Source organism: Bradyrhizobium sp. BR 10289 (assembly GCF_019455385.1).
Lineage (GTDB): Bacteria > Pseudomonadota > Alphaproteobacteria > Rhizobiales > Xanthobacteraceae > Bradyrhizobium.
Window position 1 is genome coordinate 1 of sequence record NZ_JACOFR010000009.1, and the last position, 114616, is coordinate 114616.

Genomic DNA, 114616 nt, shown 5'->3' on the forward strand with positions numbered 1-114616 from the left:
GCCGACGCTGCCGCGTCCACCGCAACCCAGCCCGCGATACGTGACGACGCGCGATCGCCCCTCAAGATCGAGCCGGGATGGGCGAGATATACGACAAATCCGAATTTCGGTAAAGCGGAATATTTTTAAGCGAGGCGATTGACCCAGCGGTCGCGTGTTTTGCCCGACGGGCAGCGCAGGATCTTGTAGTCCGGATGACACCACCGGGCGACACTCCGCCCCGGACCCGGTGACAGGCTCCACGTAATCCGGGAATCTCGACACAAGCGATAGCAGCCCCGGATTACGCTTGCGCTCCATCCGGGCTACGGGACCTCCCTCTGCTCCTTGTATGCATTATCCCAGTTGCCATCGCCCGGCACTTCGCTTTACATGCCGACAACCCGCCCTCGGGCCACGGCCGGGGCGCACAAAAACACATGACATTCCAGGGGACGAAACATGGCGCGTAACATATTGATTCTCGGGGCCTCCTACGGCTCGCTGCTGGGCACGAAGCTGCTGATGGCCGGCCACAATGTGACCCTGGTCTGCCGCGCCAAGACCGCAGAGCTGATCAACCGCGACGGTACCGAGGTCCGCATCAAATTGCGCGACGAAGCGGTGCACCGGGCGATCTTCTCGCGCGACCTGCCCGGCAAGCTGGATGCCGTGACACCGCAGAATGTCGACGTCTCCCGCTACGACCTGGTCGGCCTCGCGATGCAGGAGCCGCAATACACCAACCACACCGTGCGCATGCTCATGGTCAAGATCGCGGCGGCGAAGCTGCCGTGCCTGTCGATCATGAACATGCCGCCGCTGCCTTATCTGAAGCGGATTCCGGCGCTCGCCGACATGGACCTCGAGGAGGCCTATACCAACGCGCAGGTCTGGGAGCGCTTCGAGCCGGGCCTCGTGACATTGTGCTCGCCCGATCCGCAGGCGTTCCGTCCGCCGGAAGAGGCTGCCAACGTGCTGCATGTCGGCCTGCCCACCAACTTCAAAGCTTCTGCGTTCGCCGACGACAAGCACAACAAGGTGCTGCGCGAGCTGGAGGCCGACATCGACGCGGTGACACTCGACGGCAAGGACGTGCCGGTGAAGCTGAAAGTGTTCGATTCGCTGTTCGTGCCGCTGGCGAAATGGTCGATGCTGCTCACCGGCAATTACCGCTGCATCACCCCGCACGAGCCGCAATCGATCCGCGATGCCGTGCATGGCGACCTCGCGCGCTCGCAAACGATCTACGACCACGTCGACGCCATCGCCCGCAAGCTCGGCGCCGATCCGGAAGACCAGGTGCCGTTCGCCAAATATGCCAAGGCCGCCGAAAGCCTGCTCAAACCGTCATCGGCCGCACGCGCAGTGGCAGCCGGCGCGCCCTTCATCGAGCGCGTCGACCTGCTGGTGAAGCTGATCTCGCATCAGCTCGGCGTGCCCAATCCCGAGATCGACCGCACTGTGGAGACCGTGGACCTGAAGCTCAACGAGAGGATCGTGCAGGGCGGCTCGGGCGCGCAATAGCGGGCCGTTCATGCATCAATGAGAGTGTCCGCCTGCGTCGGAAGCGCCCGAATGGTCGCTGCCGCCGTGATCGGTGCTGCCGCCATCGCCGCCTGATCCGGACTCGGCAGCAAAGAAGCCCCAACGCGCGGCGTCTACGACCATCGATGTGTAGAGCGCTCTCGCCGCGCCGTATTCCGGATCGGAGGGGGCGAGTTCGTCGAGCTTCGCTCTCATCTCGGCGATGTCTCTCAACCGCGCCTGCCGGTTGAAGAGCCAGTAGATGCCCAGGCCGAGCGTCACCAAGGCCACGATGCCGAACACCGTGATCGTGATCATGGCGGGGGTAGCGAGCATGCTCATCACGATCGCAGCCTCCTGGCTCCTGCCAGCCGGAAAGACGACTGACGACTACCGCATCCCCGTAAAGATATCGACAATCTTTGGGTGAAACTCCGACTGAGGTGCCGCAGCTCTCCTCATAAGCAGTTCCTACTTTGGTGCGCGGGCGACGCACCACGCTGGTTCCATCATCACCGCGCAATCACGCAAACGTGTCGCCTCCCCGCACACCTGCGCAGGCGCAGTGCATCTCGTCACTGCGTCGCGGACAGCGGGCTCCTCATCATTTTCCGGGCCGTGCCGCGTTGAAAACGAGCTTGTTTGACCGTGAAACCGGCGGTGCTAGCAAGTTCCCCACTGCCGGCGCCAGACGAGGCGCACGATCGCGGGCGGTCCGCATTTTTTGCAACCGCCGCATGCGCGCATGTCGGGCTCGGATCGTTGTCCGGCAAACGGGATGAAGATAGCTGTTGGGCTCAGCTATCACGCAGAGCCTGTGTCCCTCAGGGAACGGACGCAAACAACAAGAACAACAAATGGATGAGGCGACACTGAGCGTCGTCCGCGCGGTCGAGGCCGGCGCGACGACGATGAAGGGCGTGATCGACGCCACCGGACTGTCCCGTCTCAAGATCGAACGCGCGTTGAGCGCGCTGGAAAAGCAGAAGCTGCTGGTCCGCGACGGCGGGGGCTTTCGTCCAACCGGCCCGCCGAAGGCTGTGCCACTGACCCGGCAATGCGGGTCGTGCAACGCCTGTTGCGACGTTCTGGAGGTGGCCGCGGTGGACAAGCCGGTGAACCAGCTCTGCAGGCATTGGCAGACGGGCACCGGATGCACCATCTACGACCGCCGCCCCCAGATGTGCCGCGCCTTCGTCTGCGCCTGGCTGCAAGGCCATCTCGACGACGACTGGTTCCCGGCGAAATCGGGTATCATCGTTCATTTCAGCCGGGACGCGGTCAACGTCACCGTCGACGATCATTGCCCCGATCGCTGGCGCGAGGAGCCGTATTTCGGCAAGCTTGTCGAATGGTCGCTGAACGGGATCAGGCGGATCGGAAACCGAGGCTACGCGACCCTCGTGGTCTCGGGCGCCGACCGGTTCATGCTGCTCGGACGCACGGTCGTTCCCGATCCGACGCCGTTCGGCACGGCGTTCCTGCCGCTGACGGCCGATACGTTCCGGTTCTGGCGGGCGAGGTCGGCCGAGCATTTGCAGCGGCTCCACGAGCGCATCACCGAGATCGAGCGCATCAGCCGGGAATTCGGCTCTTGCGTCATCCCCGAGAACGAGGACGACGATCCGCATTCCCCCTATCGGCCCGCACTCTTACGGTTGTCCGGTCACCCCTGAACTCTGCCGTGGGCAACGCGGCACGATTCGCGCTGGAACGCTCGACGTGACCCGGCGGGATTGGTAAGCCGCTGTCCGCGAATGACGGGGACTCTGAGTCGGGCATGACGGTTGCGATCGAGATGGGGCAGACCACGGCCGGCGCCGTGGCCGCCATGGACCTCGAGGAACTGCTGGCGACCCGTCTCCTGGTGCAGGGCAATTCGGGCTCCGGCAAGTCGCATCTGCTCAGGCGGCTCTTGGAGCAGAGCGCGCCCTGGGTACAGCAGGCCATCATCGACCCCGAAGGCGATTTCGTCACGCTGGCCGAGCGCTTCGGCCATCTCGTGATCGAGGCCGAGGATCATACCGAGCGCGGCCTGCAGGTCGCCGGCGAGCGCGCGCGGCTGCATCGCGTCTCCACCGTGCTCAATCTCGAAGGGCTGGACGCCGAGAACCAGATGCGCCGCGCGGCAGCGTTCCTCGGCGGGATGTTCGACGTCGACCGCGACCATTGGTATCCGATGCTGGTGGTCGTCGACGAGGCGCAGCTGTTCGCGCCGGCGGTGGCCGGCGAAGTCTCGGACGAAGCGCGAAAGCTGTCGCTCGGCGCCATGACCAATCTGATGTGCCGCGGCCGCAAGCGTGGGCTCGCCGGCATCATCGCGACGCAGCGCCTCGCCAAGCTCGCCAAGAACGTCGCGGCCGAGGCCTCCAACTTTCTGATGGGCCGCACCTTTCTCGACATCGACATGGCGCGCGCCGCCGATCTGCTCGGCATGGAACGGCGGCAGGCGGAAGCGTTTCGCGATCTCGAGCGCGGCCAGTTCATGGCGCTCGGACCTGCGCTGTCGCGCCGGCCGCTGCGCCTCAACATCGGGCCGACCGATACCAGCCCACGCAATTCGACGCCGCGGCTGATGCCGCTGCCGGAAGCAACCACGGAAGACATGCGCGCGGTGATCCTGGCCGCGCCGCCCCCCGATGCCAGCCGGCCGCAGCGCCGGCCCGCACCTGATCTGCTCGAGCAGTTGCGCGCAGCGAAGGCCGCGGCGCCGGAGATCCGGCCCGAGGTGGTCGAGGAGCCCGTGAGTGCCGAGGAGCTCGCGGAGCGGCGCGAGCGGGTCGACCGCACGCTGCGCGCCGTGCTGGCCGCGCCCGATGCCGGCTTTCGCGCGATCGGCGTGCTCTATCAGGAATTCGTGGTCCGCTGCCGGATCGAGGGGCTAGGGGCTTCCGTGCCTGACCTCACCGAATTCCGCCGCATGCTGACCCATGCGCGCGCGGGGCTCGGCGCTGACATCGCCGAGGACGATGCCTGGCAGGAGGTGACGCTGCGCGCCTCGATCCTGCCCGACGACATGCAGGGCGTGTTCATAATGATCGCGCGCGCGGCCAAGGAAGGCTGGCCCTGTCCCGGCGATGCCGCGATCGCCCGCGCCTATGGCTCGCATTCCCTGCGCCGGGCGCAACGCCTGCTCGGCTATATGGAAGAGCAGGGCCTGATCGTGGTCCAGTTCGACGGCGGCGGACGCAGGTTCGTCACGCTGGTGGAATTGGCCTGGGCGACGGCACCGGGCGATCCCAATGGCGACGACCAGCCGGCCGAGCAGGTCGCGAGCGCGGCCTCGGCTTGATCACGCCGCCTCGGTCGCATCAGCGGATACGAGCGCGTCCGGCGCGGCGAACATGCGGCGATAGAGCAGGACCGAGACGAGCCAGGCGATCGCGAACAGCGCGATCACCGCGAAGCCGACATTGGCCAGCGACTCGTTGAGACCGTCGACCAACGTCCACACACCGCCGGTGAGGCCGAGACGATCGGCGATCAGGCCAAGCGCCTCGATGCCGCCGATGAACAGCGCGACCGCGACGGAGGCGCCGGTGATGGTGAGGTTGTACCAGAGCTTGCGCATGGGATCGACGAAGGCCCAGCGATAGGCGCTGACCATCAGCGCGGAATCGGCCGTGTCGACCAGTGCCATGCCCGCGGCGAACAGGGCGGGAAACACCATGACATCGGCGAGCGATGCCCCGCGCGCGGCTTCGCCGGCGGAAATGCTGAGCAGGCCGATCTCGGTCGCGGTGTCGAAGCCGAGGCCGAACAGGAATCCGAGCGGATACATGTGCACGGGCTTGGTCACGAGGCGAAACATCGGGCCAAGCAGCCGCGCGAGAAAACCGCGATGGGCGAGCAGCGCGTCGAGGCCTTCGGCGTCGTGAACGCCGTGCTCGCGCGCCAGGCGAAACGTCCGCCACAGGCCGGCGAAGATGGCGAGGTTGATGGCCGCGATCACCAGCAGGAACAGCGCCGATACCGACGAGCCGATGAAGCCGCCGATCTCCCGCAGCAGGCCGTCCCCGCCAAGGCCGACCGCGCCGAGCGCAAGCAGCATGGTCGCGACCACGACGATGGTGGAATGGCCGAGCGCGAAATACAGGCCGACGCTGCGCGGCGCACCGCCCGCCTGCATCAGCTTGCGCACGACGTTGTCGATCGCGGCGATGTGGTCGGCATCGACGGCATGACGAAGGCCGAACACCCAGGCCAGCAGCGCGGTCGCCATGACCGTCGGACGGTCGCCGAACGCCGCAAAGGCCCAGGCCCATGCGGCGATGTTGGCGGCGATGAGCCCGCCGAACAGCAGCACAGTGGCGGGCTCGGCCGCCCGTAAGGACCATCTCGTCACGAACATCATTCCGTCCGCTGTGCGCCCCATCGCGGCAGCGGTATGATATTTTCATAAAGTGGTCATACTGACCAGCCCCGGTCATCGTCCGACGAGCGCGTATGCGAATTTGCCGGAGGTCCTACGCCGCCTCGGAGCCGCCGAGATAGGCATCGCGCACGCGAGGATCGTCCTTCAGCTGGCGCGCCGGGCCGGACAGCACAATCTTGCCGGTCTGGAGCACATAGGCCTCGTGCGCGATCTCGAGTGCGAGGCTGGCGTTCTGCTCGACCATGAAGACGGAGACGCCTTCCTGGTTGATGGTGCGGATCAATTCCAGCACGCGGTCGACATAGAGCGGCGACAGGCCCATGGTCGGCTCGTCCATCACGATCAGGCGCGGCCGGCTCATCAGCGCCCGCGCCATCGCCACCATCTGCTGCTCGCCGCCGGACAAGGAGCCGGCGCGCTGCGACAGCCGCTGGCCGAGTTTTGGGAACAAGGTGAGCATCTTGTCGAGATCCTGCGCCACGGCGTCGCGGTCGTCGCGCACGAAGGCGCCCATCAGGATGTTTTCGCGGACGCTCATGTCGGCGAACAGCCGCCGTGCCTCCGGCACCGAGGCGATGCCGCGGCGAACGATCTGCGGCGTGGTGAGGCCGATCAGCGAAGCACCGTCGAAGGTCACCTCGCCCGAGCGCGGTTTGACCAGGCCCAGGATGATCTTCATCGTCGTCGACTTGCCGCTGGCATTGCCGCCGAGCAGGCAGACGATATGGCCGCGGCCGACTTTGATCGAGAGGTCGAAATGTACCTGGGCCTGGCCGTAGAAGGTGTTGACGTTCGACAGCGAGAGAAGAGCGTCTGATGTCGTCATGCCGCGCTCTCCTGCTCCGCCGTGCCTGATAGACCGTGGCCGAGATAGGCCTCGATCACCTTGGGATCCGTACGGACCTGCTCGCCCGGCCCTTCCGCGATCTTCTTGCCCTCGTCCATGACGATGACGCGGTCGGACAGGCGCATCACCATCTCCAGCTTGTGCTCGATCAAGAGGATGGTCAGCCCTTCCGCCTTCAGTTCGGCGACGAGGGCCTGCATCTCGGCGGTCTCGGTGGGGTTCATGCCGGCGGTCGGTTCGTCGAGCAGCAGGAGGCGCGGCTTCAGCGCGAGCGCGCGGGCGATCTCGACGCGGCGGCGGTTGGCGTAGGAGAGACTATAGGCGGGCTGGTCGATCCGCGGCAGCAGCCGCTCGCCGAAGCGGGCGAGAACGGCTTTGACCTCCTCGCGCAGCCGCTCCTCTTCCGCTTTCACACTCGAGGGGCGCAGCAGCGCCAGGCCGAGCTCCAGCAACGGACCGATCACCGGCACGGCCGGCTTCACGGCACGCAGCCGCGTATGTGCGCCGATCAGGACGTTGTCCATCACGCTGAGATTGCCGAAGACGCGGCCGAGCTGGAAGGTGCGCGCGATGCCTTCAGCAGCGAGCCGCTCCGGTGACAGGCCGGTGATGTCCTGGCCCTCGAAGCTGACATTTCCGGCGTCGGGACGATCGAGGCCGGTCACGAGGTTGAACAGCGTGGTCTTGCCGGCACCGTTCGGGCCGATGATGCTGATCAGCTCGCCCTTGGCGAGATCGAGATCGATGGCATCGACCGCCGTGAGGCCGCCGAAGCGGCGCGTCAATCCGCGCAGGGACAGCATGCCAGACTGCTCTGCCATCAGATTGTCCCCAACAGGCCCTGCGGCCTGAATCGCACCAGCAGCAGCAGCACGATGCCGTAGATCAGGATGCGATACTCCGCCGCGATCCGGAACACCTCCGGCAGCCCGACCAGCGCGACCGCCCCCAGGATCGCGCCGACCACATTGCCGAGGCCGCCGAGGATCACGACGGTCAGTGCAAGGATGGATTGCTGCGTATTGAAGGTCTCGTGGTTGATGTAGGAATAAAGATGCGCGGCGATGCCGCCGCTGACGCCGGCGGCGAAGCCGCCGAAGATGAAGGCAAGCGATTTGTAACGGTTGAGGCTGAGGCCATAGGCGCGTGCGGCGATGTCGTCGTCGCGGATGGCGCGGAAGCTGCGGCCGAGATGCGAAGAGAGCAACCGGCCCTGGAGCAGCGCCAACACCACCATCACGGCGAAGCTGAACCAGTAGATCGCGGTCGGGCTGATCAAATCGTAACCGAACAGCGACAGCGGCGGGATGCCGGAAATACCAATCGGGCCGCGCGTGACGCTCTCCCAGTTCAGGATCACCAGCGACACGATCTCGCCGATGGCGAGCGTCGCGATCGAGACATAATGGCCACGCAGACGGAACGACGGCGAGATCAGCAGCGTGCCGAGCGCGGCGCTCATCAGGCCGCCGGCGATGATGGCGAGGCCGACGGGCACGTTGAGGGTCAGCGACAGCAGCGCGGAAGTATAGGCGCCGATCGCGAGCAGCGCGGCGTGGCCGAGCGAGACCTGCCCCATCGTGCCCGCCACCAGTGTCAGGCTGAGCGCGAGCATGCCGAGCAGCCAGGCGTTGATCAGGGTCTGGAGCACGTAGAAGGACACGGGGAAGAATGGCAGGACTGCGAAGCTCGCGGCCGCCAGCAACAGCGCCCAGCGCGGGATGCGCACGGGGCGGCTCGGCGCAATGAAAGTGCCGGTGAGCGGTTCGGGCGGCGCCTGTCGCGCGCTGGCGAACAGGCCGTTCGGGCGCAGCACGAGCACGACGACCAGCAGCAGGAAGGCGAACAAATTGCGATAGCTGGTACCGAACACGGCAACGCCGTAGCTCTCGACGAGGCCCAGCAAGAGGCTACCAATCACCGCGCCGGGCACGTTGCCGGCTCCACCCACGACCTCGGCAACGACGCCCTTGAGGGTCGCCTGCAGGCTCATCGCGGTGTCGATCTGGTTATAGTACATGCCGACCAGCATGCCGGAGACGCCGCCGAGCGCGGCGGCAATGCCGAACACGGCCTGATTGACCCGGTTGACGTCGACGCCCATCTGCATCGCGGCGTCGCGGTCCTGCGAGGCGGCGCGCACGGCCCAGCCGAGCTTGCTGTAACGCAGGAACACGAACAGCAGCAGCGCGCTGGTGAGGCCGACGCCGGCGATCAGCAGATCGAGCGGGCCGATGGTGCCGCCGCCGACCTGGAAGCGGACGTCCGGCAGCTGGCTCGGCAGCGCGCGCGGGTTGGGCGAGAAGGTCAGCATGACGAGCTGATCGAGCACGAAGCTGATGCCGATGGTCGCAAGCAGCGGCGCGATCCGCACCGAGTTCTGCAGCGGCCGCAGGCCGAACCGCTCGATGATCAGGCCGACGATCGCAGCGGCCGCGGCGACCACGATGATGGTGAGCGGCAGCGGCGTATGCAGCTGCACCACGGCGACCCAGCCGATATAGGCGCCGACCAGATAGATCGAGCCCTGTGCGAAGTTGATCAGCCGGCTGACGCCGAAGATCAGCGCGAGCCCGACCGCAACGAGGGCGTAGACATTGCCGACGATCAGTCCGTTGATCGTGTAGTCGAGCCAGGAAGACACGCAGCGTTCCTACTGAAGAGAGAAAGGCTGGAGCCTCCGCTCCAGCCGAGAGATCAGGTCGGCTTGCCGTCCCACAGCGCGAACTGGCCCTTGCGCACGACCAGCTCGGCGTTCATGGCGCCCTTGACGCGGCGGGTCGCGACGTCGAACGTCGCGGTGCCGAAGATCACGCTCGGGACGTCCTTGACCTTGGCGAAGGCGTCACGGATCGCCTTGCGATCGGTGCCGCCGATCTTCACCACGGCGGCCGCCATGTTCATGGCGTCGTAGGCGTAGGCGTTGAAGGCGTCGGGCTCTTGCCCGTTGTACTTCTTCTTGAAGCCGGCGATGAACTTCTGCACCTCGGGCCGCGGATCTTCCGGGAAGTAGCGCGTGCCGACATGAACGTCCTCGACCGCCTCGCCGCCGAGCTCCAGAAATTTTGGCGAGTAGACCGAGCTGGCGGCGCAGATCACCTGCTTGAGCCCGACCTGGCGGGCTTGCCGTGCGATCAGCGCGCCGTCGGAATAATAGGAGATCAGGATCAGGCCGTCAGGATTGGCGTCGCGGACGCGCACCAGGGTGGAACGGAAATCGCGCTCTTCGGCGATATAGCCTTCGGTGACCGCGATCTCGGCGCCGTATTCCTTGGCGGCGTTGACGAAATAATCGCGGCTGGTGCGGCCCCAATCGGTGTTGAGGTGCAGCACCGCGAGCTTCTTCAGGCCGAGGCGCTTGACGGCATAGGACGCCAGCAACGGCTGCTCGTCGGCCTGACTGACCGAGGTGCTCCACATGAAGTCGCCGCCCTTGGTGAAATCAGGATGCGAATTGGTGAAGCCGAACTGCACGAGGCCGGCGCGCTGATAGATCGGCGATGCCGCCATTGAAGCGGGGCTGGAGAAGTCGCCGAGCTCCAGCACGATGGCCGGATTGGAGACGAACTTCTGGGCGATCGCGACAGACTGCCGCGGGTCGCTCTGGCTGTCCTCGAATTGATAGGCGAGCTTGCGGCCGTTGATGCCGCCGGCAGCGTGGATCTCGTCAAGTGCGAGGTCAAAGCCCTGCTTCCATTGCGTGCCATATTGCGCGTTCGGTCCCGTGAGGGGGCCGCTGACGCCGAGCAGGATCGGCTCGGCATCCGCGAAGGCAGCGCGCGAGAAGGCTGCGCCAGCCATCATGGCGGCAAGCGAGCCCTTGACCAGGGTACGGCGATCGATGTTGCTCATGAAAGGCTCCATCCACTCAGGTGTTGAAACAAGGCAGCAAATCTTGTGCCGGTGAGACTGTCTATTTCGAGGGCTCGCCGAGCGACAGCATCAGCCGGTTCGCCCAGTTGAAGAACGAGGCGCCGTTGATGACATCGACGATCTCGGCATCGTCGAGACCGGCGCTGCGCAGCTCCTTGATGTTCTCGGGGCCGAACGCGATCGGCGTCGCGGCCAGCGCGACGGACGCCTTGACCACGGCATTCCAGCGCTCGCCGAGATCGGCCTTAATGCCCTCGTCGAGCAGCTTCTGCACGTCCTCGCGGCGCTTGGAATAGGTGCTGGCAAAGCGCGCGTGCACGGAGGCGCAATAGATGCAGCCATTGTAGCGCGAGGTCGCGGCCGCAGCTAACTCGCGCTCGGCGCGCGGCAGGCCGTCGGCTGTGTTGTAGAAGATATCCTTGTCGGTCTTGGTGCGGGCTTCCAGCACCTCGGGGTCGCGCACGAGGAGACGGAAATATTCCGACTTGGCGCGGGCGCGGTCGACGAGGCCGGCGAAATGCCGCTCGGTCAGCTCGGCCTCGGGCAGCGGCTCGATCCAGGAGACCCAGCCGAGCTCGTCCTGGGTGAAGACGACGGGGGAATTGACGGCGGCGCTCATGATTGCAGCCTCCTGTTAGCCGTTCACGGCTGCGAGCGTGCGCAGGCCCGTGACGACGCGGACCTGGAACGCCAGGAACGCGACGAGCTGTGAGAACGTGACGATGCCGGTGTTGGACCAGCCGGCGGCAAGCAGCGCCTTCATGTCGGTGGACGATGCGTCGCGCGGGCGAAACACCAGCAAATGCGCATGCTCGAGCGCCGCGACGAGGCGAGTGCCGAGAGCGGACTTGCTCGCCGCACCGACGCGGTAAATCAGACCAGCCGTATTCTCGACGGACAGCGGACCGGCGGGATAAGAGCCATACGGCCCGGTTGTCCTGCCGCGCGCGATCTCGGCGTCGATCGCGTCCAGCAGGGCCGCGCCGCCCGCGCTCGCGGCGAGCTTGTCGCGGTAGAAGGTGGCAACGGGGGACTCGCCATGAAGCCCGGTCACGAAGGCCGCCACTGCCGCGCGCTCGAGCAGCGAGACATCGCTCGCGTCGATCGGCTCGAACAGCGCGAGATAGCTCTTCTGCGCGTTCTCGCGCGCCTGCAGGCGCCTGGCGCGGATGGCGTCCAGCGCCGATCCCGGCGCGATCCCGGCGAGCGTGTCGATGATGTCAGTCGTACTCATCCTTCAGCCTCGTACAATTCCCTAAAGCCTAGCCCGCCAGCGCCACGTCGGCCTTCGCGGTCCGGGTCCAGCCCAGCGCTGGGGCGACCTTCTCCGCGACCAGCTCGATCGAGCGCAGCACGTAAGGATGCGGCGCATCGACCGAATGGACCTGGAAGACCAAGTCAGTCACCCGCTCCAGCGTCGCATCCGTGCGGAGCGAGGCGATGACCTCGTCAGCGCCGCCGACATGGGTGTCTAACGCCTTGATCATCTCCTCCAGCGTCTCGCCCGGAGGCAGGTGACCGCCCTTCATGAATTGCGGCAATGCGCGGCGCAAGCCGATGTCCGCAAGGCGCATCGCCTCGCGATGATCGTCGGCGACGAAGACGCTGCGCGAGGCCATGATGCGCGGCTCGGTGCCCGGCGGCAACGCCGCGAGATAGGCATCGATGATCGGGTTCTGGATCTCGGCGAGTGTCGCCTTCGGCGCATCCTTGGCGCGCGGCTGGGTGCGCGAGAGCAGGAGGCCATCGCCCGCCTTGCCGGCGCGGGCGCCGCCCGCGACCGAGAACGTCGCCTGCCAGATGCGCTTGTCCAGTTGCGGACGCTGCGGATAGAGCGTGTCGCCGCCGTCGAGCGGCTTGCCGGTCAGCGCCTTGCGCACGACGTCCAGATTACGCGCAAAGATCTCGTTGCGCTGGGTGCCGTCCAGGCCGAAGGCGGCAAAGGCCGACGGATTGCCGCCGGTGCCGACGCCGAGCTCGAAGCGGCCGCCACAGAGCAGATCAAGGACAGCTGCGTCCTCGGCGACCCGCACCGCGCTCTCCAGCGGCAGGGTGACGATGCCGGTGCCAAGGCGGATCCGCGAGGTCTGGGCTGCGACATAGCCGAGGAACGTGAAGGGCGACGGCAGGCCGCCTTCCCGCTCGTGGAAATGATGCTGCGCGATCCACGCGGAATCGAGCCCGGCCTTCTCGGCGCGCACGATCTGCTCGGCCGCGAAGCGGTAGCGGTCCGCCGGCGGCGCCTCGTCGAGCAGCCGCGTGAAGAAGCCCAGGCGTTTCAGGTTTGCAAAGCGTTTCATACGATCCCTGTCGGGCGAGAATGGCCACGGAACCGATGATGTCGGCTGCCGTGGCCCGACACAAGCGGGCAATGCGCAAGGCTCATACGCAAGGCTGCCCGCCGGATCATCCCTCCCGCGCTGGACTCTGGCTGGGCAGAGTGCCTACCAGCTCGGCAGCACCGCGCCCTTGAACTTGGTCAGGACGAATTCCTTCACCTCAGGCGTGTGATAGCTGTCGACCAACACCTTGACCCAGGGCTTGTCCTTGTCGGCGGTCCGCACCGCGATCAAATTGACATAGGGACCCTTCGGGTCCTCGCGCAGGATCGGATCCTTGACCGGATCGAGGCCCGCCTGGGTTGCATAGTTGGTGTTGATCGCCGCTGCGTCGACGTCGTCGAGCGCCCGGGGCGCCTGCGCCGCATCGACCTCGATGAACTTCAGCTTCTTCGGATTCTCGGTGATGTCGAGCACCGTGGGCTTGAAGCCGGTGCCGTCCTTCAGCTTGATCACGCCCTTGTCGCGGAGCAGCAGCAGCACGCGGCCGCCATTGGTCGGATCGTTCGGGATCGAGACCTTGCCGCCCTCGGGAATGTCGGCGAACGCCTTGTGCTTCTTCGAATAGACGCCGATCGGGAAGTTCACGGTCAGAGCGACGGGCTCGATCTTGTAGCCGCGGTCGGCCTTCTGGTTGTCGAGATAGGGCTGGTTCTGGAACGAATTGGCCTGGATCTCGCCGGCATCGAGCGCGGCGTTCGGCACGACGTAGTCGGAGAATTCGATCAGCTGGATGTCGAGGCCCTGCTTGGCCGCGATCGGCTTCACCGCCTCGAGAATCTGCGCATGCGGACCCGGCGTCACGCCGATCTTGATGGTCTCGGCAGAGCTTGCAGCCGACCAGGCGGCGAGCAGGGTCGCGAGGATCAGGGGAAGGCGAAACGACATCTTGGTCTCCATGGGCCGGCGGCAATGATTGGAACCGTATTCGCTTCTCCGCCTGATGAAATCAATGAAATGAAAATCCATAATGGCCGCGCGGGGCGGGCGACCTTTCTCCATTTGGCGCGGAAGAGGAAATGAACTCTTGGCGAGGGGGCACATCGCGCAAGCGTGACGCGCATCACGGCAAGGCGACGCGCGAGAAGAGAAATTGGCTGCAGCACAGCCAAGGAGAGTTGCCATGACCGCCCTCGCCGCGCCAAAGCTCACGATCCGGAACCGGCTCGAATGCTTCACCCTCTATGCCCTGTTCCAGGGCGTGCCGCTTTATTCCATCGTCGTGCTGATGATGAAGCTGATCGCCACCTCGGAAATCGTCGGCGAACGCTACGGCGCCAGCATCTTCATCGTGCTGGCGGCAACCTTCCATGGCCTCGCGATGATTTGCCTTGCGCCGAAATTCCCGCGCTTCTTCCGGCACAATCACACGCCTGTGTTCGACGACGCTACGCTGTCCTTCTCCGAAAAGATCACACGCTGGCTGGCCGAACCGAAGACCGCCGTGGAGCTGCTGACCAATGTGATGCTGATGTCGGTGCTGGCAATCGGCGTCACCAGCATCAGATGATTAGGCGGTCCGCCAGGTCGACGGTGACAGCATGATGAGGACGCAGATCGCGGCATAGGCGGCGAGCGATACTGTGACCATGGTGGCGACCCCTGCCATGCCCGCGCCAAAGCTTGCCACCGCGATCCAGCCGCCGCCGGCCGCGATCAGGATGCGTGCGACGGAAGACAAGAGCGGGCCCATGGCGCGGCCGGTGCCCTGGGCGGCGAAGGATGTGACAAAACCAAAGCCGAGCGCGGCATAGGCCGGCGCAACGATGCGCAGGTAAGTCATGCCCTCGCTCACCACTTCAGTGTCATGGCTGAACAGGTTGAGCCAGGCCGTCGGAAAGATCGCGACCAAGAGCCCGATCGTTCCGGTCATGATCATGCCGGCGATGCCGCTGGTCCATCCGATCTTCCGCGCCCGCGCCGTCTGCCCGGCACCCATGTTGACGCCGACCATGGTCAGCGTCGCCGTGCTGATGCCGAACAGGAGCGGAATCATGATGTAGTCGAGCCGCGAGGCAATGCCGTAGCCGGCGAGCGCGGAGGTGCCGAACAACCCGACCGCGCCGGTGACGAGGATGACGGTGAGATTCGTGATCACCGCGTTGAGCGCGGTGGGAATGCCGACCTTCAGCATGTCGCCGAAGATCTTCGCGCGCAAGGGCACCAGATGCAGCCGCAGGCCGGTCGCGCCCGTTGCCATGTAACGCAGCAGGAACAGCATCGCCGCGCCGTAATAGAGACCGAAGGCAACGCCCGCGCCGCCGATGCCGAGCCGCGGGATCGGCCCGAACCCGAAAATCAGGGCCGGCGAGACCGGGATGGTCACGATGGCGCCAATCAGCGTCACCAGCGCGGGCACCTTGACATTGCCGGAGCCACGCAGCGCCGCGGCCTGGAGATTGACGATCCACACTGGAATGGCGCCGGCGAACAAATAGTTCGAATAGGTGATCGCGGCCGCGAGCGCGCCGTCGGTGCCGCCGAGGGCGCGATAGAGGTGCGGGCCGCCGAAAGTGACGCCCAGCGTGAACGCGCCGCCGGCAATGATCGCCAGCACCACGGCATGAAGCAGCGCCGCCTCGGCGTCATCGCGGCGGCCGGCTCCGACCGCGCGCGCCACGGACGAAGCGACACCGGAGCCGAAGCCGCCATTCGACATCATCGTCATCAGCATGAAGATCGGGAACACCAGAGCGGCGCCCGCCAGCGCATCGGTGCCGAGGAAGCCGACGTAATAGGCCTCGGCGATATTGACCGCGGTTTGCGCCACCAGGACCGTGACCGTCGGCGCGGCGAGGCGGAGCAAGGTGGGCAGGATCGGCGCCATCAGCAGCGCGGTCCGCCTCTGCTCGGCCGCATTCGGAGCGGCCGGAGTAGCCGGGCGAAGCGGCGCAGGACGGTGATCAATTGGCGTGGCGGACAGAGCCGGCGCGGCGGCATCCTCGACTGACATGGGTTCGGCCCTCCGGTTCCCTGAAGGCACGGCCCGGTGACCGCCCCTTTGCATTATGGCCATAATGTATTATTATGATCATAATGCAATAGACCTGGCCTCACGATTTTGTGGCCGGGGCATGCCGAGATCGCAGGAGGTGGGATTGGCACGTTACGACAAGGGACACCGGGACGCGACGCGGCGGCACATTCTCGACGTCGCCTCGGCGCAATTCCGCGAGAGCGGCATCGCCGCGGTCGGCCTCGCCGGCATCATGACGGAGGCGGGCCTCACCAACGGCGCCTTCTACACGCATTTCGAATCCAAGGAGGATCTGGTGCGCGCGGTGCTGCTGGATGCGCTGGAGCGGCGCGAGCAGCGGCACAAGGACAATCTCGAAAACGGCGTCGCGCTCGAAACAGCGATCCGCGACTATCTCTCGCCGCGCCACCGCGACCACGCCGGGAGCGGTTGCCCGACTGCGGCGCTGGTCTCCGAGATTGCGCGGCATCCGAAGGCGACGCGCGAAGCCTTCACCGGAAAGATGTCGGACATCCTCGCGTTGATGGCGGCGCAGCTTCCCGACGGTTCGGCTGCGGAGCGGCGGCGGCGCGCGATGTCGGCCTATGCGACCATGGTCGGCGCGCTGCAATTGTCGCGCGCGGTGAGCGACAGGAAATTGTCGGAAGAGATCCTGGAGAACGCGATCGAGGCAGCGCTCGCGCTTGCGAACGGGCGTTGATGCATTCGAGATCGACCGTCGCGCGGGACATCTTGCGGCCGCCCAAGTGTGGCCATTTCCAGGCCGCTGCAATGAATCTCTGGCCGGAGCAACACTACGAAACTTGAAGCGTATGCGGCGGCCGGGTTAGCGTTGCTTGCGGCCTTACAACTTCCCCAAGTTCGTTGAGCTCGCACTGGATCGCCGCCTGAATGTCTCAGGCGGCGATCCAGCACTGCCGCTACTAGAGCGAAATGAGTAAAGCTCTATCTGCGTTCGGGGTCACCTCTCCCCGAGGGGGAGAGGTCGGATTGCGCAGCAATCCGGGTGAGGGGCAGCGGCGTTCGGTGAGACTGTAACCCCTCACCCGGATCGCATCTTCGATGCGATCCGACCTCTCCCTACGGGAGAGGTGATCTGAGCTCTCGGTTCGCACCGATTCAAACAAAGCTGCCTCTAGATGATCTCGTTTTGCCGAAGTGCTGCGATTGCGGCCGCGTCATAGCCGAGTTCCGCGAGGACGCGATCGGTATGCTCACCGAGCGTCGGCGGACGGCTGGCAATTTCACCCGGCGTTTCCGACAGCCGCACTGCGGCGCGCGCAACCGGCGCCTGCTTCGGCAGGCCGGGATAGTCGACGTTCTGCAAGAAACCAGCGGCCTGGATGTGAGGATGATCGAGCGCCTGTTGCGGGCTCAGCACCGGCCCGGTCGGAATCATTGCCTGGCCCAGCGTGTCTACCGCTTCCTGGGTGGTGCGCTCGGCGCACCAGCGCGCCATCCGCTCGCTGATGACGCGGCCGTTGTTCCCGCGGCTGATGTCGTCGGCAAAGCGTGGATCGTTTAGCCACTGATCCTCCTCGCCCATCAGCCTCGCCCAGCGCTTGAACAGCGGATGCCCCGTGACCTGGCACAGCACCCAGCCGTCCTTGGTGCGGTAGATGTCGGCGGGCGCCGCGGTCTGGCCAAGATTTCCGGTCGGAACGCGATTGACGTTGATGACGGCCTGCTCGATCAGCGTGGCATTGGTGAAGGACAGTGCTGTTGCCAGCAACGCGCCCTCGACGATCTGCCCGCGGCCCGATTTCGCACGTTCCATCAGCGCGGCGAGGGTGCCGAACGCGCAGTGCAGCGCGGTTCCGAAATCGACCCAGTTCACCGCGGCCCGGTAGGGCGGATCGCCGGCGCCGGTCATGTACACCGAGCCCGACATGACCTGGCCGACGCCGTCGAAACCGACGCGGTCGGACCAGGGGCCCGGCCCGCCGAAAGCAGTGGCCGTCGTCAGGATGATGTCGGGCTTGATCGCCCTCAATGAGTCGTAATCGAGCTTCATCGCGCGCAGGGTCTGCGGCGGCAGATTGGCGACGACCACGTCCGCGGTCGCGATCAGACGCCGCATCACCTCCTGCCCTTCCACCTTCATCGGATCGAGCGTGATGCACTTCTTGTTGCGGTTGACCTGGAGGAACAGCGCGCCTTCACCGCCCTCCCCGACCGGCGCCACGAAGCGGTCCTCGCTGCCATCGCGCTTTTCCACGCGGATGACCTCGGCGCCGAATTCGGCCAGCAGGGTCGCGCAATAGGGACCTGCGATATAGCGCCCGAAATCGAGGACGCGCACGCCTTCGAGAACTCCCCCCATCGACCCCTTCCTTGTTCTTGTGTTCCTGCCAGATTACAGCGACCGGCTGCCACGGCAAGCCGGCAACCGCACCGTGCGCCTCCTCGGATGCGATCAACCGGCAGTTTCGAGCGGCGGAATTTCTGCTCTAGTATGGCCTGTCCGTCCTCCAGCGAGAAGCGCACAGCCATGCCGCAACAATTCGATCGATCCGCAGAAGATCTCGGCAACGCCATCCATTTCGAGCACGTCAACATCCAGGTCCCGGATCAGCGCCTGGCGACACTGTTCTACGTCACTGGACTGGGGCTCACCCGCGATCCCTATCTGATGGTGTCCGATACCAACATGTGGATCAACGTCGGCAGCAGCCAGTTTCATCTGCCGAGCGGCAGGCCGCAGGTGCTGCGCGGCCATACCGGCCTCGTCATCGCGGGACGCGAGGCCCTGCTGGCGCGGCTCGCGTCGGTCGCCAGCAAGCTCGAGGGCACGGCCTTCGCCTTCACCGAGCACAACGATCACGTCGAGGCCGTCTGTCCGTGGGGCAACCGCATGCGCATCCATGAGCCGGACGCTGCGCGATTCGGACGCGTCACGCTCGGCATTCCCTATGTCGAGTTCGACGTGCCGATGGGAACGGCGCGGGCAATTGCCGCCTTCTACCCTGACATCATGGGCATGCCTGCGACCGTCCGGAACGGCGACGGCACGATTGCAGCCGTGAGCACGGGCCGCGACCAGCATTTGCTGTTTCGCGAGACCGACCGGCCGCAGCGCGACTATGACGGCCACCATGTGCAGATGTACATCACGGACTTCTCGGGACCCTACCGCAAGCTGCTCGCGCGCAAGCTGATCTCGCGCGAGGACAACCAGTATCAATATAGGTTCTGCGACATCGTCGATCTCGACAGCGGCCGGGCGCTGTTCACGGTCGAGCACGAGGTGCGCAGCGCGACGCACCCGATGTTCATGCGGCCGATGGTCAACCGCAACCCTGTCGTCACCAATCGCAATTACGCGTTCGGCCACGACCAGACCTCATGGGCGATGGGGCCTGATCTCTACGACGGCTAGCGGCAGCACGGCCTCTGCCGCGCGACCTTCGCGCCAGCGAATCGGCACCACAAAAGAAAAGCCCCGGCGGTTTCCCGCCGGGGCCAAAGTCAGATCGTCAGACCGATCTTACCAGTTGCGCTGAGCGCGGAGGAGCAGGGAGAGAGTGTCCTGATCCTTCAGCTCGTAAACCGCGGTCGGCTTGGCGGTGATGACGTTCGGGGAGGCGGCAACCGTACCCGAGTACTTCTGGTCGAGATGGGTCCAGGAGAGGTCGGCCGAGAACGTCAGGTTCTTGACCGGGGTCCAGCGGGTGATGATACCCAGCTGGCCGATCGCGAAGTCCGGGTTACAGCCGGTGACACCAGCCAGGCTGCCGAACACGCCAGCAGCACCGCCGGCGCCGCAGAGGGTGGTCTTGGCCAGCGTACCGAACTGAGCCTGAGCGTAGGCGCCGTAGAGCGCGGTGTTCCAGAAGGCATCCCAGTTGTGGGTGTAAGCGCCGCGGAAGCCCCAGGTCTTGACGGTTTCCTGCGAGCTGCCGGTCACGAACACCGTGTCAGGAGCGTTGGCGAAGCCGACGCTGCCGTAAGCGCCAGCAAGACCGGAGCTGCCGTACAGCGCGTAGCTGCTGCCCGACAGGTTCTGGAAGTTGTAGCGGGTCGCACCATCGGTGTAGACGCCCTGGATGTTGATCACGTCACCCGCGCCGGTCGGGATGTTCTTGATCGAGAGAGCCAGCTGAACCGCCCAGCCCCACTTGTCGTCGGGGTGGCCGGTGACTTCGGATGCGCCGTAGTAGCCGACATGGTTGTCATGCGCGGCAACCGACGCCTGGAAGAGGCCCCAAGCCTGGTCGACGCGGACCTGAGCAACGAGGTTCGGCGAACGCGAACCGCCGATGGCGTTGGTGCCGTACGAACCACCGAGGATGCCAGCCGTGGTCGCGCCGGTCATGTTGAGGTTGCCAGCCTGGTAGTACTGGGTGGCATCTTCAGCCGAGAAGGCCGCCGTGATGCCCTGACCGAAGTCGGCCGTGTACGTGAACTGGGTGACGCCGGTAACGGTGCCGCTGCCGCCGACCAGGTTGTCGACGTTGTTGCCGGGATAGTTGGTCCAGGGCGCGTCGAACTGCGACACGGCCTTACCCATGGTGAAGCCGGCGAACTGGATGAAGGCGTAGTACACGCCGAGGCCACCACCCGAGGTGTTGCCGTCGGTGCTGTTCACCGCGCCGGAGCCGTTCGAACCGACGAGGCCGGTGCCCGCAGCGTTGAGACCGAGCGTACCGCTGTACTGGGTGGCACCCGTGCCCGAACCGGTCGGGGTATAGTTGCCGGTCGTCCAGGTGAAGACGGCATCGAAATAGGTGCGGACCACGCCGTACTCGGTCGCGGTGCGGGTGTCGATGTTCAGGTCTTCACGAGCACGGAAGGTGTAGTAGTTCGCCAGGCGGTTGCGAGCACCGGCAGTGCCGCTCTGGTTCGGATTGTAGTCCGAATTGGTGTTGAGGTTCGCGTCGGCGCGCAGATAGCCACCCAGCTTGATGCAGGTGTCGGTGCCCGGGATGTAGTAGAAGCCGGCGCCGTACAGCGAGCAGATCTTGACGTATTCAACGGCCTTGGCCTTGACGGGCAGGTCGGCGGCGAACGCGCTGGAGGCGGCCATCAGGCCGGCAGCGGTGCCGAGAAGAAGCGTCTTCGTAAACTTCATTAGTAAACCTCCAGGTCGGTTCAGGGGGCCCGGCTCCTCGACGGAGGCCGCTCTACCCTCTCAATTTTCCGTTCAATTCAGATCCGCACTGAGGGTCCGGACTGAAACGACAGCGAGGTGCCCCCCCTCCGTCGTGGAGTCACGTATAGTTTATAAAAACAACTGCCTCAATTTATTGATTGGCTGAATCGCAAGTTCGGGAGGCGATGTTGCCGCAGAGCAACAGGAAGCGACCGCGACGCCGGTAAAATCCCGGAATGCAAAAGAAAAAGCCCTCAGGGGGCATCCCGAGGGCTTTCTTGGAGGTCTCACATCGCTGTCCATCGACAAGGTCAAGAGCAGCAGAATTGAGTGCTAGGAGACGTAATTTAATTAATTGAGTTTTGCAAGCACTTATTCGCCAGACGGTTTCCACCTTTCGGTGTCTAACACTATCGTTGATGCGCGATGTTAAAGACGCCCCCCCAATATCCGATTAAAAGACAAAGATAAGACAGGGGGGCAGCCACATGATCGAGAAAAAACTCGACAGGGCGATTACGGACTTCATCTGGAATGTCGTCGAGATTCACTCTCAGCTGGAGGATATCCATACCAGTTGGGCCGGACTGCTGGGCATTACCGAGCCGCAATGGCTGATCCTGATGGCCATCACCGAACTGGACGGAGGCCACGGCGTCGCCGGCATCGACATCGCAAACAAGCTGCGCGTCCACCCGGCCTTCGTCACCAACCAGACCAAGACCCTGGAAAAGAGCGGATTGCTGTCGCGGCGCCCCGGCGCGGATGACGCGCGCTTCGTCCTGATGTCGCTCACGGACAAGGCGACGGCGGAGATCGAAAAGCTCTCCAAGCGAAAGCTCGCCCTGAACTCGACGATGTTCAACGATCTCGACGAGAAGACCCTGACCGAGCTCAACGCCACGCTGGCAACGATCGCCAAGAACGCCCGACTGGCGGCACGATTGCTGGCCATCGACGTCTCGTAGCCGGGCGCGAACGCTTCGGGTTAGAGATAGGCGAGAGGACCGAGCTGGCGGGCAGGCCCGAACTTATCGTCGAACCAATCGAAGACGAAGTCGTCCACGGCCACGAAATTTTCGACCTCGCCCAGAGGGCTGCGGATCGCGTTCGGAACGACCACCGAGCAATGCGCCCCGGACTGCTGATAGGCGGCTTGCAGCTCGAGCGCGTCCTCTTCCCGCACCATCGAGCGACGCCCGACCGCAACGAGAATCGGACAGGGCACGTGGCGCGCCGTCGGCAGCGACCGCGTCGGGCCACCATCGCCGACCTCATGCCAGACACCGGTGATCCAGCGAACCGACGCGCGAAGCCGGTGCGAGGCCCAAAAACCGCCGTCACACACCGCAGCGGCGATCCTGCGATCCGAACAGGCGAGGCGCGAGGCGTGGCTGGCGCCCGCTCCTTCGCCATAAACACCGATCCGCTTCGAATCGACGTCCGCACGACCGGTGAGATAATCGAGCCAGCAACCGAGCGCATATTCCGGCCGGGACGAGCGAGCCACGGATGCATTGCTGCCGTCGACGATCAGGAGCGACACTCTTCGGCCGGGCAAGGCCGGAAGCAGCCGCGCCAACATCGCACTCAGATCGGTTTCCTCGTCGGCAACGCAGATGACCGCGGGTGCGGCAGCACCATCGCAAGCCGCCGAGACAAAGATGCCTTCGAGCGTGCCGTAGTCAAGGTCGTCGATTTCCACGCGCTCGATCCGCTTGGCCGCGCGGTCTTCGAGCTTGCCGAGGCTGAGGCCGATCTTGTCAGCGAGAACAATGCCGGCCGCCTCTTCGGAGGAGGACAGACTTCTTGCAACTTCGAGTGCCGTCATCGCGCACAAATAGGATTCGCCGGCAAACCGAGACGGACCTTCTTCACCGACGGATTCGGCGAGCAGGAGGTAGTCGTCGCCTATTCTCGCCCAATCCGAAACCCATCGCCGCCTCTGCGCCTCGCGCGCGAGCTCGGCAACCGGCAGTCTTTCGAAAAATGCGGAAGCTCGTTCGCGAAGATGTGCCAGGCTGCCGGAAGCGCCTTCACAGAAACTGTGGGGCGGATGATCGCCGTCCATCTCTCGTCTCCCAAGCGGCGCTTCAGCGGCTACTCGGGCTCGCCAGATTCGCGTCGTCGACAGGTGTAGTCTCGCACTGCAATATCACCAGAGCAATTCGGATGCCACGTCCCATCGGCTGACGCAGAGCGCGCATGCATTAGCGCGCAGTGCTACAAACATGACGCGGCGCAATGCCGGGTCGTTCGTTTTGCTCGCCCTCTGGCAATCTTTCTGCCGCGTTGAGCGAAAAAACAGAAGGATGTTGCGTGAGACGGCGTAATTACATCTTCACACATCGCACCTCCGCATCGCCGCGCGCTTCCCGCTGCGGTCTGGCGTATCACGACACCGAGCGCATCAAGGCGAAATCGGTTGATTCATGAGCACGCTGCCCAAAGAACAAGCCAGTGCAAAGTCCGCAGATTCCAGGCGCAAATCCGCAGCGCTCCGAGACCGTATTTCCCACGGACAACCCCTGCGTTCAGCCGTAGCCAGCTCGCGCAAAACGATGCGTTCGCAGAGTCACCTGATCGCGTCCATTGCGAAGCGCATTCAGTCGCACACAGGCCTCGTCGCGACGCTCCTCGACGCACCTGACGAGGTCGCGGACGAAGCATTGATCGCTCCACGGCGCATGCGTGGCGGCGGTCGGCAGATCGACGACGGAGGCGACGAGGTCCGCGATTGCAGTGCGTTGATCGAGCGATCGGCGGCACGGGGCCCCGGCCCTCACACGGATCCGCACATTTCGCCGCAGGACATTTCGAGGATGTCGGCATTGCTGCCTCGCCCGCGATGAAACATGATGAGCTGCCGATGACGACTTGCCTTCGAGGTGGATCCGATGAACGAAAACGAAATCCGTCAGCGCATCGCGGACGTGAAGCAAGGCACGCTGTCGCGGCGCTCGTTCATCCAGGCCATGGCTGCGGTGGGGATCACGGCGCCGATCGCAAGCCAGATCCTGAGCTGGAATGACGTGGCGATGGCGGATGCCACGCTTCCCTACAAGCCGACCAAGGCCGGCGGTGGCGGCCCGCTGAAGATCCTGATCTGGCAGGCCCCAACCCTGCTCAATCCGCATTTCGCGCTCGGCACCAAGGACCAGGTCGCCTCGCGCATCTTCTTCGAGCCGCTCGCCGGCTGGGACAAGGAAGGCAATCTCATCCCCTGCCTTGCCGCCGAGGTCCCGACCAAGGCGAATGGCGGCCTCTCGGCCGACGGGACGACCGTGACCTGGAAGCTGAAGCAGGGCGTGAAGTGGCACGACGGCAAGCCCTTCACCGCCGACGACGTCGTGTTCACCTGGCAATATGCCGCGGATCTCGCGACCGCCGCCTATACCACCGGATCGTACAAGGACATCACCGTCGAGAAGATCGACGACCACACCGTCAAGGTGATCTTCAAGGCGCCGACGCCGTTCTGGGCCGATCCCTTCGTCGGCTCGGTCGGCCAGATCCTGCCGAAGCATCATTTCGGCGACTATGCCGGCGCAAAGTCGCGCGACGCACCGGGCAATCTGAAGCCGGTCGGCACCGGCCCGTACAAATTCGTCGAGTTCAAGCCGGGCGACCTGCTCACGGCCGAACGCAATCCCGACTACCACGTCAAGAACCAGCCCTATTTCGACACGCTCGAGCTCAAGGGCGGCGGCGACGCCGTCTCCGCGGCGCGCGCGGTGCTGCAGACCGGCGAATACGACTATGCCTGGAATCTGCTGGTGGAGGACGAGATCCTCAAGCGCATGGAGGCCGTCGGAAAAGGCAGGGTGGAATTCACGCTCTCCGGCGGCGTCGAGTTCATCATTCTCAACACCACCGATCCCTGGACCGAGGTCGACGGCGAGCGCTCCAGCACCAAGACCAAGCACCCGACATTGTCGGATCCCGCGGTTCGAAAGGCCTTCAACCTGCTGGTCGATCGCGAGGCGATCCAGAAGTTCATCTACGGCCGCGCCGCCGTCGCGACAGCGAGCTTCGTCAACCAGCCCAGCCAGTTCAAGTCGGGCAAGCTGAAATACGAGTTCGACGTGGAGAAGGCGAACAAGATCCTGGAGGAGGCCGGCTGGAAGAAGGGCGCGGACGGCATTCGCGCCAAGGACGGCAAGCAGCTCAAATACGTCTTCCAGACCTCGATCAACGCGCCGCGCCAGAAAACGCAGGCCATCATCAAGCAGGCCTGTCAGAAAGCCGGCATCGACATCGAGCTCAAATCGGTCACCGCATCGGTGTTCTTCTCGTCCGATGTCGGCAACCCCGACACCTATTCGAAGTTCTATTGCGACATGGAGATGTACAACACGACGCAGCCGCAACCCGATCCGGAGCGGTTCCTGAACCAGTGCGTCTCCTGGGAGATCTCGACCAAGGACAACAAATGGCTCGGCCGCAACGTCTCGCGCTGGTCCGACCCTGAAGCCGACAAGGCCTACAAGGCCGCGCAGAAAGAGCTCGATCCGGTCAAGCGCGCCGCGCTTCTGATCAAGGTCAACGAGATCTTCTGCGAGGCCAACGTGCTGATACCGCTGCTCTCGCGCAACATCGTCGGCGGCTCCGTCAACAATCTGATGGCGGACATCTCGGGGTGGGACGTCACGACCTGGAATCTCGGAAGCTGGTACCGGAGCTGACAGCTCACCGCGCAGCCCACGCCACGACGCTCCGGCAGAAGTTGAAGGCGAAGCGTCCATAGAGAAAGCTGCTGCCCGGCTCCAGCGAAGCCAGGCGATAGGAGCTGCCGAGCGCGCGGACGAGATCGATCGCCTCCATGAGCTCATGATGCGTCAGCATCAAATGAAGGCTCGCGAGCGGCAGCAGCAGGGCTTGAATGCCGAGATTGCTCATGACGACCTCGCTGCTGCGCGCGGCAGCGGCATGCATTGCGCGAGATAGGCGCTCCGCCATTGATAAGGCGTATCGCCGACGAAACGCTTGAACACCGTGGTGAAATGCGCCTGGGTCTGAAAGCCGACGGTGAGCGCGATGTCGACGAGCGTGCTGTCGGCCTGCTTGAGCAGCTCCTGGGCGCGCTCGATGCGACGCCGCAGCAGATATTCGTGCGGCCGAACGCCGGTGGCTGCGCGGAATTGCGCGGCGAAATGCATCCTGCTGAGGCCAGCGACCGCGGCCAGCTCCTGAAGCGTGATCTTGCCCGTCAGGTTCTTGTCGACATATTGCACGACGCGCTTCAGGCGCCAGCTCTGCAGCGACCGCACGGGGCGGCCGGATTCCTCCGTGCGAGCGCCATCGGCCGGACCGAGATCGGCCTGTGCGTCGCAGGCCTGCCGGCTGAACGTCCGGGTGAGGATCGCCAGCCGGAGCGCATCGGCCATGATCGCGGAATGCGCATCATGCGCGGCTTCGGTGGCCGCGAGCGCATCCGACAGGCGCCGCATTACCGGGTCGGTGGATTCTCCTGCACGCCCGTTGCCCGCAGGCGGTTCCGCCAGGAGCTTTGCGGAGAGCTTGAAGCGGGGCCCGGAGACCGCAGATCGCGCGACATCGGCCGCTTGCGTCTCGACCGCCAGCGCCACGTCCAGATGGACAAGAGACAGCATCGCACCGTCTTCGCCGGACCGGTCGGGGCGTTTCGGCAAGCCGACCGGATCGCGATTGATGGCAGAGATATCGATCGCGCGAACGTCATGATTCCGAACCATCTGTGAACGTGACATCTGTAGCGACATCGTCGAACCTCCTTGTCCATGTCGATCCGGCGTCGCCTGACTGGCTTGTCCGGATGTCGTGGGAGAGTAGTTCGGCGGGACGCGCGATCCATTCTACGCGCGGGTGCAACGCTAAGTTCTCGGGTTGACCGCGTCATACCTAGGTATGATCACGACCCGGGCGCTACCCGCCGCTGCGCCTTACCGGAGGCGCGGAGTCGGACCGGGCCCGCAGCGTGGGGAGCCTGCGGTAAGTTGACGCGCTTCGCGCGCTGAACCGCGCAAGCCGGCCGGTTTTTCCGGCCGATGCGGCCTGCCCGCGAGCCCGCCGAATTGCGTCGCGCGCAGGTCTTCCACGAGAGCACGAAAAATCACGCCGCGGGATGTTGTGAACGCGATCAAATCGCGTCATCAACGCTGCCGATATGAGACCAACAACGGCCAGCGACGATGACTGCTCATGATCGAGCCACCGGTTCATCCATGAGCCGCGCCGGCTTGCGGTTCTGCTCGGCCGTGCTCGCGGTCGCGGTTTTCCTGGTCGACGTGCTGACGCCGCTCGAAGGCGCCGTCGCGGTGCTCTATGTCGTCGCCATCCTGCTCGCGGCGAAGACCAACCGACGCGACGACACCATCATGGCCGCGGTTGGCTGCGTTGTCCTGACCATATCGGCCTATCTGCTGTCGCACGGTCTGGAGACGCTCGCCTCGCCAGCCCTTCGCGCGCTGGTGAGCCTTGCGGCGATCGGAATCACGACGCTGCTGGCCCTGCAGAATCACGCAGCTACCAGGCGGCTGGCCGCGCAGGCGCGCCTGCTCAACCTCTCGCATGACATGATCTTCGTCCGGGATCGCGGCGACGTGATCACGTTCTGGAACACGACCGCGGAGCAGGTCTATGGCTGGTCGGCCGACGATGCGCTCGGGAAGCTCGCCGACGAGCTGCTGCAGACCCGCTATCCCGACCGGCGCGAAATCATCGAAGCGGATTTGCTTGCAACCGGCCGGTGGGAAGGCCGCGTGCAGCAGCGGACGAAGGAGGGCGCAGAGCTCACCGTCGATGCGAGATGGGCCTTGCAGCACGACCGTGCCGGCAAGCCCGTCGGTGTCCTCGAGACGCACACCGACGTCACCGACCGCGTCGCCGCGCACAACGCGCTGGTGCAGAGCGAGCAGCGGTACCGCCGGATGTTCGACGCAAGCCGGATCGGCGTGGTCGAAGAGGACTGGAGCGATCTACGCGCCGCGCTCAAGTCGCTGGACAGTGCAGGCGCAGGCCTGCGCGACCATCTGGCGCAACATCCCGACTTCGTCCGGCAGGCCCGCCGGCTCGCCAGAATCACCGACGTCAATCCGGCCCTGCAGAAGATGGCGGGGGCCGGCGATGCCTCTTCCTTCATCGCGAATGTAGACCGGCTTCTCGGCACGGACGACCGCAGCTTTCTCGGCGCCTTGATCGCTTTCGCGGAAGGCGAGCCGTTCTACGAAGGCGAGACCGAGCTCATCAGGCCCGACGGACGCAGGGTTCCCGTGCTGTTCACGATCACCTTTCCGTCCGGCCCCGACGGCGACCGCAACGTGCTCGCCTTCGTCGTCGACATCACCGAACGCAAGCAGGCGGAGGATGCGTTGCTCGCGGCGCAGGCGGAGCTCGCCCATGCCGCGCGCCTTTCGACCCTCGGCGAGCTCAGCGCCTCCATCGCTCACGAGGTCAATCAACCGCTGGCGGCGATCGTCACCAGCGGCGAGGCCGGCTTGCGCTGGCTGCGGCGCGACGTGCCGGATCTGAAGGAGGTTGCGGCCACGATCGGTCACGTCGTCGCTCAAGGCCGCCGGGCCAGCGAGATCGTCACCCGCATCCGCGCCTTCCTGAAGAAGGCCCCGGCTCAGCGCGACCTGCTCGAGATCGGCGAGATCGTCGAGGAAGCCTCGCTCCTCGTTGCGCGCGAGCTCGCCAATGACGAGGTCGTCCTCACCGTCGAGACCGAGCCGGGCCTGCGTCCGATCCGCGGCGACCGGATCGAGCTTCAGCAGGTCCTGGTCAATCTCCTGATCAATGCCGGCCAGGCCATGTCCGGCCAGTCCGGATCCCGCACCATCGCGCTGCGCGCCGGCGCCGTCGACGGTGAAACCCTCGCCATCACGGTTCAGGACAGCGGGCCGGGCATCCGGCCCGACGACCTGCCGCGCCTGTTCGATCCGTTCTTCACGACCAAGCAAGGCGGCATGGGCATGGGACTTGCGATCTGCCGGACGACGGTGGAAGCTCACGGCGGCCAGTTGGCGATCGAGAGCACGCCCGGTGCGGGAGCGACATTCCGCCTGACACTGCCTTACAGCCAAGAACACCCCGGACCATGACACGACCAGATCAAGCGAAACCGCCGGCCCCATCCGTCAACTCGGTCGTCATCATCGTTGACGACGACGCCGGAATCCGCGCCTCGCTCGACAGCCTGTTCCGGTCCGTCGGGCTCGAGACGCGCCTGTTCGCATCACCCGCCGAGCTGCTCGGCGGCACGCTGCCCGACGGCCCCGGCTGCATCGTGCTGGACGTCCGCCTTCCCGGCGTGAGCGGGCTCGATTTGCAGGGCCAGCTGGTCCGGCAGGGCATTAGCCATCCGATCATCTTCATGACCGGCCATGGCGACATTCCCATGTCGGTACGGGCCATGAAGGCCGGGGCGGTCGATTTCCTCGCCAAGCCGTTTCGCGACCAGGACATGCTCGACGCCGTGACGGCGGCACTCGAGCGCGATGCGCAGCACCGTGCCGAAGCCGCGGCCAAGGACGATATCCGCGCCCAGTACGAGACCCTGACGGCGCGCGAGCGCGAGGTGATGGGCCATGTCACCGCCGGCCTGATGAACAAGCAGGTCGCGGCCCTGATCGGCCTCAGCGAGATCACGGTCAAGATCCACCGCGGGAACGTCATGCGGAAGATGGGTGTTCGGTCACTGGCCGACCTCGTCCGCAAGGCCGAGGCGCTCGGGGTCTCCCAGACCCGAAGGATTACGGACCAAACCTGAGTATAATTTCGGCGGGACTGCCCGGGGTGCATAAGGCGCCATCGGCCGTGCAAAGGGAGATGTTCTCCTTGCGGAACACCGCGGCCAGGATGTGTGCCCCATGGCCAAGACCCCGGTGATTGCGATCGTGGACGACGACGAAGGCGTTCGCGCGTCGCTCACGAGCCTCGTGCGGTCGGTCGGCTATGAGGCCCGGGCCTACGAATCCGGCGAGGCGTTCCTGCGGCATGCGGGCGGAGACGATCCCGCCTGCATGATCGCCGACATCCAGATGCCGGTCATCGCCGGCGATGAGCTGCAGGCCCGGCTGATTGCCGCCGGCCGCCACTTCCCGATCATCTTCATGACGGCGTTTCCGAGCGAAATCGTGCGCAAGCGCGTGATGGCCGCGGGCGCGCATTGCTATCTCGGCAAACCCTCCAGCGGCGACGAGATCATCCGCTGCCTCGAAGAGGCGCTGGCGGGCCACTCGCAGTAGCCTGCAAAGTGGACGTGCATTCCAGCGAGCGGGTTGGCGGATCGGACATATCGGCAGGCCGGCAGCCCCGATATTCGACGCCGATTTCGCGACCTCGGCAGGGCCACAAGTTCTGCCGGAAAACTGTCGAGACCCAGCTCAGGTGCTGTTGCCACCCCCGGCGGGTAACCGGCGGATCCGCCTGCTGGTCGGCGAGGCCCGTCGCTATCTCGATCGTCTCGATCCGGGCGCATCCGGAAGCTCGCACCCGAGCAAGCTACATTCGCGGTGCCGCGCGGATGGAGCAGATCAAGGCGGCCAACGCCGCGTGCTGCCACCGATTCCTCGTGAATCATGCGAAATGAGAAACACCCGGGATTCGTGAAATACTTCCGTGACGGGAATGGCGATGCTGTGCGTGTTAGGTGACTGAGCCCCCAAGGACCCCTCTCAAGTCACCGCTCGAGCCTCCTTCCTCCCTGGGCCAACGAGCATTTTCGGGGCCGTCCTCCCCCAAGGACGGCCCCCTTTTTTGACAGCATCGCTTGTTCGGGACCGGTCGGCTCCAGTCGGGTCGGGCCAGCGGGAGGACAGATGCTCCCACTGGCCCTCCTCCTGCCGGCCGTGCGCTAGACCGGCAAAAGCCTCGTCAGCGCGTGACCGGTTGCTGAATGCTGCGCGCGGCGCGCGCGATGACCGCCGCGACTTCCTTCGGATGCGACTCGTAGACGGAGTGGCTGGCGCCCGGGATCACCGTGGTCTGGCTCTTGGCGCGCTCGTAGTACCAGCGCTCGAGATCCGGATTGATGATCTGGTCGCCACCCGCGACGATGCCCCAGCTCGGCTTGGTCTTCCACGCCGCCGCCGTCAGCGGCGTGCTGAACACCTGGGTTGCGGCCGGAACCTGGGAGCGCGCGACGAACTCGGCGCGCTCACGCGGCAGATCGGGCGCGAACAGTTTTGGGAATTGCACGGGATCGAGATAGGTGAACTTGTCCGGCGTCACCTTGATGACGCCTTCGGTCTTGCCGAGCACGCTCGGCGTCTTCTTGCCCAGCGCGGATTCGTCCTCGCCGACATCGGGCGCATGCGCGGCGACGTAGACGAGACCGGCAACGTTCGGGTGCACGCCGGCCTCGGTGATGATCGAGCCGCCGTAGCTGTGACCGACGAGAAGCGTCGGACCGTCCTGGAGATCGAGAATGCGCTTCGCCGCAGTGACATCGTCGGCGAACGAGGTCTCGGGCTCTTGCACCATGGTCACGCGAAAACCTTCCTTGGTCAGAATGTCGTAAACCGGCTTCCAGCCTGATGCATCGACCCAGGCGCCGTGCACCAGGACGATGTTTTTCAGCGGCTCTGCGCGTGCGGGCGCAGCGGTCGCGAACAGGGAGAGAGCGGCGGCGAAGGCGAGGCCAGCGTTGAGGTGTTTCATGTCGGGATCACTCCGGGTTGGAATGACGCGACACTAGGTCCAGCGCCTGCCATGCGTATTTCCGCAAACAACTATCCTTGCAACTTCGCACGCCCGGCACACGCGACCGACGACAGTCGCCACTCGCGCATCATTGGAACGCGGCCCAGAGGGAGATGCATTCCAAGCCGAGGTCGCAGATCGTGCAACTCAAATTCGTGACAGAGTTCTCTCGCGCGCGTGAACGGCCGACGTTCTTACGCGAAAGACGCTTCATGCGCGCTCTGTCATTCACGACAACGTTCCTCACCTCATTCGAAATCCAAGCATAGGATCGAACAATGACATCCATCGCGAAGTGCCAGGTCGCCCTTCTCGTCCTGCTGTCCGCAGCGGTGCCCGCGCATGCCGGGACCTGCACGGATGAGATCGCGCAAACCCAGACCCAGCTCGATCTCGCCATCGAGAAGGATGCTGACTCGCACGGCTGGAAGCCGGAAAGCCTCAGCGCGTTGCGCAGCCATCAACCGACGCCGCGCTCGCTTGCGGAAGCGGAAGGCGACAACGGGATCGATTTTACCCATGCACTCGACTCCCTCGATCGCGCGCGCAGCGACGATCGCGCCGGCGACATCGCCGCATGCAACAGGGAGATTTCACACGCGCGGGCTGTCCTGAAATAGCGCCAGCCGCGTCGGGGCCGAGGGCGAGGCGTCAACGCCGTCGTGCGACCGGAGAGCAGGACGTGCGTTCTGGAAATACCGCTCCGGCCGCAACTTTCTAAGGTCGATGCCATCAGCCGGAGGGTTCCTCATGCAGAAGCGAAATTCGCCAATCGCTGCGATGCTCGTGACCAGCACGCTCTGGCTGGTTTCCACTGCGACCATCGCGCAAACGACAATGCCGGGAATGCAGCCTCCCGCCGGCATGCTTGCGACATCGCCGCTCAACCCGCAATCGACGCGACCCGTGGGCATTCCGCTGGGATCGACCGAGATCACAACGCCCGGCATCTCGCCGATCAATCCCGCACCGAGCGCGATGGGCTGCGCAGCATCGGCCAACGCCGCATCGACCGGCGCGTTGTTCGACGGCGGCGGGCTGTCCGGCACTTCGTCGAGCAACTGCGCAGGCACCACGGAAGCCGCTTCATCCCTGCCCCCGGCATCGACGGTCGGACGCGTCGGGATTCCGCTGGGCTCAACCGAAATCGGCGGCGCCGGACTGAGCCCAATCGTGCCGGTGCCCGGCCCCACGTCCACGGTCGGCACGCTTCCGATCGGCGGCTCCGGCAATCCCTGAGACCAGGAAGGATCATCGCCGTGAAACGAAATCTCACCATAGCGCTGCTTGCTCTCGCCGCGATCGCGGCCGGCGCAGGCCTCTGGTTGTTCGGCGCCGACCGGAAGCCAGCAGTGGCAGCCGCCCCCGTTCCCGCCGCCATACCGGTGGTCGCTGCCACCGTCACGGGGAAGGACGTTCCGATCTATCTGCGCGGCATCGGCACGGTAATCGCCTACAACACCGACGTCGTGCGCAGCCAGATCCAGGGACAGATCGTCAAGATCGCGTTCACCGAAGGACAGACCGTCAAGGCCGGCGATCTGCTCGCGCAGATCGACCCGCGTCCCTACGAGGCGCAGATCGAACAGCTGACGGCCAATCGCGACAGGGACCAGGCCCAGCTCACCAATGCCGAGGCCAATCTCTCCCGCTACAACCAGCTCGGCGACAAGGGCTATGCGACGCCGCAACTGATCGAGACGCAGACGGCGCAGGTGGCGCAGCTCAAGGCGGCCGTGAAGGCAGACCAGGCGCAGATCGACGAGGCCAACGTCCAGCTCAGCTACACCAGGCTGACGTCGGCCATTCCCGGCATCACCGGCGTCCGCCAGATCGACGTCGGCAATGTGATTCACCCGACCGATCCCAATGGCCTCGTCGTCGTGACCCAGATCGAGCCGATCTCGCTGCTGTTCACCCTGCCGCAGACGGACCTGCCGGTGATCCAGGAGCACGCTGCAAAGGGCGAGCTGAAGGTCATCGCCTACAGCCAGGACAACAAGATGAAGCTCGACGAAGGCAAGCTGCTGCTGGTCAACAACGAGATTGCAGGGACAACCGGGACCGTCCAGCTCAAAGCGGTGTTCCCGAACCATGAGCACCGGCTGTGGCCGGGCCAGTTGGTGAACGCACGCCTGCTGCTCGAGGTGCAGAAGGACGCACTCACTGTCGCAGGTTCCGCCGTGCAGCAAGGGCCGAACGGCAGCTATGTCTATGTCGTCGCCAAGGACCAGACGGTCGCTTCGCGGCCCGTCCACGTCGTGCAGATCAGCGACGGCCAGGCGCTGATCGACAAGGGGCTGACAGCGGGCGACGTCGTCGTGGTGGACGGCCAGTACCGGCTCACGGACGGCAGCCGCGTGAACCAACTTCACGGCAAAGCCGCACGCGAGGCCGACCTGCAAAGCGCCGTGCAGGATGCGATCCCATGAATCTTTCCGCGCCCTTCATCCTGCGCCCGATCGCAACCGCCCTGCTGATGGCGGGCCTGCTGCTGTGCGGCCTCGCAGCCTATCCCTTGCTGCCCGTGGGCGCACTGCCGAACGTCAACTACCCGACCATCCAGATCTCGGCGCAACTGCCGGGCGCTGATCCCGGCACGATCGCCTCCTCACTCGCCACGCCGCTGGAGCAGCAGCTCAGCCAGATCCCCGGCGTCACCCAGCTCACCTCATCGAGTGCGCTCGGCGTCGCCCAGCTCACGGTGCAATTCGAACTGTCGCGCACGGTGGACAGCGCAGCGGTGGACGTGCTGGCGGCGATCAATGCCGCGAGCCCGTTCCTGCCGCCGAACATCCCCTACCCGCCGACGATCAGGAAGGTGAATCCGGCGGAGACGCCGATCATGCTGATCGCGCTGACCTCGGACTCCCTGCCGCTGACCACGGTGGATGCCTATGCGGAAAACATCCTGCTGCCGAAGATCTCGCAGGTGCCGGGCGTCGGCCTCGTCGGCATCGGCGGCCAGCAGAAGCCCGCGATCCGCGTGCGCGTCAATCCGCAGGCGCTTGCCGCCCGCGGCATCGGCCTCGAAGACGTCCGCAACGTGATCGCCGGTGCCAATGTCGACCTGCCCAAGGGCACACTCAACAGCCCCCGCGTCACCTATACGCTGAACACCAACGACCAGCTGCTCAAGCCCGCCGCCTATGAGGACCTCATCATCGCCTATCGCAACGGCTCGCCGGTGCGGATCCGCGACGTCGGCACGGCGATCGAGGGGCCCGAGAACGATCTCCTGGCCGGCTGGTACGGCAAGGAGCCGGCCATCATTCTGGCGGTGCAGCGCGTTCCCGGCGCCAACGTGATCGAGACCGTCGACCGCATCAAGAAGCTGCTGCCGCAATTGCAGGCCTCCGTTCCGCCGGCGATCAAGGTCTCGATCGCCGCGGACCGCACTGCCACCATCCGTGCCGCGGTCTCCGACGTCCAGTTCACGCTGATGCTCACGGTCGCATTGGTGGTGATGGTGATCTTCCTGTTCCTGCGGAATTTCTGGGCCACGATCATTCCGGCGATCACCGTGCCGCTGTCGCTGGTCGGCACTTTCGCGATCCTCTACGTGCTCGGCTACAGCCTCGACAACCTTTCGCTGATGGCGCTGTCGATTGCGGTCGGTTTCGTGGTCGACGATGCCGTCGTCGTCATCGAGAACATCGTGCGCCATCTCGAGCAGGGCATGACGCCGATGGAGGCCGCCCTCAAAGGCTCCGCCGAAATCGGCTTCACCATCGTCTCCATTACTTTGTCGCTGATCGCGGTGTTCATCCCGCTGTTCCTGATGGGCGGCTACGTCGGCAAGCTGTTCCAGGAGTTCGCCATCACGATCACCGCCTCGCTGCTGCTGTCGCTGATCATCTCGCTGACGTTGACGCCGATGATGTGCGCGCGGCTGCTGAAGGACGATTCGCACAGGAAGCACGGCAAGCTCTACCTCGCCTTCGAACGCGGCTTCGACGCCCTGCTGTCGGTCTATGCCAAGGGCCTGCGGATCGTGCTGCGCCACCGCTTCATGACGCTGGTGGTGATGTTCTCGACTATCGTGCTGACCGGCTATCTCTACGTGATCATCCCCAAAGGTTTCTTTCCGCAGCAGGACACCGGGCAGATCGTCGGCATCACCGAGGCCGCGCAGGACATCTCCTTCCCGGCCATGTCCGAACGCCAACAGGCGATCGTCGATGTCCTCTCGAAGGACCCGGCGGTGCAATCGGTGGCGAGCTATATCGGGCCGGGCGGCCCGACCGCGACGCTCAACCAGGGACGCATCTTCATCGTCCTGAAGCCGAAGCCGGAGCGCAAGGCCAGCGCTGATCAGATCATCGAGCGGCTCGGCCCCAGGCTCGCCCATATCCAGGGCATCAGGCTCTACATGCAGGCCGCGCAGGACATCACCATCGGCGCGCGGCTGTCGAAGACGCAATATCAGTACACGCTGACGGACGCCGATTCCAACGAGCTGACCAACTGGTCGGCGATCTTCCTGGAAAAGCTCCGCGCGCTCGACCTGATCACCGACGTCGCCAGCGACCAGGCCAATGCCGGCCCGCGGCTGGAGGTCACGGTCGATCGCGAGGTCGCCTCGAGCTTCGGCATCCTGCCGACGACGATCGACAATGCCCTCGACGACGCCTTCGGCCAGCGCATCGTCTCGACGATGTTCACCTCGCTGAACCAGTACCATGTCGTGATGGAAGTCGATCCGCGCTTCCAGTACGGCCCCGACGCGCTCAAGGACATCTACCTGAACTCGTCCACCGGACAGCAGGTCCCGCTGAGCACGCTGGTTCACGCCGTGATCAAGCCCGCGCCGATCCTGATCAACCACCAGAGCCTGTTTCCCTCGGTGACGATCTCGTTCAACCTGAAGCCCGGCGTCGCGCTGGGCGACGCGGTGGCGGCGATCCAGAAGATCGAGCGCGACACCGGCAAGCCCGCCTCGCTGACGGCTTCGTTCCAGGGCAATGCGCAGGCGTTCCAGTCGTCCCTGTCGGGCACGCCGCTCCTGATCGGCGCGGCCCTGATCGTGATCTACATCATCCTCGGCGTGCTCTATGAGAGCCTGATCCACCCCATCACGATCCTGTCGACTCTGCCGTCGGCCGGCATCGGTGCGCTGCTGCTGCTGCTGGCGGTGCACGTGGATCTCAGCGTGATCGCTATCATCGGCATCATCCTGTTGATCGGCATCGTCAAGAAGAACGGCATCATGCTGGTCGACTTCGCGCTCGAGGTGGAGCGAACGCAGGGCCTCAGCCCGGAGGAAGCGATCTACCAGGCCTGCACGCTGCGCTTCCGCCCGATCCTGATGACGACGATGGCGGCCCTGCTCGGCGGCGTGCCGCTGATGATCGGCTCCGGCACCGGCGCGGAACTGCGTCAGCCGCTCGGCTATACGATTGTCGGCGGCCTGATGCTGTCGCAGGTGCTGACGCTCTACACCACGCCCGTCGTCTATCTCTATCTCGACCGGCTCGGCAATTGGCTCAGCGGGCGCAAGCCACACGCGGCCGCAACACCCACACCATCCCCGACCGGGGCAGAAACGGAACTGCGCCATGAATCCGCGTGAAAATCAGCTTGAGATGGTGGCCGTCGGCATGACGGCGGAGAAGCAGGTCACCGTCACGCCGGAGATGACGGTCGGCCATGTGGTGCCGGGCATGCCTGAGGTCTACGGCACGCCGGTGATGATCCTGCACATGGAGATGTCCGCGGGGTCGGCGGTTCAGCCGTTCCTGCCCGCGGGCCATGTCAGCGTCGGGATGATGGTCAATGTCCGCCATCTGGCGGCGACCCCGGTCGGCCGCACGGTGCGCGCGATCGCGCGGGTCGTCGCGATCGAGGGCAAGAGCATCCTGTTCGAGGTCGAGGCCTGGGATGGCGGCCGCAAGATCGGCGACGGCACCCACCGGCGCGGCGTCGTCGATGTCGCCGAGTTCGAGCGGCGCTTCGGCGTGACGCAAGTCACGGCCGAGATGGCCTAGGGCGCCGGACGCAAGGCCGGTCGCGGCTTTGTGGGTTTTGGCAAAGCGGCTGCGAGAATGCAAAGATTGCCCTCGGCGCGATAGACGTTCCGCATGATGCGCGAATGCCTGGAGTGCGCGCATGGCGGCGCGCGCTTCTGGTTCACGCTGCCACTATTCTGCGGCAACGGCGGAACGGACCAGGCGGATCGGGACGCCCTTGTATGACGGCGTGAAGCTGAGGGGATCGCGGGCATAGAGCGGCACCAGCGGATTGGTCTCCGGATAGTACGCCGCACAGCACCCGGTCGGGAAGGAGTAGGCCACCACGCGAAAATTGCGCACGATCCGCTCGGCACCGTCGGTCGAGGCGGTGATCAGGTCAACGCGATCGCCGTCGGCAAGTCCGCGCCTCTTCAACTCGTATTCGTTGAGGAAGACCACATCGCGCTGGCCGAACACGCCACGATAGCGATCCGACATCGAATAGAGCGTGGTGTTGTACTGGTCGTGGCTGCGGATGGTGGTGAGCCAGAGGGTATCGGAATCGCTCTCCGGCGGATCCTCGCCGCAGCCGGGAAAGACCAGGAAGTTGGCCTTGCCCGACGGCGTTGCCCAGATACGTTCGCGCGCGGTCGAGGTGAGATGGAATCCGCCGGGGACGCGAATGCGGGCGTTGTAGCCCTGAAAGATGGGAAACACCGCTTCGATCGCATCTCGGATACGGTCGTAATCAGCAACGAAGCCGTCCCAGTCCACCACCGTGCGGTCGCCCAGCGTCGCCTTGGCGACGCCGGCGATGATCGCGACCTCGCTGCGCAGATGCTCCGACGCCGGCTTGTTGCGGCCGGCGGATGCATGCACCATCGACATCGAATCCTCCACCGTGACCGACTGCGGTCCCGTTTCCTGCACGTCGATCTCCGTGCGCCCGAGGCACGGCAGGATCAGGGCGGCACGGCCGTGGATCAAATGACTGCGGTTGAGCTTGGTCGAGACGTGGACAGTCAGATCGAGCTTGCCGAGTGCGCCTTGCGTCGCCTGCCAGTCCGGAATGGCCGCGGCGAAATTGCCGCCCATCGCGAAGAACGCCTTCACCTCGCCGCGGATCATCGCCTCCAGCGCGGTCACCACATTATGTCCGGGCGCGGCCGGCGGCTTGAAGCCGAAGCGCTGCTCCAGGCGCTCGAGGAAGTCCGCCTTGGGGACTTCGGTGATCCCGACTGTCCGATCGCCCTGCACGTTGGAATGACCGCGCACCGGACAGACGCCGGCGCCTTCGCGCCCGACATTGCCGCGAAGCAGCGCCAGGTTCGCGATCTGCTGGACGTTGTTAGCACCGCGCCAGTGCTGGGTGATGCCCATGCCGTAGACGAGGATAGCGCGCTCGGCCTTCATATAGGCGCCGGCCGCATATTCCATGTCCTCGCGCGTCAGGCCGGACTGGCGCTCGATATCGGGCCATTGCGTGCGCTTGAGATCGTCGATCAGCGCTTCGATGCCCGCGGTGTGGCCGCGAATGAAGTCCCAGTCCAGAATCTCAGGCTGCTCGGCCGCGCGAGCGGCTTCGTCGGCCTCCACCAGGATCTTCATGATGCCCTTGAGGACGGCGACGTCGCCGCCGACCTGCACCTGGAACAGCTTCGAGCTGATCGTCGTCGAGCCCAGCGTGATCATCTCGACCGGGCTCTGCGGCGCCTGGAAGCGCTCCAGCGCGCGTTCGCGGAACGGATTGAACGAGATGATGGAGGCGCCGCGGCGGGCCGCATTGCGCAGGCTGGTCATCATCCGGGGGCTATTGGTGCCGGGATTCTGGCCGAAGATGAAGATGCAATCGGCCTTGTCGAAATCCTCCAGCAGCACGGTGCCCTTGCCGACGCCGAGCGAATACGGCAGGCCGACGCTGGTCGCCTCATGGCACATGTTGGAGCAGTCGGGGAAATTGTTGGTGCCGTATTCGCGCACGAACAGCTGGTAGAGGAAGGCCGCTTCGTTCGAGGTCCGCCCGGACGTGTAGAACTCGGCCATGTTGGGATCCGGCAGCGCCTTGAGCTCGCGGCCGATCATGTCGAACGCGTCGCTCCACTCGACCGGGAGATAACGGTCGGATGCGGCATCGTAAGCGAGCGGATGGGTGAGCCGCCCGACCATTTCGAGATCGTAGTCGCTCCAGCTCGCAAGCTCGGTGACCGTGTGCTCGGCGAAAAATTCGGGCGTGCAGCGCTTCGACGTCGTCTCCCAGGCAATCGCCTTGCCGCCGTTCTCGCAGAACTCGAAGGAGGAGGTGTGCTTCGGATCGGGCCAGGCGCAGCCGGGACAATCAAAACCCTCCGGCTGGTTCATCCGGCGGAGTGTAGCCGCGCCCTTCAGCGGCGCGCGCTGCACCAGCAGCGCTTCGCTGAGCGCCTTGAGCGCACCCCAGCCCCCGGCGGGTTCACGGTAGGGGCGAACCGATTTCGTGGTCATCTCGATCTCTCTTGGTATGGTAGTTCTCCGAGCCAGTTAAGGATCGCGCGGGCAGAGCCGTCTTTTCAAAACGAAACCGACTTTCGCAATCGCACATGTGCGGTCCGGGTCGGCTGGCCGCAGCAGACATGCATTCCGGCAAAAAGAACGCCGTTCGCGGAAGCTGAAATGGCAACCGGGAATTAGGTTTCGCGGTTGGAGCCCGTCGCTACGGAGGGCTTTCGACAATTTTCAGGAGTGACCCGAGATGTTTTCACGACGTGATTTGCTGGCCATGTCCGCGGCAGGCGCTGCAATGGTCGGCTCCAGCGCGCACGCCGCAACCTTCGGCAATCCGGACGAGCCGCCGCAAGGCGCCATCAACGCCAAGAGTCCGGGAAGCCTGACCGATCCCGGTCCGCAGAATCCCGAGCTGGCGAGGCAATTCCCCTCCGCCCAAACGCCGCCCGCGACCGACGTCGGCGGCCTGCCGATGGATTGGGCCTCATTCAACAACGCGCCGCGGCGTATCCAGAACGGCGGCTGGGCACGCCAGGTCACCGTCGAGGATTTTGCCATCTCCAAGGAGATCTCCGGCGTCAACATGCGCCTGTCCGCCGGCGGCATCCGCGAGCTGCATTGGCATCAGGCCGCCGAATGGGCGATCATGACCTACGGCTCCTGCCGCATCACCGTGCTCGACACGCAGGGGCGTCCTTACGTGGGCGATCTCAAGGCCGGCGACCTCTGGTATTTCCCGCCGGGCGCGCCGCATTCGTTGCAGGGCCTCGGCCCCGACGGCTGCGAGTTCGTGATCTGCTTCGACGATGGGCACGCCAATGAGTTCAACACGCTGCTGGTGACGGACTGGCTCGCGCATACGCCGCCCGAGGTGCTGGCGAAGAACTTCGGCGTCCCGGCCGACACCTTCGCGAAGATTCCATTGCACAATCTCTGGATCTTCCAGGGCACGCTGCCCGGAGATCTCGCGGCCGATCGCGCGGCAGTGGCCAAGCACGCGGAGGCGCCGCCCTATCCGTTCATCTACCCGCTTGGCAGCTCGGCCCCGATCAAGGAGAGCGCCGCCGGCAGCATCCGCGTCGCAGACAGTACCAACTTCAAGGTCGCCACCACCGTGGCGTCGGCGCTGGTGACGATGCCGCCGGGCGCGGTCCGCGAGATGCACTGGCATCCGAACGCCGACGAGTGGCAGTATTACATCAAGGGCAAGGCGCGGATGACGGTGTTCGACACCGGCCCCAATGCGCTGACCACCGATTTTTCCGCCGGCGACATCGGCTATGTCCGGCGCAATCTCGGTCATTATGTCGAGAATATCGGCGACACCGAATTGCAGTTCGTCGGCGTGTTCCGCGCGCCGCGCTATGAGGAGGTGTCGCTCTCGAACTGGCTGACGCACACGCCGCCAAAACTGGTTGCCCAGCATTTCAACGTCGACGAGAAGCTGATCGCACAATGGCCGGACAACGGCCCGGGTGTGATGCCAAAATCCTGACGGACCCCGAAACGAGAAAGGCGCCGAAACCGGCGCCTTTCTTTTTGTCCCTGGCTTGAGCTAAGCGTGTCGCCGTCAGTAGTGATCCGCGGTCGCAGCCGTCTTGCCGCGGAAGACGCGATAGCCGACCGCGACATAGAGCAGCATCAGCGGGAACACAAACAGGCCCTCGCCCCAGAACATGAAGGCGAGGCTGGCGTGAGGTGCCGCGGCCTCGTCGATCGTGACCACAAACGGAATCATGTAGGGCCAGAATGACAGAGCGAGCGTGCCGAAGGCTGCCGCAAAGATCAGCGAGACCATGTGGAACGGCCAATAGTCGTTATGGCGCAGGATGCTGGTGGCGAGCACGGCGGCCGCCCCGGCACCGATCAGCGGAAACACGAACAGATAAGGCCGCTCGACCCATCGGCGCAGGATCGGCAGATGCTCGGCCAGCGCATGCGTGAAGACGATGACGAGGAAGACCAACACGGCGACCGCGAGCAACGGGATCTGACGGCGCGTGGCGTCGCGGGTCGGGCCCTCGCACTTCCGCACCAGCCAGCAAGCCCCGAGCAGCGCATAGCCGAAGCACAGCCCGATCCCGCACAGGACCGAAAAGCCGCTCTGCCAGCCGAAGGTGCCTCCGGCGTATTCGCCATTCGCGAATTGCAGTCCCTTGACGAGCGCGCCGACCATCGCGCCCTGCATGAAGCTCGCGGCAAACGACCCCGCACTGAAGCTGATGTCCCAGATCCGGCGCGAGCGCGAGGCCTTGCCGCGAAATTCGAATGCGACGCCGCGCAGGATCAGCCCCAGCAGCATGACGACGACCGGGATATAGAAGGCCGACATCAGCATGGCATAGACCAGGGGAAACGCCCCCCACATGATCACGCCGGTGACGACCAGCCAGGTCTCGTTGCCGTCCCAGACGGGAGCGATGGTGCGCAGCATCTCGTCACGCCGCGCCTCGCCGTCGGCGAGGCCGAACAGCATGCCGACGCCGAGATCGAAGCCGTCGAGCAGGAGATAGATCAGGATGCTGATGGCCAGCAGCGCGACCCAGAACGTCACCATATCTATTCTCCCGCTTCGAGATGGAGCTGCGGGGCCGGCACCGGATCGGCGAGCGACATCGGCCGATTGGGCACGGGACCATGGAGCGGCTTGCCGCCAAGTCCCGCAGGGCCGGCGCGCAGCAGCCGGTAGATGTAATAGGTCCCGAACGAGAAGATGAAAGCATAGACCGCGACGAACAGGATCAGCGAAGCGGTCGCTGCGGCGGCGGTCAGGGACGGTGTCACCGCATCGGCGGTCCTGAGCACGCCGTAGATCGTCCATGGCTGGCGCCCCACTTCCGCGGTGTACCAGCCGGTGAGGATCGCGATCCACGGCAGGGGGAAGCTGAGAAAGATGCCCCACAGCAACAGCCGACTGCGATCAAGCCGATGCTTGAAGCTGAGCCAGGTTCCGAACCAGGCCAGCCCCAGCATCACGAAGCCGCAGCCGACCATGATGCGGAAGGCAAAGAATGGGATCGCCACCGCCGGCCGGTCCTGCGGCGCGAAACTGGTGAGGCCGACCTCCTTCGAGGTCAGGCTCATGCTGCCGATGATGCTGCCGAGCACCGGGATCGAGATCGCGTATTTATTGGACTCGGTGCTCGAATCCGGGATCGCGATCAGCACCTCCGCGGCCGGCTGCTCGTCGTGCCAGCGCGCCTCGATCGCGGCGAACTTCGCCGGCTGATAGTCGTGAACGTAGTCGCCGACGAGATGCCCGATGAAGAGCTGGACCGGCAGCAGCACGGCCGCAAGCGCAAGGCCCATCCTCAGCATGACGTATGCCTCCATGCGATAGGTGCGCCGCAGCAGATACCAAGCGCCGGTCGCGGCCACGCAGAATGCGCCGGTGAGGTAGGACGCGAGCAGCATGTGTGGAAACCGCACCCAGACCACGCGATTGAAGATGATCTGCGCCCAATCGTTCGGGACGAACTGACCGTTCTCGAGGACGTAGCCGGTCGGCACCTGCATCCAGCTGTTATTGACCATGATCCAGAACGCCGACAGCGTGGTTCCGAGTGCGACCATCGCCGTCGAGAACAGATAGAACCACGGCGGCACCCGCGGCCGGCCGAAGATGAGGATGCCGAAGAAGCCGGCCTCCAGCATGAAGGCCGTGAAGGTCTCATAGGACAGCAGCGGCCCCTGGATCGGGCCCGACATTTTCGACAGCACGCTCCAGTTCGTGCCGAACTGAAACGCCATCACCACGCCCGACACCACGCCCATGCCGAAGGCCACGCCGAAGATTTTCAGCCAGAACGCGAACAGGGTCCGGTAGACGGGCTTGCCGGTGTACTGATGCATCGCTTCGAGCACGGTGAGCCAGGCGGCAAGCCCGATCGTGAACGCCGGAAAGATGATGTGGAATGAGATGGTGAAGGCAAATTGCAGCCGCGATAGAAGGAGTGCCGTCGGATCCATAGGACGTCCCCTTCTCAGGCTCGCTTCTCGGCCTGCGCAGCGTGCCCGGCCATCTTCTTTGGGATCGCGCAGGCCTGGATCATCTCGTGCGGCATAAATTCGCGGCCGATGTCACCCATACTGTCGATTTCTCTGCGGAACTCGCTCATCCCTCGCCTCTCGGCAGCCGATGTCGAAAGCATCTTGTTGAAAGTGTACGGAGGGACCGAGGTGCGCGCTTCCGGGAACGAACGTCCTTTTGCCGAATGGCATGACCGGCGCCTCGGCCCGCTGTGTTGCTTCAGTGCGATCGCCCGGATTGCGGCATAGCCAGAGAACGCACACCGACGAAGCGATCGGCAGCCCAAGACTCCACGCTCCCAGCCATCTCGTCACGCAACCGCCGAGAGCGGCCCCGAGCAGGAACATCAGGCAGAGCGTGAGCATGATTCGGATACCACGCGCTGCCTCGGGATCCGATGTCGCGAAGAGCTGATCGATGGCGCGGAGCATGTTTCCGGTGACCGTGACAGAGAGATATTTCCAGCGCTCGACCTGCCTCAAGCTCGCCGACTGCAACGCGACGCCGAAGGAGATGACCGGAATCGTGATCTGATCGGGAACGCGATGGAGCATAAACATCGCCGCGGCGAGGCAGACGATCTCCCCGGCGAGGCAGCGCGGGGGAGCCCGGGTGCGGATCGCCACCAGCGCGCCAAGGATGAAGGCCGCGAGCGGAAGGAGATGGTGAAGCGCGCGCTGCCATTGTCCGGACAGGGCATAAACCCCGATGAAGACGACATTGCCGGTCTGCGAGCTCGCGAAGACGCCGAGCGACATCCATGTCAAGGCGTCGAGGAAGCCGCCGGACATGCTGAGCAGACAGGCCACCAGCAGCGATCGCTCCGGTGCGCCGACCACGACGCGAGCCTTGGCCAACGGCTTCGGAGCTGCGGCTTGCATCGTCATGGTCGCAAGCCCGCGAGGTTAGCAGACGGCGCGCTGCACGGCCTCGTCCGGCAGCAGAACACGGCGCGGATGCGTGAAGACACCGTATCCGTCATGGCGCGCGACGGCGAGCAGCGTGATTCCCGACTCGTTCGCGGTCTGGATCGCAAGCGCGGTCGGCGCGGAGACGGCGACGATGACGGGCGCGCCGATCATGGCGGCCTTCTGCACCATCTCCACCGACACGCGGCTCGTCAGCAGCACGGCGCCGTCGCGGGCCGAATTGCCGTTGCAGGCCATCGCACCGGCGAGCTTGTCGAGCGCGTTGTGCCGGCCGACATCTTCCCTGACGAGGGCTATGCCGGTGCGGGGATGCCAGAACGCCGCCGCATGGACGGACCGTGTCTGTTGATTCAATGTTTGCAGGGGAGACAGCGCCTGCATGGCGCCGAGCAGATCCCGTGCGTGAAAGCCAATGCCGGCACTGTCGACCCGCGACGGCGTGCGGCGCGCCTGCTCGAGGCTTTCGATGCCGCATAATCCGCAACCGACCGGGCCGCTGATGGCACGGCGGCGCGCCGCGAGGGTCGCCGCGCGGTCGCCGTCGAGCCACATTCGCACTTCGATGCCGAGCTCGTTCGAGATCAGCTCGATGCTGCTGACCTCGCTGGCGCGGTCGATGATGGCCTCGGTGAGGCTGAAGCCGACGCCGAAATCCTCGAGATCAGCCGGTGTTCCCATCATCACGGCATGGGTCGATCCGTTATAGGTGAGCGCGATGGCGCTCTCCTCGGCGATCAATCGCGACGTCGAGTGGGTGCGGCCGCCGCGCCAGGCGATCTCCCGGTGCCGCGTGAATGTCGAACCCGTCATCATGATCTACACCGTTGCTGGCTGCGCCGAAGACCGGGAGGCTCGCTCCCGGCCGCATCGCGCATCTTGTGCTTACGAATTCGGACCGCCCCGGCCGGTCTCGTAGAGGAACCAGATCCGCCGTTCCGTCTCGTCGATCCAGTTTTCCAGGAGGCTTGCGGTTGCGACATCGCCGTATTCGTCGCAGAGTTCGTGGACCCGGCGCATCTCCCGCGTGAGCTGCTGGTTGTCGCTGCGCAATTCGGCCAGCATGTCCTTCGGATCGACATAATCAGCATCGTTGTCGAGAATGCGCTGCTCGCGCGCAATCTGACCGATCGAGCGCAGCGTCGTTCCGCCGATCTTGCGGGCGCGCTCGGCGATGTCGTCGGTCATGGCGAAGATCTGCTCGCCCTGCTCGTCGAGCAGGAGATGATAATCGCGAAAGTGCGGGCCCGACACGTGCCAGTGAAAATTCTTGGTCTTCAGGTACAGCGCGAAGACGTCGGCCAGCAGCGCCCTCAGGGCAGCCGGAATGTCCCGGTTCGCATTGGCCCCGAGATCCGTCGGGGTCTGGATATCTGCTTTGGTCATTGTCGTCATTCCTTGTTGGAGGTTGGAAAACTTTGGTCCCGCGAAGCACTCATTCCGCCGGCGTGGTCTTGTCGTGCAGCGGAAACAGCGCGATAGATCTGAAGACGCCGTCGCGGCGGATCAAGGCGTGGAACAGCGCTGCGGCCAGGTGCAGCAGCACCAGGGCGAAGAACGCAAGGCCCAGATAGACGTGAGCATTCCACAGCAGCGTGTGCCCGCGGTCGCTCTGCGGCAGGAACGCCGGAATATGGATCCCGCCATACAGGACGACAGGATAGGCTGCGGCCCAGAGCATGCCGAGCCCCAGCAGCGGCATGACGACCATGAAGCCGTAGAGGGCCAGATGCGACAATCGCGCGCCCAGCTTGATCCCAGGCGGAAGGTCCGCCGGCAACGGCGGTGCGCCGTAATGAAGCCGCAGCGCCAGCCTGATCACGACGAGGACCAGAAGAGCAACGCCAAGGGTCTCGTGGATCCGGATCAGCGGCAGATAATCAGGCATCACCGTCGACACCATGCCCACGCCGATGAACAGCATCGCGATGATGCAGGCGGCCATTAGCCAGTGCAGCAGCCGCTGGATCGCGGCGAAACGATGCGGCGCGTCCCTCATGGCTTGGCCATCCCGGTTCGAGGATAATCGCGGGCTTCGGCCGCCCGCAGATCGTAGGACTTGCGATAGACCGACGAGCGCGCCGCCGGGAAAGGATCATCCGAGACCCGGATTCCCTTCGGCAGCACGGTCGGATCGAAATTGATGTCGCGGCAAGGCCCATCCTGCTCCGGCTCGATCCGCTGCACGACAAGCGTTCCAACCTCTACCTTCCGGCGGCTTTCGGGCCACGCCTTGCTCGGGTCCGCGGTGGGATCGCCGGGATCGGCGACGGTCGTGACCATGATCCATCGCTGCGGCCCGGCAATACGGATCCGCTCGGCGATCTCCTGCTCGAGGAAATCCGGACCGCGCTCTTCCAGCTCGGCCTCTGAAATCGGGGTGACCTGCGCCATCGGCAGCAGCGACCATCGCACCGCGTGCTCGCCGCCCTTCGCATCCGTGAAGATGAAGCTGTCGAGGCCGTGGTAAGGCTCCTCCGCATAGCTGGCGGTCCAGGGCGCCGTCTTGGCCCAGGTCGCAAACGCGGTGAATTCAGGATTGGCCTGGATGAAGATCTTCATTGCCTCCGGATCCTTCTTGCCGGACGCAATCAGCAGGTCGTGAAACGCCTGCGGCGTCGACACGGCGAAGACCGGCGGATTGATCAGCGCCATCCGCCACTCCTCGCCGTCCGCCGCCGCGATCTGCAGTCCCAGACCGCGCACGCGCACGGTCGCATCCACCGCGTTGGGATCGGCCGTGCCGAGGTTGAAGCGGCCGAGCGCCGGATAAGTGCCTCGCTCGAACACCTTGGCGCTGGAGAGCTCCACGCCGTTTCCGTTCGCCTCGAACACGCCGGTGAAGCAGATTCCCTTGGCATGATTTCGCCGGTGCCCGAGCGAGGGGCCGGCCGGAGGCGCCAGCGCCGCGATCATCCGTTCCGGCGTCAGACGCCCGGGCGAGAGCCATCCTGCGGTATAGGCGAACGCGGTAGCGCCGCCGCCGAGGACGGCGGCAATCAATACGAGCGAGCCAACTCGCGAACGCGGCAAATTACCTGACTGAGTCATCGCCTTTCCTTAGCAACGCGCAAGCTGCGCCACGGACCTCACGTCGCGCAGCTGCGGTTCCTTGTAGCCGCCGGCTGTGGCCGCGATCTTCTGAAACCCAACGTCATTTTCGCGAAGGCACGGCCGGCCGTGGTGCGGCCCGTAACGTTCATCCGATCCGGATTCGGGCTTTCTCGAAACATTTCGTGCGTTTTGAGAATCGTACGCCAGGCTCGAACGACCCATTTTGTGCCCGGCCCTCTTCGAGAGGCTTTCGCGCCTGCCATTAGCATCCCGGCGGCAGGATCGGCGACACGCCCGGCGTTGGCGCCGCGCCTGTGGCGTTGGCCGGCAACACCGTTGCGGGCGATGCGAGATTCATCGAGACGCCCTCCATGCAAGCCGAGCTGTTCGGGCTCGGCACGATTGCGGCGTTCGGATCGATGCCCGTGCCGCCGGCACCGCCGGCGTCCGCCTGGATCGCGCCAGGTGTAGGGCTTGCGGCCACTTGCGGGATCGACAACGGCAGAGACGACGCGGTCGTAAGCTGCCCTCCCGGCGTCGAACTGCATGCGACCGGCGCAGCGGTTCCTGCAGGTGCCGCCGCGGAAACCGTCCCGGTCGAGCTGCTGTTCTGTCCCATGACCGGCAGCAGTGGGGCCGCGATGCCTGGCGGCGAAAGACCCGTGGGCGACACGGTCGGAGTCGCCGGCACCGGCGTTGGCGATGACGACGGCGGTGCGCAAACGACCATCGTCCCCGGGATGGTCGGATCCGACGCGAGCGGAACGGGCGCCAGCGTCGTGTCCGGCGCGCCCGGCACCGTCGTTGCGGAGAATGGCCCGGGGCTGTTGAGCGGCGAGATCACGATCGCGCCCGGCACGGTCGGCAGATTCATCGCCGTGCTGCCGGTCGTCGCGACCTGCGCTTCGCCCGGAGAGCTACCGAGCAACAGAGCCAACATCGTCGCGAGTGCGATGCGCATCATCTTTCGTGTCCCTAGCTCGTCTCGGTCTTGCGCACGGTGACCTTGCTGCCCTCCGCCAGATTCACCGGCGGATTGAGCACGACCTGGTCGCCCGCCTGCACGCCGTCGCGCACCTCCACACTGGTGCCGAAATCACGGGATATCGAGACCTGCTGAAAATGAACCGTGCCGCTCCGCACGACCGCGACATGGAGGCCGTTCTGGTCGAACACGAGCGCATCGGACGGAATCGTCACCGACGGCGTCCTGCGCGGGATCGATAATTCCACCGTGCAATAGATGCCCGGACTGAGCAGGCGTTCCGGATTAGGGACGTCGATCTCGGTCAGCAGTGTCCGGCTTCCCGGTTGGAGCGCGGTCGCGATCCGCGTGACCTTGCCGGCAAACGTCCGCCCCGGAATCTCGGGGACGCGAATGTCCGCATCGACGCCCGGGCCGACGCCGAACGCCTCGTCCTGCGGCACGAACACCTGGGTTCGGATCACGTCGGAATGCATGATGGTGAACATGAAGGTCGAGCCGGCCGACACCAGGCTGCCATTGTCGACGTTGCGCTGCGTGACCACGCCGTCGAACGGCGCCACCACGCGCTGATAGGACTTCTCCTGCTGGAGAACGCGGATCTGCGCTTCCTGCGCCGTGATGTTCGACTGGGCGACGCCCACCGCACCCTGCTGCGCGCGCAGGGTGAGGCGATCATTGTCGCCCTGCTGCGCCGTCAGCCAGCCTTGCTTGACGAGGTTGCTGTCGCGCGAATTGGTGACGTCGGCTAGCTCCCGGCTCGCCTGCGCCTGCTGGAGCGCGGCCTGGTCCTGCGCTAGCGTCGCCTGCGCCTGCGCGATCTGCTGGTCCAGCTCGGGCGCGGTGATCTCCACGAGCAGATCGCCTTTCTTGACGCGATCACCGATATCGACGTAACGCTTCTCGATATAGCCGCTGGTCCGCGCAAAAATGTTGGCCGCCTCGAACGCGGTCGTCGTTGCCGGCAAGCTCACCTTGATGATGTCGCCACCGGGCCTGACTGTTGCCACCCGAACTTCGGGAATGTTGGTCCGAGCCTGCTTGGCGATGATCGACACGTCGCGCGCAGCCTCGTAGTGGCGCCAGCCGCCGATGCCGAGAGCGCCGACGAGCAGCACGAGCACGCCGCCGCCGAATAGCGCGCCACCGTAACGGCGTCCGGATCGTGCGCTCTTGCCCGGCAGCTCGACGACCCGGAGGCTCTCCGACCCAGGGCGATCTCTCGCATCATCATCGGCCCTTGCGCGAACGTCACTCATTCCGGTTGCTCCTCGAATACGCCGTGGCGGGGCTTGCCGTCATTACCCTTGCGCAGCATCGCGAACAGATAAGGCACGATCAGCAGGGTGGTCGGGGTCGCGAACAGCAGGCCGCCGATGACCGCCCGCGCGAGCGCCGCATTCTGCTCCTCGCCCGGGCCGCCGACGGCCATCGGGATCATGCCGACGATCATCGCCGCAGCGGTCATCAGCACGGGCCGGATCCTCGTCCGGCCCGCGCTCAGCGCCGCCTGGAAGGCGGAATGTCCCTTCAACTGCTCGTCACGCGCGAAGGTCACGAGCAGGATGGAATTTGCCGAGGCAACGCCGACCGCCATGATCGCCCCCATCAGCGAGGGCACGTTCAGCGTCGTCCCCGTGATGAACAGCATCGTCACGATGCCGCAGAACGTCGCCGGCAGCGCCAGGATGACGACGAAGGGATCGCCAAAATTCTGGTAGTTCACGACCATCAGCAGGTAGACCAGGATGGCCGCGAACAGCAGCCCGAGGCCGAGATCGCGGAACGACTGATGCATGCTCTCGATCTGACCGAGCACCTGGATGGAATTGCCCGGCTGCAGCTGCTTTTGCAGGGTTGACGTCACCTTCGCGATGTCGGCCGCGACGCTGCCGAGATCGCGGCCCTGCACGCTCGCATAGATATCGTATACGGGCTGCACATTGGCCTGGTTCGAGTTGGTCGGAACGGTGCCACGCTTGAAGGTCGCGACATTGCTGAGCAGGCCCGGCACCGTCTGCCCGCTTGCGGCCAGCGAGGCCGACACCGGCGTGTTGCCGAGGGCGTTCAGCGAATTGGCCCTGTATTCGGGTGTCTGCACGGCCAGGTAATAGGGAATGCCCGACCTCGGATCGGTCCAAAAGTTGGGCGAGACCTGCGCGGACGACGAGAGGCTGACATTGATGTTGGTGGCCACCGTGCTGGCATTGAGGCCGAGCTGCGCGGCGCGGGTGCGGTCGATGTCGGCGTAGAACGCGGGCGCATCGACCTCCTGCTGGAGATGCGCATCGACCACACCGGGGATTGCCGCAAGACTCTTCTGCAACTCCTTGGCGACCGCCAGATTGTTGGTGCCGTAACCGACAGTGCGGACATCGATCTGCGCCGGGAGCCCGAAGTTCAGGATCTGGGTGACGATGTCGGCGGCCTGGAAGTAGAAAGTGTCCTCGGGGAAGGCCGACGGCAGCACCTGCCGCAGCGTCCTAATGTAGTCCGCGGTCGGCCTGTGCCCGTCCTTCAGCGACACGAGAATCGTGCCGTCGTTGACGCCGATCGTCGAGCCGTCGGTGAAGGCGAGATTGTAGGCCCGCGCCGGCAGGCCGATATTGTCGACGATCAACGCCCGGTCACGCTCCGGAATGATTTCGCGAATCTTGTCCTCGACCGCCTGGAAGATCGCCTCCGTTCGCTCGATCCGCGCGCCCGCGGGCGCGCGGACGTGGAGCTGGATCTGGCCGCCGTCGATCAGGGGATAGAAGTCTCTCCCGACATAGACGAACATGGTTGCACCAAGCGCCAGCACCAGCACGGCGACGAGGGGTATGATGACACGGTGCCGCAGCAATCTCAGCAGGAGATCGGAATAGCCCTCGCGCAGGCGTTCAAAGCCGTGCTCGAACGCGGCGGAGATGCGCGCGAAAATGTTCGACGGACGCTCGCCCTCGCCATGCCGCCGCTCGTTCTTCAGCAGCAGGCCGATGGTGATCGGCGTCAGCGTCCGCGACAGACCGTAGGATGCGAGCATTGCGAACACAACGGCGAGGCCGAGCGGCGTGAACAGATACTTGGCCGGGCCCTCCAGGAAGACGACCGAAGTAAACACGCAACTGATCGCGAGCGTCGAGACCAGCGTCGGAATGGCGATCTCGGCGGCGCCGTGCAGGGTCGCATCGGGCAACGGCATGCCTTCCTCGGTCCAGAGCCGGTGCGTGTTCTCGATCGTCACCGTGGAATCGTCGACAAGGATGCCGACCGCGAGAGCGAGGCCGCCGAGCGTCATGGTGTTGAGGGTTTCGCCGAGGAAGTACAGGACGATCAGCGAGGACAGCATCGCCAGCGGAATCGAGATCAGGACAACCAGCGTCGATCGCCACGATCCCAGGAACACCAGGATCATCAGCGCCGTCAGGCCGGCCGCGATCGCCCCTCGCGCAGCACCCCGTCGACCGAATGGCTGACGAAGATCGACTGGTCGAACAGCTCGTTGATCTTGAGACCCGCCGGCGCCGACGCGCGGATCGACGACAGCGCGGCCTTCACCCCGTTGACGACGGCGAGCGTGGAGGCATTGCCGTTCTTGATGACGCTGAGCAGGACGGCGCGGTGGCCATCCTCGCGCACGATGTTCTGCTGAACCTGGGCGCCGTCGCGGACCTGGGCGACGTCCTTCAGGAAGATCGTGGCGCCGTTCGCGAACTTGACCGGGATCATGTTGAGATCCTGGATCGTCGCCGGCGTCGCATTGGTGCGAACGGTATACTGGGTGTCGCCGATCTTGGTGGTGCCGGTCGGCAAGGTCAGGTTCTGGGTGTTGACCGCGTTGACGATGTCGAGCGGCGTCAATCCGCGCGACAACAGCTTGTTCGGATCGATGTCGACCATGATCTGGCGGTATTTGCCGCCGGCAGGCGTCGGCAGTGTCACGCCCGGCACGGGCGCCAGCTGCTGGCGGACACGGTAGATGCCGAAATCGTAGAGCTGCTGCTCGTTCAGGCTGTTCGACTCGAGGCTGAGCTGCAGCACCGGCACGCTCGAGGCGTTGAACTGCACGATGATCGGGGGCTGGATGCCCGGCGGCATCAAGGCACGGATGGCGTTGGTGGCCGAAACGATCTGCGAGATCGCAAGGTCGAGATTGACGTCCGGCTGGAAGTAGATCTTCTGGATCGACAGCCCGTTGAGGGTCTGCGCCTCGATGTTCTTGATGCCGCTGACATTGGCGCTGATGGAATATTGGCTATAGGTGCTGACGCGCTGTTCCATCTCCGGCGTCGACAGGCCGGTGTAGCTCCAGATCACCGTGACGACGGGGATCCGGATCTCTGGAAAGATGTCGGTTGGCATCGCGCGGATCGCGATGCCGCCGAGGAACAGGATCAGCGCGGCCAGCACGTAGAATGTGTGTGGAAGCCGTAGCGCGAAGCGGACAATTCCCATGGAGTCTACCTGGAGCAAGAGGCGTAGGATCGTCGAACAGGTGAGGACGGCCGGACCTCCCTTCAACTGAAATCGAGTTCATACAAGGCACGCAGTGCCGCCCGAGGCATCCTGCGCAGCCGACATCACGGCCCGCTTGACCTTGGCGAAGGCGCGGATCTCAATCTGCCGGACGCGTTCGCTCGAGATCGACAATTCGCGGGCCAGCTGATCGAGCGTCACGGGGCATTCCGCCAGCCGCCGGGCCTCGAAGATACGACGCTCCCGCGCCGCAAGGCCGTTCAGCGCGACGCGCAAGGCCTTTGCGCGCCGCTCCGCCTGATCGTGATCGGCGAGCATCGTCTCCGCATCGGTCGCGCCGTCGACCAGCAAGGCTTCCAGCTCGGTTCCGCCATCCTCGTTTCCGACGCGGGCGTTCAGCGACATGTCGCCGTTGAGCCGCGCGTCCATCTCGATCACCTCGCGCGCGGTCACCTCGAGCTTGCCGGCGATCGCTTCGGCGACGTCGGGCGTCAGTCCGGTCATCACGCTCCCAGTGGCCTTCCTGATCTCGCTGCGGAGCTTGAAAAACAGCTTCTTCTGCGCGGCCGTGGTCCCGATCTTGACCAGGGACCATGAGCGCAGGATGTATTCGTTGATGGACGCCTTGATCCACCAGATCGCGTAGGAGGAAAAGCGCGCGCCACGGCCGGGCTCGAAGCGCGATGCTGCGATGACGAGACCGAGATTGGCTTCCGCGATCAGATCGGCCATCGGCAGGCCGTAGCCCTTGTAGCCGCGCGCGAGCTTGGCGGCGAGGCGGAGATGGCTGGTGACGAGCGCATCGGCCGCGCTGCGGTCCCTCGTCTGCTGCCAGCGACGCGCGAGCTGCTGCTCCTGATCCGGCTCGAGCAGGTCGAAGCGACGGATGTTCGCGGAATAGGCGCTGAGGAACGGCGCCGACACCGATGCGGCCGGCACGGCAACAGGCTCGCGCTTCACGACTTCATGGCTGGTCAGCATGTCTCACTCCTGCATTCCACGACCGGCTGATCGAGCATCCGGTTCATGATCTTCGGCCCGTGATCTTCGGTCTATGCCCCGCCCGGCGCCGTGCTGTGCGATGGGAATGCACGGGCTCGGCATCGCGCGGCGTCATGCTCAATGCTCGCGCGCGTCGAACAGGCGGCGCTGATGCCGCCTGATGGAGACCGCCCGCTGCGCGACGGGATAGCGCTGCGGCATGAGAGGCGCCATCAAAGTGCGGTTCATGATCTCGGCCGCGCGCCGCGCCAATGTTGCAAATGTAACGGAAATGCGTTCTGCCCATGCCGTGATCATCTTCTCTCGCTCCGCTTCGAACTGCGATGGATCGAACATAGGCTCTCAACGCACGCGTTGTAGTTTCTCAGGACACGGATGTTATGCATTCGCACGATCGTGGTCGCGACGCCGACCGGACTCACGTGCGGTTGAAATGCGGTGAGCAATTCGTGCGTTTGAATCCCGTCCAGTCGTTCACACATCCGATGACGAGCCGGTCGTCCGGCCTGGTGTCATCAATGGAGAGAGCGAATGACCACGTCCAAACTGTTGTCGATGGGATTGATCGCAGCCGCCATGCTGGGCGGCCCCGTCATGGCGCGCGAGCATCATCGCGTCGTGCAGCAGCCCGCGGTGGAAGCCAATACGGTGGCGACGACCACGCCGTTCTATTATCCGGGCGAGCGCGCCTGCATTCCGGCGCCGCGCGTCGGTGCCTTCGCCACCGCGCCGTGGACCGGCAACAACGTGCCGTGCGAGCCGGGCACCGGCAGCTACTGATCGCGTCAACGCGGCCGGCCGCGTCACCCCGCCGGCCGCTACCCATGGCATAGCAGGGGCGGGCTCTTTCATTGAGCCCGCTGCCTCGTGCGCTTCGCGCCATGCGCGGCGAGATCATCTTCGCGCGCGGCGCGCATTTCGTCGGCACCCATCATTCTCTTGCTCCAACGCATGATGGGTTTCGCAAGTGCCCTACCCATCCTACGGTGACCCCCGCGTTGCAGACACGCTGTCGCGTCCACGCGGCGCGTGTCGTCCGAGCGTTGCTTCGTCACTTCACCCTCTGATCCAAGAGGGTGGGGTGTACGCGAAGTCCGAGTTCGTGCCCGTGGAGGAGCCCTCCACGGCATCAGGAGCGGACTGTCGTATCTGATATGAATTCCGGGCGATGGCGTAACGCCTCAGCTTCGAATACTTTTGGTTGCGCCGATCCCAAAATCAGGAATGACCGTCGTGCGCACGCTGTCCCCCTCAACCATCCATCCCCCTTTGGCGCGCTATAGCCACGGGTATTCCGTGCCAGCGGGCTACCGGCTGACCATCACAGCGGGCCAGCTCGGCATCGGCCTCGATGGCAAGATTCCCGCGGATAGCGAGGGGCAGGCTGAGATCTGCTTCAAAAACATCGAGGCCATCTTGGCGGAAGACGGAATGACAATGGCCAACGTGATCCGCCTGAGCGTGTACGTTACGGCACGCGAGCATATGGATGGCTACCGACGGGCGCGCGACCGGCGATTTCCGGGTGCGCCGCCAACGACCACGCTGATCATGGTGGCCGGATTGGTCCGGCCGGAATTCGTAATCGAGATTGAGGCGATTGCAGCAGCCGCTCCCTAGCGGAGCAACCCACCATACGGAGTGGGAGTTGGCTGCCTCAGTATTTCAGGCCAGTATCGCACAGCACGGTGGCAACCGTCGCATCCACCTTCAAGCGACCAGATCCAAGCAGCTTCGCTGCTGCGCAGACATTGGCGGCAGCAGAGTAGCCGACGTAAAGTCCCTCCATGACCGCAAGCTGACGGTGCCAATATTCGACCTCGGCGTCCGTGACCGTCAGGCTCAGGTCCATGAGTCCGGCGTCCCAATGCCGTGGAACCAGGCCGTAGCCGATGCCCTGCACGATATGTCGCGCTTTTTCGACCTTCTTCCCCGCTAAGGGTTCGCTCCCTTCCGGTTCGACCGCCGCACACAAGGTTGCGGGATTGGCAGCCTTCAGCGCCCGAGCAACGCCGATGAAGGTGCAGCCAGTGCCAACGGCCGCGACCCAGCCATCCACGGGTCCGCCGAACTGTTCCAGGATCTCGGGACCCGTGGTGGTCTCGTGCGCGCCGATTGCTTCAGATGCGTTGAATTGGTCGACATAATATCCTCCGTCATCACGAGCGATTTGTGCGGCCACCTCGGCGGCGGCGGCGACATCGGCTCCCGTCACCTGTCCCGGCGTCCCATCGACCTGCGGCACGAGCACAACCTTTGCCCCCAACCCCTCCATCATCCGCGCGCGTGCGGCGCTATTCCCGGCTGACATGGTCGCAATGAAAGGATGCCCGAGCGCGGCGCACACCACGGCGAGTCCCGCCCCCATGTTGCCGCTGGTCATCTCGACGACGGGCATGCCGGGCTTGAGTCTTCCATCCTCCCGTGCGGCCAGCACGATTGCCTTGGCGGCGCGGTCCTTTACGCTTCCACCAGGTTGCAGGAACTCCGCCTTGGCAACGATCCGACCTGGTCCGGAATGCACCCGATCCAGCGCGACCAATGGCGTACGCCCGATCAGATCGAGGGCCGAAGCGAGCATTGTGGTATCTCCCGATTATGCTGCGGATATCATTCCCGGCGCATTCTCTCAATGCCGCACAAGCGCTCCATGAAGCGGAGCCTGACGTTCCTTGGCGTTCAAGAGATAGCGGCAGGGCTGGTGGTGCCGGTTCGAGCGGCTGTTCGTCACCTCATGCGTCACAATCAGATGATGCTCGGTGTCCACGGCGATCTCCACGTTATAGCCGACGACGCCGGAGCCCGGCCGCTCGTCGCTATCGGGTGGCTGGCCGCCGGACGGTATTGCAGGGGCCACCCTGCTCCGCTCGCTACGGATATCTCCTTAGGTGATGCCCCCAAATTTCGACCGCAGAGTTTATGGCTTAGAAACGATTCACCAGCACGCACCGGGAAGGGGCCTGCAATGAATCACTCGATTTACAGCGTGGACAAGCCAACGCACCTGAAGATCGTCATCGCCGGACTGCTTGCCGGAATCGCGATCGTCACGACTGCCGTCACCGTCCACCTGACCCATCCCGACATCAATGTGCAGCAAACAAAGAGGCTGGCTGTTTACCACCCCCACCCGATCCAAGGTCAGATCAAGCTGGCGCAACGTTAGTCGAGCCCGGATGCTGGAGGATACCTAGATGACCAACGAAGCAATCAAGGCGTTGATGCTTCTCGCGATGTATGGCGTCCTCGAGCTCGCGCTTTATCTCTCGTCGACCCGCATGCCTGCCAAACAGCCGGCCCGTTCGACACCCGTTCGCGCCTCCAATTCCGATCTCACCAGCCGTTGGCCGGAAGACTAGCCTTGTCTGCCGGCGGGCCTCGCCGCAAGCAGGTGCGACGGCAGCCCAGCACGGCACGACCTTGATGGCATTGGGCAATTGCAGCGCCAGGGCGAATACCTCAGCACAGTCTTGATCGAGATCAATCCCCGGCCGGGATCGGGTGCCATGCTGGGATCGGATCCGGGATATTCGGCATGCGCTTGCTGATGGTGTTCATCGCCGCGATTTTTGTGACAGCGGCATCGAGCGCGGGAGCGCCGGCCGAAACGGGGCATGTCGGCGCCTCCAGCGCACTCCCCGATCTTATGACCCGGCTCCAACTCCAGCACGCCAAGCTGTGGTTTGCCGGCAAGCTCAGCAATTGGAGCCTGGCGAGCTACGAACTCCAGCAGATCGACAGAAATCTCGAGGCGGCGGGCGCGCTCCTATCCGATCCATCACGGATTGCACCTGCAAACGATCGACTGCAAGCCGTGAAGAAGGCGATACAGCAGAAGGACGTGCCTGCGTTCACCAAAGCCTATTCGGCTCTGACGAACGAATGCAACGGCTGCCATCGGGCCGGTGGTTTCGCCTCGATCGCAATCCAGGTCCCGGTCCGCCCGCCTGTCTCCAACCAATTGTTCGTCGATCAGCTCGCCGAAGGCCGGGCGCTGGCCCATGCGTCCTGCGGAGCGTGCCATGTCGTCGAGGGCGGCGCCAAGGACGCGCCGGCGTCCCGTCCGTCGGCGCCGAGCTTCCTGGAGATCACCAATCGCCCCTCGTTCTCCGCCGATGACATCAGGCAATTCCTGGCATCAAGCCATCGCAGGCTCGGACCCGGCCAAGCCATGCCGAACCCACGACTTGCGGACTACCAAATCGAAGCGGTCGTGGCGTACCTTGAAACGTTGAAAGCCGGAGCGACGCCTTAGGACGCCGGCGGCGGGCTGCGGTTTAGGGGCGCTTGCCGCGGCGATGCAGCTTCAACGCCTCACGCACCTCGTCGTCTTCAAGGGCGTCCTTTATCGCATGGTCGGCCCACCCGGTCTCGGGGGCCCCCTCGACGCGATCACCTGTGGGCATGTCCGCCTTGCGCTCTGTAGCGCTCTCCCGCGGCAGCCGACGATCCTTGTCCATCGCACATCCTCCTGTCGCGTTCACCTCAGTGTGACATCAGCAGGCAGACTGGAGCCTGTTCGAGCAACGTTTGCGTCATGCCGCCGAAAATCCACTCTCCCAACCGGCTATGTCCATAGCCGCCAGTCACGATGAGATCGGCACCAACCTCCGCGGCCAGCCGGACGAGATAACCCCCGTCCGGCTCCGCCGTATGGACACGTATCTCGTGCTGGCACTGCACCCCATGCCGCTGGAGGTAGCCAGCCACGTCGCGAACGTGCTTGTGAGCGACATCCTGTTCGCTCGGCGCGCAGACCTCCGCAATGGTAACCTGCGAGGCCCTGGTCAGAAACGGCATCGCGTCGCGAACGGCAAGGCGTGCCTCCCTTGTGTCCTTCCAACCGACCACAATGCGGTCGCCGGACAGCTCCGTCACGCGCTCGGGCACCGATAGCGTCGGGCGTCCCATCCGGAGCATCGCCCCGGCCGGATCGAAGAAGTGGGAGTGGCTGGAGGTGAGCGGCCGCCGCTTGACGATCACAAGATCGGCCGCTCGAGCCTGCTCGACCAGAAAGTCGGTCGGATAATCGAGCGCCCAGCGCCATTCGACCGTCTCGCCCGGCAGGCCGACCACCTTCCTGAACCAACTCTCTTTGGCCGAAAGCGTCGCCTTTATGCGCTTGAGGTCCTCTTCGGTGGTCTGCTCGATGATGACGCCTTCGGCCACGAAGGGAGGCTCCACGGCCACCGCGGAGACACCCAGGATGGCCGCTCCGAAATTCTTTGCGATACCTCCCGCAACGGCAACTTGTCCTGCCTCCTGCTGCTCGGAATCGACGTAGACCATGACGCTTGCGACAGACATGACGATGCTCCGGCAAAGTGTGCGATAGCCCTTTATCGAGCTTTACGTCAGCGAGACGCTTGACCGAAATCAAGCGGCCGGCCTCGCCTTGCTTGATCCCGATCAAATCGGCCAACTGCCGATCGGGCAGGATTGCGTTCAATCGAGAAGCGATATGGAGGCTGCGATGCAGGCGCGCGACGTGATGGTATCGCCGGTCGTTACAGTTGGACCGAACGCAACCGTTCGCGAGGTGGCTCGGACCATGCTGGAACGACGCATAAGTGCCGTTCCGGTCGTCGATACCGAGAACAAGGTGCTCGGAATCGTCAGCGAAGGGGATTTGCTGCACAGGGCGGAGGCCGGGACCGAACGCTCCCCATCCTGGTGGCTGCGCCTGGTGACCGGTGATGCCCAGCTCGCGGCCGACTACGTCAAGTCGCATTCCATCAAAGTGCAGGACGTCATGACACGGGACGTCACCACCGCCGCGCCGGAGACGCCGTTGCACGAGATTGCGGCGCTTCTCGAAGAGCGCCAAATCAAACGCGTTCCTATCATCAGCAAGGACGGCCAGTTGGTCGGGATCGTCAGTCGGGCCAACCTGCTTCAGGGGATTGCGAGTGCGAAACCGCAGCTTGAACTTTCGATGCCGGACTCCGCCATCAGGACGAGGTTCTTCGAAGAGCTGAGGAAGCAGCCTTGGGCTCACAGGTTCAACGTGAACGCGACCGTGCAGAATGGCGTCATCGATATCTGGGGTTTCGCGCCGTCGTTCGCTGAACGCACGGCCATTCGCGTTGCCGCCGAAGCGATACCCGGCGTGGTGACCGTAAATGATCACCTGCTGGAAACTCCGGTCTTCGTCTACTGATCTAAATGCAAGTGCTGCATGACCAATTATATCAGACCGTTCCTCGACATCGGATTGGCTGACGTCAACCTGGTCGGCGGCAAAACCGCTTCGCTTGGCGAACTGTATTCTGCTCTCGCCTCGCAAGGAATCGCCGTCCCGAACGGTTTCGCGATTACGGCGAACGCCTATCGCGAAGCGTTGTCGCGAGACGACGTCGCGGACGAGTTGCACCAGCTCCTCGACGGGATCGACAAAGGCAACATCAGGCAGCTCGCCAGCAAGGCGGCCAAGGCACGCGCGGTCATATACAGCGCGGTGGACACGCTCCTCCTCCGCAATCAGGTCGAAGAAGCCTATCGACAACTCGAACGCGAGGCGGGGACCGGAGTTGCGGTGGCCGTCCGCAGTTCTGCAACGGCCGAGGACCTGCCAACAGCGAGCTTTGCCGGCCAGCACGAAAGCTTTCTCAACGTGCGCGGGCCGAAGGATTTGTTCGAGGCGTGCCGGCGCTGCTTTGCGTCGATTTTCACAGACCGCGCGATCTCCTACCGCATCGACAACGGCTTCGATCACTTCAAGGTCGCGCTTTCTGTCGCCGTAATGAAAATGGTTCGGTCCGATCTGGCGGCCAGCGGCGTCGTCTTCACCCTCGATACCGAATCCGGCTTTCGTGATGTCGTCTTCGTCACCGGCTGCTACGGTCTCGGCGAAACCATCGTGCAAGGCCAGGTCGATCCGGACGAGTTCTACGTCCACAAGCCGACGCTGCGCCAGGGATATCGCCGCGTGCTGCGGCGCCGGCTCGGCGCCAAGCAGATACGCATGATCTACGGCCAACGGGGTGGCGATCATGCAACGCTCACCCGCAAGGTCCCGGAAGCCGAACGCCGGAAGTACTGCATCTCGGACCCCGAAGTGCTGAGCCTTGCCGAGATGGCAGTCCGGATCGAAGCTCACTATTCGAAACGCGCCGGCGTCCCGACGCCGATGGATATCGAATGGGCCAAAGACGGCGCGGACGGACAGCTCTATATCATCCAGGCCCGACCCGAGACGGTCGCGTCGCGGCGTTCTGCGGACGTCTATGAGACGTACAATCTGAAGGAACGCGGATCCGTCATCGTCCAAGGTCGAGCAGTGGGAGAGAAGATCGCTTCAGGACGCGCGCGCCGCGTCGTATCCGGGCGCGATCTTTCGGCTTTCAAGCCGGGCGAGATCCTGGTGGCACCCGCCACAAGTCCCGATTGGGAGCCGGTCATGAAGATCGCCGCCGGCATCATCACCGATAAGGGCGGTCGCACCTGCCATGCGGCCATCGTGGCGCGCGAGCTGGGCATTCCCGCCGTGGTGGGGGCCACGCTCGCAACGGAAAGGATCGAGACCGGGACTGAAGTCACGATTTGCTGCGCCGAGGGCGACGTCGGAAGCGTCTATCAGGGACAGGTCGCGTTTGAGGTGACCAGGACACCCGTGACGCAGCTTCGGCAGCCGCGGACGGCCATCATGGTGAATGTCGGAACGCCGGAGATGGCGTTTCGCACGGCGATGCAGCCACAAGCCGGAGTCGGTCTCGCCCGGATGGAATTCATCATCAGCGAACATATCCGCGTTCACCCGATGGCATTGCTGCAGCAGGACAAGGTCAAGTCAGCCAAGGCGCGGACCGAGATCGCCCGCCTGGTCCGGAACTTCAAGAGTCCGGCCGACTTCTTTGTTCAACGTTTGGCGGAAGGCGTCGGCACCATCGCGGCGGCTTTCTATCCGAAGCCGGTGATCGTACGGCTTTCCGATTTCAAGAGTAACGAATATGCCAGACTGATCGGCGGTGACGGCTTCGAGCCCAGAGAGGAGAATCCGATGCTGGGATTTCGGGGCGCGTCTCGCTACAGCCATCCCGCCTACGCCGAAGGGTTTGCTCTGGAATGCGCGGCCCTCCGCCTGGTGAGGAAAGAGATGGGACTCTCCAATCTCCGCGTCATGGTCCCATTCTGCCGAACGGTCGCGGAAGGCCGGCGCGTGATCGCGACGATGGCAGCCAATGGACTGAAGCGCGGCGAAGACGATCTCGAGATCTACGTCATGTGCGAGATCCCGAACAATGTCATCCAGATCGATGCCTTTGCGGAACTGTTCGACGGCTTTTCGATCGGCTCCAACGATCTCACCCAGCTCACGCTGGGAGTCGATCGCGATTCCGATATCGTGGCCTTCGACTTCGACGAACGTGACCCGGGAATGCTGGAGATGTTCCGGCTGGCGATCACCGGCGCCAAGCGCAACGGTCGCCATATCGGCATCTGCGGCGAGGCGCCTGCGAACTATCCGGAGATTGCGCGATACTTGACCGGGCTGGGCATCGATTCCATCAGCGTCAATCCTTCAAGCGTCTTTCGAACTATGGCCGTGGTGTCCGACGCCGAGACCAATACGCTGAAATCAAACACGTGATACCGGCTCGTAACGGTCAGATCACATCCGGGACGGCAGCGGCATGAATGCGCTCTGCCGCGGCGTTGACCTTGATCATCGTTGTCGTCAGCTCGCCATAGATCTGGTCGTCAATGGTCACCACGCCGAAATTCGAATCTTCACCGTCGAAACGCCCCTCCGCCGGCTGATCGGCGTGTTCAAACCAGTGATAGCCCACCACATTCGGCTTGCTGAGGGCTGCCACGACGTAGCCTTCGAAAGCCCGCGCGCGATCGGTCTGCGTGGCCACGCGCGGTCCTCCCCCTTTGGAATTTGGCAGGCCCGCGTCATCGCCGCGGAAGGAGAATTCGGAGATCAGACATGGCTTGCCGGCGACCGCATAGGCGTCGATGAACGGGCCAGGGGCGAACTCGTAGCAATTGAACGAGATCACATCGAGGTGGCGTCCGGCTGCGGCGATCACACCGGGCGAGGGCAGCCAGCCGAACCGGGATCCGATCACGAGGTGATGGGGGTCAGCGGCCTTTATTGCCGAAACACAGACTTCGAAATATTTGTCTGCCACGACGGCGACGAAGGCGTCGCAATCTGCCGAGAACGCCTCGCGCGCGGGATCAGCCAGATTGGCGCGGGTCTCGAGCGCGTCGTTCAAACCGCCGGGCGGCAGTCTCAAGAACGGCGCCACGACGTGGGCTATGCTCCCAAGCTCCTCCCATGATCGCGCCGGTGTGCGCCATACCGCGTTGAACTGGGAGATTTCCCGGTAATGCGCCTGCAGGCTCGAAATGGCAGCGAGCCGGCCAGGACGATGAGGCGGAAGGTTCAAAAACAGCACGAGCAACTCGTTAGGTCCCCGCGCGTCGGTCGACCAATAGAGTTCGTTGTCGATGAAGGTGCCGAGCAAGCCGGGATCATTGCGACGAAGCGAGCAACGCTCATTGGCCCTCGCGCGGATGTGCGCGGCAAATTCGGGATCGAAGACATCCGGAAATACCTGGTCGCGTCGGTGCAGACGAAAAGATGCGCCGAGCTCTCCGGTCGGGGCTAGCGCCAGCGGTTGCGATCCCGCACTGGCGACGCCTTCATCCGACCAGCAGCCGATCGTGTTGAATTGCCAGCTTGCCAGCCGGTCAGCTACGGCGACGCGCCAGGCTTGCAGGCTGCCGTATTTGGCTCGGCAAGCCTCCGCATAGGGCACACGATCGGTGCCGCCGATACGATCCTGATCGAAACGGACCGTGTTGACTCCCTTCGAGAGGAAGCGGCCGCCATCGGGATCGACGAACCAGAAGACGCCATCGCGCGCGGCGATGCGGAAAAAGCCGCTTCCCTCGAGGCCGTCGTCGACGACCCCTCCCCATCTGGTTCTTCGCAAGCGCGCCCCCGGCAACAGGCTAAGGATGCCCGTTCCATCGCACGGCCGAGCCAAGAGGTCTTGACCTATCTCAAAACCCTCCGGAACCAGCATGACTACCAATGTCGCAGGGAACAACGAGCGTGAGATCAACTGGCTGGCCGCGCAACGGCGTCAGGTCATCGGTCGAACAGGACCAAGCAGGTCGTCCATGCCGACATCGCGACTGCCGAACACCGCAAGCCTGCGCCCGGGTTTCATCTGGGGCGTCTCCACCTCGAGCTTCCAGATCGAAGGTGCAACGCAGGAGGATGGGCGCGGGCCGAGCGTCTGGGACATCTATTGCCGAGGCGGCGGCATCAAGAATCACGACACCGGCGACGTCGCCTGCGACCATTATCACCGCTATCGCGAAGACGTCGGCCTCATGAAGACGCTGGGGGTGCAGGCCTACCGGTTTTCGGTGGCCTGGCCGCGCGTCTTGCCGCGCGGGTGCGGATCTGCCAACGAGGCTGGCTTGTCATTCTATGACCGGCTCGTTGACGAGCTCTTGGCCGCCCGCATCGAACCGTGGCTGTGCCTGTATCATTGGGATCTGCCGCAGGCCCTCGAGGAGCGCGGTGGGTGGCTCAATCGGGAGTCGGCTCTCTGGTTCGCCGATTATGCGGGTTTGATCGCGGCACGCTTCGGTGACCGGGTCAAGCGTTTCGCGACATTCAATGAGCCGTCGATGTTCAGCTTGTTCAGCCGTTCGCTCGGCAAGCGGGATCGCAGTGCCGAGGACGATCTGCACCGCATGATCCACAACGTCAATCTTGCCCATGGAGCGGCGGTGGATGCGCTTCGGGCCAACGTGATCAACGCCTCTATCGGTTGCATCCACAACCACCAGCCATGCCGGCCTTCGAGCGCAAGCGAAGCCGATGCAGCGGCTGCTGCACGCCTGGATGTGTACTGGAATGCGGCCTTTCCCGACCCGCAATGCCGCGGAGAATATCCGCCATCGATGCGCGCGGCCATCGATCGGCATATGCAGCCAGGCGACCTGGCGCGGATTTTCCGCCCGCTCGATTGGTTCGGCCTGAACCATTACAGCCCGGTTTACGTGAAGGCGCGGGCGGATACGATGTTGGGCTACGACTTCGGCGACAAGCCGGCCAACATTCCGTTGACCCCTATCGGATGGCCGATCGAGCCCGCCGCTTTCAGCCAGACGCTGCAGGATGTGCACGCGCGATATGGCCTCCCCATCTACGTCCTCGAGAACGGCTATGGCGATTCCGGCGAGCCCGACCAGACCGATGCGGTGATCGACCCGGGCCGAATTGAGTTCTTGAAGGCCTATATCGATGCGATGAACGAAGCCGCTTCCAGAGGCGTCGACGTTCGCGGCTATTTCGTCTGGTCGCTGCTCGACAATTTCGAATGGGACTCCGGGTACAGCATCAGGTTTGGGCTGACATACGTTGACTATGCTTCGCTCCGGCGAACCCCGAAATCGTCTTTCGGCTGGTATGCCGGACTGATCAGGGCGATGCAGCCAGGATGAAAGCAACGTCTGGGAGGCTCGGAAATTCCTTGACCCAATACCAGCCCGTCTCATTCTGGATGACGACGTCGCGTTCGTCGGCCTTCGCAACCTGATGGAGGTCGAGGGCCTTGGCTGAGATAGCGCAACCCGAAATCGTGACCCTGACCATCAACCCGGCTGTCGATATCGCGACTTCGGTCAAAAAAATGGTGCCCTACACCAAGATGCGCTGCGCGGAACCTCGGCGCGATCCCGGCGGCGGTGGGATCAATGTGGCGCGAGTGCTCAAACGGCTCGGCCTTGAACCAACCGCAGTCTATCCTTCCGGAGGGGCAACCGGCCGAACCCTGACGACCCTGGTCGAGCGCGAGGCGGTGCGCAGCATCGTCATTCCAACCTCGAGCGATACCCGCGAAGACATCACGGTTTTCGACGAGGCAAGCCGGCAGCAGTTTCGACTGGTGTTTCCAGGCGCCTTCCTCAAGGAGCCCGAGTGGCAGCAGTGCCTCGATGCAATTTCGCGCGTCAGTCCGCAGGCTGCGTTTGTCATCGCAAGTGGCAGCCTGCCTCCCGGAGCGCCGGCTGATTTCTACGGCAAGGTCGCACGAGCATCGAAAGGGGCCGCCAAGGTCATCGTGGATACATCCGGAGCTTCGCTCAAATCCGCGTTGGAGGCGGGTGTCTATCTCATCAAGCCCAATCTTCGGGAATTTCAGGAGCTCGCCGGGACTGGCTGCGCCGACGAGCCTTCGCTGTTAGCGGCCGGTCGGCGCCTGCTCGAGGACTATCGCATCGAGATCATTGCGCTCTCCATGGGCCCCAACGGGGCCTTGCTCCTGACGCGCGACATTGCCTTGCGTGCAAATGGCCTTCCCATGGAGCCCGTCAGCGTTTCGGGGGCGGGCGACAGCTTCCTTGGGGCAATGGTGTCGAGCCTGGCCAATGGCGACAACCTCGATACTGCCCTGCGCTATGGTGTTGCCGGCGGTTCGGCGGCGCTGCTCAATCCTGGAACGGAGCTTTGCCTAGGAGCCGACGTTCATCGCCTCGCAGCGGGTGTGACCGTATCAGCTATCGCCGGCGACCATGCCTAGCGGCGTCGGATACCGATCGCCCGGCGAACGGAAATTGTTGCTGCGCTTCTGGAAGAGCGCTTGCGGCTTCTGGGCTGGCAAGTCGGCAGGCTGGGCTTGGCTCCTCACCGTGCTCCTCATTGCGACGGTGCTTCTGCAATTGCTGACGCAGTATTCGCTGAACTTCTGGAATCGCGACTTCTTCAACGCCGTCGAGCGCAAGGACGGCAAGGAGCTCCTGAACCAGGCGATGCGATTCATCCCGCTCGTCGCGGCCAGCCTGTCGCTCGCCGTCTTCTCGGTCTGGGGGCGGATGACACTGCAGAGGAGGTGGAGAGCCTGGCTCAGCGACGAGCTCTACCGCTATTGGCTGGAGCGGAACCGCTTCGTGCGGCTGAACTTCGTGACGGGAGACTATCAGGCGCCCGAATACCGCATCGCGGAGGACGGGAGGCTGGCAACGGACCTGCCGGTCGACCTCATTCTCGGGCTGCTCGGCTCCGTGCTGACCGCAACCACCTTTATCGGCGTCCTTTGGGTGGTCGGAGGCAGCCTCACGATAGAAGCAGCGAGCCTCGCCGTGACCATCCCCGGATATCTGGTGGTCGCGGTCGCCATCTATTCGATCATTGTGGCGGCAACGACGATGCTGATCGGACGCCGGCTGACACACGTGCTGGAGGAGAACAAGCGGACTGAAGCCCAATTGAGGGCCATCGGGACCCATGTGCGCGAACACGGAGGGGACGCGGCGCCCGGAGCGGAAGGCGAGGATGGACTCCGTACCATTCGCCCCGCCCTCAAGGCCGTGATTGCAGCGTGGCTGGATTATTGCTGGCAGCTCATGCGACTGACAGTCATAACTCACACAAATTCGCTGCTGACACCGGTGATCGGGTTGCTGCTCTGCACGCCGAAATATGTGGCCGGCACGATGCTCCTCGGCGAGGTCGTTCAGGCAGCGGCGGCGTTCGTCGTCGTCCAGAACGCCTGCAGCTGGTTCACGGACAACTACCCACGTCTGGCGGAATGGGCTGCATCGGCGAACCGCGTCGCGTCGCTGCTTCTCGCGCTGGACAAGATTGATAATCCCCCAGACGACGAGCCAAGCTCCACACGCTCCTGACTTGGCGCGGCCGATTTGCTCGGCTCATCCGAAAAGTTGATTTGCCTCAATATGAAAGCCGCTTTTCGCCATAGTAAGCACCACACTGTATTCGAAGGCGTACATGCCGATTGATCGTCGAGATATTCTGCGCACCCTGCTTGGCGTCGGCGTCGGCTCCATGAGCTGCGCATCGCCGTCGAACGCGTCAACGGCGTATGAGGACGTTGCACGCGCAATTCGGGCTCCCCTGCTCGGCACACCGAGAAATCAAGAACTCGTGCGGTTTGCCTGCCTGGCCGCAAACAGCCACAACACGCAGCCTTGGACTTTCAAGGCAACGGAGACACGGATCCGAATTGCTCCGGACTATGCGCGCCGCACGCCGGCCGTTGATCCGGACGACCATCACCTCTTCGTCAGCCTCGGGTGCGCCGCGGAGAACCTCATCCTGGCGGCGTCCGCTCTTGGACTGAGGGCCAATGCGCACGTGGAGGATGACGTCATTGCCGTCGACCTCGAACCTGGGCCGGTTGTCACATCGGCGCTATTTGAGGCCATACGTTGGCGCCAGTGTACCCGCGCCAAGTATGACGGCCAGCCGGTTGCCGCAGACCATTTGGGCCTGCTCGAGAAAGCCTGCGCCGAGCAAGGCGTTTCAGCAATATTCATGACCGACAAAACGAGAATGGCGAACGTGGCCGACTACGTGCTTCAAGGCAATTCGGCACAAATGCGCGACAAGGCCTTCATGGACGAGCTCGTGAAATGGATGCGCTTCAGCGAGACCGATGCGGCAGCAGCGATGGACGGCCTGTTCTCGCGCGCCTCCGGCAACCCCGCGCTGCCCGGATGGATCGCGCGCCCGCTGCTTCGCTTCTTCTTGACCGAGAGCGGCGAGAACCAGAAGTATCGGGAGCATATCGAAAGTTCGGCGGGCGTCGTGGTGCTGACAACCGATACCTCAAACAAGGCTCACTGGGTCGCGGTGGGTCGTGCCTGTCAACGCTTCGGACTGCAAGCGACAGCTCTTGGTCTCAAATATGCGTTCATCAATCAACCCGTCGAAGTGGCCGCTCTCAGAGCACAATTCGTCTCCTACCTTGGGATCGGAGACCGCCGTCCGGACATCGTCATGCGGTTTGGCGCGGGCCCCGATCTGCCCAAGTCACTGCGCCGGCCGCCGCAAGCCGTGATGGCTGCCCCGTGACCAGGATACGCGCGGCAGCCGCGTGCTGGAGCGCCCACAGACGCGTCGTCGAGCGCCCGCAGTCGGGTGCCTGTCGCTGATGCTGGTTGGTTGCTACTGTTGCTGAATACGGTTCAGATAATCGATGACAGCAAGGATGCGTGTTCGCACCACGACTTCCGGGCTTTGCTCCGGTCCAGCCTTCTTCCAGTAGTACGGATCAACATAGTGAGGCAAGTTGACGATCGGATTGAAGCGCTCGCCCCAGATCGGCATTTCACGCGTGCCGTGCGCGGGAACGGTCTTCGATCCATAGATGGTTTCGTATACGGCGTTGGTCGGAAAGACGCCGTTGTTGTTCCTGGCCAACCTCGTCAAGTCTGGAGGCGATACCTTGAGCTGGTCGCTGACAGGCCCTTTGCCCTTTCCATCCACACCGTGACAGCTCGCGCACGAAGACTGAAATTCTGACCGGCCGATGTCCACGTCTTCGGCATGAACCGCGCCGGAAGACCCGATGGCAAGGCCGGCAATCATCAACCATTTCGCGCGCCAGATCGTCATAGCTGCACCGCAATGTTCGGATAAATGCTCCTAGCAGCGTCGACTTTGGTCCAGCTTGACCTAGGTCAACGACTTTCACGATGGCAAAGGACGGCTTCAGGGGACCGGCGGTCGGGGCGGGAGTTGCATAAGGGTAGCTGATTACGCCCAGGACTACGCCCAGGACCTGCATCGCCTGTCCCGCCGTCAGCCCAGAAAGTGCACGCATGCGCCTCGCACGACACGCAACTGCTGGCGCTACAGCGGCCGCGGATGAACTGGCAGTGCCGCGCGATTCATTGCCGCAAGCAAGGTTGCGATAGCGCTCATGATCACCAGGCCTGCGAGGGTGACGAGCGTCTGTGACACCAGGCTGTTCCAACCGAGGTTCAGAACGGCGTGTCCCGCGAAGGACAGCAGCACACCGACGCAGTAGATCACGAGGGCGTATTCGCCGCATTGCACAAGCGGGCGAAGCGCCCGCGCTCTCAAGATGTCGAGATTGCTTGGCAGGAAGCGCCAACAGAGCAGCGCGAGCGCCATAAAGTGCATCAAGCGCAGGATATCAAGATTGCTCTTATCGACCGGGTAGATCAGACGCGAAAGCCATCCCGGCACATACGCCTCGATCGAATGCACCTGCCATCCCAATGTGATCAGGAGCGAAAAGACCAGATAGACCACGGACGATGCAGCCAAGGTCTCCGACCGGAGAATGGCGGACTGCCACCTGCCGCGGCTCGCCCCCCAGCAAATGCCGATCACGAACAGCAACTGCCAGTTCAGGGGGTTGAAGTAGATCTGTCCTGTTGGATAAGCGTCCATGTACCAGTCAAACTTGTGAGAAAGCAGATACAGAGCGATCGACCCGGTCAATGCCAAGGGCCACGCGCGCATGACCGCGGGCAGGATAGCGAGCAGGGCAAAATGAAGTGTGACCATCAAGAGCAAAGGGTCCAGGTTCACGGGTGAATATCGCAGCAGCAGCGCCTGGAACAACGTGTCGGCCGGCTTCTCCAGCATGATCGCGAGGTTGGCATGGTCCAGCATGCTGGTCTGATAAGCCGCCAGGTAGGACACTTCTCCCAACAGAAATACCAGCGTCACGACGTAGGCGGCATAGATCTCGAATGAGCGCCGGAAGATGCGCAGGCAAGCAACAGCCAGGCCCGATCGTCGCGCAATGTCACCATATACGATGCCGGAGGCGAGCCCCGACAAGAAGACAAGTATCTCCGCGGCGTCGCTGAACCCGAAATTCTTCGGTGTGAAATGGTTCAGATAGCTTTCGGGGATGTGGTCGATGAAGATCCACCACAGCGAAAGCCCACGAAAGAGATCGATCCGCAGATCCCGCTCGATCAACGGCGGCGGTGTCGCCACGCTCCACTTCATCTGTTCGTCTTCGCCGGTTGCCGGATCGGATGTCTCAATTCGTTTCGCCCGCTATCCCTCGATCGGCTGGGTACCGTCGAAGCGCATGAACGACTGCGATGCCTCTGGCCCGAACAGGACGACCGCATATGGCTGCGGCTTTCCGCCTTCCACGCCGGGACCCGACGGGCATCCCCGGAACCGCAAGTCCGCCGCTTTGGGACGCTCGGATAGGAGGCGACGAATCGCCGCGCCAAAATTCTACATCGCCACGACCGGCGAGGCAGCACCATTGGCTGGTTTGCGGCAATCGCCGGAGCTCAGTTCGTGGCGAGAAGCCGCTCCGACATATCATTGTTCGACGCGCTGATCGAAAGCTACCGGGCCACCGGGCTCCTGCCGACATAGAAGCATGACCTCGCTCGGTCCCTGTCAGCGTTCAATCCATGCGTTGCCGGCGCCGGCTGGGCCTGTCGCGGGAGGCGGCTGTGCGGCACGGCCGCGATCACTCGGCCATCCGCGCTTCTGCGCTTGATCGAGCGACGATCGTACGACCAGGCGATGGAAGGGCGCGATAAGAGCGATGTAGGCCCGGCCCAGCAGACGATTGTAGAAGACAAGTGTCGTTACGATCAGTCGACGGGGCCGGCCCTCGGATGTCGGTTGCAAGAGGACCGACACACGAAAATCGAGATGCCGGTCGTCCTCTCCCAGGATGATCTCGTCCTGGTCTCGAGCGAAGACACGAAAGATGCTGATGCGGTCACCTCCGCCGGCCTGCAGATCGGCTGCTCTTTTAAGGCCGAAAGGCCGCACGAGAATGTCTCGGATGCTCATCAGCATCGCGATCCACCCAGGTTGCTGTTCGAAGACATGTCGTGCGAGCGCCTCTACGTCCCCGGAGGCCGTTTCTGGCAAGTCCGCCGAAAACGCATCGGCAAAATCGGCTCGGCCGTAGGACGAGCTCAGCCGCGAGACCGACGGCAAGTCGGCCGGCTCGATCTTGGGACACCTACGCATGCTCGGGCACCGACGCTGAGCTCCGAGCCCCCTCATCATGCAGGATCAGAATGGTCATGAGTGGCCCCGCCGTTTCACACGGATTATGTCGGCAGAAGCGCATCATCATCAATGAGTCCGATTGTAATCTTACCTTCTCGCCGCGCTAAGACCCGCAGGCCGCGCAGGATATCTTCGGAACGGTAGCGCAGAACAGGACCTCACTGACAGCACCGCTGATGGAGATGTCAATAGCATCAGCCTTCGTCAACAAAATGCTGGTGTTTCGCCACTTCTGAGCCGCTCAAAGATCTCATGAATTCCGGACTTGGCGCGGTCCCTCTCTTCTCTTAGTTGTGGGTTGAAGCCCCTGGACTCCTACCGCCATTCCACACACCAGCCGAACATGCGCTATCCCGGTGTCATTTAGGCGAGAACATCAGCGCATTCGCCCCGGCATCAGGGGCGATGAGCCGCGTCCACGTGTTGGCCGGACGGATTTGCTTCTCAATCCCGAGCTCTCTGTAGCAAACCAGCCCGCCTTTTCCTGTTCCCCGACGCGGGCACTGATATTGATGATGCCGAACTCTCCTCCTCGTCCCGGGCAAGGAGAGAGGCGTCGATTTCGGGTTGCCAGTGTGGTGCAACGAGCACCTCGCCAAGGCGCACCCGGAGGTCGCCGGCAGCGACGCGGTGGCCACGAAGAAGCGGCAGGTAGTTGTCGCGCTCGGCGCGCTCCACATCCTCATCGCTCGCAGTCGTGAAAGTCGTGACCAGTTGACGTGCGACGAACGGCGCCGCCACGCTGGTGCCCTGCAGGATGGATCGTGATCCGCTGTGCACGCCGGCCGCGACCGTGCCGGGGAGGCAGAGCAGACGATCCGACATCGACCCGCAGTCGATCCTGGCCTCCGGCAACTCACCGTTCTGCATTCCGGCTCCGCTGTAACGCGCGGGACGTCCCTGCGCCATCGATGAGCCCAGGCCGGCTTCGAGCCGGAAGCCCGCGACCGTAATCGATGCGTTGGCGGTCCCCAGCGCGTTCAGGCTGCCGAACCGCCGAACCAGGGCACCGGCCGTGTCGTCCTCCCGCAGCGATCCGTCCTTGTCGATGCGCATGTCGAGCGGGTCGTCGAAATAGCTCTGGCGTGCGCCGGAGCGAAAGCTCTCCGGGTCCGTGTCACGCTGAATCCAGCAATGGATCGGTTCTGGCAGCGGCGCCGCGGTCGCGTTGCGCTTGATCACGATCATCCAGGCGCCCGGCGTGATGCCGCGATGCTTGCCGTTCCCCGGCTCCGACGGCGCGGTGGTGATCAGCACGCGCCATCGCTTGCACCTGTGGTAGTCGGCACTGATTAGGCCGACCACATGATTGTCGTCGAATATCTTCGCAGAGCGGCTCCTTGCGTCACGGCCGTTTCGGCCAGTTGCAGCCTTGCCGGCCGATCCGAATGGAAGCGATCCGCGCGGCAAGTCCGATGGATCGTGCATCGCGATGGTGTATCCGACGGGATCGAACGCCTCGGGAAACCAGAGCTCGACATAGTTCGGCGTACGGTCTGCGGGCTGCAGCCGCCACCGCAACCGCGTCTCGCCGCCGGCTAGTTGGTCCTCCGCGATCCGCGCGTGCATCCGCTCCAGGAACGAATTCCCGGCCGGTACGACGAGCGCGGTGGGGCCTGACAATCTACGTCGCGCATGAATCAGTTCGCCGATCGCCGCCTCGACGTCGATCCGCCCGTCATGCGAACCGCCGAAATAGCCGTAGCTGAAATTGACGACGAGACGTGCTCGCGCGATGTCGTATCCGCGCGCAATCCGCTCGGCGCGATCGAAGATGTAGTGGAAGGCCGACAGCAGATACATGTCCTTGCCGACGCCAGACGTGTCCATAGTGAGCAGGTTGGGGAGCTGCACGGCGACGATGCGGATCTCCTCCACGGGCTCCTCGCTGCGTTCCTCGGCGTATCCCGTGGCTAGGTCCATCACATGGGCGCCATGCGTCGTGTGGCGGGCGAGCATGCTGGCGAGGCCTTCGGTGTCGTCCGTCGCCCCAGCGGCGCGATACAGCGCGTCCTCGTCGTCGCCGTGGCTCGCGATCAGGGCTTCGATGTCCTCACGCGTGTATTCGCGACCGAACAGAACGCTGTGGCGCCGATCGGCCTTGGCCGATTGCAGCCAGCAGAATTCAACGCGCGTCCGCTTACCATTGCTACAACGGAAGTTCCGGTGGGCGAACGGGAGCCCGTCGTCAATGATGGCGAAGATTGTGATTCGCCGTTCGCCTGCGCCGCTGATCTGGCGACCCTTCAGCTTCCCGCGGCCCAGCAATGCGAGGTCGGGTTGCCAATGCGGCGACGACGGCACGCATTCCCGCATCGCGGCCCGCTTTACCGGCAGTCCGACGCGAAACTGCGCTTTTCGAAGGTCGACGGATTCCGCGAACCGACGGAAACCCGTCTGGCTGACGCCGCGAAGAAGACGCCTGTGCAGTTCTGCCGGGCTATCCCAGTTGTTCAGACCTCTGTCAGGCCTGGCGAGGACGAAGGGAACGAAGCGGGGTCTGAATGGCGGCTTCGCCGGCGATGCGGGCTTCCACAGCGTCGGCACCCAGATCGAGACTCCTCTGGCCGGTGGCGACCTGCGCACTGGCCCGTCGATGAGTTCCAGCTCCGCGAGCGCGGTCAGGTATTTGGCCGCGCCTTCGGGCGCGGGAAATGCGAAGTCCCTGCCGTCGCCGAACCTCCAGAACTCATAGACGCCAAGTCCCGGCTGCAGCGGGTTGACGATATTGCGGTGCCTGCGGGCTCGCCGGGCCATTACACCGACCCGTTGTGCAGGTCGAATTCGTCGGCGACCTTTCCCCACAGCCAGACAAAGACCTCGCTGCGGGCGACGGCATGATGACCGGACCTGGTCACACCGAAATCCTGGTTGTTTCCCTTTTCGAACTCCTTTTGATAGAAATCGCGTTGCCCTTGGGCGGAATATTCGTACGCGTCGACGCTCACATTGACTCCACACTTTGCCAGAATGATCTGGCCCACGGCGCGGCCAAGAATCGCGCCGGCCCAGCTGTCGATCGGATAGTGCACGCCGGCGACTGTGCGGTTGACGGCAATCCGCTCAGCAAGTTTTCCGAGCAGCGCCTTGCGCTGCCGGAAATCCGTGTAATGCTGCCGTTGTTGCTCCACCAGGCCCCGCAGGACCTCCGCAACCGCATAGGCCTCGGTGGCATGCGCGCTCGGAAAGCTGCCATGGGCGGGTGTCGGGATCATCGGCATGACCTGCGCGCCGGTGCGCCCCGGGCGGCGGCAGGCCATGTGATGCTTGACGACCATCGCGACATGAGAGGCGAGCACCTGCGTGATGCCGATCAGCTCGAAAGTGTAGCGATTGAACGACTGCAGGCCGAGAATCATGGCGAAGTACGGGGTCGGGAAGCCGAGTTGTGTCATCACCTCGGCCGCACGGTCCGGCCGCTGATCGAGATAGGCGCGCATCAGAGGAAGTTGCTCGGCGAAGGCCTTCATCGTCGGACGACGCAGGATGGCGAACACACCGTTGCGCTTGCCGTAACTCAGAGTCACCCGTTCGGGGCGCGTGCCGATCTCCCAATTGAGATCCTTGAGAAAATCGGTGAGATAGACCGATGACCGGACCCAGTCGGCCCATAGCGCCATGTTCTCCCGTTTGGAAAAACCGAGCGGATGAATTGTCTGCGGCAATGGGCTGTGGGTGGCGACATGCGTGATCGACTGCTCGGTAATCTGCAGCGCTTGCACCAGTATCGGGTCGTAGACCGGATCAGCGCCGGCGCCGAGAAATGCACCCAGCCCGGTGAAATTCAGCGTACCATTTCCCCCCGTGCCGCCGGTCCCTCCAGTGCCACCGGTGCCGCCTGTACCTCCGGTTCCGCCCGTGCCGCCCGTCCCACCCAGAATCGACATGTTGTCCCCCGAACCTAAGGTATCCCGGCTGCGCTGAGAGCCTCTGCGGCACGCTTTCCGAATTCGTAGTCCGCTGCTGGATGGTTGCGGCGATAGGTCGAGACCGTAAAGCCAGGCTGGCGGGCCAGCAGGTCGGCAGCAGCGAGTCTGGCGTCCTCGATCCGTCCCAGATGGTGCAATGCGACAATCTTAGTGCGCAATGTTGAGATATGCCGGTCGTTGAGCGTCAGCGATCGCTCTGCCAACTCCAGCGCCAACGCGTAGTCGCCGCGCGCGAGATGCGCCGTCGCGTTCAGTGTATCGAAGAAGTAGGCAAACGGATCGAGCGGGGACAGCCTGCAGGCTTTCTCGGTTGCCGCGACCGCGGACGCGCCCTGGTCACGAAACGCATGAAGCGTGCCCTTCAACAGCCATGACAGCGCTGAATTGGGGTTGCTTCTGAGGGCGCGATCGTAGCGCTCGTCGGCAATATCGAGCCGCCGCAACAGATTGTTGTGAGCGAAGCCGTCTATGGTGAGGCAGAAGGCGTTGTCGGGGTTGATGTCGAGCGCCCGCGCCGTGCAGTCGACGGCACGCTGCGTGTCCTTGGCGGGATCGGTACTCCACCCGTTGAACACACTCAGAATATGCCACTTGCCCTGCCAGGCGTGGGCCTCGGCCGCGTTCGGCGCGCGTCGCAGGGCTTCTTCGATCAGGTCACGGGATCTGGCGAATTCGCGCAGAGAGGCACGGTGCATGAGACCGACACCGGCGAGGAGAAGCCGATGGTCCTCGAGGTCCTTCAGTTGCCGCTCCGATACGTGCGCGATCGAGTCGTCGGCGATGGAACGACCGACGGCGCTCACGATGGCGGCAATGCCGTTCGCAGACTGATCGAGAAACGCGTCGATCGGGCCGGCAAATTGCCGCGTCCACAGGATGTGGCCAGTGGCCGTATCGACGAGGTCGGCGTCGAGTACCATCGATTGGGCCCCGATCCGAAGTGTCCCCGTCACGCAATAGTCGACGGCGAGACGCGCCCGGACCATCGGGATATCGACGATTCGATGATCGAGCGCGCGGCTCGACAGATGGGAAATCACCGCGAGCAAATTCGAGCGAGAGAGCGAGCGGCATACTTCCTCTGAAAGCCAGTCGCCGAGAACGGCATGCCCGGAAGTCTCCGCCATGGTTCGGAACGGCAGCACTGCGATGGCCGGCAGCATCGATCGCGGCGTGAGCTGCGTCGAGCGGCTGTAGAGCGAATAGATCTGCTCCGGATTTTGGCGCATGGCATCGAGCCAGCGCACGAATCCCTCATCGCGGACGCCGATGCCCTCCAGGAATTCGCCGGCGCCTGGGCGTCCGACGAATGCCACGCGTGTCAGGTCGAGCGCGAGGTCGGAATTCGTGCTGCTCAGCACGTCGGCAAAACAGTCGCCCATCACCTGCTTGATATCCGACAAGGCCCGTCTCAGGCTCTGCCTGCCGGTATCGTAGCAGGTCGTCCCCCAGAGCGTCTCCTGCAGAAAGGGGCGCGTACGGCGCCCGAACGGCGCGGTCGCTAAAAGCGCAAAAAGAGCCTTATGCTTCGCGCCTGTTATTTCAAAGCCGTCCGGCTGCGTGGATCGTACCACGCAAGCTCCAAACAAGTTGATCTCAATGCGCTTGGTCTCCACCATAGTGATCCTGACGGCGGGACAATTGGCGATCTGAAATGGCTTTGCATCTATACGATGCGGACCATTTAGCACAACTCCAGCGACGCCTCCAAGCGCCTTCACGCTTTTTTCACGTCGTCCACGGCGACGTCCTGCATTAGCCTCTCGGTATGGGTAGATCCGACGGTGACGATGAACAGGCGACAGGCCCGCCGGGCGAGCCGGCCGCTCCAAGCGACCTGATCGATTTTTATCGCCGTTGGCGGGATTTCCGACCAGCAGCCATAGGCCTGGCGCGGCGCTCGGATATGTCCGTACTCGAGCAGCAGACGATCCGCTGGCTCATCCTGCTCGTCGATCGCATCAGCGAGCAGGATCTGCGGTGACGAGACGCAAGCGACGCTGATGGCCGCCCTCGCCGCCGATGGCGTTGATAGCTGCCACGAGCCGCAGGCGCGCGCCTTGCTCTATCTGACTGTATTCTTCGGTCACGTCATCCATCTTCGTGGTTTGCGCGATTTCACGTCTATTTCACGCAGTCGAATGCGGGTCCCGCATTATCCTCATGAGATCAGCAACCCGAGCGAGACGACTGCGAGCTTGAGAGACGCAATGTCCTTTTTCCGATGTCGCGTTTGCGCCGCGAATGGCGGCAGTCCCGACAGCATCGTGGGAGCGAACGTATGACGCCATTGCTCAACTTCGTGACCGGGCTCTCCGCGGTCTTTCTGCTGGTGAGCCTGTTCGTCCCGATCATTCAGGAGCTGCTGTCGCAGGCGCTAGCGTTGCGTGCGCGCTACCTGCGCCTCGCGATCATTGCGCCGAAGAGCCGGCGGGACTGGACTTTGCGCGGGTGGGCGATTCCTGTCTCAGCATCGATCCGCTGTCTTCGCAGGGAATCCAGACCGCGATCGCATCTGGCCTGCAGGTTGCTGTGGTGGTGAACACGATCCTGCGTCAGCCCACCAATGCGCGGGCGGCGATCGCATTCTATGCCGCAGCCCAGCGCGAGCGCTGCATGAACCATTCGGCCAAGACTGCGCGCCTCTATGCCGAACGTGCCGCGCTCGTCGACGCGCCGTTCTGGCGGGAGCGCGCGACGCACCACGCCGAGACGAACGCGTTCGAGCCTGAAACGGCTCGCCTCGCCCCAGATATCAGGCTGGGCCTTTCGCACCAGGCATCAATCGAGGACGAGTTCGCCATTCGTGGCGACATGATCGAAACCACCGACGCGCTGCGTCACCCTTCATTAGTCCGTCCAGCAGTCTTTCTCGACGATATCGCGCTGGTGCCGCTGATACGGCAGATGAACCGTGGCGAGACCGCAGCCGACATCGTCACCGCCTGGTCGGCACGCCTGCCGTTGGATCGATGCTGGCAGCTGCTGGATTGGTTGTGGCTACGGCGCATCGTCGTTCCGGTCATCGAGGTTGGAGAAGTCGCGGCGAGGTCTTCCGCGACGGATTGCGGCCTCGAAGGAGGTAGACATGTTGAATGACATCGCAGCAGCGAAGGCGAGCGCCTTCACACTCAAGAGCGACGCCGCTTGGGCACGCGTGCACAAACTCCTTGCGCGCCTTCAGCGCCTGCCTGGCAGATGCAGCGCAAAGAAGCGTCTGGGACTGGACGTGTAGGTGTATCGCGCAATTGAAAGATGATTGTTGTCTTGTTATTTGCACAGGAGAGAAAGATGTCGGCATCCATCAGTGGACTGAACGCCTCGAATGCGAACCTTGCCGCCCCCGGCGACCCGATCATCCGCAAGCGAGAGATCCAGGGAGACGTGCTGGTCGGGCTTCAGAAGGACGAGGAGCACTTCCTCTTCTTCAAAATCGTCGACGTCGCCAGGTTCAAGGCCGCACTCCGCGATTACATCATCGCCGAGATCACCACAACCGAGGAAGTTCTGTCGCGCGAGATCCAGATCAAGGCCTACAAGGCTTCGGGGCGTCGCAGCCGGCTGCCGTTCGTCGGCCTGAACATCGGCTTTTCCAACGATGGACTGTCGGTGCTGCTCGGAGCGAACGGCACCGACGGGATGGATGCGTCCTTCGTGGCGGGCGCGGGTGTGCGTGCCGCGGGGCTCCTCGATCCGGTCGATGCCAATGGCAAGCCGGACTGGCTGGCGGCTTTCGCCAGCGACACCATTCACGGCGTGCTGCTCGTCACCGGACCGGCCGCGAGCGCCAGCGCGGCGAAAAGCCCGGCGCAAAAGAAGGTGGACGACATCGTCAATGTGCTCGGCCACTCGATCAAGCTCGTCTATCGCGACGTCGGCGTCACGCGCCCGCAACGCGGTCATGAGCATTTCGGCTTCCTCGACGGCGTCTCCAATCCCGGCGTTCGTGGCATCACCCCCCGTGACAATCCCGCCGACGACAATCAGGGCGTTCCCGGGCAGGATCTGCTGTGGCCGGGCGCCTTCGTGTTCGGCTATCCGGGACAAGATCCGAACCAGCCGTTCGAGAAGCCCGGCGCGCCGCCCGCGATGGCGCATCCCTGGATGGCGGACGGCTCCTACATGGTATTCCGCAGGCTCAATCAGTTCGTGCCTGAATTCCACAACTTTCTGCAGAGCGAGGGTCGGGCGCTCGGCATCGATCCGCAGCTAGTCGGCGCGCGCATGGTCGGCCGCTGGCAGAGCGGCGCGCCGATCATGATCGCGCCGCTGCAGGACGATCCGGCACTCGGAGCGGATCCCAAGGCAAACAACAATTTCGAATTTTCCCAGGACACCGGCGAACGTCGCTGCCCGTTCGCCGCGCATATCCGCAAGACCTATCCGCGTGACGATCTCGAGGACCCGAACAAAGTCGGGCTGCTCAATCCAGAGGGGTTCGTGCAGGCCCATCGCATCATGCGTGCCGGTATTCCGTTCGGCCCGGAAGTGGCGGAGGACGAAGAGAAGACCAAGCACGAGCGCGGTCTGATGTTCGTCTGCTACCAGACCTCGATCATCGAGCAGTTCGAATTCATCCAGATCAGCTGGGCCAACGCAACCGGCTTCCCGATAAACAAGGTGCATCCCGATAAGACACCGGCAACGCCGGGGCACGACCCGATCATCGGGCAAGCAAAGGGGGCGCGCGCGATGGATGAGATCCTTCCAAACTATCCGATGGGCGACACCCGCTCGACCCTGAACATGCCCGACGCCTTCGTGAAGCCGAGCGCCGCCGGCTACTTCTTCGTGCCCTCGATCTCTGCGCTGCGCAACACGCTGGCTCACCCGTGACGCCACGCCTATCGGGTTCGCCCGTCCAGGGACCGCGGGAGGGAGCGATCGTCGACCTTCGCATGTGCTGCCCCAAACCGTTTCGTGGCCGCTCCCGCCCCTTTACATCGGGAGTGAGCGGACCAACCCGACCGTGCGACGACGCCCGACAGCGAGCATGAATTTGTCACTGCCTGCGCTCCTCTCGTCCGCGGCGGACGCCGGCCAACGGCCGCGCCTTCTCGCCGACATCGCATGCGCCTTTCCGGAGCTGCGGGTCGAGCAGATCGCGGCCGGCTCCCCGGCAGCCGTCGGCGAGATGGAAGCGCCACACCTGCACGGCAGGCGCCGCCATGTCGGTGACGGTTACAAGGTCGTCGCGTTGGCCTCGGACGGCAGCCCGTCGCGGGCCGGCATCCAGCTGCCCAACGGCACGATCATCGCAAGCTACGTCGAACGGGGGCGGCATTGACAGATCTTGCCGCCGGCTCGGCGCGAAATGAACCGCGGAGGAATGGGGTCGCAAGACTGCCGCCTCCCGAACGAAGCCTCCACAAACTCTTGCTTCATTTCAAATAGCTCGCAAGATTCAAGCTCAGGATCTTGCCGAGCGCCGAATAGGAGGCCGTGAGCTGCGTCTGATAGGTCGACAGTTGCGCCGTGACGGCGGCGACGTCGACGCTGGTGAGATCGTTCGACAGCGTCTCGGCATAGCTCTTGTAGTCGGTCTGGCGTGCGCTCGCGGTCTCGATCGATGACGCGGCGCCGGACAGTTTTGCCTGCACGGCCGCGGTGTCGTCGAGCGCCGTGCTGGCGAGATCCAGTGCGCTGGTGATATCCGAGGACGACAGCGTCGTGCTGTTGGCCACGAATTTCAGCACGCGCATCACCTCCTCGAACGCCGAATTGTCCGCGTTGACCCCGTATGACACGGTTTCGTCGGCCGCGACCCGCACCGAGGCGATCTCGTCGTCGCCATTGTAGTAGCTGGTGTCGGCCGTGGTGGTCGAGCCGGTGCCGGACGAAAAGCTCGTGAGGTCGACCGGTGCCGTGCCGGTCTTGCCGCCGGCGAAGACGTACTGGCCGTCATACTGCGTGTTCATCAGCGAGCCCATCTGCTCCAGCATCTGCTGGGCGGAGCCGATCACCGAATTCACCTCGGTCGAGCTTCCCGTCGAGGCAGCGCTGAGCTGGGAGCGCAGCTGCGTGAGGATGTCGGTCACCGAGCCGACCGCCGAATACATCACCTGGACCTTGCTGTCGGCGAGCGTTGCCGAGTCGATATAGGACTGCGCGCGCGTCACCGAGACCTGAAGATTGACGACATGCTGGGCGTCGGAGCCATAGCCGCCGAAATCGGTCGAGACGACACCCGAGGATTCCTGGATCTGCTTGTTGGCCATGACCGATTCCACACGCATCGCGTCGGCGATCATCCGGCTCGACTGCGCGAAAGTGGCAACCCGCATCGCGACCATGGCGCCCTCTTACGTCGATTGCACGGCGGTGAGCAGCGCCGAGTACATGGAATTGATGGCCTGGATCAATGCCGATGCCGCCGAATATTTGTTCTGAAGCGTGCTCAGATTGGCCGATTCCTCGTCGAGGTTGACACCGGACTGCGACGACAGCGAGTTCGCGTAGGTTGATTGCGCCGTCTCCTTGGCCGTGTAATCGGTGGACGCCTGCGAGGCCTTGTTCGAGACGTCGGCCACGATGGTCGAGGCATAGTCGGCAAGAGAGCCCGTGGTGGCGGCGAGGCCGCCGGTCGCGGAAAATGTCCGGGACGACGTTAGCGCGTCGTAGAAGGCGTTGACCACCGTCGCCGAACCCGACGACAGCACATTGCTGCCGACAGTGAGGCTCGACGAGTCGTCCAGCGTCGCGAGCTGGAGCTCGTTCGTCCCCGATAGTATCTTGCTGTTGACCGCGATATCCGCCGCACTCGTTCCCGTGACGAGGTCGTTGAGGCCGAAATACTCCGAAAATCCTTCGCCGGAGCTTCCCACCGAGCTCGTCATCTCGTTGATGGCGACGCCATTGCCCGAGCCTGTCGCCGTGATCGAGAGATGGCCGTCCGAATCGACCGAAGCGGACAGTCCGGAAATGCCGTTGATGGCGGTCACGAGATCGCCGACCGTGGAATAGGACGACAGGTCGAGATCGCTGTAGGAGACCAGATTGCCGCTCTGGTCGGTGGCGGCGATGCGCACCGTGCCGGTCGCGGAGAGCGCGGTGCTGCCGGTGACGCTGGTCGTTCCGGCCAGGCTGGCCGCCGCCGGCACGGAAGACGCGCCGTTCGAGACGCCGTTCACCGCGGAAGCGAGCTGTTGCGCGAGCTGATCGAGCTGCGATTGCGCCGACGGCAGCGTGTCGTCGCGGAGTGTGATGAGCGAACCGATGTCTCCGCCCGATATCTGGGAGGTGATGTCGACGCCGTTCACTGTGATCGCGCTGAAGCCGCTCGACGACGATCCGGCGGTGTAAGTCGTCGACGCCGACACGTTGGCCGCAGCCGTATAGCTGATCGTGTGCGCGGACGAATCGACCAGTGCCTGTCCGGACGTCGTATAGATCTGGAGATCGCCGCTCGACGACGTGAAGTAGCTGACATTCATTTTGGAGGCGAGATCCTGGAGCGCTGTATTGCGCTGGTCCTCCAGATCCGCGGTCGACTGGCCGGTTGCCGACAGTTGCTTGATCTGATCGTTCAGATCCGCGATCTGCTGCAAGTCGGTGTTGACGTCGTCGACCGAGGACGCGATGTCCTGGTCGGCGTTCGACCGGAGCTTCTGGATCCCGCTCGACGTCTCCCGCAGCTGGCTCGCGACGTCGTCGAGCGCGCTGACGACGTTGGATTGCAGCGAGGCGCTGCTCGGCGTGCTCGCCAGCGACGAGAGTGCCGATTCCAGCGAGGCGATGGTGTTGGCGAGCGACGTTCCGGTCGACGAATCGTCCGTGCTGCTGGTCGAGCCGTAGAGCTTTTCGAGCGAGGTGAGATAGTCGTTGGTCGTGTTGGCCGCGCCCAGATCGGAATCCGCGCCGACCAGCGATTTGAGCAGCAGCTTGTCGACCGTCGAGGTGATGCCCGTCACCGTGACGCCGGTGCCGACGCCGTTGGTGACGCTGCTCGACTGGCTCGCGGTCTTCTTGGTATAGCCCGTCGTGTCGGCGTTCGAGATGTTCGACGACGTCACGCTGATCTGCACTGATGTCGCCGACAACCCGCTGAAGGCGATCGATCGTGCGATGTCGAGCGACATGGCGGGCTCCTCGAATAGTCAGGCGCTGCGGCTGGTGCCGCTGGAAACGGCGCGGGCGGCGGCGACGCGGCCGGAGGCGCCATAGGGCGAGACCGCGGCGATCTGCTCGCGGATCGCCTGCATGACGGCCTCGATCCGGCGGTTGCTGGCTTCGATCGCTGCGCGCAGGCGCACCAGATTCTCGTCCATCGCTCCACGCAGTTTCAGGATCCGCTCCATCAACTGCTCGCGCAGGATCGGGTCACGCACGTGCAGGCTGGTCGTTCCAGCCGCGCATTCGGCGACGATCCGCTCGAACATCTCGGCCAGCCGGTTCTTCTCGTCGACCTGCTTCAGGCGCGAGGCCGGCAGGCCCTTGGCGAGCTCGGCGTTCTCCTCCGCGACCAGCGCGATGAGCGTGTCGATCAGCGCGATCAGCGACTTGATCCGTGCATCGCCATTTGCGTCGTTGGTCGTCCTGGCTTGAACTACACTCATGGTCGTCGCCTTCTTTTAATTGTGCCGTTTGCCGCGCTGGACTTGCGAGCCGCGCAAATACGCGCCGATCGCGGTCGCCCTGACGGTCGCCTGCCTCATCTTGCTTTCGATCTCCGCGCATTCCCGCAGGAGACCGCGGCGGGCCGTCTCGATATCGTCGAGCAACGCGAGCAGCTGCTTGCGGTCGCTGCCCTTCACGCTCGCCGCCCGCGTCACCAGCCGTCTGAGCCGGCGCAGCAGGGCCTCTCCGGCCGCGCTCGCTTTCTCATCAGGCATCGCTCACCTCATCGCCGAGATCAGGGTGTCGTACATCTTGTTGACGGTGGAGATGACCTGGGACGCGGCCGAATAGGCCTGCTGCGCCGAGATCATGCTCGAGAACTGGCTGGAGGTGTCGGTGGTCGAGGATTCCAGCTCGCTGCCGTAGATCGTGCCCGCGCCGTTCTCGCCGGAGGCCTGCAGCGAGGCGTTGCCCGAGGTCACGGTCGCGGAATAGAGGCCGTCGCTGGCCGCGGAAAGCCCGTTGGGATCGGCGAAGGTCGCCACCGCGATCTTGTAGATCGCGATGGTCTCGCCGTTGGAATAGGTGGCATCGACCACGCCGTTCTTGCCGATCGAGACGCTCGACAGTTTGCCGTAGGACAGGCCGTCCGAATCGATGCTGGTGACGTTGACCGAAGGCGTCGTTTCGCCGGAGGCGTATTGCGTCAGCCCGTCCGTCCCGCCGACGGTGCCGAGATCCATGGTGACCGTGCTGTCGGCCGCGCCATCGGTCCAGCCTGTGATCGAGACAGTAGCCGGGCTCGGGCTGGTGCTGGCCAGCGAGCCATCGCTGTTGAAGGTGATGTCAATTGTACCGGACGCGGTGCCCGTCGCGGTCGTGGTGTCCGACGACGTCGTCGGATTGGCGAAGCTGGCGCTCCAGGTGTTGGTGCCGGTCTTGCTCCAGGTGATCTGCATCGTGTTGGCAGCACCGAGCGAGTCATAGACCGTCATCGAGCTGGTATAGGTGTCGCCGGTCGCGGCATCCGACGGCAGATTGGCCGCGATCGTGGTCTTGGTGGTCGCGCTGCCGCTGGTCGAGGCGATCTGGGTGTTGATGGCCGAGAGATTGCTGGCGGACTCGCTGCCGACGACATTGCCGTCCGCATCGGTGCGCCAGCCCTCGAGGTAGCTGCCGTTGTTCTCGAGATAGCCGGCATTGTCGATCGTGAAGGCGCCGTTGCGGGTATAGGACGTGGTGCCTCCCGACGTGGCGCTGGTCACGACGAAAAAGCCCGTGCCCTGGATCGCGACGTCGGTGGCGTTCGAGGTTGCAGCCAGCAGACCCTGCTGGGTGATGTTGGCTCGGCCCGAGACCGTGACGCCGCCCGAGGCGTAGGAGGTCGTGTTGCTCGACGCGGTCACCAGCGCGTCGAACATCCCCGAGGTGGTCTTGTAGCCGGTCGTATCGGAGTTGGCGATGTTGTCGCTGATCATCGACAAGGACTGGCTCTGGGCGCTGAGCGCCGAGATCGCCGAGGACAATGCACCGGTGAGACTCATGATGAAACTCCGAGGAAATCAGGACGGCAGATCAGGACGTGACGCCGAGGATATTGGCGGCGCTGACGGAGACGCCGTTCACCGTGAGTGAGGGCGTGGAGGTCGAGGTGTCGATGCCGGTCACCGTGCCGGTGACGGTCGTGTAATTGAGCACCGAGTTGCCGGCGGTATCCGTCGCGGTCACCGAGATGGTGTACTTGCCGCCGTCGGCGAGCTGCTTGCCGCTGGAATCCTTGCCGTCCCAGGTGAAGCTGTTGGAGCCGGAATTGCCCGTACCGGTGCCGGTGTAGACGACGTTGCCGGAGGAATCCGAGATGCTGATCGAGACGTTCGAGGCGGAGGAAGACAGCGAATAGCCGAACGTCGCCGAGCCGTTGCTCAAGGTGGACGTGTCGGTCTTCGCCTCGACGGTGTGGCCGATATAGTTCACCGAGTTGAGCGTCACGAGGCTGGAGAATGAGCTCGCGAGCGAGGTGAGACTCGAGTTGATCGACTGCTGGGAGGTGAAATTGGCGTAGGAGGTGAGCTGATTGACGAGGTCGGTGGTCGAGGTCGCATTCAGCGGATCCTGGTTCTGCAGCTCGCTGACGAGCAGGCTCAGGAAGTCGCTGGACGTCAGTGTCGACGAGGACGACGTGCTCGACGACGACGTTGTCGTGGTCGCAGTCGTTGCGGAACTCACGGCGGAAACGGTCATCAGAAACTCCGGCTTTCTCGCGCTGTCCCGACCAGCTGTCGGTCGGCGGCGGCGCTTGAAATCTGTGTGCTGATGAAACGGGTGGGCGCGCGGATTCAGGCGAGGATTCGCGCGCGCGAAAACGGCTTTCGACACGGCAAAATCTGCCGTGCGCGAGAGTTGAAAGAGCGATGAGTTTTCAGGCGGATTGTTGCGGCAACGGCGCTATGTCCCCTCTCCCCGCAAGCGGGGCGAGGTGAAGAAAGAACGAGCTCTGATCGAAGAGAGCCTCAGCTCTCCGCCGTCTCGCCTTCCGTGCGCGGCTCGGCGGTGTCGGTCTGCATCTTCGCGGCGGCGGCGACGATGCGGTCGGCGAGGCCTCTGGGGGCGCGGACCGCAGGCGCGGCGAGCGCCTGACGCAGGGCGCGCGCCTCCTCCAGCACGACTTGTGCGGCAGACGATTGCGCCAGCAGCGCTTCGGCGGGCAAACGCCGATCGTCGGGCCAGAGCGCGAGATCCTCGCCCAGCCGATCGATCAGTTCCTCAAACTCGGTGACGTCCATCGCCTGCCGATCCCGCCTCGGTCAGGCCCGTCATAAAGCATTGCAGTCGCGGCGGAAACCGGATTTCGGCCGTTACGGGCGCCAAAACCGCCCGCAGCACTACGGAAAGCGGCCACAAACTGCCGGCCGCCGCCCTCGCCTCCCCTCCCGGCGCCGCAGGAATAGGGTCTCGTCAGCCCTTGCGGGCCGAATCGGCCGGCGCGGCCTTGCCGCCACGCACCGTCGCATCGACGTGCTCCCAGGCCTCCCGCAACTCGGTCAGGCCGGCGATGATCCGCCGATAACTTTCGCGGGCATAGGGTCGGCCGTAGGCCTTGTGGCTCGCCAGGATCAGGCTGTTGTAGGTTTGGAACAGCCGCTCGGCCACCGCGCCCCCCCTCGCGAAATCGAGATTGTGGGCGAGGCCGCGCAGGATCGCAGTCGCCTTCATCAGATATTCGTGCCCCTCCTCGAAGCGCCGGGCCTCCTGCGCAGCAAGCGACTTCTGGAGGAAGGTGATCGCGCCGCCGAGCAGCATCGAAATGGCCTTGAGTGGCGGCACGCTGGTCGCGGCGCCCCGATAGGCCTGGTTGGCCATGTACGCCATCGGATTATGCATCATCAATTACTCGAGCTGGAGTTGAGCAGGGCCTTGAGATAGTCGAGCGTGTTGTTGGCGCTCTCGATCGCGGCTTGGTATTGCGCGTATTGCGTCTGGAGCTGCGCCTTGTAGGTGGAGGCGGAGCTCTCGATATCGTCGACCTTCTGCTGAAGATCATTGTCGCGATCGGTCAGGTTCGTGATCAGCGTCTGCAACTGGCCCGAGCTCGATGAGTAGTTTTTCGAGATCTGGTAGAGCTGCGTGGCGATGCCCTGGGTCGACGTCACCGTGATCGACTGCGAGGTCGAGCCCGTGTAAGTGAAGGCCATGCCCGCATAGGCCGATCCGGCAGCACCGATGATCGTCGTTCCGCTCACCGTGAACAGCGACGAGTCGCCGCCGACCGAAGCCGAGGAGAGATTTCCGTCCGCATCCACCGTGAGGTCGAGCGTGAAGGATTGCGGTGACGTTCCGGTGTTGACGACGGTGAGCTGGCTCGACGACGTCTTGGTCTGGGCCGACAGCAGCGTCGTGACGCCGCTCAGATTCGTGCTGAGGATCTCCGACAAGGTCGAGGTGTCGAGCTCGAGCTCGTTCTTCTCGTTGAAGGACAGGCCGAGATCGGCCATGGTCAATCCGCCGATGGTGCTGTTGAGTGCATTCTGGAGCGCGTCCATGATGTCGCGCATGGTGCCGTCACCGAACAGCACTGCGCTCGAATCCGCCGTACCATCCGAGCTGGTCGCCTGCTGCGCGATCACCGCGTCGCGAAACGTGTTGTAGTTGGTCACGAGGTTCTCAACCGCCGTCTCGATCTGGCTGGTATCGGGCTCGATGCTGATATTCAGCGTGGAGCCGCTCGGCGTCGCCTGGAGCAGGTTGAACGTCACCCCCGTGAGCACGTCGGTGATGTCGTTGGTATCCCGGGTCATCGAGATGCCGTCGAGGGCGAAGATCGCCGACTGTGACGTCTGAAGCACGTCGGCGAACGCGCCCGTGCTGTCGGTCACCCCGAGCTTGTTGAGGATGTCGTCGCCGGACGTGCTGGAATAGGTGATGTCGGCGGCATCCTTGGTCCCCGTCAGAACCATCTCGTAAGACCCGCTCGACACCTGGACGATCGAAGCCTGGACATTGGTGGACGAGGTCTGGGCGTTGATGGTATCGACGACGTCCTGTAGCGACATCGTGCTGTCGATGGTGATGTCAGCGGCGCTGCCGCCTTCGAGACCGACTGAGAACGTGCCGGAGTAGCCGAGCTCGTCGGTCTGGCTGGACTGCGAGGTGCCGGCCACTTTCTGCGCGGTCGCGACCTGGCTGATCGTCAGCGTGTGGTCGCCGGTCGCAGCGCCGTTGCTGACCGACATCGACAGCGCAGACGACGCGCTCACGTCGCCAGTCGAGCTGAGCGTCGCGGCGCGGGTCGCGAACACGTTGGTCGCCAGCGAATTCACCACGGCGGTCGCGAGCGAGGACAGCCCGCTCGACAGCGTGGAAAGATCGGTCTGAAGCGTCTGGTAGGCGGAGATCTTGGCTTCGTTGTTGGTGATGGTGGTCGAGATCGTGGTCGCCTGCGTGAGCTTGGCGTCCACCGCCGCGGTGATCAGCGCATCCCAGTCGATGCTGGTCGAGGTGGTGGTGCCGGTCGTGGTGACCGAAGAGCTGCTCGACGACGAGCTCGTGGTCGACGTGCTGCTGGTGCTCGAACTGACGCTGGTCACGTTGGTGTCCACTCCACCCCAGAGAGGACCGGGCCGACATTCATGCCGGCCCGGGGATGACGGTCTTCAGGTCAGGCCTTAGCTGAGGAGCTTGAGCAGGTACTGCGGCATCTGGTTCGCCGCGGATTCCGCCGACACCGCCGCCTGGGTCTTCACTTCCGCGGAGGACAGCTTGGCCTGCTCGGACGCGATGTCCACGTCCTTGATCGCCGAGTTCGCGGACTGCAGGTTCTGCGTCTGGGTCGAGATCGAGTCCGACGAGAAGTTGAACCGCGATTCCTGCGCACCGATGCTGGCGCGGGCGGCCGAGACAGTGTCGATCGCATTATCCAGGACCGTCAGCGCCGAGGTCGCGTCCGACAGCGAGCTGACGTCGAGTGAGGAGACGCCGATCGAGGACGCCGTGAGGCTGGTCAACGTGATGGTGATGGTGTCGGAGCCGGAGGAGCCGACCAGCACGGAGACGCCTGAAGAGAACACGCTCGAGCCATCCAGGAGGCTCTGGCTGGAATAGCGCGTGCCGGTCGCGATCGAATCGATTTCGCTCGTGAGCTGCGTGAACTCCGAATTGATGTAGGCGCGGCTGGAGTCAGTCGTGGTGCCCGAGGCGGACTCGGAGGCCAGCGACTTCATGCGCGCCAGGATGTCGGAGATGTTCGAAGCACCGCCGTCGGCGGTCTGGAGGATCGCGGTCGCCTGCGAGGCGTTGGTCGCGGCCTGCTGCAGCGTGGTGACGTCCGAGGAGATGCGGGTCGAGATTGCAAGACCCGCCGCGTCGTCGGAGGCCGAGGTGATGCGCGAACCGCTCGACAGCTTCGAGAGCGAGCTGCTCTCCTGCGCGGAGTTGATGTTGAGATAACGGACCGCTGCGTTGGCGGCGGTATTGGTGTTGATTGCGGGCATTGGAAGCTCCTGTGCTGATGGGCAAGCGTGCCGCATCGTTGAAGACGATTGACGACGCGAACCGCAGCCCCGTCCGTTCGCTCAAACGGGGGAGCGCAGAGAGATCAGGCGCGAAAATTTCCGTGGGGCCGATTTTATGGTTAGCGATCGGTAAACGCGGTGCGGATGTCGCGTTCGTGCTTGCGCAGCAGCTGGCGAAGCTGCTGGCGGCCGCGCTTGAGCAGCGACTCGACCGCCGCGACCGTGGTGTCCATGACCTGCGCGATCTCGCCGTTGCTCATGTTCTCGTGGTACGAGAAGATCACCGCGATGCGCTGCTGCTCGGGCAGGCGCTGCATCGCAAGCTCCAGCATGCTGTTCAGCTCGTTGCGCTCGATGATCTCGACGGCGCCGGGCTGGCCGTCGGCGACCTCAGGCACCGTCTCGACGTTCTCGTTGCGTGGCTTGCGCCTGAGGTCGATGCAGCGATTGGAGATGACGCGATAGAGCCAGGTCGAGAATTTGGCCCGGCCATGCTGCCAGCGTCCGCGATGGCTCCAGATCTTGAGCATGGTGTCCTGCACCACGTCCTCGGCATCCGCAGCGTTGCCGACGATGCGCAGCGCGATCGCGTAGGCGCGATCGATGTGACGCTCGACCAGCAAACGGAACGCCTCCTCGTCGCCGGTCGCGAGCTTGTCGAGGAGCTCGCTGTCTTCGTCGAAGACGACATCCTCGCTCACAGGCGCGCTGTCGGGCGCAAGCGGCACCGACGGCATCGTCGGCACGATCTCTTCCGCCACAACCGTCGCCGCAATCTCGGCCTCGGCGGGAGCCATGACATCAGCAGCATAACTCATCCCGCAACCTCCAACCCGCAATGCCGGCGGCGCATATGCCACACGGCTTCCAGGCGTTGAACGCGGGGCCAAAACAATCCAGGCGAAGAATTTTTGTTGTTTTTCAAGAAGTTAGCAGGTCAGTTTTGCCGAGTATCGGGCAATAATTGCCGATTGCGCGCTTCTTTCGCGCGTCACACCGGCAAACATCACATCGTCTCGCGCCATGGCGGATCATCCATCCTGAACGGATGCAACGGTGAGAAAACGCTGACATTACGCGGCACTAGGTGATCAGGCGCGACACGCGCGCATCGCGTGAAGGCACGATTGTTTCCGAGTGTGAATGAACGCGAGACCGCTTCTGCACCCGGCAATTTTTTCCGAATCACCTTTTCGAACCTAGCGATTTTTTTGAATCTGTCAGTCGCCGCGAACGCGTTTTTGAATCGCGCGTGAATTTTTTTCGCGTTCGTGGCGCCTGAGATCGGCAACGCGCACGTTAATCGATCTGATTGGCGGGGAAATGCTGGGATGACGATCGCAACGGCCGGCGCGAAGCGCCGCGAAAGAATTGTTTCTGCTTGGTCGTTCGATGTTTTCGATACATTTCTGCTGCGCGCCTGCACGACGTCGGATGGCGTGTTTGAAAGGACTTACGAGCTTTCCGGCATTTCAAGAACTTGTCCGAATGTTTCCAAGAGTTTCGTTCAGCATCGAATCCAGGCCGAGGCGCGCGCACGGAGAACCGCGAAGCAGAAGCGTGGCGCAAGCGAAATTCACATCGGCGAAATTTATTCCTATTTTCCGTTCAGGCTCTTCGGCCTTGCGCGTCACCATCTGAGCGACCTCGTCGAATCAGAGTTCGCCGCGGAGCTCGAGCTCTGTCGCGCCAACCCGGACATGCTTCGGCAATATCTGGACATGAAACGCGCCGGCCACCGCGTCGGATTCATCTCCGACACTTACTGGGATTCTGGCCGGCTGGCCCGACTGCTGCGCGCATGCCGCCCGGGGCTGGATTGGGACTTCCTCTACGCCTCCTGCGATCACGGCAGCGGCAAGAGCGAGGCCCTCTTCGCAAAGTACCTGTCCGAGCAGGGTATCGACGCCAGCGTCTCGTTTCACGTCGGCGACAACGACAACGCCGACATCAAGGGCGCAAAGCGCCACGGCATTCGACCGCGCTATTATCCGCAAGCCACACAGCAATTGGCATCGATGTTCCAGCGCGAGACTGCGGTGTTCGAGCTGCTCTGCGAAGGTGCGCCGTCGCGGCTCGATCACGGCGCCCGCACCCTGCGGCGCATGGTTGCCGCGCGCAGTGCCGAAAGATCTGCGGCCTTCCATCTCGGGCTGATGGTCCACGGCCCGATGCTGACGGCATTCGACGCGTTCGTGGCGCGGCGCTGCGATGAGGTTTCAGGACCCGGCCGGCGGGTCAAGGTCGGCTTTCTCGGCCGCGATGGTTTCCTGTCGCACCGGATCTGGCAGAACCTCCACGGCATGACGTCGGCCTATCTCGAGATCAACCGTCGCGTCAGCCTGATCGCCTCCGCCGACACGCTGCAACCGCTGGCCGATCTGCTGGCAAATATCGTGAAGATCGATGCGCCGATATTCGCCGACATGACCAAGACGATGACGCCGAGGATCGCCAGGTTCTTCGCAAGCTCGCCCGACGGGATCGTGACCGGCAAGGAGATCGCCGAGGCACTGCCGGATCTGATGGACGCCGGCGAGATCGCCGACCTTGCTGCCGGCTTACGCGCCCGGCTCATCGCCTATCTCCGCCATGTCATCCCGGGCTTCGACGACTGCACCGACCTCGTGCTCACCGATCTCGGTTATGCCGGCAGCGTGCAGAAGGCCATGCGGCGCGTATTCGATCTCGAAGGCATCCCAATCCGCCTACACGGCACCTACCTGATGTCGCTCGACGACGCCTTCCATGACCTCCCCGAGGGCGACAGCGCCGTGGGTCTGATCTCCGACCTCGTCGTGACGCCCCACATCAAGCGCATGCTGGTCCGCAACGCTCCGATGCTGGAGCAAGCCTGCTGCTCCCCCGATGGCTCGGTGCGCGATTATGACGGCGACCAGGTTCTGCGTGAGGTCAATCCACGCCCGGCGAGCCAGATCGCGCTGGCTGCAGAGATCCAGGCCGGCGCGCTGGCGTTTGCCGAGAACGCAGACAGGGTTGCGCTCGAATATGGCCTCAGACCTTATGCTGTAACGGAGGTCGCAGCGCGCTGGTGCATGGCGACGGTGGCACGGCTGTTGTTACAGCCTGACGAGAATGAACTGGCGCTGCTCGGCGCGTTCTTGCACGACATGAATCTCGGCACCAACACGCTCGTTCCCATGATCGACGGCCGTTTCATCCGCAGGCTGATCACCGCACGCGGCCTCTCCGCCGCCTGCACGTTGGCCGGGCCACCAATCTGGCTGGGCGGAAGCTTTTCAGCCCTGTCGCCGTCCTACGGCTATTTCTATCTGCTGTTCGGGGCAAACCGCCTGCCCGCCGACGTCTTCGAGGACACCCCCTGCGGCCTCGTCCAGATCGGCCTGTTTCGCGCGGATGGCGGCGCCACCCTGGAGACGGTGACGGTCCATCGCACCGGCCTTGGCGAATTGCGGCTGCGTGTTCCGATCTCTCGCGACATCGGAATCGCCGCAGTCGCGCTGCCACTGCCGAAATTCGCTCCTGAAGGCCTTCTGCATGACGTGACCATGCAATCTGGCGACGACATCCGCGACGCCGCCGAAAGCAGTGACGTGGTCGGCATCGCGGCCGAAAGCCTGGTCTATGCCGGCGTGCAGCGGAACGGTGCGCATTATCGTACTGAGAATGACGACGCCTGCCTGCTGATCCCGGTCGTCCCGATGACGCACGATATCGCGATCTATTCGGTCGCGATCACGCCACACGGTCCCAGTCTCAAATAGTCCGCCTGATCGCGTCGCACCGGCCGTTCAAGTCGAAGGGCTGGCCGGCGACGTGAGGGGCAGGAAATTGACGGACGGGACGCACGCAAACCTTGATGACCTCCTGCAATCCGGCGGTATCAGGCTCGGTCGGGCCCAGCGCGATCGTCTGCACTGGCTGACCGGCCAGTATGGCGCGCCGACACTGGACCCCCTCGCCGGAGGCAAACGCAGCGGCGTCGTCATCCTCAAGGAGCCTCTGAGCGGCGCCGCGGCCGAGCTGTTCTACCGCTCGCTCAATCCGGCCAGCGCCGTCGTCATCCCCAGAGGCGAGAATCCCGGCTTCGACTTCCTCAAATCGAAGCTGACCGAGTTCGGCACTGTCGGTCCCTCTGGTGCGGACGGCCCGCACGAGATGTGGTGGGGCGGCATCGGCTGGTCGAAATTCCTCGCCGCGGCCGATACGTCGGTCGTCCGCCCCCGGATCGTCTCCTGCTATCCGCGCGGTGGCGACGCGACCGCGGCCTTTGCGCTCCGGCACTTGGTCGAACGGTTCGACCTCCCCTGCCATATCGAGCCGATCGACACGGAACTCGGCGACCGCCTCCTCTGCTTCGAGAAGGCCGAGTTCATGCTGCGGATGTGGAACAAATATCGCGAGCCGCTGCTGTTCGTCGAAGCCGGCGCAATCTTGCGCGATGCGCCGCTGCTGCCGGGCTTTCTCGGCTGCGACGTCGCCCTGCACAAGTGGAATCGCTGGGAAATGTCGGGCCGCACGCTCTATCTCGGCCGTACCGATCGCGCCGAACAGCTGCTGCGCGCCTGGCAACAGCTCGCCGCATCCTACCCCGCGATCTGGGAGGGCTATCTGCTCGACCAGGCCTGGAGCCTGACGTCATCGCAGGTGCCGCTGGATACGGTGTGGCTGCCGCGCTCCTATCACGCCCTGAAGGGCGACCTCGGCGCGATGCGCGCGACGATCCTGCATGACCAGCAGACGACGACGCTGGAGCTTGGGCCCGATCCGGGCTTCGCCAGCATCGCGCGCGTGGCCCGCCGCGCCGGGCGCACCGGCGCCCGCGACGCCTTCATGGTGATGACCTCGAAGGCCGAAACCGGCAACGGCATCGCCCTGATCCTGAGCGACGTCTCGGCCAGCGATGCAGGCGCGGTGGCCGCAACCGTGGAGGCCGTGACCGGCGCCTATGCGGCCGATTGCGGCGGATATGGCCGGCTCGAGCTGTCGCTCTGCGCCTGGCAGGACGACGTCGGCGCCGCCCGCGAGGCCGCGGCGCAGGCGCGCTACCGCATCCTGGAGATCGCGCCCGGGCAGCGCATCGCCAATGATTTCTTCGCCGCCCACGCTTCCGACGGTGCGGTCATGACCGCCCGCCATCTCTTCCCTTGAGGGACGTCACACGATGCTCAAGACCATCATCTTGCTTACCGACACTGTGCAACAGCAGCAGCCGCTGGCCAATCTGCTCCGCGAGCACAATCGCGAGCTCACCTTCTGCTCCGCGCTACGCGCCGAGAACCTCAGCGCCATCGCCCCCGAGGTGCTGAGTGAGGCACGGCTGGTGTCCTTCGCCGCCGACGTTGCCGTCCCCGAAAAGCTCCTGCTCCAGCTCGGCTATGGCGCCTACAAATTCTACGCCGCACCGACGCAGTTTCCGGGCCTGCCGCCGGCGCCCGACGAGTGCGACGAGAATCCGCGCTGCTACTCCGTCATCGCGCAGTCGATGATGATCTGGCCCGATTTCAAGAAAGTGGTCGGCCTGGAGACCGTGACCATCCCCGACGGCACCGCTCCCGCCGAGCGCGAGCGGCTGGTGTTCTCCCGTCTTGCGTACCTGTTCTGGCAGATGTCGGGCATGATCGCCGGCGAGGCTACCGATCTCCCCGGCATCATCGAGTCCAACGAAAACCGGCGTCCGGCGCTCGCGATGATGAACTAAGGGCCGCCAGCGCGGTGCGAGGCTGCGCGGAACGCCAGGCAGTGCTCCGGCGCCGCGACCGCGATCCTCCGGCGCTCGCACGGCGAGGCCGCGGTCGCGCAGCTCCGCACGCCCAATTCTCCGACGCTGGCATCGAGATCGATGCAAACGCTTTGAGCATCTTCTAAGTTACAGATTCTTCTTTTTGCTACGTGTGCTTCCCGTCCCGTTTTGTTCACGGTGGCAACACGGCCTCGAGGTCTGAATAGATCACGTCGGCCGTGCGCTGATAGTGCTGCTGGAGCAGTGCGACAGCGTCATCCGTCCTGCGATCGAGCACCGTCTGAAGGATCTGCGCGTGCTCGGTCCCGATCTTGCGGACCGGATAGGCCTTGGCGATCGACATCATGCGATAGCGATAGAGCCGGTCCGCGAGCTGCTCGCAGAAGCCCAGCAGCGGACGCGAGCCGCACAAGCCGATCAGCGTCGCATGGAAGGCGCGATGCGCCTTTTCCCAGTCGGGATTGTCCGTGAACTTGTCCGGGTCGAGCGAACGCGGCGTGCGGTCGAGGCGGTGGTGCGTCACCAGCAGTGCCTCCTCCCAGTCCTGGGTGGCGTTCTGCATAGATTCGCGCAGGGCGAGACCTTCGACCCAGCAGCGCGTCTTCGTCAGCTCCTGAAGCTCATCCTTGCTGACCGGCTTCACGTAGAAGCCGCGCTGCTCCATGCCGATGACGAACTCCTCCGTGGTGAGGCGATTGAGCGCCTCGCGCAGCGGGGTCTGCCCGACATTGTAGTGCTCCATCAGGAAGCGCGACTGGAGCTTGCGGCCGGGCGCGAGCCGCGTGGTCAGGATGTCGGCCTTGAGGCGGGCATAGATGCTCGTCGCCAAGGTCGCCGGCGCATCCGGCTTCGGGCTGGACAGGTCAGAGCTGATACTGTGCTGATTCATCAAGCTTTCTGTACATCAGGCGGCTGCACATCATAATTTATAAATTTCTTCTTTACGTCGCTGTTTATATATATTAATCCTCTGCCAACAACAACCGGCTCTGGTGGCGATCAGCGGCTGCTTCGGCGCGCGTCTCCGGGCCCTTTCACGAGGAAGCCCGATGTCCGATTTTCCGGTGGTCGCGTTGCGCAGCGTCGAGATCGCGACGCCGCATCTCGGCGCCTCCACGGATTTCTATCGGAAGGTCTGGGGGCTCGACTTTGCCGCGGAAGCCGACGGCACCATCTATCTGGCGGCGACCGGAGCGGACTTCCACGTCATCGAATTGACGCAAGGGGACCGCGCCGCGCTGCGCAAGATCAGTTTTCGCGTGCGCTCGCGCGAAGACCTCGACCGCCTGTTCGCGCGTGCGTGCGAGGCGGGTTGTGAGATCATCTCCCCGCCCGGCGCGGCGCATGCACCCTCAGGCGGCGAGCACTTCGTGGTCCGCGAGCCGCAAGGCTGCTGCATCGAGTTCGTCCACGGCGACCGCACCAAGACCGCGCGCGTCCTGGCTGATCGTCCCGAACGGCTCGCCCATGTCAACATCAACAGCGCCGATATCGAGAAGCTCTCGAAATTCTACCAGCAGGTGCTCGGCTTTCGCCTGACCGATCGCTCGAAGCTGATGGCTTTCCTGTGCTGCAACAGCGACCACCATGCTGTCGTGCTTGCGGAAGCACCGGTGAACGGGCTCAACCACATCGCCTTCCTGATGCCTGACCTGGAATCGGTGATGCGCGGCTCGGGCCGCATGGTCGACCATGGCTTCCCGATCGGCTGGGGCGTCGGCCGCCACGGCCCCGGAGACAACGTGTTCGCCTATTTCGTCGACCCCTCGGGGATCGTCATCGAATACACCGCCGAAGTCCTTCAGGTCGACGACTTCTATCGCGCCAAGGGACCGTCGGAATGGGTCTGGCCACCCGGGCGCAGCGACCAATGGGGCATCGCGCCGCCGAAGAGCGAAGCCTGCAAGACCGCGCAGCTCTCCGTCTTGTTCGACACGGCGCGCTGCGCATGACGATGTCCTGCGCTCCCACACATCACGACGTCCTCGTCGTCGGCTTCGGACCGACCGGCGCCGTCGCAGCAGGCCTGCTCGGCCGCCTCGGCCATCGCGTGCTCGTCGTCGACCGTCTCAACGGCATCTACGACAAGCCGCGCGCGATCGCGCTCGACCACGAGATATTTCGTCACTTCGACAACATGGGATTGGCCGAGGCCATCGCGCCGCACGTCGAGCCGTTCTCTGCATCGGAGCATTTTGGCGTCGATGGCCAGCTGATCCGGCGCGTCCATATGGTCGCTGAACCCTATCCTCTCGGTTACACGCCGAGCATGGTGTTCAGCCAGCCGCCGGTCGAAGCAGTGCTGCGCGGTCACGCCCTGAGCTTTCCGAGCGTCCGCGCCGCTCTCGGCGTCGAGTTGGTCGATTTCGTGCAGCGATCCGACCGTGTCGAGGCAACGCTGCGGAACGCCGACGGGCACTTGCAGAAGATGACGGCGCGCTACGTCCTCGGCTGCGACGGCGCCTCGAGCACGGTGCGCCAGATCGGACGGATCGCGCTCGAAGACCTGATCTTCGACGAGCCCTGGCTGGTGGTCGACGTGCGCGTCAATCAGGAGGCTCTGGCCAAGCTGCCGCCAAACTCGGCGCAGTTCTGCAATCCGGCGCGGCCTGTCAGCTTCCTGATCGGCCCCGGCAATCATCGGCGCTGGGAAATCATGTTGCTGCCGGGCGAGGATGCCAGGCAGATGGAGCGGCCGGAGAATGTCTGGTCGCTACTATCACCGTGGCTGATGCCGGACGACGGCGAACTGTGGCGGGCGGCCTCCTATCGCTTCCACGCGCTGGTGGCGGCCAACTGGCGCAACTGGCGCATCGTGATCGCCGGCGATGCCGCGCATCAGCAGCCCCCCTTCATCGGCCAGGGCATGTGCCAGGGCCTGCGCGATGCGACAAACCTCGTCTGGAAGCTCGACCGCGTGCTCAAAGGCACCTCGCCGGAGACGTTGCTCGACAGCTACACGGCCGAGCGCAAGCAGCACGTGATCGAGCTGACCGGCAAGATCAAAGCGATCGGCCAGTCGATCTGCGAGCGTGATCCGGCGGCCGCGCGGCGCCGCGACGCGCAGATCCTCGATCAAGGCGGCGGCAAGCCGCTGGAAATAACTAGGCAGGAGATCATCCCGCCGCTGCGCATGGGCTTCCTGGCGGAATACGTCGGAGCCGCGCGGGGCACCCTGTTTCCGCAACCGATGGTCCTGCATGGCGGCCTTCCCTGCCTGCTCGACAAAATCACCGGACCCGGTTTGCGCGTTGTGCTCGACGGCCGCCGCAGCGATCTATCCTCTCTGATGGCGCTCTGCGCCGCGCATCCCGAACTCGCTACAACGGCCATCGCGCCTTCCGGCACCGGGGCCTCCGGCGTGCTCGAAGAGACCGACGGCGTGCTGGCCGGCTGGTTCGACCGGTACGGCGTTGCCGCCGCAATCGTGCGGCCGGATCATTACGTGTTCGGGACGGCACAGGATGCCGCAGAACTCGACGATCTCTTGCGCGACCTCAACGCGCGCCTGCACGACCAACCCGATCCGAATTTCAGAATGGAGAACACAGCATGAAGCTCGCAACCGTTGCTATCGATGGCCGCACGACGTGGGGTCTCGTCGAGGGCGACAATTTCATTGACGTCGGTGCCGTGCTCGCCAGCCGTTATGCCGATCTCAGGGCCGCCATCGCAGGTACCCTCGCAGGCGTCGCGGATGCGAAGTCCGGGGCAGCCGCCATGCCGATTGCGAAGCTCACCTTCCTGCCCGTCATTCCGAACCCGGACAAGATCCTGTGCGTGGGCCTCAACTACGAGACGCACCGGAAGGAAACCGGGCGCAGCGAGGTCGAGCATCCCACCATCTTCTCACGCTACGCCAACAGCCAGACCGGCCATCTGAAGCCGATCGTCCGGCCGCGCGTCTCGACCGACCTCGACTTCGAGGGCGAGCTCGCGGTCGTTATCGGCAAGGCCGGACGTTACATCTCGCGCAGCGAGGCGATGAGCCATGTCGCCGGTTATGCCTGCTACAACGATGGCAGCGTCCGCGATTTCCAGCGCCACACCCATCAATTCACGCCGGGAAAGAATTTTCCCGATACCGGGGCGTTCGGACCGTGGATGATGACGCCGGACGAGCTCGGCGAACTGGCCGAGCTCAAGCTCACCACCCGCCTCAACGGCGAGGTCGTGCAGGAAGCCCAGATCAAGCACATGATCTTCGATATCCCGCGGCAGATCGAATATTGCTCGACCTTCACCCGGCTCGAGCCGGGTGACGTGATCGTCAGCGGCACGCCTGGTGGAGTCGGCGCCCGGCGCAACCCGCCGCTCTGGATGAAGCCCGGCGACATCGTCGAGGTCGAGGTCGAGAAGCTCGCGATCCTGCGCAATCCGGTCGCCGACGAGGCGACGTGAGCGATCCGCTCGGCAGATCCCTACGCCCCGGCGGCGGCGAGACTTACCTCGCGCCTCCGCCGGGCCGACGTGCCTGATTGAGACGACAAGCAAAAACCAAAGAGGGGAAACGCATGAGCAACACCGCAGAGGTCATCACCGGAACGACGGACCGCGCCGAACCGGCGCCGATCACCCCCGCCTTCCGCAAGCTCGTGGTCGCGTCCTCGCTCGGATCGGTAATCGAACACTATGATTTCTTCATCTACGCCTTCACCGCGCCCGTGGTGTTCGATCGTTTCTTCTTCCCCAAGATGGATTCGACCGCGAGCATGCTGGCGGTGTACGCGACGTTCGCAGTCGGTTTCGTCGCCAGGCCGCTCGGCGGCATGGTGTTCGGCCATTACGGCGACCAGCTCGGTCGCAAGGCGATGCTGACGATCACCTTCGTGCTGATGGGCGTCACGAGCTTCCTGATCGGCTGTCTGCCGAGCTATGATTCGATCGGACTTTTGGCGCCGATCGCACTGGTCGCGCTGCGCTTCGCGCAGGGCTTTGCCTTCGGCGGCGAATATATGAACGCGGTGTCGCTGACGCTGGAGAATGCGCCCTCGGCAAGGCGCGGCTTCTTCGCCTCCTTCGTCAACGCCTCGGGCCCGATCGGCGTGATCCTCGCTTCGGGTTTCATCGCGCTGCTCGGCTTCGTCTCGGCCCCGCAGGATTTCGCCCAATGGGTCTGGCGCGTGCCCTTCGTGCTGAGTCTCGTGCTGGTGGTGCTCGGCACCTACATCCGCCTCCAGGTCGACGAATCGGCATTGTTTAAGATGGTACAGGCTTCGGCCGCGCGGCCGAAGGCACCCCTGCTGGCAGTGGTGCGGTCGTGGAAAAAATCGGTGCTGTTCGGCTGTCTCGCCAACATGGCGCACAGCACGTTCCAGTACATGAGCACGGTTTTCGTGCTCGGCTATGCGGTCAGGACGCTCGGCATGGCGCAATCCAACGTCACCTTCGGCACCATGGTCGCCAACGTGCTGGAGATGTGCATGGTGCCGCTGATCGCGAGCTACTCGGACCGCTTCGGCCGGCGACCCTTCATTGCACTCGGCATTCTGCTGGCCGCCGCCTGGTATCCGATCGACTTCCAGCTGGTCGCGAGCAAGGATCCGACACTGCTGATCACTGGCCTCATCGTCTCGATCGGGATCATCCACGCGCTGATGTTCGCGCCGGAAGCGGCCTTTACGGCGGAGCTGTTTCCGACCGAAGTCCGTGTCAGCGGCTCCTCGCTCGGCAAGCAGCTCGGCATCATCCTGGGCGGCGGCATCGCGCCCCTGGTCGGCACCGCCCTGATGGGATCGAGCGGCAGCTTCACCCCGGTGATCCTGTATTTCGAGGCGATCGCGGCCTGCGCCTTCATCGGCATCCTGCTCGCACCGGAAAGCGCGAAACGCGCCCTGTAGGCGACCCGCCGGCGGTCGCGACCGACATGCTCGCCGACGAGCAGGACGCCTGATGGCAGCGAGGCCACCATCCCTGTCGACAAGGATGCTTGGCTGAGATTGGCTGACGTTTGGATGTAGCTCGCGTCAGCAGCCGATAGACGCGGCACCCGTCCGATCCTTGGAACGTCAGCCGAAAGCGCTCATTCCCGTGTCAGCGCCGCCACCGGGTCGAGCCGCGAGGCGTTGCGCGCGGGCATGTAGCCGAAGGCAACGCCGATCGCGGTCGAGGATGCCACCGCGATGACAATCGCCGTCGTCGAGTAGATCAGCTGGAAGCCGACATCGAAGGCGTTGAAGATGGCGCCGAAACTCAGCGCAAAGCCGATCCCGAGCGAGCCGCCGATCAGGCAGACCAGCACCGCCTCGATCAGGAATTGCTGGAGGATGTCGGACTGACGCGCGCCGACCGCCATGCGCACGCCGATCTCGGCGATACGCTCGGAGACGGACACCAGCATGATGTTCATCACACCGATGCCACCGACGATCAGGGAGATCACGGCAATGGCGGCGACCAGCAGCGTCAGGATCTGCGCGGTACTCTGGATGGTGCGGCGGATATCGTCGGTGTTGAGGATGAAGAAGTCCTTCGTGCGGTGACGTTCCGTCAGGAGGCGGGTGACGGCCTGCTCGGCCACACTGGTCGATATCGTATCGACGACGCGGACGCTAATACTGCGCAGCGAGGGATCGCCGAGAAAACGCGCCTGCACCGTGGTGTAGGGCAGATAGACGGTGGGGCTTGCACTCGAACCAAAGCCGCTGGTTTGCTGGCGGGTGACGCCGACGATACGGCACGGCACTTTCCCGACCAGGAAGACCCTTCCGATCGGGCTCGACGTGCGATCGGGAAATAGCGTCTTGCGTGCGTTGTCGTCGATCACCGCATCCTGTGCATAGCTGCGCACGCTGTCAGCGTCGAAGAAGCTGCCCTCAGCCAGCTGAGTACCCTTGACCTGGAAATAGGACTCGCCGACGCCGCTGACCTGCGCGCTGGCCTCGATCGCGCTAAAGCGCACCGTGCTCGTGGTCGATACCGTCGGTGTCACCGCAGCGACATAGGATTCCTGCCCCAGCGCCCGCGCATCGGCCAGCACCAGCGTCTTGATCTTGGCCGAGCGGGTGTCACCGAAATCCTTGCCCGGAAAGATCTCCAGCGTGTTGGTGCCGAGGCTGTTGATGTTGGCGAGCACCCGCTCCTGCGAGCCCGAGCCTAGTGCCACCACGCAGACCACAGACGCGACACCTATGATGATGCCGAGCATGGTCAAAAACGCACGCAGCCGATGCGCATTCATGGACAGAAGCGCCATGCGCAGCGTTTCCTCGAAGCGGCCCAGCGCCGCTCGCCAGTCCGACGTCACCGACGCCAAGGTCTCCACTGACGCCGGAGCATGAGCTGAGGTAACGTCGGAACGATCACGCGGGTTGGGCTGATCGGAGCACACCTTGCCGTCGCGCAGCTCTATGATACGCTTGGCGCGGCGGGCTACCGCCATGTCATGGGTCACGATGATCACCGTGCGGCCTTCGGCGTGGATCTCGTCGAGGATGCGCAACACCTCCTCGCCGCTCCGGCTGTCGAGCGCACCGGTCGGCTCGTCGGCGAGGATCACATTGGCGTCGTTGATCAGAGCGCGCGCGATCGAGACACGCTGCTGCTGGCCGCCCGAGAGCTGCCCTGGCGTATGCTCGAGCCGGTTCTCCATGCCGAGACGGCCAAGCAGGCGCGCCGCCCGGTCCCGCCGGTCGGAGGCGCTGCGGCCGGCATAGATCGCAGGCATCTCGACATTGCCGACCGCGGTGAGCTCGGCGAGCAGATGATAGCGTTGGAAGATGAATCCGAAGTGCTCCCGCCTGAGTGCCGCGAGTTCGTCCATGTCGAGCGAGCCGACGTCGCGGCCGGCGATCCGGTAATGTCCGGAGGTTGGACGGTCGAGGCAGCCGAGGATATTCATCAGCGTCGACTTGCCCGAGCCTGAGGTGCCGACGATCGCGACCATTTCGCCGGCCGCGATCCGGATGTCGACGCGGTCGAGCGCCACCACGGTAGCCTCTCCGGAGACGTAGGCGCGGCTGACCCCGTCGAGAACGATCAATGGCTCGGTCATCTCACATCCCCGGCGGCGGCAGCGCCGATTTTCCCTGTGAAACGTCGTTGCCGTTGATCACCACGCGCTCGCCGGCGGAGAGGCCGCTGCGGATCTCCGTCAGGATCTTGTTGCTGAGGCCGACCTTTACCGTCCGCGTGACGACGGAGCCCGACGATTCAACCACCCTCACCTTGGCGCTGCCGTCCGCGGCCGTCTCGCCGAGTGCGGCGACGGGAACGGTCAAGACGTTGTGCGCCCGGCCGAGCACGACATGCACCTCGGCGGTCATGTAGGTCCGCAAATCGCCCTCCGGATTCGGCACGTTGAAGATGCCGTTGTAGTAGATCGCCGACGAGGTCGACGACGAGGACGAGCTGCTGCTCGAGGACGTCGTGGTCGTCGAGGTAAAACTGCTGTCGGTCTTGATCGATTCCGGCGCAGGCTCGATGGATTCGAGCTTGGCTTCATAACGGCGCGCGGGATCGCCGAGGATGGTGAAGTAGACTTGCTGGCCGGGCCGGCACCGCACTACGTCCGCTTCGGAGATCTCCGCACGAATAGTCATGGTATCGAGCTGGCCGATCACGACGATGGTCGGCGCCGACTGCACCGCATTCACCGTCTGGCCTTCCTGGGTCACGATGGAGAGAACTGTGCCATTGATCGGTGCGATGATGCGGGTGTAGCCGAGATTGACCCGGGCAGTCTCGACCGCGACTTCCGCCTCGACGATCTGGGCGTCGAGCTGGGCGATCTGGGCCTTGGTGGTCTTGACGTTGGCTTCGGCGGAATCATAGTCCGCCCGCGACGACGCCTTCTGCGCTAGCGTGGTCTGCTGGCGCGCAAAGCTCGCTTCGGCGAGTGCGAGGCTCGCTTCCTTCTCATCTCGTTGAGCGCGGGTGTTCTGGAGCGCCGCCTGGTTGGTCCGCAGCGTGTTCTGCTGGGTCAGGGAGTCGATCTCGGCAATCAGATCGCCCGCCCTCACCGTCTGGCCGAGCGCAACCTTCAGCGACACCAGGCGGCCCGAGGCCTGCGCGCCGAGCGCCACCAGCTTGACCGGCTTCAGCGTGCCGGTCGCCAGCACGGTCTGCTCGATGTCGCCAAGCGTGACGGGCGCCGTCGCCAGATTGGCGTTCGACTGCGGGAGCAGCAAGAGCTTTGCGCCCCAACCGACCAGCGCCAGCACCAGGATGGCGGCGAAGATGCGCATGCGCCGAGGCGACGATTTTTGCCGCGATGGCGCGCTTGGCTGTGGCGCATGACTGGCCGGTCGCGGCACGGCGTCCGTCCGCGACTTGCGATCCCGCCCCTTGATTTCCACGACATCGTTCATGATCGCTCCGATCGATGCTGCCGTATCCGATTGCAACTCTGCATCATTGTCCCGCGGCCAGATGTGGCCCCATCTCGGCGTCAACGACCTCAGGCCTACTGCTGTCAATCGCACCGTCCCAGCCGCCGCCGAGCGCCTTGCCGAGCGCGACGTAGTCCCGCGCCAAATTGGCCCGGCTCTCCAGCAACGAGTCTTCGGCCGAGAATTGCGAGCGCTCGGCGTCGAGCACGTCGAGGAAACTGCTGGACCCGCTTTCATAGAGCGAGCGCGACAGCCGCGCCGCCTCGCCATATCGCGACGCGGATTCGGACAGGCTGCGGATCCTGATCCGCTCCTGGGCGAGCGAGACGATGGCGTTCTCGACATCCTCCAACGCCGTCAAGACGGCGCTGCGCCAGGCGATGTGGTACTCGTCGCGCTGGGCCTGCGCCACATCGACGGCGGCGCGCAGCTTGCCGCCATTGAAGATCGGCACGCTCAGCGAAGGGCCGACCGACCACCCGATCGTGGAATTCTTGCCGAGATCGCCGAGCTTGAGCGCGGTGGTCGAGAGCGATCCGTTCAGGCTCACGTCGGGATACAGGGCGGCTTCGGCCTGCCCGATCTTGGCCGTGTACTGCGCGAGTTGGCGTTCGGCCTTGCGCACGTCCGGCCGCATCGACAGCAGATCCGCCGGGATTCCCTTCGGCAACGGCAGGCGCGGCGCCGGTATTGCCGTCGCCCGCGCCATCCGCGAGACCAGCGCCGTCGGATCGCGCCCGAGCAACACACCGAGCCGATGCACCGCTTCCTTGTAGGAGGTCTCATAGGCCGGGATCGCGGCCTCGGTGTTGGCCGCCTGCGCGATGGCCTTGGCATTGTCGACGGGAGACGTCGAGCCAGCATCGAGCTTCTTTTGGGTCAGGGCTGCGGTCGCGCGTTGCGAGGCGGCGGTCCGCCGTGCCAGTAGCGCGCGGGCCCGATAGCCGCGGGCCTCGATGTAGTACGACGCGACGTCGCCGACCAGGGTCAGCAAGGTCGCGCGCAGATCATCGTCCGACGCCTGCACATTGTAGGTCGCGCTCTCCACCGCACGCCGGTTCGCGCCGAACAGGTCGAGCTCCCAGGATGAATCGAAGCCGGCCTGAAACTGATTGTAGGTGGTGGCGCCGACGCCCTCCGTCGCGACGCCGGCGCTGCTGCGATTTGCGGTCGCAGATCCCGATCCGGAGACCTGCGGAAATAGCGCGCCGACCGACTGCCGCTGCAACGCGCGCGCCTCGCGGATGCGCGCCTTGGCGGCGGCGACGTCCAGATTGCCCTGGACCGCTTCTTCGATCAGATCGTTCAGCAAGGGATCGTCGAAGCGCCGCCACCATTGCGCAAGTTGCGCGGGGCTTTGTCGCGGCGGCTTGCCGGCGCCGTCGCTCCAATGCGTCGGCAGCGCGATCGTCGGGCTTATATAATCCGGGCCGACGGCGCAACCGGCGAGCGTCGACATGACAAGCGGAAACGCCATGAAACCAGCCGCCCTGACGATGGCTCTCATCTCAACCCGACAAATCGATCGATCATTGGCTGCTCGTCGGAGCGCCCTTGTCGGACCACTCCGGCGGCACACCCAAGCCTCGCGCGACCATCCCGACGGCGCCGGGATCGCGGCCGAACGCTTCGCAGGCTTCGTATTTCGGCTTGCCTCCGAGGGACGAGCCGATCCTGTCGAGCGTCGGCAGGCTCGGCGCTTTTCCGAACGGCGTCTCTCCGGTCACCAGCAAACGGCTGAAATCTCCGGCGAACGCACCGGCGAGATCGTAGGCGTCGCCGGCGCTCGATACGGTCGGCGAATTCGTGAAGGAATTGGCGCCGCGCGCCCAGATCATCGCGGCCTGCTGTCCGCCGGCGTGATCCTGCGCCTCGGCCTCCAGCGAGAGCGAGCCGAGCCCAATCGGCAGACGCGGTATCGGCGCCGGCACACCGAATGCGGCCGGCACGACCGACACCACCTTCGAGGCTCCGGCGGCCACCTCATTCGTCGGCGCAGCCTGCGTCACCAGAACATGGGTCGTCAGGTCGGCCGGCTGATCCGGACCGACCACCCGAAACCGCTCGCTGAGGCCGACGCACAGCGCCCGGTTCACGGCATTGGCCACCAGGATGCGCTGCTCCTGCGACAGCGTTGGCGAGGCCGCCTTCGAGAAGGAGGTCGGCATGATCCGCACAGTCTTGGCTGCCAGCACACCGTCCTTGCTGACGCGTACCAGCGACTTTGCCAGCATGCCGTCGGACGGCGCCATGTTGTCGTAGGACGATAGCGATCCGCCCTTGGCCAGGGGCGCGCTGGCGCAGCCGGAAAGCGACACGACCGCCGAGAGCGCGAGAATAGAAGGCGGGCGTAGCGCACGACCAAACGGCGAGCGGGCGGCGCGCAATTCCCGGATGTCGGAGATCATCAACGCGCCCGCCCGACTGAACCATACCGCGCGCTCAGGACCGGCCGCCGAGCCAGCACATTGCCGCCGACAAGCTCACGAAACCGCCGCAGACGTTTCACGCCTGCGACAGGCCGGCTGGAGCTGATAACAAACGCGACCGTCATGACGTCCTCGGATATCGCGATGGCACGATAGGATGGGGACGGATGACCTTGGATTAAGAGATATTACAAAAGATGACAGCGACGGAACACGCGCCTTATCTGGACTTGGGTTGTCCAAACCAGGGTCAGCGCACGGTTCACAAATTGAAACACTTCACGCCCTGCTCATCGCTCGTGAATGCCCTACCCTGTCGCCATGTCACCTCATCTCGATACAGCGCGCTCCCCTGCCCGCAACATCCGCACACATTCTTCACCACGCATCTCCGTGTCGAGGGTCGAAACCGGCCTGCTGGCGCTTGTTCAGCGGCTGGCGCCGCAAAGCATCACCACCCAGATCACCGGCCTCGTCGCGGTCTCGGTGTTGCTCGGCGTCACGTTGCTCGCAGCCGTCCTCTGGTTTCTCTATGACCCGCCGGCCCGCGATGACAGCCCGATCTACGTGGCCGCGCGAATCTGCGAGATCACGCGGCTGGTCCGCGCGACGAAAGACGCGACGGAAGCTGACACCATGCTGGCCGCGATCGAGCGCAGCGGCCTGGAGGTCAAGCGCGTCTCATTGGCCGCTCTGGTCCCGATCAAGAGCAATGCCTTGGCCGTCCGCCTCGCCATGCATCCCTTGGAGGCACACCGCGACATCGAAATCCTGAATGAGCTCGGAGACCCCGAGGGCCCACCATCGCAGATCATCACCCGGCTCGATGACAGCCATGGCCTGAGGTTCGACCTCGCCATCCAGACATGGCCGATGCTCGTCCCTCCAACCGCTCTGCTGTTGATCATCGTCGTGTTCTCCGCATTGCTCATGTCGATCTATGCCGTGCGCCGGGTGGTCGCGCCGCTCGCGGCGGTCGCGACTGCGGCGACCGTTTTCGGACGCTCGCCGCAAGCCTATGACGCGCTGCGCCGGCGTGGTCCTCGCGAGATCGTCCAGGTCACCGACGCCCTCAACGAGATGCGGACCCGCATCCGCACGCTGCTGGATGACCGCACCCGCATGCTCGCGGCGATCAGCCACGATCTGCGAACGCCGCTGACGCGGCTGCGGCTGCGCGCCGAGCAGATCCAGCAGGACAATCTGCGCGACCCTATGCTGCGCGACATCGCCAAGGTCGGCCGCATGCTCGACGACACCCTGGAATATCTCCGGGACGATTCGAAGTCCGAGCCTCCGACCCGCGTCGACCTGCCGAGCTTCCTGCAGACCATTTGCTCGGACTTCTCCGACATCGGACACGCGGTCAGTTATGCCGGTCCGGAACGCTTCACCTATGCCTGCCATCCCCGTGCCCTGTCGCGCGCCGTCACCAACATCGTCGAGAACGCAGTCAAGCATGCCAGCACGATCACCGTCGGCCTCGGCACGAACGGCAGCGGTGCGATCGAGATCGACGTCTCCGACGACGGCCCGGGTATCCCGGACACGCTGCGCGACAAGGTGTTCCAGCCGTTCTTCAAGATCGACGATGCGCGGAGCGAGAACAAGACCGGCTTCGGCCTCGGCCTGTCGATCGCGCTGGAGATCATCAAGCGGCACGGCGGCCGCATCGAGATGCGGCCGCGCCAGCCCTCAGGCCTGCAGGTACTGATGATGCTGCCGCCTGATGCCTCTCTCCAAACCGGAGAGAGCCATGGTTCCGGCGCGGCGCTCTAGGCACCTTCCTGGCGCGCCGGACGGGCGATCAGTGCATAGGCCACGGGCACTACGAACAGCGTGAACAACGTCCCGATGGACAGGCCGGTGGCGATCACCAGTCCCATGTTGTAGCGCGACACCGCACCCGCGCCGCTCGCCGTGATCAGCGGAACGACGCCGAGCACCATGGCCGCCGTGGTCATCAGGATCGGCCGCAGCCGGATCGTCGCGGCCTCGATGATCGCCTCGGTGACCTCCTTGCCGGCTGCGCGCAGTTCGTTGGCAACCTCGACCATCAGAATGCCGTGCTTGCTGACGAGGCCCATCAGCGTGAGCAGCCCGACCTGGGTATAGATGTTGAGGCTCGCGCCCCCGATGCCGAGGCTGATGAAGATCAGCGCACCGGCGAGCGACATCGGCACCGACACCAGGATGATGACGGGATCGAGGAAGCTGTTGAACAGCGCCGCCAGCGCCAGGAAGATGATGATCACGGCAAAGCCGAAGGTCGTGACGAAGCCGCCCGATTCCTGTTCGAGCTGTCGCGAGGCGCCGCCGAAATCGATGGAATAGCCGACCGGCAACGTCTTCGCGAGACCCTTCAAGGTCGCCAGCGCGCTGCCCATGGAGACACCGGGCATCGCGACACCCGAGATCGTTGCCGCATTGATCTGCTGGAAGTGGTTGCGCGACTGCGGAACGGTCTTCTTCTCGAGGTGGGCCAGGGTCGACAGCGGAACCATGGAGTTGTTACCGACGCGGATGTAGTAACCGAGCAACTGATCGCTGGTCAGCCGCTGGTTCTGCACGGCCTGGGGAATGACCTTGTAGGACCGGCCGTCAAGGCTGAAATAATCGAGGTAGTTGCCGCCCAGCATGGTGGCGAGCGCACCGCCGAGATCGCTCATCTTCAAGCTGACGTCGCCGGCTTTGTCACGGTCGAACACGACCATGGTCTGCGGCCTGTCGACCTTCAGATCCGTGTCGAGAAAGATGAACTGACCGGTCTTGAGCGCCTCTGCCATGAAATTCCGCGAGACGGTGTCGAGCTCGTTGAACGAGCCGGTCGTGCCGATAACGAACTGGATCGGAAGCCCGTTGCTACCCGGAAGCGACGAGGGCTGGAACGCGACGGAGCGCGTGCCGGCAATGGTGTTGAGCAGGCTCTGGAATTCCGGCTGAAGCGTCTTGGTGGTGAGACTGCGCTGGTCCCAGGGCTTCAGCACCCAGCCGCTGATGAATTGGGTCGACGTATCGATTTGGAACACCGTTGCAGTTTCCGGGCGCCCGGCCACGAGATCGTAGAGCTGCCGGCCATAGAACTCCCGCTGCTGGAGCGTTGCGGAAGGAGCCGAGTACGTCAGCGAGAGCACGACGCCCTGATCCTCGTCCGGCGCAAGCTCGCTGGTCGAGGTCGAATAGAGCCACGGGATCGCGGCAAGCAGCAGCAGCGCGAACACGGCCACGACCGGCTTCATGCCGAAGACGGCCTCGAGCCGGCGACGATAGGCGCTCGAAAGCCACTCCAGCACGTGGTCGATCGCGCGCACCAGGCGCGCTTCCCAATTGGTCGCATCACGCTCGGTCTTGCGAAGCAGCCAGGCGCAGTTCATCGGCGACAGCGTGAGCGCGATCACCGCCGACACCGTCACGGCGCCGGCCAGGGTGAAGGCGAACTCGGTGAACAGCGCGCCCGTGAGGCCGCCCTGGAATCCCACGGGGACGTAGACCGCAATCAGGACCACCGTCATGGCGACGATCGGGCTCGCCAGGGAACGGGCTGACTGGATGGCCGCTTCGACCGGCGCCACGCCCTCGTCGATCAAGCGGTGCACGCTCTCGACCACAATGATGGCGTCGTCCACGACGAGCCCGATCGCAAGCACGAGCGCGAGCAGCGTCAGGAGATTGATGGAGAAGCCCATCAGCAGCATCAGGCCGAAAGTGCCGATCAGCGACAAGGGGATGGCGATGACGGGGATCAGCACCGATCGCCAGGATCCCAGGAACAGGAACACCACGACGATCACGATCAGCACCGCCTCCAGCAGCGAGTGAACGACCTCCTCGATCGAGGCGTTCACGAAATCGGTGGAGTCGTAGAGCACCTCGCCGACGAGCCCGTTCGGAAGCTGCGCCTTGATGTCCGGCAGCACCGCTTTCACGCCGTTGATCACGTCGAGCAGGTTGGCCGTCGGAGCGGTCTGGATGCCGATATAGACTGCCGTCCTGCCGTTGAACTTCGTTTCGCTGTCGTAATCGTCGTTACCGAGCGTGACATTGGCGACGTCGCGCAAGCGGATGATCGCGCCATTCACGGTCTTGACCACGAGGTTGCGGTACTGCTCCAAGGAATGGAGATTGGTCGAGGCGGCGAGGTCGACCTGCACCAGACGCCCCTTGGTGGAGCCGAGGCCCGAAATATAGTCGTTGCCGGACAGGGCCGTCGAAACGTCGCTCGCGGTGAGACCGTAGGCCGCCAGCTTGTCCGGATCGAACCATGCACGCAGCGCGAACTTCTTGGCACCCAGTAATTCGGCGGTCTGCACGCCGGCCACGGCCTGGAGCCGCGGCTGCACCACGCGCGTCAGATAGTCGGTGATCTGGTTCGGCGCCAGCACGTCGCTAGCGAAGCCGATATACATCGAATCGATGGTCTGGCCGACCTTGAGCGTCAGCGTGGGCTGCTGCGTGCCGCTCGGGAACTGGTTCAGCACCGAGTTGACCTTGGCGTTGATCTCGGTCATCGCTTTGCCGGAATCGTAGTTCAGCCGCAGATTGATCGTGATGGTGCTGGTGCCGGTGACGCTGCTCGACGTCATGTAGTCGATGCCGTTGGCCTGGGCGATGGCGTTCTCCAGCGGCGTGGTGATGAATCCCGCGATGATGTCGGAATCCGCGCCGGCGTAGGCCGTCGTCACCGTGACGATGGCGTTCTGGGTCTGTGGATATTGCAGGATCGACAGCGTCGACATGGAGCGCAGGCCGAGCACCAGGATCAGGGCGCTGACCACGAGCGCCAGAACCGGCCGGCGGATGAAGATATCGGTGAAGCGCATCGTTGTTGGCTGCCTGTTCGAACGCGTGGCCGGGATTACTGATCGACGATGTTGGGCGCGGCTTCCGCGACCGGCACGTGGGAATTGTCGATCTTGACCGGGCTGCCGTTGCGCAGCTTGAGCTGGCCGGCGATCACCACCGTCTCTCCCGGCTTGACCCCGTCGGTTACCGCGATGCGGTCGCCCTTTGCAGCCTTTGTCTTGACGAACATCTGGCGCGCGGTGCCCTGCCCGTCATGCAGATTGTCGACGAGATAGACGAGATCGCCGTAGGAATTGTTGACGATTGCCGTGAGCGGCACCGTGACGACCTGCTCCGGCTTGCCGACGGCGATCTCGACCTTGGCGAACATGCCTGGCAGCAGCCGGGCCTCGCCGTTTCGCAAGGTGGCGCGCACCTGAACGTTGCGGCTGCTCGAATCGACCTTGGCGTTGATTGCCGTGATCTGCCCGGTAAATCGCTCCGCCGGAAACGAATCGACGGAGAGCGCGATATCCTGGTTGATGCTGATCGAGGCCAGCGCCTGCTGCGGCAGATAGAAGTCGACATAGATCGGATCGAGGCTCTGCAGCGTGACGATGCTTGTGCCGGCGCTTAAGTACTGGCCGAGATCGACTGCGCGGATGCCGAGCCGGCCGGCAAAGGGGGCCTTCAGCGTCTTCTGCTCGACCACCGCCTTCTGCTGCTCGACCAGAGCCTGCGCGTTCTTCAGATTGGCCTTGTCGCTGTCGACCGTCGCCTGGCTGACGGCGTTGAACTTGATCTGCTCCTGGTCGCGCCTCAGCACGATGGCGTAGTTCTCCGCGGTGGCTTCCAGCGAGTTCAGCTTGGCGATGTCATCGGTTGCGACCAGCGAGAGCAATGTCTGCCCGGCCGCGACGCTGTCACCGGAGGAGAACTGGATATTCTGGACGATGCCGGCGACCTGAAGCGCGAGATCGGCGCCGTTGACGGCCCGTAGCGAGCCGATAGCGGTTAAGGTCGACTGCCAGGGCGCGTTGTCGGCGACCACCGTCGACACGACCTGCGGCGGATTGGCCATGCCTCCAATCGCCTTCCTGATCATCATGTCCTTGAAAGTCTGAAAGCCGTAGAGGCCGCCGAACAGGACGGCCATCCCGCTCAGCATGATCGTCATGCGTTTCATCATCGCATCGCTTCCTGGTTCTTCTTGTCGAGACCCGCGAAGTAGCCGGGATTTGCGCGCGGCCGCGCGTCGGGGGTCTCATCCGTCCGATTCCACCAGCCGCCGCCCAGCGCCTGAAACAGCGCGGCCGTATCGGTGAAGCGCGTCGCCTGCGCCTTGATGCGCGACACGCGCGCATTGAGGTAGGATTGCTGGGCGTTGGTCACGGTCACATAGGGGACCGCGCCGATCTTGAACTGCTCGATGGCCATCGCGAGGCTGTCGGCGGTGGCCTTCTCCGAGGCCGCCTG

Annotated in this window: 100 protein-coding genes and 2 pseudogenes (1 of these 102 cut by a window edge); 41 read left to right on the forward strand and 61 right to left on the reverse strand. The window is 64.2% G+C overall.

The genetic code is table 11. The features are described 5' to 3' along the window. The first annotated feature begins 441 nt into the window (after nucleotides 1-441). Nucleotides 442-1506 (forward strand): ketopantoate reductase family protein, encoded by a 1065-nt coding sequence (locus HYH08_RS16915; RefSeq protein ID WP_220010938.1) that lies wholly within the window; start codon nucleotides 442-444, stop codon nucleotides 1504-1506. A gap of 15 nt (nucleotides 1507-1521) precedes the next feature. On the opposite strand, the gene HYH08_RS16920 is transcribed toward HYH08_RS16915, so the two are convergent. Continuing rightward, entirely contained in the window at nucleotides 1522-1848 is a 327-nt protein-coding gene (locus tag HYH08_RS16920; RefSeq protein WP_228747897.1) for a hypothetical protein, read from the reverse strand. 515 nt (nucleotides 1849-2363) lie between these two features. Here HYH08_RS16920 and HYH08_RS16925 point away from each other — a divergent pair. Then, nucleotides 2364-3182, forward strand: coding sequence for a YkgJ family cysteine cluster protein (locus tag HYH08_RS16925; RefSeq protein WP_220010940.1), 819 nt, complete (start codon nucleotides 2364-2366; stop codon nucleotides 3180-3182). A 104-nt stretch (nucleotides 3183-3286) separates the two neighbouring features. Then, nucleotides 3287-4798 carry a helicase HerA domain-containing protein gene (locus tag HYH08_RS16930; RefSeq protein ID WP_220010941.1) on the forward strand — a complete coding sequence of 504 codons (1512 nt, stop codon included), beginning with the start codon at nucleotides 3287-3289 and terminating at the stop codon, nucleotides 4796-4798. Here the strand turns inward: HYH08_RS16930 and HYH08_RS16935 are convergent, their stop codons facing one another. From HYH08_RS16935 to HYH08_RS16975, 9 genes are all read right to left on the reverse strand, one after another. Next, entirely contained in the window at nucleotides 4799-5860 is a 1062-nt protein-coding gene (locus HYH08_RS16935) for a HoxN/HupN/NixA family nickel/cobalt transporter (protein ID WP_220010942.1), read from the reverse strand. It abuts the gene before it with no gap. 112 nt (nucleotides 5861-5972) lie between these two features. Continuing rightward, on the reverse strand, nucleotides 5973-6707 hold the full coding sequence (locus HYH08_RS16940; protein ID WP_220010943.1) for an ABC transporter ATP-binding protein: 735 nt from the start codon (nucleotides 6705-6707) through the stop codon (nucleotides 5973-5975). Then, on the reverse strand, nucleotides 6704-7549 hold the full coding sequence (locus HYH08_RS16945) for an ABC transporter ATP-binding protein (RefSeq protein ID WP_220010944.1): 846 nt from the start codon (nucleotides 7547-7549) through the stop codon (nucleotides 6704-6706). The genes HYH08_RS16940 and HYH08_RS16945 overlap by 4 nt, the downstream gene beginning before the upstream one ends. Next, nucleotides 7549-9372, reverse strand: a complete 1824-nt coding sequence (locus tag HYH08_RS16950; protein ID WP_220010945.1) for an ABC transporter permease — start codon at nucleotides 9370-9372, stop codon at nucleotides 7549-7551. The genes HYH08_RS16945 and HYH08_RS16950 overlap by 1 nt, the downstream gene beginning before the upstream one ends. A gap of 53 nt (nucleotides 9373-9425) precedes the next feature. Further along, nucleotides 9426-10580 (reverse strand): ABC transporter substrate-binding protein, encoded by a 1155-nt coding sequence (locus HYH08_RS16955; protein WP_220010946.1) that lies wholly within the window; start codon nucleotides 10578-10580, stop codon nucleotides 9426-9428. 61 nt (nucleotides 10581-10641) lie between these two features. Next, nucleotides 10642-11220: an alkylhydroperoxidase domain protein gene (locus HYH08_RS16960; protein WP_220010947.1), complete on the reverse strand. Its 579-nt coding sequence runs from the start codon at nucleotides 11218-11220 to the stop codon at nucleotides 10642-10644. A 15-nt stretch (nucleotides 11221-11235) separates the two neighbouring features. After that, complete coding sequence (locus HYH08_RS16965) at nucleotides 11236-11835, reverse strand: CMD domain protein (protein ID WP_220010948.1); 600 nt, start codon at nucleotides 11833-11835, stop codon at nucleotides 11236-11238. Nucleotides 11836-11863: 28 nt separating this feature from the next. After that, on the reverse strand, nucleotides 11864-12901 hold the full coding sequence (locus HYH08_RS16970; RefSeq protein WP_220010949.1) for a putative FMN-dependent luciferase-like monooxygenase: 1038 nt from the start codon (nucleotides 12899-12901) through the stop codon (nucleotides 11864-11866). Between the two features lie 144 nt (nucleotides 12902-13045). After that, on the reverse strand, nucleotides 13046-13840 hold the full coding sequence (locus HYH08_RS16975) for a MetQ/NlpA family ABC transporter substrate-binding protein (RefSeq protein ID WP_220010950.1): 795 nt from the start codon (nucleotides 13838-13840) through the stop codon (nucleotides 13046-13048). Between the two features lie 223 nt (nucleotides 13841-14063). Between HYH08_RS16975 and HYH08_RS16980 the strand changes: the two genes are divergently transcribed. Further along, nucleotides 14064-14450: a hypothetical protein gene (locus HYH08_RS16980; RefSeq protein ID WP_220010951.1), complete on the forward strand. Its 387-nt coding sequence runs from the start codon at nucleotides 14064-14066 to the stop codon at nucleotides 14448-14450. Here HYH08_RS16980 and HYH08_RS16985 read toward each other — a convergent pair whose 3' ends face one another. Beyond that, nucleotides 14451-15893 (reverse strand): MATE family efflux transporter, encoded by a 1443-nt coding sequence (locus HYH08_RS16985; protein WP_220010952.1) that lies wholly within the window; start codon nucleotides 15891-15893, stop codon nucleotides 14451-14453. 139 nt (nucleotides 15894-16032) lie between these two features. On the opposite strand from HYH08_RS16985, the gene HYH08_RS16990 reads away from it, so the two are divergent. Further along, nucleotides 16033-16617, forward strand: a complete 585-nt coding sequence (locus tag HYH08_RS16990; RefSeq protein ID WP_349631437.1) for a TetR/AcrR family transcriptional regulator — start codon at nucleotides 16033-16035, stop codon at nucleotides 16615-16617. Between the two features lie 435 nt (nucleotides 16618-17052). On the opposite strand, the gene HYH08_RS16995 is transcribed toward HYH08_RS16990, so the two are convergent. Continuing rightward, on the reverse strand, nucleotides 17053-18240 hold the full coding sequence (locus HYH08_RS16995) for a CaiB/BaiF CoA transferase family protein (RefSeq protein ID WP_220010954.1): 1188 nt from the start codon (nucleotides 18238-18240) through the stop codon (nucleotides 17053-17055). Nucleotides 18241-18408: 168 nt separating this feature from the next. Between HYH08_RS16995 and HYH08_RS17000 the strand changes: the two genes are divergently transcribed. Beyond that, nucleotides 18409-19296 (forward strand): VOC family protein, encoded by an 888-nt coding sequence (locus HYH08_RS17000; RefSeq protein WP_220010955.1) that lies wholly within the window; start codon nucleotides 18409-18411, stop codon nucleotides 19294-19296. Between the two features lie 108 nt (nucleotides 19297-19404). On the opposite strand, the gene HYH08_RS17005 is transcribed toward HYH08_RS17000, so the two are convergent. Then, nucleotides 19405-20988, reverse strand: coding sequence for a porin (locus tag HYH08_RS17005; protein ID WP_220010956.1), 1584 nt, complete (start codon nucleotides 20986-20988; stop codon nucleotides 19405-19407). A gap of 509 nt (nucleotides 20989-21497) precedes the next feature. Between HYH08_RS17005 and HYH08_RS17010 the strand changes: the two genes are divergently transcribed. Continuing rightward, nucleotides 21498-21977 (forward strand): MarR family winged helix-turn-helix transcriptional regulator, encoded by a 480-nt coding sequence (locus HYH08_RS17010; RefSeq protein ID WP_220010957.1) that lies wholly within the window; start codon nucleotides 21498-21500, stop codon nucleotides 21975-21977. Nucleotides 21978-21997: 20 nt separating this feature from the next. Here the strand turns inward: HYH08_RS17010 and HYH08_RS17015 are convergent, their stop codons facing one another. Beyond that, entirely contained in the window at nucleotides 21998-22840 is an 843-nt protein-coding gene (locus tag HYH08_RS17015; protein ID WP_228747883.1) for an alpha/beta hydrolase family protein, read from the reverse strand. 1066 nt (nucleotides 22841-23906) lie between these two features. Here HYH08_RS17015 and HYH08_RS17020 point away from each other — a divergent pair. After that, nucleotides 23907-25694 carry a peptide ABC transporter substrate-binding protein gene (locus tag HYH08_RS17020; protein WP_220010959.1) on the forward strand — a complete coding sequence of 596 codons (1788 nt, stop codon included), beginning with the start codon at nucleotides 23907-23909 and terminating at the stop codon, nucleotides 25692-25694. 4 nt (nucleotides 25695-25698) lie between these two features. On the opposite strand, the gene HYH08_RS17025 is transcribed toward HYH08_RS17020, so the two are convergent. Together HYH08_RS17025 and HYH08_RS17030 are read right to left on the reverse strand one after the other, a co-directional pair. Beyond that, nucleotides 25699-25908 (reverse strand): hypothetical protein, encoded by a 210-nt coding sequence (locus tag HYH08_RS17025; protein ID WP_220010960.1) that lies wholly within the window; start codon nucleotides 25906-25908, stop codon nucleotides 25699-25701. Beyond that, nucleotides 25905-26621 (reverse strand): helix-turn-helix domain-containing protein, encoded by a 717-nt coding sequence (locus tag HYH08_RS17030; protein WP_349631432.1) that lies wholly within the window; start codon nucleotides 26619-26621, stop codon nucleotides 25905-25907. Before HYH08_RS17030 ends, HYH08_RS17025 begins: the two co-directional genes overlap by 4 nt. A gap of 591 nt (nucleotides 26622-27212) precedes the next feature. On the opposite strand from HYH08_RS17030, the gene HYH08_RS17035 reads away from it, so the two are divergent. The 3 genes from HYH08_RS17035 to HYH08_RS17045 all read left to right on the forward strand — a co-directional run bounded on the left by HYH08_RS17035 (nucleotide 27213) and on the right by HYH08_RS17045 (nucleotide 30236). Then, on the forward strand, nucleotides 27213-29090 hold the full coding sequence (locus HYH08_RS17035; RefSeq protein WP_228747884.1) for a PAS domain-containing sensor histidine kinase: 1878 nt from the start codon (nucleotides 27213-27215) through the stop codon (nucleotides 29088-29090). Beyond that, a complete protein-coding gene (locus HYH08_RS17040) occupies nucleotides 29087-29758 on the forward strand; it encodes a response regulator transcription factor (protein ID WP_220010963.1) in 672 nt (223 codons plus the stop codon). Before HYH08_RS17035 ends, HYH08_RS17040 begins: the two co-directional genes overlap by 4 nt. Before the next feature lie 100 nt (nucleotides 29759-29858). Beyond that, nucleotides 29859-30236 (forward strand): response regulator transcription factor, encoded by a 378-nt coding sequence (locus tag HYH08_RS17045; RefSeq protein WP_220010964.1) that lies wholly within the window; start codon nucleotides 29859-29861, stop codon nucleotides 30234-30236. A gap of 628 nt (nucleotides 30237-30864) precedes the next feature. Here the strand turns inward: HYH08_RS17045 and HYH08_RS17050 are convergent. Beyond that, the gene (locus tag HYH08_RS17050; protein ID WP_220010965.1) at nucleotides 30865-31650 is read right to left on the reverse strand and encodes an alpha/beta hydrolase; all 786 of its coding nucleotides are present in this window, start codon (nucleotides 31648-31650) and stop codon (nucleotides 30865-30867) included. 320 nt (nucleotides 31651-31970) lie between these two features. On the opposite strand from HYH08_RS17050, the gene HYH08_RS17055 reads away from it, so the two are divergent. Next, nucleotides 31971-32312 (forward strand): hypothetical protein, encoded by a 342-nt coding sequence (locus HYH08_RS17055; protein ID WP_220010966.1) that lies wholly within the window; start codon nucleotides 31971-31973, stop codon nucleotides 32310-32312. On the opposite strand, the gene HYH08_RS37480 is transcribed toward HYH08_RS17055, so the two are convergent. Further along, nucleotides 32286-32924 carry a hypothetical protein gene (locus HYH08_RS37480; protein WP_228747885.1) on the reverse strand — a complete coding sequence of 213 codons (639 nt, stop codon included), beginning with the start codon at nucleotides 32922-32924 and terminating at the stop codon, nucleotides 32286-32288. The two genes, HYH08_RS17055 and HYH08_RS37480, sit on opposite strands and share 27 nt — an antisense overlap. 27 nt (nucleotides 32925-32951) lie before the next feature. Here HYH08_RS37480 and HYH08_RS17065 point away from each other — a divergent pair, with 27 nt between their 5' ends. Genes HYH08_RS17065 through HYH08_RS17075 form a run of 3 tightly spaced genes read left to right on the forward strand, consistent with a single transcriptional unit; the run spans nucleotide 32952 to nucleotide 37679 of the window. Continuing rightward, nucleotides 32952-34124 carry an efflux RND transporter periplasmic adaptor subunit gene (locus HYH08_RS17065; protein ID WP_220010967.1) on the forward strand — a complete coding sequence of 391 codons (1173 nt, stop codon included), beginning with the start codon at nucleotides 32952-32954 and terminating at the stop codon, nucleotides 34122-34124. Continuing rightward, nucleotides 34121-37264: an efflux RND transporter permease subunit gene (locus HYH08_RS17070; RefSeq protein ID WP_220010968.1), complete on the forward strand. Its 3144-nt coding sequence runs from the start codon at nucleotides 34121-34123 to the stop codon at nucleotides 37262-37264. The genes HYH08_RS17065 and HYH08_RS17070 overlap by 4 nt, the downstream gene beginning before the upstream one ends. Then, nucleotides 37251-37679: a thioesterase family protein gene (locus tag HYH08_RS17075; RefSeq protein ID WP_220010969.1), complete on the forward strand. Its 429-nt coding sequence runs from the start codon at nucleotides 37251-37253 to the stop codon at nucleotides 37677-37679. Before HYH08_RS17070 ends, HYH08_RS17075 begins: the two co-directional genes overlap by 14 nt. Nucleotides 37680-37832: 153 nt before the next feature. Here HYH08_RS17075 and HYH08_RS17080 read toward each other — a convergent pair whose 3' ends face one another. Continuing rightward, a complete protein-coding gene (locus HYH08_RS17080) occupies nucleotides 37833-40124 on the reverse strand; it encodes an FdhF/YdeP family oxidoreductase (RefSeq protein ID WP_220010970.1) in 2292 nt (763 codons plus the stop codon). A gap of 247 nt (nucleotides 40125-40371) precedes the next feature. Between HYH08_RS17080 and HYH08_RS17085 the strand changes: the two genes are divergently transcribed. Continuing rightward, complete coding sequence (locus tag HYH08_RS17085; RefSeq protein ID WP_220010971.1) at nucleotides 40372-41619, forward strand: oxalate decarboxylase family bicupin; 1248 nt, start codon at nucleotides 40372-40374, stop codon at nucleotides 41617-41619. Between the two features lie 75 nt (nucleotides 41620-41694). Here HYH08_RS17085 and cydB read toward each other — a convergent pair whose 3' ends face one another. The 12 genes and pseudogenes from cydB to HYH08_RS17145 form a co-directional block, all read right to left on the reverse strand. Then, nucleotides 41695-42681 (reverse strand): cytochrome d ubiquinol oxidase subunit II, encoded by a 987-nt coding sequence (cydB, locus tag HYH08_RS17090; protein ID WP_220010972.1) that lies wholly within the window; start codon nucleotides 42679-42681, stop codon nucleotides 41695-41697. A 2-nt stretch (nucleotides 42682-42683) separates the two neighbouring features. Then, complete coding sequence (locus HYH08_RS17095; RefSeq protein ID WP_220010973.1) at nucleotides 42684-44093, reverse strand: cytochrome ubiquinol oxidase subunit I; 1410 nt, start codon at nucleotides 44091-44093, stop codon at nucleotides 42684-42686. Nucleotides 44094-44204: 111 nt separating this feature from the next. Continuing rightward, a complete protein-coding gene (locus HYH08_RS17100) occupies nucleotides 44205-44993 on the reverse strand; it encodes a YoaK family protein (protein WP_349631433.1) in 789 nt (262 codons plus the stop codon). A gap of 66 nt (nucleotides 44994-45059) precedes the next feature. Further along, complete coding sequence (gene fdhD / locus HYH08_RS17105; protein WP_220010975.1) at nucleotides 45060-45896, reverse strand: formate dehydrogenase accessory sulfurtransferase FdhD; 837 nt, start codon at nucleotides 45894-45896, stop codon at nucleotides 45060-45062. 69 nt (nucleotides 45897-45965) lie between these two features. Further along, nucleotides 45966-46466, reverse strand: a complete 501-nt coding sequence (locus HYH08_RS17110; protein WP_220010976.1) for a Dps family protein — start codon at nucleotides 46464-46466, stop codon at nucleotides 45966-45968. A 49-nt stretch (nucleotides 46467-46515) separates the two neighbouring features. Continuing rightward, a complete protein-coding gene (locus HYH08_RS17115) occupies nucleotides 46516-47079 on the reverse strand; it encodes a cytochrome b (RefSeq protein WP_220010977.1) in 564 nt (187 codons plus the stop codon). Further along, nucleotides 47076-48131 carry a catalase family peroxidase gene (locus tag HYH08_RS17120; RefSeq protein ID WP_220010978.1) on the reverse strand — a complete coding sequence of 352 codons (1056 nt, stop codon included), beginning with the start codon at nucleotides 48129-48131 and terminating at the stop codon, nucleotides 47076-47078. Before HYH08_RS17120 ends, HYH08_RS17115 begins: the two co-directional genes overlap by 4 nt. Before the next feature lie 265 nt (nucleotides 48132-48396). Continuing rightward, on the reverse strand, nucleotides 48397-49098 hold the full coding sequence (locus HYH08_RS17125; RefSeq protein WP_220010979.1) for a hypothetical protein: 702 nt from the start codon (nucleotides 49096-49098) through the stop codon (nucleotides 48397-48399). Between the two features lie 11 nt (nucleotides 49099-49109). Next, nucleotides 49110-50378, reverse strand: coding sequence for an efflux RND transporter periplasmic adaptor subunit (locus HYH08_RS17130; RefSeq protein ID WP_220010980.1), 1269 nt, complete (start codon nucleotides 50376-50378; stop codon nucleotides 49110-49112). Further along, nucleotides 50375-53556 (reverse strand): annotated as a pseudogene (locus HYH08_RS17135) (efflux RND transporter permease subunit). Before HYH08_RS17135 ends, HYH08_RS17130 begins: the two are co-directional and overlap by 4 nt. A 78-nt stretch (nucleotides 53557-53634) precedes the next feature. Then, the gene (rpoH, locus tag HYH08_RS17140; RefSeq protein ID WP_220010981.1) at nucleotides 53635-54558 is read right to left on the reverse strand and encodes an RNA polymerase sigma factor RpoH; all 924 of its coding nucleotides are present in this window, start codon (nucleotides 54556-54558) and stop codon (nucleotides 53635-53637) included. A 138-nt stretch (nucleotides 54559-54696) separates the two neighbouring features. Continuing rightward, entirely contained in the window at nucleotides 54697-54915 is a 219-nt protein-coding gene (locus HYH08_RS17145; RefSeq protein ID WP_228747886.1) for a hypothetical protein, read from the reverse strand. 195 nt (nucleotides 54916-55110) lie between these two features. Here HYH08_RS17145 and HYH08_RS17150 point away from each other — a divergent pair, with 195 nt between their 5' ends. Together HYH08_RS17150 and HYH08_RS17155 are read left to right on the forward strand one after the other, a co-directional pair. Continuing rightward, nucleotides 55111-55359 carry a hypothetical protein gene (locus HYH08_RS17150; RefSeq protein WP_220010982.1) on the forward strand — a complete coding sequence of 83 codons (249 nt, stop codon included), beginning with the start codon at nucleotides 55111-55113 and terminating at the stop codon, nucleotides 55357-55359. 444 nt (nucleotides 55360-55803) lie between these two features. After that, entirely contained in the window at nucleotides 55804-56199 is a 396-nt protein-coding gene (locus HYH08_RS17155) for a RidA family protein (protein WP_220010983.1), read from the forward strand. A 37-nt stretch (nucleotides 56200-56236) separates the two neighbouring features. On the opposite strand, the gene HYH08_RS17160 is transcribed toward HYH08_RS17155, so the two are convergent. Together HYH08_RS17160 and HYH08_RS17165 are read right to left on the reverse strand one after the other, a co-directional pair. Beyond that, a complete protein-coding gene (locus tag HYH08_RS17160) occupies nucleotides 56237-57160 on the reverse strand; it encodes a PLP-dependent cysteine synthase family protein (protein ID WP_220010984.1) in 924 nt (307 codons plus the stop codon). Between the two features lie 48 nt (nucleotides 57161-57208). Beyond that, the gene (locus HYH08_RS17165; protein WP_220011159.1) at nucleotides 57209-57436 is read right to left on the reverse strand and encodes a hypothetical protein; all 228 of its coding nucleotides are present in this window, start codon (nucleotides 57434-57436) and stop codon (nucleotides 57209-57211) included. A gap of 108 nt (nucleotides 57437-57544) precedes the next feature. On the opposite strand from HYH08_RS17165, the gene HYH08_RS17170 reads away from it, so the two are divergent. The 3 genes from HYH08_RS17170 (at nucleotide 57545) to HYH08_RS17180 (ending at nucleotide 58834) form a co-directional block, all read left to right on the forward strand. Next, nucleotides 57545-57745, forward strand: a complete 201-nt coding sequence (locus tag HYH08_RS17170; protein ID WP_220010985.1) for a hypothetical protein — start codon at nucleotides 57545-57547, stop codon at nucleotides 57743-57745. Between the two features lie 28 nt (nucleotides 57746-57773). Continuing rightward, the gene (locus HYH08_RS17175; RefSeq protein ID WP_220010986.1) at nucleotides 57774-57938 is read left to right on the forward strand and encodes a hypothetical protein; all 165 of its coding nucleotides are present in this window, start codon (nucleotides 57774-57776) and stop codon (nucleotides 57936-57938) included. Nucleotides 57939-58126: 188 nt separating this feature from the next. Next, a complete protein-coding gene (locus HYH08_RS17180) occupies nucleotides 58127-58834 on the forward strand; it encodes a c-type cytochrome (protein ID WP_228747901.1) in 708 nt (235 codons plus the stop codon). 22 nt (nucleotides 58835-58856) lie between these two features. Here the strand turns inward: HYH08_RS17180 and HYH08_RS17185 are convergent, their stop codons facing one another. Both HYH08_RS17185 and HYH08_RS17190 read right to left on the reverse strand, forming a co-directional pair. Next, complete coding sequence (locus HYH08_RS17185) at nucleotides 58857-59039, reverse strand: hypothetical protein (protein ID WP_220010988.1); 183 nt, start codon at nucleotides 59037-59039, stop codon at nucleotides 58857-58859. Between the two features lie 25 nt (nucleotides 59040-59064). After that, on the reverse strand, nucleotides 59065-59886 hold the full coding sequence (locus HYH08_RS17190) for a universal stress protein (protein WP_220010989.1): 822 nt from the start codon (nucleotides 59884-59886) through the stop codon (nucleotides 59065-59067). A gap of 166 nt (nucleotides 59887-60052) precedes the next feature. Here HYH08_RS17190 and HYH08_RS17195 point away from each other — a divergent pair, with 166 nt between their 5' ends. Continuing rightward, nucleotides 60053-60739 carry a CBS domain-containing protein gene (locus HYH08_RS17195; RefSeq protein WP_220010990.1) on the forward strand — a complete coding sequence of 229 codons (687 nt, stop codon included), beginning with the start codon at nucleotides 60053-60055 and terminating at the stop codon, nucleotides 60737-60739. Between the two features lie 18 nt (nucleotides 60740-60757). Continuing rightward, the gene (ppsA, locus tag HYH08_RS17200; protein ID WP_220010991.1) at nucleotides 60758-63169 is read left to right on the forward strand and encodes a phosphoenolpyruvate synthase; all 2412 of its coding nucleotides are present in this window, start codon (nucleotides 60758-60760) and stop codon (nucleotides 63167-63169) included. A 16-nt stretch (nucleotides 63170-63185) separates the two neighbouring features. Here the strand turns inward: ppsA and HYH08_RS17205 are convergent, their stop codons facing one another. After that, nucleotides 63186-64619 carry a glycoside hydrolase 5 family protein gene (locus HYH08_RS17205; RefSeq protein ID WP_228747887.1) on the reverse strand — a complete coding sequence of 478 codons (1434 nt, stop codon included), beginning with the start codon at nucleotides 64617-64619 and terminating at the stop codon, nucleotides 63186-63188. A 97-nt stretch (nucleotides 64620-64716) separates the two neighbouring features. Here HYH08_RS17205 and HYH08_RS17210 point away from each other — a divergent pair, with 97 nt between their 5' ends. From HYH08_RS17210 to HYH08_RS17225, 4 genes are all read left to right on the forward strand, one after another. Further along, nucleotides 64717-66054 carry a GH1 family beta-glucosidase gene (locus HYH08_RS17210; protein WP_220011149.1) on the forward strand — a complete coding sequence of 446 codons (1338 nt, stop codon included), beginning with the start codon at nucleotides 64717-64719 and terminating at the stop codon, nucleotides 66052-66054. Between the two features lie 110 nt (nucleotides 66055-66164). Next, complete coding sequence (locus HYH08_RS17215; RefSeq protein WP_228747888.1) at nucleotides 66165-67130, forward strand: 1-phosphofructokinase family hexose kinase; 966 nt, start codon at nucleotides 66165-66167, stop codon at nucleotides 67128-67130. A 37-nt stretch (nucleotides 67131-67167) separates the two neighbouring features. Beyond that, on the forward strand, nucleotides 67168-68235 hold the full coding sequence (locus HYH08_RS17220; protein WP_228747889.1) for an SbmA/BacA-like family transporter: 1068 nt from the start codon (nucleotides 67168-67170) through the stop codon (nucleotides 68233-68235). A gap of 103 nt (nucleotides 68236-68338) precedes the next feature. Next, entirely contained in the window at nucleotides 68339-69424 is a 1086-nt protein-coding gene (locus tag HYH08_RS17225; RefSeq protein WP_220010993.1) for an Acg family FMN-binding oxidoreductase, read from the forward strand. A gap of 93 nt (nucleotides 69425-69517) precedes the next feature. On the opposite strand, the gene HYH08_RS17230 is transcribed toward HYH08_RS17225, so the two are convergent. Together HYH08_RS17230 and HYH08_RS17235 are read right to left on the reverse strand one after the other, a co-directional pair. Further along, nucleotides 69518-69967 carry a c-type cytochrome gene (locus HYH08_RS17230; RefSeq protein ID WP_220010994.1) on the reverse strand — a complete coding sequence of 150 codons (450 nt, stop codon included), beginning with the start codon at nucleotides 69965-69967 and terminating at the stop codon, nucleotides 69518-69520. Nucleotides 69968-70204: 237 nt separating this feature from the next. Beyond that, nucleotides 70205-71341: an OpgC domain-containing protein gene (locus HYH08_RS17235; RefSeq protein WP_220010995.1), complete on the reverse strand. Its 1137-nt coding sequence runs from the start codon at nucleotides 71339-71341 to the stop codon at nucleotides 70205-70207. Nucleotides 71342-71620: 279 nt separating this feature from the next. Here HYH08_RS17235 and HYH08_RS37485 point away from each other — a divergent pair. After that, nucleotides 71621-71728: pseudogene (locus HYH08_RS37485) on the forward strand (TetR/AcrR family transcriptional regulator); the annotation flags it as partial. Nucleotides 71729-71752: 24 nt separating this feature from the next. Here HYH08_RS37485 and HYH08_RS17240 read toward each other — a convergent pair. The 4 genes from HYH08_RS17240 to HYH08_RS17255 form a co-directional block, all read right to left on the reverse strand. Then, nucleotides 71753-72340: a DUF2867 domain-containing protein gene (locus HYH08_RS17240; protein ID WP_220010996.1), complete on the reverse strand. Its 588-nt coding sequence runs from the start codon at nucleotides 72338-72340 to the stop codon at nucleotides 71753-71755. A gap of 486 nt (nucleotides 72341-72826) precedes the next feature. Beyond that, nucleotides 72827-75139: a S8/S53 family peptidase gene (locus HYH08_RS17245; protein WP_220010997.1), complete on the reverse strand. Its 2313-nt coding sequence runs from the start codon at nucleotides 75137-75139 to the stop codon at nucleotides 72827-72829. Then, nucleotides 75139-76269 carry a phosphatase PAP2 family protein gene (locus HYH08_RS17250; RefSeq protein ID WP_220010998.1) on the reverse strand — a complete coding sequence of 377 codons (1131 nt, stop codon included), beginning with the start codon at nucleotides 76267-76269 and terminating at the stop codon, nucleotides 75139-75141. The genes HYH08_RS17245 and HYH08_RS17250 overlap by 1 nt, the downstream gene beginning before the upstream one ends. A 14-nt stretch (nucleotides 76270-76283) precedes the next feature. After that, the gene (locus HYH08_RS17255) at nucleotides 76284-77930 is read right to left on the reverse strand and encodes a tetratricopeptide repeat protein (protein ID WP_220010999.1); all 1647 of its coding nucleotides are present in this window, start codon (nucleotides 77928-77930) and stop codon (nucleotides 76284-76286) included. 149 nt (nucleotides 77931-78079) lie between these two features. Between HYH08_RS17255 and HYH08_RS17260 the strand changes: the two genes are divergently transcribed. The 5 genes from HYH08_RS17260 to HYH08_RS17280 all read left to right on the forward strand — a co-directional run bounded on the left by HYH08_RS17260 (nucleotide 78080) and on the right by HYH08_RS17280 (nucleotide 81598). Further along, nucleotides 78080-78295 carry a hypothetical protein gene (locus tag HYH08_RS17260; RefSeq protein WP_220011000.1) on the forward strand — a complete coding sequence of 72 codons (216 nt, stop codon included), beginning with the start codon at nucleotides 78080-78082 and terminating at the stop codon, nucleotides 78293-78295. Nucleotides 78296-78592: 297 nt separating this feature from the next. Beyond that, nucleotides 78593-78853, forward strand: a complete 261-nt coding sequence (locus tag HYH08_RS17265) for a hypothetical protein (RefSeq protein WP_220011001.1) — start codon at nucleotides 78593-78595, stop codon at nucleotides 78851-78853. Next, on the forward strand, nucleotides 78850-79410 hold the full coding sequence (locus tag HYH08_RS17270) for a hypothetical protein (protein WP_220011002.1): 561 nt from the start codon (nucleotides 78850-78852) through the stop codon (nucleotides 79408-79410). The genes HYH08_RS17265 and HYH08_RS17270 overlap by 4 nt, the downstream gene beginning before the upstream one ends. 192 nt (nucleotides 79411-79602) lie before the next feature. Further along, nucleotides 79603-81147, forward strand: a complete 1545-nt coding sequence (locus HYH08_RS17275; protein WP_220011003.1) for a Dyp-type peroxidase — start codon at nucleotides 79603-79605, stop codon at nucleotides 81145-81147. Between the two features lie 157 nt (nucleotides 81148-81304). Beyond that, nucleotides 81305-81598 carry a hypothetical protein gene (locus HYH08_RS17280; RefSeq protein ID WP_220011004.1) on the forward strand — a complete coding sequence of 98 codons (294 nt, stop codon included), beginning with the start codon at nucleotides 81305-81307 and terminating at the stop codon, nucleotides 81596-81598. Nucleotides 81599-81692: 94 nt separating this feature from the next. Here the strand turns inward: HYH08_RS17280 and HYH08_RS17285 are convergent, their stop codons facing one another. From HYH08_RS17285 to HYH08_RS17335, 11 genes are all read right to left on the reverse strand, one after another. After that, entirely contained in the window at nucleotides 81693-82604 is a 912-nt protein-coding gene (locus tag HYH08_RS17285; RefSeq protein WP_220011005.1) for a flagellin, read from the reverse strand. A gap of 9 nt (nucleotides 82605-82613) precedes the next feature. After that, on the reverse strand, nucleotides 82614-84389 hold the full coding sequence (flgK, locus tag HYH08_RS17290) for a flagellar hook-associated protein FlgK (RefSeq protein WP_220011006.1): 1776 nt from the start codon (nucleotides 84387-84389) through the stop codon (nucleotides 82614-82616). Between the two features lie 18 nt (nucleotides 84390-84407). Next, nucleotides 84408-84866 (reverse strand): flagellar protein FlgN, encoded by a 459-nt coding sequence (locus HYH08_RS17295; protein ID WP_220011007.1) that lies wholly within the window; start codon nucleotides 84864-84866, stop codon nucleotides 84408-84410. A 15-nt stretch (nucleotides 84867-84881) separates the two neighbouring features. After that, nucleotides 84882-85142: a hypothetical protein gene (locus tag HYH08_RS17300; protein ID WP_220011008.1), complete on the reverse strand. Its 261-nt coding sequence runs from the start codon at nucleotides 85140-85142 to the stop codon at nucleotides 84882-84884. Nucleotides 85143-85145: 3 nt separating this feature from the next. Beyond that, entirely contained in the window at nucleotides 85146-86411 is a 1266-nt protein-coding gene (flgE, locus tag HYH08_RS17305) for a flagellar hook protein FlgE (RefSeq protein WP_220011009.1), read from the reverse strand. Nucleotides 86412-86442: 31 nt separating this feature from the next. Beyond that, nucleotides 86443-87108 carry a flagellar hook assembly protein FlgD gene (locus HYH08_RS17310; protein WP_220011010.1) on the reverse strand — a complete coding sequence of 222 codons (666 nt, stop codon included), beginning with the start codon at nucleotides 87106-87108 and terminating at the stop codon, nucleotides 86443-86445. A 269-nt stretch (nucleotides 87109-87377) separates the two neighbouring features. After that, nucleotides 87378-87650 carry a hypothetical protein gene (locus tag HYH08_RS17315; protein ID WP_220011011.1) on the reverse strand — a complete coding sequence of 91 codons (273 nt, stop codon included), beginning with the start codon at nucleotides 87648-87650 and terminating at the stop codon, nucleotides 87378-87380. A 172-nt stretch (nucleotides 87651-87822) separates the two neighbouring features. Further along, nucleotides 87823-88251 (reverse strand): flagellar export chaperone FliS, encoded by a 429-nt coding sequence (locus HYH08_RS17320; protein ID WP_220011012.1) that lies wholly within the window; start codon nucleotides 88249-88251, stop codon nucleotides 87823-87825. After that, nucleotides 88251-89951 (reverse strand): flagellar filament capping protein FliD, encoded by a 1701-nt coding sequence (fliD, locus tag HYH08_RS17325; protein ID WP_220011013.1) that lies wholly within the window; start codon nucleotides 89949-89951, stop codon nucleotides 88251-88253. Before fliD ends, HYH08_RS17320 begins: the two co-directional genes overlap by 1 nt. Nucleotides 89952-90029: 78 nt before the next feature. Continuing rightward, nucleotides 90030-90854 carry a flagellin gene (locus HYH08_RS17330; RefSeq protein ID WP_220011014.1) on the reverse strand — a complete coding sequence of 275 codons (825 nt, stop codon included), beginning with the start codon at nucleotides 90852-90854 and terminating at the stop codon, nucleotides 90030-90032. 140 nt (nucleotides 90855-90994) lie between these two features. Next, nucleotides 90995-91693 (reverse strand): RNA polymerase sigma factor, encoded by a 699-nt coding sequence (locus HYH08_RS17335; protein ID WP_220011015.1) that lies wholly within the window; start codon nucleotides 91691-91693, stop codon nucleotides 90995-90997. Nucleotides 91694-92596: 903 nt separating this feature from the next. Here HYH08_RS17335 and HYH08_RS17340 point away from each other — a divergent pair. The 3 genes from HYH08_RS17340 (at nucleotide 92597) to HYH08_RS17350 (ending at nucleotide 96558) form a co-directional block, all read left to right on the forward strand. Then, complete coding sequence (locus tag HYH08_RS17340; RefSeq protein WP_349631434.1) at nucleotides 92597-94621, forward strand: hypothetical protein; 2025 nt, start codon at nucleotides 92597-92599, stop codon at nucleotides 94619-94621. A gap of 67 nt (nucleotides 94622-94688) precedes the next feature. After that, nucleotides 94689-96008 (forward strand): hypothetical protein, encoded by a 1320-nt coding sequence (locus tag HYH08_RS17345; protein ID WP_220011017.1) that lies wholly within the window; start codon nucleotides 94689-94691, stop codon nucleotides 96006-96008. Between the two features lie 13 nt (nucleotides 96009-96021). Then, complete coding sequence (locus tag HYH08_RS17350) at nucleotides 96022-96558, forward strand: hypothetical protein (protein WP_220011018.1); 537 nt, start codon at nucleotides 96022-96024, stop codon at nucleotides 96556-96558. Nucleotides 96559-96772: 214 nt separating this feature from the next. On the opposite strand, the gene HYH08_RS17355 is transcribed toward HYH08_RS17350, so the two are convergent. Continuing rightward, entirely contained in the window at nucleotides 96773-97489 is a 717-nt protein-coding gene (locus HYH08_RS17355; RefSeq protein WP_220011019.1) for a GntR family transcriptional regulator, read from the reverse strand. A 160-nt stretch (nucleotides 97490-97649) separates the two neighbouring features. On the opposite strand from HYH08_RS17355, the gene HYH08_RS17360 reads away from it, so the two are divergent. The 4 genes from HYH08_RS17360 (at nucleotide 97650) to HYH08_RS17375 (ending at nucleotide 102440) form a co-directional block, all read left to right on the forward strand. Beyond that, a complete protein-coding gene (locus HYH08_RS17360) occupies nucleotides 97650-98552 on the forward strand; it encodes a VOC family protein (RefSeq protein WP_220011020.1) in 903 nt (300 codons plus the stop codon). Further along, nucleotides 98549-100156: a bifunctional 3-(3-hydroxy-phenyl)propionate/3-hydroxycinnamic acid hydroxylase gene (locus HYH08_RS17365; protein WP_220011021.1), complete on the forward strand. Its 1608-nt coding sequence runs from the start codon at nucleotides 98549-98551 to the stop codon at nucleotides 100154-100156. The genes HYH08_RS17360 and HYH08_RS17365 overlap by 4 nt, the downstream gene beginning before the upstream one ends. Further along, on the forward strand, nucleotides 100153-101001 hold the full coding sequence (locus HYH08_RS17370; protein ID WP_220011022.1) for a fumarylacetoacetate hydrolase family protein: 849 nt from the start codon (nucleotides 100153-100155) through the stop codon (nucleotides 100999-101001). The genes HYH08_RS17365 and HYH08_RS17370 overlap by 4 nt, the downstream gene beginning before the upstream one ends. A gap of 113 nt (nucleotides 101002-101114) precedes the next feature. Next, nucleotides 101115-102440: an MFS transporter gene (locus HYH08_RS17375; RefSeq protein WP_220011023.1), complete on the forward strand. Its 1326-nt coding sequence runs from the start codon at nucleotides 101115-101117 to the stop codon at nucleotides 102438-102440. 182 nt (nucleotides 102441-102622) lie between these two features. Here the strand turns inward: HYH08_RS17375 and HYH08_RS17380 are convergent, their stop codons facing one another. From HYH08_RS17380 to HYH08_RS17395, 4 genes are all read right to left on the reverse strand, one after another. Next, nucleotides 102623-104593, reverse strand: a complete 1971-nt coding sequence (locus tag HYH08_RS17380) for a MacB family efflux pump subunit (protein WP_220011024.1) — start codon at nucleotides 104591-104593, stop codon at nucleotides 102623-102625. 1 nt (nucleotide 104594) lies between these two features. Beyond that, nucleotides 104595-105854: an efflux RND transporter periplasmic adaptor subunit gene (locus tag HYH08_RS17385; protein ID WP_502788263.1), complete on the reverse strand. Its 1260-nt coding sequence runs from the start codon at nucleotides 105852-105854 to the stop codon at nucleotides 104595-104597. Nucleotides 105855-105951: 97 nt separating this feature from the next. Then, a complete protein-coding gene (locus HYH08_RS17390; RefSeq protein WP_228747890.1) occupies nucleotides 105952-107406 on the reverse strand; it encodes an efflux transporter outer membrane subunit in 1455 nt (484 codons plus the stop codon). A gap of 52 nt (nucleotides 107407-107458) precedes the next feature. Next, the gene (locus HYH08_RS17395) at nucleotides 107459-108334 is read right to left on the reverse strand and encodes a DUF3313 domain-containing protein (protein ID WP_502788265.1); all 876 of its coding nucleotides are present in this window, start codon (nucleotides 108332-108334) and stop codon (nucleotides 107459-107461) included. A 417-nt stretch (nucleotides 108335-108751) separates the two neighbouring features. Between HYH08_RS17395 and HYH08_RS17400 the strand changes: the two genes are divergently transcribed. Continuing rightward, on the forward strand, nucleotides 108752-110137 hold the full coding sequence (locus tag HYH08_RS17400) for an ATP-binding protein (protein ID WP_349631435.1): 1386 nt from the start codon (nucleotides 108752-108754) through the stop codon (nucleotides 110135-110137). On the opposite strand, the gene HYH08_RS17405 is transcribed toward HYH08_RS17400, so the two are convergent. The 3 genes in view from HYH08_RS17405 to HYH08_RS17415 are tightly spaced (at most 35 nt apart) and all read right to left on the reverse strand, a layout consistent with a single transcriptional unit that may run on beyond the window. After that, nucleotides 110134-113178, reverse strand: coding sequence for an efflux RND transporter permease subunit (locus HYH08_RS17405; protein ID WP_220011027.1), 3045 nt, complete (start codon nucleotides 113176-113178; stop codon nucleotides 110134-110136). The two genes, HYH08_RS17400 and HYH08_RS17405, sit on opposite strands and share 4 nt — an antisense overlap. A 35-nt stretch (nucleotides 113179-113213) precedes the next feature. Then, nucleotides 113214-114329, reverse strand: a complete 1116-nt coding sequence (locus tag HYH08_RS17410; RefSeq protein WP_228747891.1) for an efflux RND transporter periplasmic adaptor subunit — start codon at nucleotides 114327-114329, stop codon at nucleotides 113214-113216. Continuing rightward, on the reverse strand, nucleotides 114326-114616 hold the final stretch of the coding sequence (locus HYH08_RS17415) for an efflux transporter outer membrane subunit (RefSeq protein WP_220011028.1). The gene runs 1311 nt beyond the window's last position; the window shows 291 of its 1602 coding nt (coding positions 1312-1602); its start codon lies beyond the right edge, outside the window — the gene reads right to left on this strand; the stop codon is at nucleotides 114326-114328. Before HYH08_RS17415 ends, HYH08_RS17410 begins: the two co-directional genes overlap by 4 nt.

Excerpts from the sequence above, each read along its gene's own strand:
- HYH08_RS17405 (WP_220011027.1), bottom strand. The coding sequence starts at position 113,178 with ATGCGCTTCACCGATATCTTCATCCGCCGGCCGGTTCTGGCGCTCGTG.
- HYH08_RS16985 (WP_220010952.1), bottom strand. The coding sequence starts at position 15,893 with ATGTCAGTCGAGGATGCCGCCGCGCCGGCTCTGTCCGCCACGCCAATT.
- HYH08_RS16975 (WP_220010950.1), bottom strand. The coding sequence starts at position 13,840 with ATGGAGACCAAGATGTCGTTTCGCCTTCCCCTGATCCTCGCGACCCTG.
- HYH08_RS17115 (WP_220010977.1), bottom strand. The coding sequence starts at position 47,079 with ATGAGGGACGCGCCGCATCGTTTCGCCGCGATCCAGCGGCTGCTGCAC.
- HYH08_RS17375 (WP_220011023.1), top strand. The coding sequence starts at position 101,115 with ATGAGCAACACCGCAGAGGTCATCACCGGAACGACGGACCGCGCCGAA.
- HYH08_RS16925 (WP_220010940.1), top strand. The coding sequence starts at position 2,364 with ATGGATGAGGCGACACTGAGCGTCGTCCGCGCGGTCGAGGCCGGCGCG.
- HYH08_RS16915 (WP_220010938.1), top strand. The coding sequence starts at position 442 with ATGGCGCGTAACATATTGATTCTCGGGGCCTCCTACGGCTCGCTGCTG.
- HYH08_RS16980 (WP_220010951.1), top strand. The coding sequence starts at position 14,064 with ATGACCGCCCTCGCCGCGCCAAAGCTCACGATCCGGAACCGGCTCGAA.
- HYH08_RS16945 (WP_220010944.1), bottom strand. The coding sequence starts at position 7,549 with ATGGCAGAGCAGTCTGGCATGCTGTCCCTGCGCGGATTGACGCGCCGC.
- ppsA (WP_220010991.1), top strand. The coding sequence starts at position 60,758 with ATGACCAATTATATCAGACCGTTCCTCGACATCGGATTGGCTGACGTC.
- HYH08_RS17040 (WP_220010963.1), top strand. The coding sequence starts at position 29,087 with ATGACACGACCAGATCAAGCGAAACCGCCGGCCCCATCCGTCAACTCG.
- HYH08_RS17145 (WP_228747886.1), bottom strand. The coding sequence starts at position 54,915 with ATGTTCGATCCATCGCAGTTCGAAGCGGAGCGAGAGAAGATGATCACG.
- HYH08_RS17245 (WP_220010997.1), bottom strand. The coding sequence starts at position 75,139 with ATGGCCCGGCGAGCCCGCAGGCACCGCAATATCGTCAACCCGCTGCAG.
- HYH08_RS17045 (WP_220010964.1), top strand. The coding sequence starts at position 29,859 with ATGGCCAAGACCCCGGTGATTGCGATCGTGGACGACGACGAAGGCGTT.
- HYH08_RS17295 (WP_220011007.1), bottom strand. The coding sequence starts at position 84,866 with ATGAGTGTAGTTCAAGCCAGGACGACCAACGACGCAAATGGCGATGCA.
- HYH08_RS17080 (WP_220010970.1), bottom strand. The coding sequence starts at position 40,124 with ATGACCACGAAATCGGTTCGCCCCTACCGTGAACCCGCCGGGGGCTGG.
- HYH08_RS16930 (WP_220010941.1), top strand. The coding sequence starts at position 3,287 with ATGACGGTTGCGATCGAGATGGGGCAGACCACGGCCGGCGCCGTGGCC.
- cydB (WP_220010972.1), bottom strand. The coding sequence starts at position 42,681 with ATGGTGACGTTCTGGGTCGCGCTGCTGGCCATCAGCATCCTGATCTAT.
- HYH08_RS17255 (WP_220010999.1), bottom strand. The coding sequence starts at position 77,930 with ATGGTGGAGACCAAGCGCATTGAGATCAACTTGTTTGGAGCTTGCGTG.
- HYH08_RS16935 (WP_220010942.1), bottom strand. The coding sequence starts at position 5,860 with ATGATGTTCGTGACGAGATGGTCCTTACGGGCGGCCGAGCCCGCCACT.
- HYH08_RS17230 (WP_220010994.1), bottom strand. The coding sequence starts at position 69,967 with ATGACGATCTGGCGCGCGAAATGGTTGATGATTGCCGGCCTTGCCATC.
- HYH08_RS16960 (WP_220010947.1), bottom strand. The coding sequence starts at position 11,220 with ATGAGCGCCGCCGTCAATTCCCCCGTCGTCTTCACCCAGGACGAGCTC.
- HYH08_RS17160 (WP_220010984.1), bottom strand. The coding sequence starts at position 57,160 with ATGCTCGCTTCGGCCCTCGATCTGATCGGGCGTACGCCATTGGTCGCG.
- HYH08_RS17380 (WP_220011024.1), bottom strand. The coding sequence starts at position 104,593 with ATGACCGAGCCATTGATCGTTCTCGACGGGGTCAGCCGCGCCTACGTC.
- HYH08_RS17055 (WP_220010966.1), top strand. The coding sequence starts at position 31,971 with ATGACATCCATCGCGAAGTGCCAGGTCGCCCTTCTCGTCCTGCTGTCC.
- HYH08_RS17125 (WP_220010979.1), bottom strand. The coding sequence starts at position 49,098 with ATGATGCGCATCGCACTCGCGACGATGTTGGCTCTGTTGCTCGGTAGC.
- HYH08_RS17260 (WP_220011000.1), top strand. The coding sequence starts at position 78,080 with ATGGGTAGATCCGACGGTGACGATGAACAGGCGACAGGCCCGCCGGGC.
- HYH08_RS17150 (WP_220010982.1), top strand. The coding sequence starts at position 55,111 with ATGACCACGTCCAAACTGTTGTCGATGGGATTGATCGCAGCCGCCATG.
- fdhD (WP_220010975.1), bottom strand. The coding sequence starts at position 45,896 with ATGATGACGGGTTCGACATTCACGCGGCACCGGGAGATCGCCTGGCGC.
- HYH08_RS17310 (WP_220011010.1), bottom strand. The coding sequence starts at position 87,108 with ATGACCGTTTCCGCCGTGAGTTCCGCAACGACTGCGACCACGACAACG.
- HYH08_RS17050 (WP_220010965.1), bottom strand. The coding sequence starts at position 31,650 with ATGAAACACCTCAACGCTGGCCTCGCCTTCGCCGCCGCTCTCTCCCTG.
- HYH08_RS17185 (WP_220010988.1), bottom strand. The coding sequence starts at position 59,039 with ATGGACAAGGATCGTCGGCTGCCGCGGGAGAGCGCTACAGAGCGCAAG.
- HYH08_RS17195 (WP_220010990.1), top strand. The coding sequence starts at position 60,053 with ATGCAGGCGCGCGACGTGATGGTATCGCCGGTCGTTACAGTTGGACCG.
- HYH08_RS17110 (WP_220010976.1), bottom strand. The coding sequence starts at position 46,466 with ATGACCAAAGCAGATATCCAGACCCCGACGGATCTCGGGGCCAATGCG.
- HYH08_RS16940 (WP_220010943.1), bottom strand. The coding sequence starts at position 6,707 with ATGACGACATCAGACGCTCTTCTCTCGCTGTCGAACGTCAACACCTTC.
- HYH08_RS17010 (WP_220010957.1), top strand. The coding sequence starts at position 21,498 with ATGATCGAGAAAAAACTCGACAGGGCGATTACGGACTTCATCTGGAAT.
- HYH08_RS17035 (WP_228747884.1), top strand. The coding sequence starts at position 27,213 with ATGAGCCGCGCCGGCTTGCGGTTCTGCTCGGCCGTGCTCGCGGTCGCG.
- HYH08_RS16970 (WP_220010949.1), bottom strand. The coding sequence starts at position 12,901 with ATGAAACGCTTTGCAAACCTGAAACGCCTGGGCTTCTTCACGCGGCTG.
- HYH08_RS17030 (WP_349631432.1), bottom strand. The coding sequence starts at position 26,621 with ATGCTGTCTCTTGTCCATCTGGACGTGGCGCTGGCGGTCGAGACGCAA.
- HYH08_RS17330 (WP_220011014.1), bottom strand. The coding sequence starts at position 90,854 with ATGCCCGCAATCAACACCAATACCGCCGCCAACGCAGCGGTCCGTTAT.
- HYH08_RS17130 (WP_220010980.1), bottom strand. The coding sequence starts at position 50,378 with ATGAGTGACGTTCGCGCAAGGGCCGATGATGATGCGAGAGATCGCCCT.
- HYH08_RS17095 (WP_220010973.1), bottom strand. The coding sequence starts at position 44,093 with ATGGATCCGACGGCACTCCTTCTATCGCGGCTGCAATTTGCCTTCACC.
- HYH08_RS17250 (WP_220010998.1), bottom strand. The coding sequence starts at position 76,269 with ATGTCGATTCTGGGTGGGACGGGCGGCACGGGCGGAACCGGAGGTACA.
- HYH08_RS17020 (WP_220010959.1), top strand. The coding sequence starts at position 23,907 with ATGAACGAAAACGAAATCCGTCAGCGCATCGCGGACGTGAAGCAAGGC.
- HYH08_RS17320 (WP_220011012.1), bottom strand. The coding sequence starts at position 88,251 with ATGATGCATAATCCGATGGCGTACATGGCCAACCAGGCCTATCGGGGC.
- HYH08_RS17075 (WP_220010969.1), top strand. The coding sequence starts at position 37,251 with ATGAATCCGCGTGAAAATCAGCTTGAGATGGTGGCCGTCGGCATGACG.
- HYH08_RS17070 (WP_220010968.1), top strand. The coding sequence starts at position 34,121 with ATGAATCTTTCCGCGCCCTTCATCCTGCGCCCGATCGCAACCGCCCTG.
- HYH08_RS17355 (WP_220011019.1), bottom strand. The coding sequence starts at position 97,489 with ATGAATCAGCACAGTATCAGCTCTGACCTGTCCAGCCCGAAGCCGGAT.
- HYH08_RS17120 (WP_220010978.1), bottom strand. The coding sequence starts at position 48,131 with ATGACTCAGTCAGGTAATTTGCCGCGTTCGCGAGTTGGCTCGCTCGTA.
- HYH08_RS17390 (WP_228747890.1), bottom strand. The coding sequence starts at position 107,406 with ATGGCGTTTCCGCTTGTCATGTCGACGCTCGCCGGTTGCGCCGTCGGC.
- HYH08_RS17315 (WP_220011011.1), bottom strand. The coding sequence starts at position 87,650 with ATGGACGTCACCGAGTTTGAGGAACTGATCGATCGGCTGGGCGAGGAT.
- HYH08_RS16920 (WP_228747897.1), bottom strand. The coding sequence starts at position 1,848 with ATGAGCATGCTCGCTACCCCCGCCATGATCACGATCACGGTGTTCGGC.
- HYH08_RS17180 (WP_228747901.1), top strand. The coding sequence starts at position 58,127 with ATGGTGTTCATCGCCGCGATTTTTGTGACAGCGGCATCGAGCGCGGGA.
- HYH08_RS17360 (WP_220011020.1), top strand. The coding sequence starts at position 97,650 with ATGTCCGATTTTCCGGTGGTCGCGTTGCGCAGCGTCGAGATCGCGACG.
- HYH08_RS17005 (WP_220010956.1), bottom strand. The coding sequence starts at position 20,988 with ATGAAGTTTACGAAGACGCTTCTTCTCGGCACCGCTGCCGGCCTGATG.
- HYH08_RS17280 (WP_220011004.1), top strand. The coding sequence starts at position 81,305 with ATGAATTTGTCACTGCCTGCGCTCCTCTCGTCCGCGGCGGACGCCGGC.
- HYH08_RS17175 (WP_220010986.1), top strand. The coding sequence starts at position 57,774 with ATGACCAACGAAGCAATCAAGGCGTTGATGCTTCTCGCGATGTATGGC.
- HYH08_RS17085 (WP_220010971.1), top strand. The coding sequence starts at position 40,372 with ATGTTTTCACGACGTGATTTGCTGGCCATGTCCGCGGCAGGCGCTGCA.
- HYH08_RS17205 (WP_228747887.1), bottom strand. The coding sequence starts at position 64,619 with ATGCTGGTTCCGGAGGGTTTTGAGATAGGTCAAGACCTCTTGGCTCGG.
- HYH08_RS17240 (WP_220010996.1), bottom strand. The coding sequence starts at position 72,340 with ATGCGTAGGTGTCCCAAGATCGAGCCGGCCGACTTGCCGTCGGTCTCG.
- HYH08_RS17370 (WP_220011022.1), top strand. The coding sequence starts at position 100,153 with ATGAAGCTCGCAACCGTTGCTATCGATGGCCGCACGACGTGGGGTCTC.
- HYH08_RS17365 (WP_220011021.1), top strand. The coding sequence starts at position 98,549 with ATGACGATGTCCTGCGCTCCCACACATCACGACGTCCTCGTCGTCGGC.
- HYH08_RS17265 (WP_220011001.1), top strand. The coding sequence starts at position 78,593 with ATGACGCCATTGCTCAACTTCGTGACCGGGCTCTCCGCGGTCTTTCTG.
- HYH08_RS16995 (WP_220010954.1), bottom strand. The coding sequence starts at position 18,240 with ATGGGGGGAGTTCTCGAAGGCGTGCGCGTCCTCGATTTCGGGCGCTAT.
- HYH08_RS17335 (WP_220011015.1), bottom strand. The coding sequence starts at position 91,693 with ATGAGTTATGCTGCTGATGTCATGGCTCCCGCCGAGGCCGAGATTGCG.
- HYH08_RS16955 (WP_220010946.1), bottom strand. The coding sequence starts at position 10,580 with ATGAGCAACATCGATCGCCGTACCCTGGTCAAGGGCTCGCTTGCCGCC.
- HYH08_RS17285 (WP_220011005.1), bottom strand. The coding sequence starts at position 82,604 with ATGGTCGCGATGCGGGTTGCCACTTTCGCGCAGTCGAGCCGGATGATC.
- HYH08_RS17410 (WP_228747891.1), bottom strand. The coding sequence starts at position 114,329 with ATGATGAAACGCATGACGATCATGCTGAGCGGGATGGCCGTCCTGTTC.
- HYH08_RS17235 (WP_220010995.1), bottom strand. The coding sequence starts at position 71,341 with ATGAAGTGGAGCGTGGCGACACCGCCGCCGTTGATCGAGCGGGATCTG.
- HYH08_RS17340 (WP_349631434.1), top strand. The coding sequence starts at position 92,597 with ATGAAACGCGCCGGCCACCGCGTCGGATTCATCTCCGACACTTACTGG.
- HYH08_RS17155 (WP_220010983.1), top strand. The coding sequence starts at position 55,804 with ATGACCGTCGTGCGCACGCTGTCCCCCTCAACCATCCATCCCCCTTTG.
- HYH08_RS17225 (WP_220010993.1), top strand. The coding sequence starts at position 68,339 with ATGCCGATTGATCGTCGAGATATTCTGCGCACCCTGCTTGGCGTCGGC.
- HYH08_RS17210 (WP_220011149.1), top strand. The coding sequence starts at position 64,717 with ATGCCGACATCGCGACTGCCGAACACCGCAAGCCTGCGCCCGGGTTTC.
- HYH08_RS16965 (WP_220010948.1), bottom strand. The coding sequence starts at position 11,835 with ATGAGTACGACTGACATCATCGACACGCTCGCCGGGATCGCGCCGGGA.
- HYH08_RS17025 (WP_220010960.1), bottom strand. The coding sequence starts at position 25,908 with ATGAGCAATCTCGGCATTCAAGCCCTGCTGCTGCCGCTCGCGAGCCTT.
- flgK (WP_220011006.1), bottom strand. The coding sequence starts at position 84,389 with ATGTCGCTCGACATCGCACGATCGATCGCCTTCAGCGGGTTGTCGGCG.
- HYH08_RS17350 (WP_220011018.1), top strand. The coding sequence starts at position 96,022 with ATGCTCAAGACCATCATCTTGCTTACCGACACTGTGCAACAGCAGCAG.
- HYH08_RS17190 (WP_220010989.1), bottom strand. The coding sequence starts at position 59,886 with ATGTCTGTCGCAAGCGTCATGGTCTACGTCGATTCCGAGCAGCAGGAG.
- rpoH (WP_220010981.1), bottom strand. The coding sequence starts at position 54,558 with ATGCTGACCAGCCATGAAGTCGTGAAGCGCGAGCCTGTTGCCGTGCCG.
- HYH08_RS17000 (WP_220010955.1), top strand. The coding sequence starts at position 18,409 with ATGCCGCAACAATTCGATCGATCCGCAGAAGATCTCGGCAACGCCATC.
- HYH08_RS17300 (WP_220011008.1), bottom strand. The coding sequence starts at position 85,142 with ATGCCTGATGAGAAAGCGAGCGCGGCCGGAGAGGCCCTGCTGCGCCGG.
- flgE (WP_220011009.1), bottom strand. The coding sequence starts at position 86,411 with ATGAGTCTCACCGGTGCATTGTCCTCGGCGATCTCGGCGCTCAGCGCC.
- HYH08_RS17015 (WP_228747883.1), bottom strand. The coding sequence starts at position 22,840 with ATGACGGCACTCGAAGTTGCAAGAAGTCTGTCCTCCTCCGAAGAGGCG.
- HYH08_RS17170 (WP_220010985.1), top strand. The coding sequence starts at position 57,545 with ATGAATCACTCGATTTACAGCGTGGACAAGCCAACGCACCTGAAGATC.
- HYH08_RS17275 (WP_220011003.1), top strand. The coding sequence starts at position 79,603 with ATGTCGGCATCCATCAGTGGACTGAACGCCTCGAATGCGAACCTTGCC.